Origin of the sequence: Streptomyces sp. NPDC058257, assembly GCF_042881845.1 — a bacterium.
Lineage (GTDB): Bacteria > Actinomycetota > Actinomycetes > Streptomycetales > Streptomycetaceae > Streptomyces.
On sequence record NZ_JBHVXJ010000022.1, the window covers coordinates 54,360 to 166,644 of the forward strand.

Annotated in this window: 103 protein-coding genes, 1 tRNA gene and 2 pseudogenes (1 of these 106 running past the window's edge); 52 read left to right on the plus strand and 54 right to left on the minus strand. The window is 70.0% G+C overall.

The window, feature by feature from the left end:
- From ACFVXC_RS35435 to ACFVXC_RS35460, 6 genes are all read left to right on the plus strand, one after another.
- On the plus strand, positions 1-61 hold the 3' portion of the coding sequence (locus tag ACFVXC_RS35435) for a hypothetical protein (RefSeq protein WP_384274632.1). 482 nt of this gene lie to the left of the window's left edge; only the last 61 of its 543 coding nucleotides appear in the window; its start codon lies off the left edge, out of view; its stop codon occupies positions 59-61.
- A complete protein-coding gene (locus ACFVXC_RS35440) occupies positions 58-1,149 on the plus strand; it encodes a DUF4192 domain-containing protein (RefSeq protein WP_384274630.1) in 1,092 nt (363 codons plus the stop codon). The genes ACFVXC_RS35435 and ACFVXC_RS35440 overlap by 4 nt, the downstream gene beginning before the upstream one ends.
- Positions 1,150-1,180: 31 nt before the next feature.
- The gene (locus ACFVXC_RS35445; protein WP_384274628.1) at positions 1,181-2,269 is read left to right on the plus strand and encodes a DUF4192 domain-containing protein; all 1,089 of its coding nucleotides are present in this window, start codon (positions 1,181-1,183) and stop codon (positions 2,267-2,269) included.
- A gap of 55 nt (positions 2,270-2,324) precedes the next feature.
- Positions 2,325-2,912 carry a DUF6349 family protein gene (locus tag ACFVXC_RS35450; RefSeq protein WP_384274626.1) on the plus strand — a complete coding sequence of 196 codons (588 nt, stop codon included), beginning with the start codon at positions 2,325-2,327 and terminating at the stop codon, positions 2,910-2,912.
- 826 nt (positions 2,913-3,738) lie between these two features.
- Positions 3,739-3,972 carry a type II toxin-antitoxin system VapB family antitoxin gene (locus ACFVXC_RS35455; RefSeq protein ID WP_073724608.1) on the plus strand — a complete coding sequence of 78 codons (234 nt, stop codon included), beginning with the start codon at positions 3,739-3,741 and terminating at the stop codon, positions 3,970-3,972.
- Positions 3,969-4,376, plus strand: coding sequence for a PIN domain nuclease (locus ACFVXC_RS35460; RefSeq protein WP_389914066.1), 408 nt, complete (start codon positions 3,969-3,971; stop codon positions 4,374-4,376). Before ACFVXC_RS35455 ends, ACFVXC_RS35460 begins: the two co-directional genes overlap by 4 nt.
- Before the next feature lie 841 nt (positions 4,377-5,217).
- On the opposite strand, the gene ACFVXC_RS35465 is transcribed toward ACFVXC_RS35460, so the two are convergent.
- Positions 5,218-6,029 (minus strand): IS5 family transposase gene (locus ACFVXC_RS35465; RefSeq protein WP_389914068.1). Its coding sequence is split into 2 segments (ribosomal slippage): positions 5,218-5,688 and positions 5,691-6,029, totalling 810 coding nucleotides; the frame shifts between segments, so codons are not numbered across the junction.
- 741 nt (positions 6,030-6,770) lie between these two features.
- Here ACFVXC_RS35465 and ACFVXC_RS35470 point away from each other — a divergent pair.
- Together ACFVXC_RS35470 and ACFVXC_RS35475 are read left to right on the plus strand one after the other, a co-directional pair.
- Positions 6,771-7,223, plus strand: coding sequence for a lactococcin 972 family bacteriocin (locus ACFVXC_RS35470; RefSeq protein ID WP_389914071.1), 453 nt, complete (start codon positions 6,771-6,773; stop codon positions 7,221-7,223).
- A 202-nt stretch (positions 7,224-7,425) separates the two neighbouring features.
- On the plus strand, positions 7,426-8,013 hold the full coding sequence (locus ACFVXC_RS35475) for a hypothetical protein (RefSeq protein ID WP_389914074.1): 588 nt from the start codon (positions 7,426-7,428) through the stop codon (positions 8,011-8,013).
- Positions 8,014-8,393: 380 nt separating this feature from the next.
- Here ACFVXC_RS35475 and ACFVXC_RS35480 read toward each other — a convergent pair whose 3' ends face one another.
- Complete coding sequence (locus tag ACFVXC_RS35480; protein WP_389914077.1) at positions 8,394-8,855, minus strand: transposase; 462 nt, start codon at positions 8,853-8,855, stop codon at positions 8,394-8,396.
- A gap of 155 nt (positions 8,856-9,010) precedes the next feature.
- Between ACFVXC_RS35480 and ACFVXC_RS35485 the strand changes: the two are divergent.
- Both ACFVXC_RS35485 and ACFVXC_RS35490 read left to right on the plus strand, forming a co-directional pair.
- Positions 9,011-9,103, plus strand: a pseudogene (locus ACFVXC_RS35485) (hypothetical protein); the annotation flags it as partial.
- A gap of 240 nt (positions 9,104-9,343) precedes the next feature.
- Positions 9,344-9,511: a hypothetical protein gene (locus ACFVXC_RS35490; RefSeq protein ID WP_389914331.1), complete on the plus strand. Its 168-nt coding sequence runs from the start codon at positions 9,344-9,346 to the stop codon at positions 9,509-9,511.
- Positions 9,512-10,149: 638 nt separating this feature from the next.
- On the opposite strand, the gene ACFVXC_RS35495 is transcribed toward ACFVXC_RS35490, so the two are convergent.
- The gene (locus ACFVXC_RS35495; protein ID WP_389914079.1) at positions 10,150-10,416 is read right to left on the minus strand and encodes a hypothetical protein; all 267 of its coding nucleotides are present in this window, start codon (positions 10,414-10,416) and stop codon (positions 10,150-10,152) included.
- Positions 10,403-10,804 carry a nitroreductase family deazaflavin-dependent oxidoreductase gene (locus ACFVXC_RS35500; RefSeq protein ID WP_389914082.1) on the minus strand — a complete coding sequence of 134 codons (402 nt, stop codon included), beginning with the start codon at positions 10,802-10,804 and terminating at the stop codon, positions 10,403-10,405. Before ACFVXC_RS35500 ends, ACFVXC_RS35495 begins: the two co-directional genes overlap by 14 nt.
- Positions 10,805-11,051: 247 nt before the next feature.
- Between ACFVXC_RS35500 and ACFVXC_RS35505 the strand changes: the two genes are divergently transcribed.
- The gene (locus ACFVXC_RS35505; RefSeq protein WP_389914295.1) at positions 11,052-11,264 is read left to right on the plus strand and encodes a hypothetical protein; all 213 of its coding nucleotides are present in this window, start codon (positions 11,052-11,054) and stop codon (positions 11,262-11,264) included.
- 92 nt (positions 11,265-11,356) lie between these two features.
- Here the strand turns inward: ACFVXC_RS35505 and ACFVXC_RS35510 are convergent, their stop codons facing one another.
- From ACFVXC_RS35510 to ACFVXC_RS35520, 3 genes are all read right to left on the minus strand, one after another.
- Positions 11,357-12,964 carry a GAF domain-containing protein gene (locus ACFVXC_RS35510; protein ID WP_389914085.1) on the minus strand — a complete coding sequence of 536 codons (1,608 nt, stop codon included), beginning with the start codon at positions 12,962-12,964 and terminating at the stop codon, positions 11,357-11,359.
- Positions 12,961-13,221 (minus strand): hypothetical protein, encoded by a 261-nt coding sequence (locus ACFVXC_RS35515; protein ID WP_389914088.1) that lies wholly within the window; start codon positions 13,219-13,221, stop codon positions 12,961-12,963. Before ACFVXC_RS35515 ends, ACFVXC_RS35510 begins: the two co-directional genes overlap by 4 nt.
- Before the next feature lie 77 nt (positions 13,222-13,298).
- Entirely contained in the window at positions 13,299-14,336 is a 1,038-nt protein-coding gene (locus ACFVXC_RS35520; RefSeq protein ID WP_389914091.1) for a rod shape-determining protein, read from the minus strand.
- Positions 14,337-14,586: 250 nt separating this feature from the next.
- Here ACFVXC_RS35520 and ACFVXC_RS35525 point away from each other — a divergent pair, with 250 nt between their 5' ends.
- The 7 genes from ACFVXC_RS35525 to ACFVXC_RS35555 all read left to right on the plus strand — a co-directional run bounded on the left by ACFVXC_RS35525 (position 14,587) and on the right by ACFVXC_RS35555 (position 27,505).
- Positions 14,587-15,849, plus strand: a complete 1,263-nt coding sequence (locus ACFVXC_RS35525; RefSeq protein WP_389914093.1) for an MFS transporter — start codon at positions 14,587-14,589, stop codon at positions 15,847-15,849.
- Between the two features lie 573 nt (positions 15,850-16,422).
- Positions 16,423-20,271: a S8 family serine peptidase gene (locus ACFVXC_RS35530; protein WP_389914095.1), complete on the plus strand. Its 3,849-nt coding sequence runs from the start codon at positions 16,423-16,425 to the stop codon at positions 20,269-20,271.
- 368 nt (positions 20,272-20,639) lie between these two features.
- Positions 20,640-22,976 (plus strand): glycosyltransferase, encoded by a 2,337-nt coding sequence (locus tag ACFVXC_RS35535; protein ID WP_389914098.1) that lies wholly within the window; start codon positions 20,640-20,642, stop codon positions 22,974-22,976.
- A complete protein-coding gene (locus ACFVXC_RS35540) occupies positions 22,973-24,199 on the plus strand; it encodes an acyltransferase family protein (protein ID WP_389914101.1) in 1,227 nt (408 codons plus the stop codon). The genes ACFVXC_RS35535 and ACFVXC_RS35540 overlap by 4 nt, the downstream gene beginning before the upstream one ends.
- Positions 24,200-24,706: 507 nt before the next feature.
- Entirely contained in the window at positions 24,707-25,003 is a 297-nt protein-coding gene (locus tag ACFVXC_RS35545; protein ID WP_389914104.1) for a hypothetical protein, read from the plus strand.
- A 118-nt stretch (positions 25,004-25,121) separates the two neighbouring features.
- Positions 25,122-26,006 (plus strand): RimK family alpha-L-glutamate ligase, encoded by an 885-nt coding sequence (locus ACFVXC_RS35550; protein WP_389914107.1) that lies wholly within the window; start codon positions 25,122-25,124, stop codon positions 26,004-26,006.
- A 242-nt stretch (positions 26,007-26,248) separates the two neighbouring features.
- The gene (locus ACFVXC_RS35555) at positions 26,249-27,505 is read left to right on the plus strand and encodes a Cmx/CmrA family chloramphenicol efflux MFS transporter (RefSeq protein ID WP_389914110.1); all 1,257 of its coding nucleotides are present in this window, start codon (positions 26,249-26,251) and stop codon (positions 27,503-27,505) included.
- On the opposite strand, the pseudogene ACFVXC_RS35560 reads toward ACFVXC_RS35555, so the two are convergent.
- The 10 genes and pseudogenes from ACFVXC_RS35560 to ACFVXC_RS35605 all read right to left on the minus strand — a co-directional run.
- A pseudogene (locus tag ACFVXC_RS35560) lies at positions 27,451-28,050 on the minus strand (hypothetical protein); the annotation flags it as partial. The gene ACFVXC_RS35555 and the pseudogene ACFVXC_RS35560 overlap by 55 nt on opposite strands.
- Complete coding sequence (locus tag ACFVXC_RS35565) at positions 28,031-28,870, minus strand: FkbM family methyltransferase (RefSeq protein WP_389914113.1); 840 nt, start codon at positions 28,868-28,870, stop codon at positions 28,031-28,033. The gene ACFVXC_RS35565 and the pseudogene ACFVXC_RS35560, both read right to left, overlap by 20 nt.
- Positions 28,867-29,094: a Trm112 family protein gene (locus ACFVXC_RS35570; protein ID WP_389914116.1), complete on the minus strand. Its 228-nt coding sequence runs from the start codon at positions 29,092-29,094 to the stop codon at positions 28,867-28,869. Before ACFVXC_RS35570 ends, ACFVXC_RS35565 begins: the two co-directional genes overlap by 4 nt.
- The gene (locus ACFVXC_RS35575) at positions 29,094-29,999 is read right to left on the minus strand and encodes a hypothetical protein (RefSeq protein ID WP_389914297.1); all 906 of its coding nucleotides are present in this window, start codon (positions 29,997-29,999) and stop codon (positions 29,094-29,096) included. The genes ACFVXC_RS35570 and ACFVXC_RS35575 overlap by 1 nt, the downstream gene beginning before the upstream one ends.
- Positions 30,000-30,015: 16 nt before the next feature.
- The gene (locus tag ACFVXC_RS35580) at positions 30,016-30,765 is read right to left on the minus strand and encodes a class I SAM-dependent methyltransferase (RefSeq protein ID WP_389914118.1); all 750 of its coding nucleotides are present in this window, start codon (positions 30,763-30,765) and stop codon (positions 30,016-30,018) included.
- Positions 30,762-32,399, minus strand: a complete 1,638-nt coding sequence (locus tag ACFVXC_RS35585) for a condensation protein (protein ID WP_389914120.1) — start codon at positions 32,397-32,399, stop codon at positions 30,762-30,764. The genes ACFVXC_RS35580 and ACFVXC_RS35585 overlap by 4 nt, the downstream gene beginning before the upstream one ends.
- Entirely contained in the window at positions 32,396-36,982 is a 4,587-nt protein-coding gene (locus tag ACFVXC_RS35590) for an alpha-(1->3)-arabinofuranosyltransferase family protein (protein WP_389914123.1), read from the minus strand. The genes ACFVXC_RS35585 and ACFVXC_RS35590 overlap by 4 nt, the downstream gene beginning before the upstream one ends.
- Positions 36,979-37,698 carry a class I SAM-dependent methyltransferase gene (locus ACFVXC_RS35595; protein WP_389914126.1) on the minus strand — a complete coding sequence of 240 codons (720 nt, stop codon included), beginning with the start codon at positions 37,696-37,698 and terminating at the stop codon, positions 36,979-36,981. The genes ACFVXC_RS35590 and ACFVXC_RS35595 overlap by 4 nt, the downstream gene beginning before the upstream one ends.
- Complete coding sequence (locus ACFVXC_RS35600) at positions 37,695-38,900, minus strand: glycosyltransferase family 4 protein (protein ID WP_389914129.1); 1,206 nt, start codon at positions 38,898-38,900, stop codon at positions 37,695-37,697. Before ACFVXC_RS35600 ends, ACFVXC_RS35595 begins: the two co-directional genes overlap by 4 nt.
- A gap of 267 nt (positions 38,901-39,167) precedes the next feature.
- Positions 39,168-40,202, minus strand: coding sequence for a DUF3068 domain-containing protein (locus ACFVXC_RS35605; protein ID WP_389914132.1), 1,035 nt, complete (start codon positions 40,200-40,202; stop codon positions 39,168-39,170).
- Positions 40,203-40,426: 224 nt separating this feature from the next.
- Between ACFVXC_RS35605 and ACFVXC_RS35610 the strand changes: the two genes are divergently transcribed.
- The 4 genes from ACFVXC_RS35610 to ACFVXC_RS35625 all read left to right on the plus strand — a co-directional run bounded on the left by ACFVXC_RS35610 (position 40,427) and on the right by ACFVXC_RS35625 (position 43,737).
- The gene (locus ACFVXC_RS35610) at positions 40,427-40,579 is read left to right on the plus strand and encodes a hypothetical protein (RefSeq protein WP_389914134.1); all 153 of its coding nucleotides are present in this window, start codon (positions 40,427-40,429) and stop codon (positions 40,577-40,579) included.
- Positions 40,580-40,645: 66 nt separating this feature from the next.
- Complete coding sequence (locus ACFVXC_RS35615) at positions 40,646-41,899, plus strand: helix-turn-helix domain-containing protein (protein ID WP_389914300.1); 1,254 nt, start codon at positions 40,646-40,648, stop codon at positions 41,897-41,899.
- 136 nt (positions 41,900-42,035) lie between these two features.
- A complete protein-coding gene (locus ACFVXC_RS35620) occupies positions 42,036-42,884 on the plus strand; it encodes an SMP-30/gluconolactonase/LRE family protein (protein WP_389914136.1) in 849 nt (282 codons plus the stop codon).
- 151 nt (positions 42,885-43,035) lie between these two features.
- A complete protein-coding gene (locus ACFVXC_RS35625) occupies positions 43,036-43,737 on the plus strand; it encodes a hypothetical protein (RefSeq protein ID WP_389914139.1) in 702 nt (233 codons plus the stop codon).
- Positions 43,738-43,845: 108 nt separating this feature from the next.
- Here ACFVXC_RS35625 and ACFVXC_RS35630 read toward each other — a convergent pair whose 3' ends face one another.
- Entirely contained in the window at positions 43,846-44,295 is a 450-nt protein-coding gene (locus ACFVXC_RS35630) for a MarR family winged helix-turn-helix transcriptional regulator (RefSeq protein WP_389914141.1), read from the minus strand.
- Positions 44,296-44,422: 127 nt separating this feature from the next.
- Here ACFVXC_RS35630 and ACFVXC_RS35635 point away from each other — a divergent pair, with 127 nt between their 5' ends.
- Both ACFVXC_RS35635 and ACFVXC_RS35640 read left to right on the plus strand, forming a co-directional pair.
- Positions 44,423-45,466 carry an NADP-dependent oxidoreductase gene (locus ACFVXC_RS35635; protein ID WP_389914144.1) on the plus strand — a complete coding sequence of 348 codons (1,044 nt, stop codon included), beginning with the start codon at positions 44,423-44,425 and terminating at the stop codon, positions 45,464-45,466.
- A 117-nt stretch (positions 45,467-45,583) separates the two neighbouring features.
- Positions 45,584-46,012: an organic hydroperoxide resistance protein gene (locus tag ACFVXC_RS35640; protein WP_389914147.1), complete on the plus strand. Its 429-nt coding sequence runs from the start codon at positions 45,584-45,586 to the stop codon at positions 46,010-46,012.
- Positions 46,013-46,101: 89 nt separating this feature from the next.
- Here the strand turns inward: ACFVXC_RS35640 and ACFVXC_RS35645 are convergent, their stop codons facing one another.
- Together ACFVXC_RS35645 and ACFVXC_RS35650 are read right to left on the minus strand one after the other, a co-directional pair.
- Positions 46,102-47,259 (minus strand): serine hydrolase domain-containing protein, encoded by a 1,158-nt coding sequence (locus tag ACFVXC_RS35645; RefSeq protein WP_389914150.1) that lies wholly within the window; start codon positions 47,257-47,259, stop codon positions 46,102-46,104.
- A gap of 177 nt (positions 47,260-47,436) precedes the next feature.
- A complete protein-coding gene (locus ACFVXC_RS35650) occupies positions 47,437-50,058 on the minus strand; it encodes a M14 family zinc carboxypeptidase (RefSeq protein ID WP_389914153.1) in 2,622 nt (873 codons plus the stop codon).
- A 147-nt stretch (positions 50,059-50,205) separates the two neighbouring features.
- Here ACFVXC_RS35650 and ACFVXC_RS35655 point away from each other — a divergent pair, with 147 nt between their 5' ends.
- A complete protein-coding gene (locus ACFVXC_RS35655; protein WP_389914155.1) occupies positions 50,206-51,024 on the plus strand; it encodes an EI24 domain-containing protein in 819 nt (272 codons plus the stop codon).
- A gap of 3 nt (positions 51,025-51,027) precedes the next feature.
- On the opposite strand, the gene ACFVXC_RS35660 is transcribed toward ACFVXC_RS35655, so the two are convergent.
- The 4 genes from ACFVXC_RS35660 to ACFVXC_RS35675 all read right to left on the minus strand — a co-directional run bounded on the left by ACFVXC_RS35660 (position 51,028) and on the right by ACFVXC_RS35675 (position 55,604).
- Positions 51,028-52,320, minus strand: a complete 1,293-nt coding sequence (locus ACFVXC_RS35660; RefSeq protein ID WP_389914158.1) for a pyroglutamyl peptidase — start codon at positions 52,318-52,320, stop codon at positions 51,028-51,030.
- 59 nt (positions 52,321-52,379) lie between these two features.
- Positions 52,380-53,282: an aminoglycoside phosphotransferase family protein gene (locus ACFVXC_RS35665; protein ID WP_389914161.1), complete on the minus strand. Its 903-nt coding sequence runs from the start codon at positions 53,280-53,282 to the stop codon at positions 52,380-52,382.
- Between the two features lie 107 nt (positions 53,283-53,389).
- Positions 53,390-54,532, minus strand: coding sequence for an abortive phage infection protein (locus tag ACFVXC_RS35670; protein ID WP_389914164.1), 1,143 nt, complete (start codon positions 54,530-54,532; stop codon positions 53,390-53,392).
- 85 nt (positions 54,533-54,617) lie between these two features.
- Positions 54,618-55,604, minus strand: coding sequence for a LysR family transcriptional regulator (locus ACFVXC_RS35675; protein ID WP_389914303.1), 987 nt, complete (start codon positions 55,602-55,604; stop codon positions 54,618-54,620).
- A gap of 124 nt (positions 55,605-55,728) precedes the next feature.
- On the opposite strand from ACFVXC_RS35675, the gene ACFVXC_RS35680 reads away from it, so the two are divergent.
- Positions 55,729-56,553, plus strand: coding sequence for an NAD(P)-dependent oxidoreductase (locus tag ACFVXC_RS35680; protein WP_389914166.1), 825 nt, complete (start codon positions 55,729-55,731; stop codon positions 56,551-56,553).
- 189 nt (positions 56,554-56,742) lie between these two features.
- Here the strand turns inward: ACFVXC_RS35680 and ACFVXC_RS35685 are convergent, their stop codons facing one another.
- On the minus strand, positions 56,743-57,372 hold the full coding sequence (locus tag ACFVXC_RS35685) for a TetR/AcrR family transcriptional regulator (protein WP_389914169.1): 630 nt from the start codon (positions 57,370-57,372) through the stop codon (positions 56,743-56,745).
- 183 nt (positions 57,373-57,555) lie between these two features.
- On the opposite strand from ACFVXC_RS35685, the gene ACFVXC_RS35690 reads away from it, so the two are divergent.
- The gene (locus ACFVXC_RS35690) at positions 57,556-60,030 is read left to right on the plus strand and encodes a beta-glucosidase (protein WP_389914172.1); all 2,475 of its coding nucleotides are present in this window, start codon (positions 57,556-57,558) and stop codon (positions 60,028-60,030) included.
- A 15-nt stretch (positions 60,031-60,045) separates the two neighbouring features.
- Here the strand turns inward: ACFVXC_RS35690 and ACFVXC_RS35695 are convergent, their stop codons facing one another.
- Both ACFVXC_RS35695 and ACFVXC_RS35700 read right to left on the minus strand, forming a co-directional pair.
- Positions 60,046-61,038 carry an aldose epimerase family protein gene (locus ACFVXC_RS35695; protein ID WP_389914175.1) on the minus strand — a complete coding sequence of 331 codons (993 nt, stop codon included), beginning with the start codon at positions 61,036-61,038 and terminating at the stop codon, positions 60,046-60,048.
- Between the two features lie 82 nt (positions 61,039-61,120).
- The gene (locus ACFVXC_RS35700; RefSeq protein ID WP_389914178.1) at positions 61,121-62,029 is read right to left on the minus strand and encodes an SGNH/GDSL hydrolase family protein; all 909 of its coding nucleotides are present in this window, start codon (positions 62,027-62,029) and stop codon (positions 61,121-61,123) included.
- A gap of 320 nt (positions 62,030-62,349) precedes the next feature.
- Between ACFVXC_RS35700 and ACFVXC_RS35705 the strand changes: the two genes are divergently transcribed.
- A complete protein-coding gene (locus ACFVXC_RS35705) occupies positions 62,350-62,844 on the plus strand; it encodes a DUF3145 domain-containing protein (protein WP_389914181.1) in 495 nt (164 codons plus the stop codon).
- A gap of 186 nt (positions 62,845-63,030) precedes the next feature.
- Here ACFVXC_RS35705 and fabF read toward each other — a convergent pair whose 3' ends face one another.
- From fabF to fasR, 5 genes are all read right to left on the minus strand, one after another.
- Positions 63,031-64,293: a beta-ketoacyl-ACP synthase II gene (fabF, locus tag ACFVXC_RS35710; RefSeq protein ID WP_389914184.1), complete on the minus strand. Its 1,263-nt coding sequence runs from the start codon at positions 64,291-64,293 to the stop codon at positions 63,031-63,033.
- Positions 64,294-64,395: 102 nt separating this feature from the next.
- Positions 64,396-64,644 (minus strand): acyl carrier protein, encoded by a 249-nt coding sequence (locus ACFVXC_RS35715; protein WP_160504853.1) that lies wholly within the window; start codon positions 64,642-64,644, stop codon positions 64,396-64,398.
- A 97-nt stretch (positions 64,645-64,741) separates the two neighbouring features.
- Positions 64,742-65,743, minus strand: a complete 1,002-nt coding sequence (locus tag ACFVXC_RS35720) for a ketoacyl-ACP synthase III (protein ID WP_389914187.1) — start codon at positions 65,741-65,743, stop codon at positions 64,742-64,744.
- 17 nt (positions 65,744-65,760) lie between these two features.
- Positions 65,761-66,708, minus strand: a complete 948-nt coding sequence (locus ACFVXC_RS35725; RefSeq protein WP_389914305.1) for an ACP S-malonyltransferase — start codon at positions 66,706-66,708, stop codon at positions 65,761-65,763.
- 89 nt (positions 66,709-66,797) lie between these two features.
- Positions 66,798-67,937, minus strand: coding sequence for a fatty acid biosynthesis transcriptional regulator FasR (fasR, locus tag ACFVXC_RS35730; RefSeq protein WP_389914307.1), 1,140 nt, complete (start codon positions 67,935-67,937; stop codon positions 66,798-66,800).
- 185 nt (positions 67,938-68,122) lie between these two features.
- Between fasR and ACFVXC_RS35735 the strand changes: the two genes are divergently transcribed.
- A complete protein-coding gene (locus tag ACFVXC_RS35735) occupies positions 68,123-68,788 on the plus strand; it encodes a pirin family protein (protein WP_389914190.1) in 666 nt (221 codons plus the stop codon).
- A gap of 195 nt (positions 68,789-68,983) precedes the next feature.
- On the opposite strand, the gene ACFVXC_RS35740 is transcribed toward ACFVXC_RS35735, so the two are convergent.
- Together ACFVXC_RS35740 and ACFVXC_RS35745 are read right to left on the minus strand one after the other, a co-directional pair.
- A complete protein-coding gene (locus tag ACFVXC_RS35740; protein WP_389914193.1) occupies positions 68,984-69,799 on the minus strand; it encodes a serine hydrolase domain-containing protein in 816 nt (271 codons plus the stop codon).
- Between the two features lie 19 nt (positions 69,800-69,818).
- Positions 69,819-70,337, minus strand: coding sequence for a GNAT family N-acetyltransferase (locus tag ACFVXC_RS35745; RefSeq protein WP_389914196.1), 519 nt, complete (start codon positions 70,335-70,337; stop codon positions 69,819-69,821).
- A gap of 226 nt (positions 70,338-70,563) precedes the next feature.
- On the opposite strand from ACFVXC_RS35745, the gene ACFVXC_RS35750 reads away from it, so the two are divergent.
- Together ACFVXC_RS35750 and ACFVXC_RS35755 are read left to right on the plus strand one after the other, a co-directional pair.
- Complete coding sequence (locus tag ACFVXC_RS35750; RefSeq protein WP_389914310.1) at positions 70,564-71,067, plus strand: MerR family transcriptional regulator; 504 nt, start codon at positions 70,564-70,566, stop codon at positions 71,065-71,067.
- Between the two features lie 192 nt (positions 71,068-71,259).
- On the plus strand, positions 71,260-72,201 hold the full coding sequence (locus ACFVXC_RS35755) for an aldo/keto reductase (RefSeq protein WP_389914313.1): 942 nt from the start codon (positions 71,260-71,262) through the stop codon (positions 72,199-72,201).
- Between the two features lie 143 nt (positions 72,202-72,344).
- Here the strand turns inward: ACFVXC_RS35755 and ACFVXC_RS35760 are convergent, their stop codons facing one another.
- The 7 genes from ACFVXC_RS35760 to ACFVXC_RS35790 form a co-directional block, all read right to left on the minus strand.
- The gene (locus ACFVXC_RS35760) at positions 72,345-73,586 is read right to left on the minus strand and encodes an acyltransferase (protein WP_389914198.1); all 1,242 of its coding nucleotides are present in this window, start codon (positions 73,584-73,586) and stop codon (positions 72,345-72,347) included.
- Entirely contained in the window at positions 73,583-74,845 is a 1,263-nt protein-coding gene (locus ACFVXC_RS35765) for an alpha/beta hydrolase (protein WP_389914201.1), read from the minus strand. The genes ACFVXC_RS35760 and ACFVXC_RS35765 overlap by 4 nt, the downstream gene beginning before the upstream one ends.
- Before the next feature lie 241 nt (positions 74,846-75,086).
- Positions 75,087-75,758 carry a response regulator gene (locus tag ACFVXC_RS35770; RefSeq protein WP_389914204.1) on the minus strand — a complete coding sequence of 224 codons (672 nt, stop codon included), beginning with the start codon at positions 75,756-75,758 and terminating at the stop codon, positions 75,087-75,089.
- On the minus strand, positions 75,755-77,119 hold the full coding sequence (locus ACFVXC_RS35775; RefSeq protein ID WP_389914206.1) for a sensor histidine kinase: 1,365 nt from the start codon (positions 77,117-77,119) through the stop codon (positions 75,755-75,757). Before ACFVXC_RS35775 ends, ACFVXC_RS35770 begins: the two co-directional genes overlap by 4 nt.
- A gap of 112 nt (positions 77,120-77,231) precedes the next feature.
- The gene (locus ACFVXC_RS35780) at positions 77,232-78,113 is read right to left on the minus strand and encodes a DUF4429 domain-containing protein (protein WP_389914316.1); all 882 of its coding nucleotides are present in this window, start codon (positions 78,111-78,113) and stop codon (positions 77,232-77,234) included.
- A 66-nt stretch (positions 78,114-78,179) separates the two neighbouring features.
- The gene (locus ACFVXC_RS35785) at positions 78,180-79,391 is read right to left on the minus strand and encodes an alpha/beta hydrolase (protein WP_389914209.1); all 1,212 of its coding nucleotides are present in this window, start codon (positions 79,389-79,391) and stop codon (positions 78,180-78,182) included.
- 244 nt (positions 79,392-79,635) lie between these two features.
- Positions 79,636-80,253 (minus strand): TetR family transcriptional regulator, encoded by a 618-nt coding sequence (locus ACFVXC_RS35790; RefSeq protein WP_389914321.1) that lies wholly within the window; start codon positions 80,251-80,253, stop codon positions 79,636-79,638.
- 203 nt (positions 80,254-80,456) lie between these two features.
- Between ACFVXC_RS35790 and ACFVXC_RS35795 the strand changes: the two genes are divergently transcribed.
- Both ACFVXC_RS35795 and ACFVXC_RS35800 read left to right on the plus strand, forming a co-directional pair.
- Positions 80,457-82,067, plus strand: coding sequence for an MFS transporter (locus ACFVXC_RS35795; RefSeq protein ID WP_389914212.1), 1,611 nt, complete (start codon positions 80,457-80,459; stop codon positions 82,065-82,067).
- A gap of 232 nt (positions 82,068-82,299) precedes the next feature.
- On the plus strand, positions 82,300-82,728 hold the full coding sequence (locus tag ACFVXC_RS35800; protein ID WP_389914323.1) for a peptidase inhibitor family I36 protein: 429 nt from the start codon (positions 82,300-82,302) through the stop codon (positions 82,726-82,728).
- Positions 82,729-82,836: 108 nt separating this feature from the next.
- On the opposite strand, the gene aceE is transcribed toward ACFVXC_RS35800, so the two are convergent.
- Positions 82,837-85,569: a pyruvate dehydrogenase (acetyl-transferring), homodimeric type gene (aceE, locus tag ACFVXC_RS35805; protein WP_389914215.1), complete on the minus strand. Its 2,733-nt coding sequence runs from the start codon at positions 85,567-85,569 to the stop codon at positions 82,837-82,839.
- 413 nt (positions 85,570-85,982) lie between these two features.
- On the opposite strand from aceE, the gene ACFVXC_RS35810 reads away from it, so the two are divergent.
- The 6 genes from ACFVXC_RS35810 (at position 85,983) to ACFVXC_RS35835 (ending at position 90,655) form a co-directional block, all read left to right on the plus strand.
- A complete protein-coding gene (locus tag ACFVXC_RS35810) occupies positions 85,983-86,420 on the plus strand; it encodes a DUF3052 domain-containing protein (protein ID WP_383271784.1) in 438 nt (145 codons plus the stop codon).
- Positions 86,421-86,631: 211 nt separating this feature from the next.
- Positions 86,632-87,099: a peroxiredoxin gene (locus ACFVXC_RS35815; RefSeq protein ID WP_389914218.1), complete on the plus strand. Its 468-nt coding sequence runs from the start codon at positions 86,632-86,634 to the stop codon at positions 87,097-87,099.
- A 167-nt stretch (positions 87,100-87,266) separates the two neighbouring features.
- Positions 87,267-87,842 carry a TerD family protein gene (locus ACFVXC_RS35820; RefSeq protein WP_361827689.1) on the plus strand — a complete coding sequence of 192 codons (576 nt, stop codon included), beginning with the start codon at positions 87,267-87,269 and terminating at the stop codon, positions 87,840-87,842.
- A 133-nt stretch (positions 87,843-87,975) separates the two neighbouring features.
- The gene (locus ACFVXC_RS35825; RefSeq protein WP_389914221.1) at positions 87,976-88,551 is read left to right on the plus strand and encodes a TerD family protein; all 576 of its coding nucleotides are present in this window, start codon (positions 87,976-87,978) and stop codon (positions 88,549-88,551) included.
- A 64-nt stretch (positions 88,552-88,615) separates the two neighbouring features.
- Positions 88,616-89,764: a DUF475 domain-containing protein gene (locus ACFVXC_RS35830; protein ID WP_389914223.1), complete on the plus strand. Its 1,149-nt coding sequence runs from the start codon at positions 88,616-88,618 to the stop codon at positions 89,762-89,764.
- 147 nt (positions 89,765-89,911) lie between these two features.
- Positions 89,912-90,655 (plus strand): Tellurium resistance, encoded by a 744-nt coding sequence (locus ACFVXC_RS35835; RefSeq protein WP_389914226.1) that lies wholly within the window; start codon positions 89,912-89,914, stop codon positions 90,653-90,655.
- 78 nt (positions 90,656-90,733) lie between these two features.
- On the opposite strand, the gene ACFVXC_RS35840 is transcribed toward ACFVXC_RS35835, so the two are convergent.
- Positions 90,734-91,612, minus strand: coding sequence for a TerD family protein (locus tag ACFVXC_RS35840; RefSeq protein ID WP_389914229.1), 879 nt, complete (start codon positions 91,610-91,612; stop codon positions 90,734-90,736).
- A 180-nt stretch (positions 91,613-91,792) separates the two neighbouring features.
- Here ACFVXC_RS35840 and ACFVXC_RS35845 point away from each other — a divergent pair, with 180 nt between their 5' ends.
- The 5 genes from ACFVXC_RS35845 to ACFVXC_RS35865 all read left to right on the plus strand — a co-directional run bounded on the left by ACFVXC_RS35845 (position 91,793) and on the right by ACFVXC_RS35865 (position 96,969).
- Entirely contained in the window at positions 91,793-93,019 is a 1,227-nt protein-coding gene (locus tag ACFVXC_RS35845; protein WP_389914232.1) for an HpcH/HpaI aldolase/citrate lyase family protein, read from the plus strand.
- A 105-nt stretch (positions 93,020-93,124) separates the two neighbouring features.
- Positions 93,125-95,617 carry a phosphoribosyltransferase gene (locus ACFVXC_RS35850; RefSeq protein ID WP_389914234.1) on the plus strand — a complete coding sequence of 831 codons (2,493 nt, stop codon included), beginning with the start codon at positions 93,125-93,127 and terminating at the stop codon, positions 95,615-95,617.
- 161 nt (positions 95,618-95,778) lie between these two features.
- Positions 95,779-96,516 carry an HAD family hydrolase gene (locus tag ACFVXC_RS35855; protein WP_389914325.1) on the plus strand — a complete coding sequence of 246 codons (738 nt, stop codon included), beginning with the start codon at positions 95,779-95,781 and terminating at the stop codon, positions 96,514-96,516.
- Positions 96,517-96,525: 9 nt separating this feature from the next.
- Positions 96,526-96,672, plus strand: coding sequence for a hypothetical protein (locus ACFVXC_RS35860; RefSeq protein WP_389914237.1), 147 nt, complete (start codon positions 96,526-96,528; stop codon positions 96,670-96,672).
- An 81-nt stretch (positions 96,673-96,753) separates the two neighbouring features.
- Entirely contained in the window at positions 96,754-96,969 is a 216-nt protein-coding gene (locus ACFVXC_RS35865; RefSeq protein WP_389914240.1) for a zinc ribbon domain-containing protein, read from the plus strand.
- 538 nt (positions 96,970-97,507) lie between these two features.
- Here the strand turns inward: ACFVXC_RS35865 and ACFVXC_RS35870 are convergent.
- The 4 genes from ACFVXC_RS35870 to ACFVXC_RS35885 all read right to left on the minus strand — a co-directional run bounded on the left by ACFVXC_RS35870 (position 97,508) and on the right by ACFVXC_RS35885 (position 101,288).
- On the minus strand, positions 97,508-98,497 hold the full coding sequence (locus ACFVXC_RS35870) for a sugar kinase (protein ID WP_389914243.1): 990 nt from the start codon (positions 98,495-98,497) through the stop codon (positions 97,508-97,510).
- Positions 98,494-99,138 (minus strand): bifunctional 4-hydroxy-2-oxoglutarate aldolase/2-dehydro-3-deoxy-phosphogluconate aldolase, encoded by a 645-nt coding sequence (locus ACFVXC_RS35875; RefSeq protein ID WP_389914247.1) that lies wholly within the window; start codon positions 99,136-99,138, stop codon positions 98,494-98,496. The genes ACFVXC_RS35870 and ACFVXC_RS35875 overlap by 4 nt, the downstream gene beginning before the upstream one ends.
- 36 nt (positions 99,139-99,174) lie before the next feature.
- Positions 99,175-99,756, minus strand: coding sequence for a DUF4383 domain-containing protein (locus ACFVXC_RS35880; protein ID WP_389914249.1), 582 nt, complete (start codon positions 99,754-99,756; stop codon positions 99,175-99,177).
- Between the two features lie 215 nt (positions 99,757-99,971).
- Complete coding sequence (locus tag ACFVXC_RS35885; protein ID WP_389914328.1) at positions 99,972-101,288, minus strand: hypothetical protein; 1,317 nt, start codon at positions 101,286-101,288, stop codon at positions 99,972-99,974.
- Between the two features lie 577 nt (positions 101,289-101,865).
- Here ACFVXC_RS35885 and ACFVXC_RS35890 point away from each other — a divergent pair.
- The 4 genes from ACFVXC_RS35890 (at position 101,866) to ACFVXC_RS35905 (ending at position 105,019) form a co-directional block, all read left to right on the plus strand.
- A tRNA-Val gene (locus tag ACFVXC_RS35890) sits at positions 101,866-101,937 on the plus strand.
- A 1,194-nt stretch (positions 101,938-103,131) separates the two neighbouring features.
- Positions 103,132-103,773 carry a peptidase inhibitor family I36 protein gene (locus ACFVXC_RS35895; protein WP_389914252.1) on the plus strand — a complete coding sequence of 214 codons (642 nt, stop codon included), beginning with the start codon at positions 103,132-103,134 and terminating at the stop codon, positions 103,771-103,773.
- Between the two features lie 586 nt (positions 103,774-104,359).
- Positions 104,360-104,578 carry a hypothetical protein gene (locus ACFVXC_RS35900; protein WP_389914255.1) on the plus strand — a complete coding sequence of 73 codons (219 nt, stop codon included), beginning with the start codon at positions 104,360-104,362 and terminating at the stop codon, positions 104,576-104,578.
- A 105-nt stretch (positions 104,579-104,683) separates the two neighbouring features.
- Positions 104,684-105,019, plus strand: coding sequence for a hypothetical protein (locus ACFVXC_RS35905; RefSeq protein WP_389914258.1), 336 nt, complete (start codon positions 104,684-104,686; stop codon positions 105,017-105,019).
- A 211-nt stretch (positions 105,020-105,230) separates the two neighbouring features.
- Here ACFVXC_RS35905 and ACFVXC_RS35910 read toward each other — a convergent pair whose 3' ends face one another.
- Positions 105,231-105,737 carry a two-component system response regulator gene (locus ACFVXC_RS35910; protein ID WP_389914261.1) on the minus strand — a complete coding sequence of 169 codons (507 nt, stop codon included), beginning with the start codon at positions 105,735-105,737 and terminating at the stop codon, positions 105,231-105,233.
- Between the two features lie 340 nt (positions 105,738-106,077).
- On the opposite strand from ACFVXC_RS35910, the gene ACFVXC_RS35915 reads away from it, so the two are divergent.
- Together ACFVXC_RS35915 and ACFVXC_RS35920 are read left to right on the plus strand one after the other, a co-directional pair.
- Entirely contained in the window at positions 106,078-107,280 is a 1,203-nt protein-coding gene (locus ACFVXC_RS35915; protein WP_389914264.1) for a hypothetical protein, read from the plus strand.
- 256 nt (positions 107,281-107,536) lie between these two features.
- The gene (locus ACFVXC_RS35920) at positions 107,537-107,842 is read left to right on the plus strand and encodes a hypothetical protein (RefSeq protein ID WP_389914266.1); all 306 of its coding nucleotides are present in this window, start codon (positions 107,537-107,539) and stop codon (positions 107,840-107,842) included.
- A 115-nt stretch (positions 107,843-107,957) separates the two neighbouring features.
- On the opposite strand, the gene ACFVXC_RS35925 is transcribed toward ACFVXC_RS35920, so the two are convergent.
- The 5 genes from ACFVXC_RS35925 to ACFVXC_RS35945 form a co-directional block, all read right to left on the minus strand.
- A complete protein-coding gene (locus tag ACFVXC_RS35925; RefSeq protein ID WP_389914269.1) occupies positions 107,958-108,341 on the minus strand; it encodes a peptidase inhibitor family I36 protein in 384 nt (127 codons plus the stop codon).
- Positions 108,338-108,970: a hypothetical protein gene (locus ACFVXC_RS35930; protein WP_389914272.1), complete on the minus strand. Its 633-nt coding sequence runs from the start codon at positions 108,968-108,970 to the stop codon at positions 108,338-108,340. The genes ACFVXC_RS35925 and ACFVXC_RS35930 overlap by 4 nt, the downstream gene beginning before the upstream one ends.
- A gap of 9 nt (positions 108,971-108,979) precedes the next feature.
- Positions 108,980-109,366, minus strand: coding sequence for a hypothetical protein (locus tag ACFVXC_RS35935; protein WP_389914275.1), 387 nt, complete (start codon positions 109,364-109,366; stop codon positions 108,980-108,982).
- Positions 109,367-109,602: 236 nt separating this feature from the next.
- Entirely contained in the window at positions 109,603-109,950 is a 348-nt protein-coding gene (locus ACFVXC_RS35940; RefSeq protein WP_389914278.1) for a hypothetical protein, read from the minus strand.
- Positions 109,951-109,989: 39 nt separating this feature from the next.
- Complete coding sequence (locus ACFVXC_RS35945) at positions 109,990-110,337, minus strand: hypothetical protein (protein ID WP_389914281.1); 348 nt, start codon at positions 110,335-110,337, stop codon at positions 109,990-109,992.
- A gap of 153 nt (positions 110,338-110,490) precedes the next feature.
- On the opposite strand from ACFVXC_RS35945, the gene ACFVXC_RS35950 reads away from it, so the two are divergent.
- A complete protein-coding gene (locus ACFVXC_RS35950) occupies positions 110,491-110,748 on the plus strand; it encodes a DUF2277 domain-containing protein (RefSeq protein WP_389914284.1) in 258 nt (85 codons plus the stop codon).
- Positions 110,749-110,798: 50 nt separating this feature from the next.
- Here the strand turns inward: ACFVXC_RS35950 and ACFVXC_RS35955 are convergent, their stop codons facing one another.
- Positions 110,799-111,428, minus strand: a complete 630-nt coding sequence (locus tag ACFVXC_RS35955; protein WP_389914286.1) for a DedA family protein — start codon at positions 111,426-111,428, stop codon at positions 110,799-110,801.
- A 236-nt stretch (positions 111,429-111,664) separates the two neighbouring features.
- Here ACFVXC_RS35955 and ACFVXC_RS35960 point away from each other — a divergent pair, with 236 nt between their 5' ends.
- On the plus strand, positions 111,665-112,222 hold the full coding sequence (locus ACFVXC_RS35960; protein WP_389914289.1) for a superoxide dismutase family protein: 558 nt from the start codon (positions 111,665-111,667) through the stop codon (positions 112,220-112,222).
- The last annotated feature ends 63 nt before the right edge of the window (positions 112,223-112,285 follow it).

The following is a 112,285-nucleotide window of genomic DNA, read 5'->3' on the forward strand; positions in this document are numbered from 1 at the left end:
CCCGGCCGCCGATACCGGCCAGCACGACACCACACCGCAGAAGGAAGGAACCCCGACGTGAGCACGCCCGACAACACCGTCCAGGTCACCAGCCTGCCCAACCTCGCCCAGATCCTGCCGTACCTCCTCGGCCACTACCCCGACGACAGCATCGCCCTCCACGCACCCGGCCCGAACTTCATCGACGGGCCGACCATGACGAGCCCCCTGCCCGACGACCCCGCCGAGTGGCAGGCCACCGCCGAATTCGCCGCCCGCCAGTTCGTGGCCTACGCCAACGACCAGGGGCACGACCCCGGCCAGGGCGTCATCATCTACCTCTGCCGCGAGCCGCGCCCCGACCAGACCCCCTGGGACACCGCCGCGCTCCTCGCCCCCGTCGCCGACTGGCTCACGACCGAACTCATGGAGCACCGCGCCGTCGTACTCCAGACCATCGGTCTCGTCGCCAACCGCTGGTGGGCCTTTGAGTGCCCGACCGAAGGGTGCTGCGAGGGAGACCCACTGCCCTCCGCCGACGACCCGACCAGCATCACGGCGCAGATGAACCGCCTCGGCCGCACTCCCGGCCCGCGCACCCGCGACATCATCAAGGAGTTCCGAGCCAGCGCCGACCCCACCACCCTCCAGGAGCTCGACCTCGCGGCCCGGAACTTCAACAAGCAGTGCGAAACGCGCCTCGGACAGGACGCGGCGCTCACGACCACCCTCGCGCAGATCGAGACCGCCATACGCCGCTTCCGCGACGGCGCCACCGACCTGGGCCCCCTACTGACGGCGCAGCTCATCGTCGGCCTGCAAGACGACGGTGCCGTAGAGGCCGGCATGGCACACGCGGAGGACGCAGACCTGCCCCACGCCCGACGCCTGTGGGCCCATCTCGCCCGGCACTGCGCCGAACCCTTCACGCGCGAAGCCGTCCCGATCCTCACGCTGTTCGCGTTCGTCGCCTGGCGGCAAGACGAGCTCATCGCCGCCCGCCTCGCCCTGCGCGACGCCCTCACCACCGACCCCGACTACGAGCTGGCCGTCGGCATCCACCTCGGCACGATCGACGGCGAAGACCCCCGAGACCTGCTCGCCGTCGCCCGCCAGGCCCGCGCCGACCGCATCGCCCTCCGCCAGCACCCCGACACCCTCACCCACTGACCCCAGCGCCCCCACAAGAACGGAACCAGAAGTGAACACACACCACCCCGCACGCCCACTGGCGGGCCCCGGCGAACTCGTCGAGACCCTGCCGTTCCACCTCGGATTCCGCCCGGAGAACAGCATCGTCGTACACAACACCCTCGGCCCCACCTACATCGACGGCCCCACCATGACCCTGCCGCTCCCGGACGACCCGGACACCTGGCAAGACATAGCCGAAGCCTTCGCCCACACGTTCATCGACGTCATGGGCCATCGCGGACGCCCCCTGAAGAACATCACCGTCTTCCTCTACCGCGACCCACACCCCGGACACACCGACGACCACACCGCATCACTGCTCCGCCCAGCCGCCGAACAGCTCGCCACCATCCTCAAGAACGACGGCGCCGTGATCCTGGAGACCATCGGCATCGTCAACGACCGCTGGTGGGCATACGAGTGCACCCGGACGGGCTGCTGCGAAGGCGAACCGCTCCCGGACGCCGACACCCCGAACAGCCTCACGGCCGGAATGAAACAGCTCGGCTTCACCCCCCGCCCGCGCCCCAGCGAGATCGCCAGCGAGTTCCGCCCCACCCACACCAACGCGACCCGCTACAGCGACGCCCTGACCGACATCGCCGCAGACCTCCATGAACAGACCCTCACCCGCATCGGGCAGACCCTCACCCGCGAAGGCACCGGCAGGATCACGGGGGGAGCCCTCAAGGACTTCCGCAACGGCAACACCCAACTCATGGACGAGATAGCCGCCCGCATCATCCTCGGCCTCCAAGACGAGTCAGCCAGAGACCAGGCAATGACCTACGGCGAAGACGAAGACCTGCCCCACACCCGCCAACTGTGGGCCTACCTCGCCCGGCGCTGCGTACCCCCGCACACCGACAAGGCCCCGCCCCTCCTCACACTCCTCGGCTGGGTCGCCTGGCGGCAAGACGACACCGTCCTCGCCCGCCTCGCGTTCAGGGAAGCAACGGCCATCGACCCCACCTACGAGATGGCCGAACTGCTCCACCACGGGGTCAGCAACGGCGCAGATCCGCACAGGCTGCTGAAGGCGTACCGAGCCGTCGGCCACAAGCCGCTCACAGACGACGAGCCCGACACCCCCTGACCCACCTCGGCGGCCCCGGCAGCACCGGGGCCGCCCCACCCGAAAGCCACACACCATGAGCGCCCCGCCCGTACGCCTCGGCGCCGTCGCGCGCCACACCGCCTATCTGCCCCAGTTCTGGGACAAGACCAAGGACTGCCGCCCAATCTGGCGCATCGACTGGGGGCACCCCGGCTTCACCCGGCGCACCCCGCCCGAGCCCACCTCCGACCACCAGCCCACAACCCTCGTCCGCTCCTGGGGCCAGCCAGCTCCTGACGGTTCCGGTGAGACCTGGCCCTACCTCCACCGAGGGGCCTGCCTCGGCTGCCCCTGGGAAGGCCCCGACCGTCGCCGTACGGACGAGGCCGTCGAAGACGCTCACGACCACACCCACCCCGGCTGGCGCAACCTGCACGCGATGCCCGAACGCCGAGGTCGCCACTGGCTCACCCACGTCCAACGCCTCTACCCGGAGGGCTGGTTCGAGAAAGGCGGGCCCGTACGCACCATCCGCACGGGAATCGAGAAGCAGCACAAGCCCGGCGCAGCACCCGGCGGCGGCTACGACCTGGCCGTCCAACCGCCCAAGGCGAACGTTCCTGTGACGGCGATTGCTGACGTGCTGCCGCTCTCCGAACTCGGGCGCACCAAGGCGGCGTGAACGGAGGAACCCGCGCTACGCTGGGAAACAGCGGCTGACCTGCAAGAAGCCGCTCCGCTCCACCCCCGGGCACAGGGGGCGGGAGCCCGCTGCGCCGGTAAGGCACTCCGCTGCGCCAGAGTTCAAATCCTCTCCACCACGATGACCGCGACCTGCGCGGATGACCGAGCGCGTCCTGTCTGCGGTGCGTGAAATCGGGCATGAGTGGGCCCGTAGTGGACTCGCAGTGGACGGAAGGACCCGGAAGGATCAGGAAGCCGGCGGATGCGGGCGGAGGCCATCGGCGCTCTGACCTGCGGTTATGGGAAGATCAAGGCAAGATTCGGGACTGATCGGAAGATCCAAAAAGGACTCATAATCCGTCGGCCGTGGGTTCGAGTCCCACCCGCCCCACTGAGCTGGCCCCAACAGAATCGTTCTGACCTGGGGGAACGGCGCTTTTTTGGGGGCGTCTTGCGTGTGGCGCTCGCCTCACGGAGGTGTGGCGAGCGTGAGTCCTCGCGCATTCAGGACGAGCAGTGAGCGGCTTTGACCTGGGGTTTTGCGGCGGAACCGTCGTGGGAGAGTCGTGGAACGGTCCCACGGCCCTCCGGTAAGGGCCCATCTGCACCGAGCGTCCGCACCCTCCCTTGGTTCCCCGGCGAAGTAGCCCCGTCCTTTCGGGTTGCGGCCAGGTCAGGGGTGTGGTGTCCGTGACCGCGGCTTGCGGGTGTCTCTCGGCGATCGTCGGGTCGTGTCTGGCTCGTGCGTGATAGCCCACACAAGGGAATGTTGGTGATGTATCGTGGTTATGTACATCATGGACTCTCGGTGAGGGGTGGCTGGTATGTCTGTTACCCAGGTTGATCTCGATGACGAGGCGCTGGCCGAGGCGATGCGGCTCATGGGTGTCTCGACGAAGAAAGAGACGGTCAACGGAGCTCTGCGGGACTACGTGGCGCGCATCAAGCGGCTTGAGGCTGCCGAGAAGCTGGCCGCGCGGGGTGAGCGGGGCGAGTTCGAGGCTGCGGCTGCGGCGCATGCGGCCGCGAAGCGCGCCCGGCGGGCAGCCTTCGAGTGATCACGTACCTCCTCGACACCTCCGCCCTCTGGCACCTCTTCCGCACGCCGGGGGCGTTGCTGCCCTGGGAAGGGCACATCGCCGCCGGCGTGTTCCATATCTGCGAGCCCACGCGGGCGGAGTTCCTCTACTCGGCCACCAGCCCGGCTCACCGGGATGAGTTGGCCGAGGAGCTGGATGCTCTCTGCCAGTTCTCGCCGGTTCCCAAGAACGCGTGGCGCTGGGTGGAGACCGCGCAGTACAAGCTCACCCAGCAAGGGCAGCACCGCGCCGCCGGCGCCATCGATCTCCTGGTGTGCGCGACAGCGGCCCATCACGGTCACACGGTGCTGCACGTGGACAACGACTTCGCCACGGTGGCGGCGGTCCTCAAGGAAGTGCAGCAGCGGGACGTACGCGCCTGACTGCTGGAGGGCGCATTCGGCGCCCTCCCCGCATGCGCGGAGATGGTCCCGACCAAGGGACAGCGAAGCAGGGCGGCGACGGCCCGTAGCGAGCTCACTCACTACGGAACGTGACCGCGTCGACGGGGTGCGCTTGTGTGTCGTAGGTCGCGAAGCCTCGTCGACATTCCCGCATGCGCGGGGACCACGGCCTGCGCGGGCACGCGGGCGTGGACCGGCGGGGACCACAGTTCGGCGTAGGCCGAGGCGAGCTTCACCTCGGGACCACCCCCGCATACGCGGGGACCACAGGGAGCGACCTGCACGTTCATGGGCTGGGGGAGCCAACTTTGCTCACTAGCACGTGAACCGACATTTAGGGCACCTGTCTTCAAACTCTACGGCCCATGAGGGGAACTCTTGATTACTGCGGTGCCCAGAGCGCAGCCTGGTATTTGCGTGTTCCCCGCTCCTGCGGGGCCTGAGGCGGATTCGCAGGTGCTGCACGTTCACGCCCCCGGTCGTCCGCGAGAGGTCCGCGTGCCGAGTCTGCGTCACGCATGCGGAGCTCGCCCAATACCTCAAGCAAACTTCCATCTGTACGGCAGCTCTGGTGGTGATCCTCGTTGTGCGTCATCCGTCGGTGAATCTGTTGGCTCCGCGCCGTCACGCAGGCGAGGGGGGTGCCCCTATCTGTTTGGTCAAGCCGGGTGAGGATGGTCGGCATGACGGATCGGGATCGGTTGGGGCGGACGGCAGTGCACTATGCGGCTGCCGACGGGGACGCGGATGCTTTGCGGAGGCTCTTGGCCGGAGGTGCGGCCGCGGAGGCAGCCGACGGTGAGGGCTGGACGCCGAACAGTTAACACAATGACTGAAGTTGCCGGTGGGTGATGAGGCAGCAGGCCAGTTTGAGGAAAGCTTCATGGATGTCGGCTCGGCGTTCCCAGCGGACGCGGAGTCGTCGGAAGCCGTGCAGCCAGGCGAAGGTCCGCTCTACGACCCATCGATAGACGCCAAGTCCGGTGCCGTGGCGGGTGTTTCGGCGGGCGATGGCGGGCACGATGCCGCGGGCTCGGACCTGGTCGCGGTAGACGTCGTGGTCGTAGCCGCGGTCCGCGAAGAGCGAGTCGGGCTTGCGCGGGGGACGGCCGATGCGGCCGCGGATGGGTGGGATCGCGTCGAGCAGGGGCAGCAGCTGGGTGACGTCGTTGCGGTTGCCGCCGGTAAGGATGATGGCCAGCGGAGTGCCGTGCCCGTCGGTGATCACATGGTGCTTGGAGCCTGCCCTACCCCGGTCGACCGGCGAGGGGCCCGTGTGGAGCCCCCTTTTAGGGCCCTGACGTGGGAGGAGTCGACCACGCATCGGGACCAGTCCAGCCGTGCGGCCGCATTCAGTTCGGCCAGCAGCACCTCGTGGAGCCGCTGCCAGACGCCGGCCTCGTTCCAGTCCCACAGCCGGCGCCAGCACGTCATACCCGAGCCGAAGCCGAGCTCCTGCGGAAGGTGTTCCCACTGAATGTCAGTGTGCAGCACGTACAAGATCCCGCACAGCACCTGGCGATCAGGGACCGGCAGACGGCCGGGGTATCTGAACCGCCGTTCCCGCTTCGGCAGCAGCGGCTCGATCCGCTCCCAGAGGTCATCCGGCACGATCCACGGCGAAGTCCCCACGACCCGGACAACGCCCAACTACCCTGTCAGGCACGGCTACCAGGGCCGATACACCTCATTGTGTTAGCCGTTCTTAGTCCGCGATTAGAGCCGTTACTCATATCAAGGCAATCAGCCCCCTCTCTTGGCGAAGGGGAGATCCGATGAGGAAATCTCTGTCGGCCAGGAACTGCCTTGTGGCGTTGGCCGTGCCTGAATCATTGCAGGGGCCCGCGGACAACTCGAATCAGCAAAGAAGTAGGAACTCAATTCTAGGAATTAGGTTCCGACTTTCGCGGTAGAGGGATATTTCGACTGGGTGGTCGCTAATTCAACGGAGCCCTCCAAGACGATGACGTGGCCGACTCCCAAGAGCACGGGCCCCGACGGATTGGAGGGGGAGACGGTGTAGCTACATCTCAGCTGCGGTGGCGTGAGCGATCAGGTTCACCTCGACATCCCAACGTCCTCCCCGTCGACGAGGTACTCGGGCTATCTATCCTCCTGAGCCGAGCGTTGGAAATCAGCCACTGCTGCGGTTGGGCGCGGGAGCGTCAGGCGTGTGGAGGGCCACAGTTCGCCGACGACTTGAGGTGATAGACGCTAGTTGCGCCCTACAAAACTGAGAAATATCTACATAAGCAACGTTAAACGGGCAGGGGTGTTTTTCGGTCAAGCGTTTGAATTCCCTTAAGGGGAAGGTGTAGACCTGTCCAAGATTGCTTCACAATCCCCACACAGGGGAAACGGGGAGGGGAATTTATGAAGATTCTCGGTAAGTCCATAGCTCTCGCAGTGGCAGGCACGGCCCTGGCCGCTGTCGCCCTCGCAACGCCAGCCGCCGCGGACAGTTCGCAGCTCGACACCATCGGCACCATCACCATCCACACCCGCGGGGATGGCACTCAGCCGCCTTCGGAGCTGGGCGACCCAGAGGAATGGGGCGTCGTAGAACTGGCGATTGACGATTCGGCGGGAAGTGTCACGCCGAGGACCATCGTCGAGGTCGGTGGTGGCAAGTGGAGCTACGGCTGGAAAGCCGTCACAGGCGGTAAGTACTGCTACTCGAACTACTACCACAGCAGGGTGAAGCACGGATCGACCGTGAAGATCGCGGGCCATACGGTGAAGGACACCGCGGCTGCTGGCTACACTTCCAATGCCAATAAGACTGCAGGCGGTGCCTACACCTGCAAGGCCTACTACTCTAAGTAAAAGGTCCCGACCCCAGACGGCAACGTCGAGGCTGGGGCATGGGGGAAGTTCGCATCTTCTGGGTTTCTGTGCGGGCGCCCGCACAGAAACCCAGAAAAGCATCATTCCTGCCTTAGAATTGACCACAGAATAGGGCAAGAAAATCGTATACTTTCCGCGCGTTCGCGTAATCCCTATCGCTGCGGCCCTCGGGGCGGGCGCAGTGCTTGGTGTGATTGGACCATTTACGGGGAAATTTGAAAACCCGATTTGCCATGCTGTGAGTATTGTTTTTTCTGGAGGGTGGTCGTGGGCGTGCTTCGCCTTTCTGGTCGGTTATTCTCGACGTTCCAAGGTTGAGTCGACACTTCTTGCTTCTTCGGCGTTGGCCATCGGTGTGATCGTGTACTACCTGTTCAAGTATCTGAGCCCAGTTGCTCCGATAGGACAGGTTATCTCGGGCGGTTCTGGTGACGACCTCTCGTCCAGGATCTTGCTCTGGGGGGCCGCAGCTTTCGCCTTCGGTGCGCCTGTAGGACTATTGGGGAATGTGGCGAGGACGCCCGGCATCGGCGGCCTCTTGTTTCGCCTTCTTGTTCCCCTGATCGCATTCTTCGAGACATCTCAACGGCTGGGCACCGAGGCGGACTCGGAAGGCCTGGTTGTCGAAGTAACCTGGAATGTAATTCGCGTCATCTCGGTGGTGGTCGCCATGGTTCTCGTGGGGCATACGGTGTGGAACTGGTGGCGTGTTCGACGCATCCAACCCGAGCGGCGTGCGGAAGCCAGCGAGCCACTGAAGCACCTCTGAAGCCAATCGGGCGCGCCCGTATGGCCCGCGCCCTGGAGTTGCTGCGCCAGCGTGCATGCACAGCCGCTGCTTCCGCGCAAAACAATCCCCATCGGACGTTGAGGGAGGGCCCGGCGTGCGATGCCGCGAGCCACAGAAGCCCCTGGGCCTGGCCCAAGTCGATGACGGGTCCGAGCGCAGAGGCGGCGCAACTGCCCGACGGATCTCGCCGGACCTGCTTTGGATCCAAAGGGTCGGCGCCACGCGCAGCGCAGCCGGACCTACCAAATGTTGCTTGATGAGCCCGTCCGACGCGGCTTACGCCAGCTCCAGTACCGCCACAACGTGCTCGAAGGCTGCCTCACCGGCACCGGATTGGCCCCCGCCTCACCATGACGACATCACGCATTCAAGGTCAGTAACGCTGCGGTGATCAGGTCGTGCGGATCGGCGAACGCGCGGTTGGCCGTGGTGGTGCGCCGCAGTACCGACCAGATGCCTTCGACCGGGTTGAGGTCAGGTGCGTAGGGCGGCAGTTGGTAGACGGTGAGCCAGTCCCGTTCGGCGATGTAGCGGCGTATCCCCGCCGTCAGATGGGTGTTCAGGTTGTCCCACACCAGCACGATCGGGCCGCCGAGCTGCTGATGCGCGGTCTGGATCAGGTCTCGGTAGTCCTGCCAGGAGAAGCTTTTGCGTCCGTCAGGCCGGGCGTCGGGGCAGGGCCGGTAGATCAGTCGGGAGCGTTCGCCGGGCTTGTAGCAGGCCAGGGCGGCGACGGATAGCCGTCGGCGGGAGCGGCCCCGTACGCGCACGATGGGAGTGCGGCCGCGGCGGGACCATGTCTGGGCGCTCGGCGGCGTCATCGAGAGGCTCTGCCAAGAGTTCCGTGAGAGGTGATATTGGGTCACTTCGCTGGCATCGTCGAGTGTGTGCGACAACTTGCTTTGTGTGCTGTTCCCGCACCTGGCTGCGGTGCTGGTGGGGCGGGTTTCGTTGGTCGGGTGCGTGGTACGGGTCGATGCGCGTGCCCGTGAAGTTGCGTCCATGTCCAGACTGCGGTGTGAATTCCGTTCGTGTGCACAGCTGGTATCAACGACGCCTGGATGATGCTCCCGTAGGCGGACGCTCCGTGGTTGTTCAACTATCCGTGCGCCGACTTTACTGCGATGCAGTTGAGTGCAGACGCCGGTCTTTTACTGAACAGATTGACGGCCTGACTGTTCCTTACGGACGACGCACTACCGAACTGGCTGCGATGCTTCACCAAATAGCCTTGGCCCTCGCCGGCCGGGCTGGCGCCAGACTGGCAGCGGAACTCCACGTCACCGTTAGCCGAACCACCCTGCTCAACATGGTGATTGCATTGCCTGATCCTCCCTTGCTGGAGCCAAGGGTTCTGGGGGTAGAAGATTTCGCGACCAAACGCGGCAGGAAGTACGGGACCGTCCTGGTCAACGCCGAAAGTCACGGGGTCGTGGATCTGCTGCCAGGGCGGGAGAAAGAACTGGTGGCCAGTTGACTGTCCGAGCACCCGGGTGTCGAAATAATCTGCAGGGACCGGGCCGGCGGCTACGCTGAAGCGGCGAAAGCGGGTGCGCCTCAAGCATTACAAGTAGCTGATCGCTGGCATTTATGGGACAACCTCTAGGCTCTCGTCTATCTCCGCCTGCGGGCATCGCAGGTAATCGCTGTCACCGAGGGTGACAAGTTGCGCTTCTGATGCAGACTGCGGTGAGTCGGACGGGCGTTCAGTACGCGTCGGAGAAGGGGTGTTCTTCTGTGCCGGCCGAGGTGAGCGTGGGCCGTACGGGGATCAGCTAAGCGGCTTCGCGTCGCAGCGGATGTGGTGCAGCGAACGCTGCACCGCACCCCCTGGGGGCCGGATCGAGCGGGATGCAGCCGGACGGAAACGGGTTGGTTTGTCAGCTTCGCTGAGAAAGCCGCAGGTGAGACGCGTCACCGGGAGATGTTCGAGTCCCACCCGCCCCACTGGAGCGCTGGGGCGCAGGAACGATTCCACCTGCGTCAACAGTGCAAACCTCTGGGATGCTCCCATCGGGATGACGTTCGAGTGACGCAGCTGGCCCCCTGCCGGCCCGAAGGGCTGACGGTCAAGACGAAAAGCCCCCTCCCGCCCGACGGCGGAAGGGGGCTCATTCACGCGTACCGACTGCGTTGCGGGGCGAGGGCTGCCTGCGGGCCGCTGTCGGGTTTCTCCGGCGGGCGCCTCGTCGAGGTGGCGGGCCAGCGCATCGGGACCGTCGGCCGGAGGGTGAAGGCCGTAGCCGTCGGGGCAAGGCCGTCGGCGCGACCGTCGGCGCCGTCCTTCCCGGCGGGCCCCTCCCGCTCCTCGCGTTCGCCCACCTCACCGCCCCCGGCACCTTCGGCACGGACGCCGCGGCCCCGGACCTCAGACGCGCTCAAGCACCACGATCGGGATCGCCCGGTCGGTCTTCTGCTGGTACTCGTCGTACGCGGGCCATGTCGCGGCCATCGTCCGCCACATGCCCGGCTTCTCCTCCGCGGTCGCGACGCGCGCACGGGCGGTGTAGCGATCGCCCTTCACCTGCACCTGGACCTCGGGGTCCGCCTCCAGGTTGCGGAACCAGAGGGGCGGCGCGTCGGCGCCGCCGTTCGAGGCCACCACGAGCACCGCGTCACCGTGCGGCCGGTAGATCAGCGGGGTGCTGCGCTGCTCACCGCTCTTGCGGCCGGTCGTGGTGAGGATCAACACCGTGGTGCCCTGCCAGTCGTGGCCCTCCTCGCCGTCGGTCTCCACGTAACGCTTCACATGCTCTTTGCCGAACAGCATCTGCCGTCTCTCCTTCGTGCGTGTCCTCGCGCGTTCGCGCGACGTGCCGACGCGATGTCATGGCCACCCTGCGTCTTCCTCCCCGCCCGGCGCCGAATCGACGCGCCCGATCGTGGAGTGAGCTTCAGCCCCGGGATCCGGGGCAGCAGGGCTTCATGAAGATATTGATCGTCCTGGTGGTGATCGGCCTTGCCGCGGCCTGGTACCTGCAATCGCGGAAGCGCCCGTGAGCGCGCTCGACGACGGCATGGACGCGGCGCCGGTGGTCGTGCATCCGCCGCTCGGCACGGGCGGCCGACGGGTGACGGTACGCGGGGAGATCCTCGGCCTCGCGCACTCGGACGCCGACGTCGTCGAGTTCCTGCGGCAGGCCGGTCTCTCGGACGCGGAGGCGCTGCTCGACGATCTGGCCTGGGTGAAGTGGCGGGGCGGGAGCGCGCACCACTACGAAGCGGCGTGAGCCGGGCGCCGCTCACGGCCCGCCGCTCACGGAGGCGCCTGCCACTCATGGCCTGCCGCTCACGGAGGCGCCTGCCACCCACGGCCCGCCGCTCACAGAGGCGCCTGCCACGTGATCGTCGTGCCCGGGCCCATGTCGTCCGTCGTGCCGTCGTCATGCACCGTCAGGCGCACCCCCGTCCGCCCGTCCGCCAGCGTCGCCCGGGCATCCACCGCCACTTCGATACGGGTGACGTCGGGGCGGCGTGACGCGGCGGCCAGGGCGCGGCGCAGGGCGGCGAGGAGGTGGCCCGCCGCCGGGTCCGTGATGCGGGTGTCGACGGCGCCGGTGAAGTGCACGGACGGCTGTACGCCGACGACGGCGGCCGCGCCCGCCGTCTCGCGGAGCACCTTGCCGCGGAACGTGGTCGGGGCGTCGGCGGGCGGCTGCTGGAGCGCGAAGATCGCCGTGCGGACCTCCTGGATGGTGGACTCCAGTTCGTCCACGGCCTGGTCGAGGGTGGACTCGACCTGGGGAGAGCTGTCCCTGCGCCGGGTCGACTCCAGCATCATGCCGGTGGCGAAGAGCCGCTGGACGACGAGGTCGTGCAGGTCGCGGGCGATACGGTCGCGGTCCTCGAACACCGCGAGGCGCTGCCGGCTCTGCTGGGCGTCCGCCAGGACGAGGGCGAGGGCGGCCTGGGAGGCGAACTGGGTGGCGAGCAGCCGCTCCACGGAGGTGTAGGCGCGCTCGCCCCTGCGGCGGGGCAGCGCGAGCGTCCCGATGAGCCGCCCGCCCGCCTGGAGCGGCAGCATCATGCTGGGCCCGAAGTTCGTCCGCACGTGGGTGGTCATCCGGGGGTCGGTCGCGGAGTCCTCGATGAACACCGGCTCACCCCCGAGCAGTTGTTCGAGGACCGCGCTGCCGGGCTCGATGGTCGTGCCGATGAGGTCGTCCTGGAGGTCATGGGGGTGGGCCCGGGTCTCATCCGGGGGCTCGGTGGCGTCCTGTGCCGTCGCCGCCGCGACGATCCGCATGCCGCCCTGCTCCGTGGGCTGCAGGATCACCCCCGCGGAGGCGTTCGCGAGGATCCTGGCCCGCTCGGCGACCGTCATCAGGGCGTCGGCCGCCGGTTCGCCGGTGAGCAGCGCCGTGGTGACCGCCGCCGCCCCGTCGATCCACCGCTCGCGCTGCCTGGCCGCCTCGTACAGACGTGCGTTGCCGATCGCGATGCCCGCCTGGCTGGCGAGGACGCGGAGCAGTTGCAGGTCCTCGTCCGTGAAGCGGCCCCCGAGCCTCTCGTGCTTCTCGGTCAGGTAGAGATTGCCGAACGCCTCGTCGTGGACGTGTACGGGAACGCCCAGGAAGCTGTGCATCTCGGGGTGCCCCGGCGGCACGCCGCACGAGCGCGGGTCCGCCGTCAGGTCGTCGAGGAGCAGTGGCCGCGGCTCGCGGAGCAGGGTGCCGATGAGGCCCGAGTGACCGTCGGGGAGGTGGCCGACGCGGTCCCGCTCGGCCGAGGTGAGGCCCGCCGTGAACAGCTCGGTCAGCTTGCCGTGCCCGGGGTCGATGACGCCGAGCGCGCCGTACCTGGCACCGGTCAGCTCGGCCGCGCTCTCCACGATGTGCTGGAGGGTGGTGTGCAGTTCGAGGTCCGTGCCGACGCCGAGCACCGCGTCCAGGAGGGGCACCAGGGGCAGGGGCAGGTCGTCGCCGCTCATCGCGCGGCGCCCGCCGAGTCCCCGCCGGCCCCGCCGCCCCGCGCCTTCTTGGCCAGGCTCAGCAAGGAGACCACCATCCACGCCCCCTCCAGAAGCAGGAATCCCCACTGCCGTTCATAGAGAGCATCACCCGCCGTGAGCCCCGACCCGACGAAGTTCAGCCAGAGGTAGGACCAGGTGCCCGTGCCGAGCCTGCCCGCCTGGGCCAGGACGAAGGCGAGCAGGATCAGCGCGGAGCCGATCAGCTGTACGGTCATCGAAATCGGCATACGGGCACTCTTCCGCGGGGGTGCCGAGATCAGCGGGGGTGCCGAGATCAGCGGGGGCGCCGGGATCAGCCGGAGAGCGGGCTGAGGACCAGCGGCTGGATCTTGCCCTCCAGCATCGCGCCGAGCCCCATCACGGCACACACGTCGGGCCGCTCGGCGATCGCCACCGGCATCCCCGTCGCGTCCCGCAGCATCTGGTCGAGGCCCGGGAGCAGCGCGCTGCCGCCGACCATCATGATCCCGCGATCGGCCAGGTCGGCCACCAGGTCCGGCGGGCAGTCCCGCAGCACCTTGCCGATGCCGTCGAGCACGGCGGTGAGCGGGGCGTGGATCGCGTTGCGTACGGCCGCCGTGTCGACGTGCACCGAGCGGGCGAGCCCCGTGGCGACGTCGCGGCCGTGGATCTCCGTCGACTCGGGCCCCTGCGAAGTGAGGCCGTTGCCGCGCAGGGCGAGCTGCAGGGGCCGTACCGACTGACTGGGCAGCATCAACTCGTGATGGTGGCGCAGGTGCTGGACGATCGCCTCGTCGATCACCTCACCGCCGACCGGGATCCGCTGAGCGGTGACGATCGACCCCATCGACAACACCGCGACCTGCGTGGTCGCGGCCCCGCAGACCAGGATCATGGTCGCTTCCGGCCGCTCGACGGGCAGCCCGCAGCCGACCGCGGCAGCGATGAGCGTGTCCACGAGCTCGACCCTGCGCGCCCCGAGCCCGACCATCGTCTCCACGGCGGCGCGCCGCGCGAGCGGGTCCGCGTCGTGCGGCGTGCAGGCGGCGGCGCGCAGCCGGGGCTTGCGGCGCAGGGCGCGCCGGAGCTTCTCGCCGATGAGGTGCCGCAGCATGCGCTGGGCCATCTCGATGTCGACGACGGTGCCGCCGGAGACCGGCCGTACGACCCGGATGTAGCCCGGCGTACGCCCCGTCATCTGCTCGGCGAACCGGCCGACCGCGATGAGCGCGCCCGTCCGTGTGTTCACGGCGGCGGCGCTCGGTTCGTCCACGACGAGACCCGCGCCCTTCACGAACACCCGGGTCCTCGCGGCACCCAGGTCGACGGCGATGTGGCAGCGGCGCAACTGCTCCAGACTGACGGTCATGGCAGATCCTCCCGAGAGCGCAGACCGTACGGACCGTCGGATGGCGGTCCTGTCTCGCATCGTGCGATGGCCGCGGGCGGCGCGCGCGTTGGGCTGAGCCGGGTGGGGTGCCGCCGCACGGGTGGTCTTGATCGCGTCGCGGGCGGCGCAGTTAGCATCCCGTGTGACGCATACGCCCCCGGAAGAAGACGAAGCCGACGGCTCTCCCATATCCAGAGCCGACAACAACCCCCCGCTGTCCCCGCTACCAGTGGAGCCCCACGGGCCCGTCACGAAAAGGCGGATACTCGCCGATCTGACGCCTTTGCGTACGTCCGTCGACTACCGCCGTCTCTGGGTCGGCAACACGATCTCCTGGATCGGCCAGGCGATGACCGCCCTCGCGGTCTCCCTCCAGGTCTACGACATCACGCACTCCAGCTTCTCGGTCGGCCTCGTGGGCCTCTTCTCGCTCGTCCCCCTTGTGGTGTTCGGCCTGTACGGGGGCGCGATCGCGGACACGGTGGACCGGCGGAAGCTGGGCCTCTACTCGTCGCTCGGCTCGTGCGGCCTCTCGATCGCCCTGGCGGCGGGCGCCTTCGCGGGCTTCCACCACGTGTGGTTCCTGTACTCCGTGGTCGCGCTGCAGGCGGTCTGCGCGGCGCTGAACTCTCCGGCGCGCTCGTCGATGATTCCGCGTCTCCTGCCGCCCGAGCAGCTGCCCGCGGCGAACGCGCTCTCGTCGATGACGGTGACGTCGGGCACGATGCTCGGCCCCATGCTGGGCGGGCTCATCGTCGGCCTGTGGGGCTATCAGGCGGCGTACGCGATCGACGCGGTGGCGTTCAGCGCGGCGCTGTACGCGATGTGGCGGCTGCCCGCGATGCGGCCACAGGGAACTGAGGAGGGGGTGCCCAGGAAGCGGGCGTCGGTGCTCCAAGGGCTGCGGTTCCTCGCCACGCGGCCGAACCTGCGGATGACCTTCTTCACCGACATGTGCGCGATGGTGCTCGCGCATCCACGGGCGCTGTTCCCCGCGGTGGCGGTGGTGTGGTTCGGCGGCGACGCGAAGACGGTGGGCCTGCTGATCGCGGCGCCCGCGGTGGGAGCGCTGCTCGGCGGGGTGTTCTCCGGGTGGCTCGGGAGGGTCCGGCGGCACGGTCTCGCGATTCTGCTCGCGGTGGCCGGGTGGGGCACGGCGATCGCCGTCTTCGGCCTCACGCGCGATCTGTGGCTCGGTCTTTTCTTCCTCGCGGTGGCGGGCTGTACGGACACCATCTCGATGGTGCTCAGGAACACGATGCTCCAGGCGGCCGTGCCGGACGAGATGCGGGGGCGGTTGCAGGGGGTCTTCATCGTGGTGGTCGCGGGCGGGCCCCGCCTCGGTGACTTCGTCGCGGGGTCGGTGGGGGATGTGGCGGCGCCCGGCGTCGCGCTGGTGGGCGGGGGGATCGCGTGCGTGGTCGCCGTGGGGTTGCTGGGGCTCAAGTGGCGGGGGTTCGCCCGGTACGACGCGCGGGCGCCGGAGGCGTGAGGGGGCGGTGCCCGCGTGCTGTCGGCGGTTGGTTCCGTGGCGTGCTCTCGGCGGGTGCTGTTGCTCGGGTCGGGGTGCTTTCATCCGCCTCGCAGCGGGCGTGCTCTCGGCGGGTGCCGTCGCGCGGATCGAGATGCTTCCATCCCCCTCGGACCGCGTCGATCAGCGGGGCGAGTGAGGCGAGGGTCTGCTCGCAGCCGTCCGCCTGGAGCCTGCGGCAGGACTTCTCGTCGCGCCGGTAGCCGATGAACGGAAGCCGATCTGCCGCGCGGCCAGCAACTCCGCCGGTGGGGAGCGGACCATCACGCACTGCTCAGGACCGGCGTCCAGGGCGGGCGACGTCACGAGCGACGCACGCGGACGGGAGAGGTCGACGGACGCAGGCGGACGGGGGAGGTCGACGGACGCGCACGGACGGGGGAGGTCGACGGACGGGCACGGACGGGCTGGCGGGAAGGTGCCCTGGCGGCTTCCCGCCAGCGCCGGTCAACACCCCCGCAACACAAGCCCCCTGACACTCTTCGCAGCACCCGGGAACCACCCCCGCCCGGGTCCGACGAAGAGAGGGCACCCATGACCCGATCACCCGCCCGGCGAAGAGCGAGGCTGCTGCCGGCCGTCGGCCTGGCGTTCGCGCTGCTCCCGGCAGGGCAGAGCGCCACCGCCGCTCCCGCGGACGCGCCGCGGGGACGGGCCGCCCCCGCCACCTCCGCCGCCCGCGCCGCCCACACGGTCACCCTCGTGACCGGCGACAAGGTCACCGTCACGGAGCTCGGCGGCGGCAAGAAGACCGTCACCGTCGACCGGCCCGCCGGGGCCACAGGCGCCGTCCGGAGCCAGATAGCGGGCGACCGCATCACCGTCGTACCGGACGAGGCACGGCCCTATCTGCGCGCGGGCACCCTCGACGAGCGGCTCTTCGACGTGACGGAGCTGATACGGCAGGGGCTCGGGGACGAGAAGGGCGGCGCGCTGCCGCTCATCGTCACGTACGACGCGCATGAGAAGAGCGCGCGCCGGGACGCGGGCCCGGCGACACCGCGGGGCGCCGACAAGGTGCGCGCGCTGCCGAGCGTGGGCGGCGTGGCGGTGAGGGCGGACAGGACCGGCACGTTCTGGCGGGATGTCGCGAGCAAGGGCACCAAGACGACCAAGACGGCCAAGGGCACCAGGACGGCCAAGGGCACCAAGACGACCCAGGACGCCAAGACGGCCAAGGGCACCAAGACGACCCAGGACGCCAAGACGGACCGCGAGCAGGCCGGTTCCGGTGGCGCGTTCGCCGACGGCATCGACAAGATCTGGCTCGACGGCCGGGTCGAGGCCGACATGGCGCAGAGCAACGAGCAGATCGGCACCCCCAAGGCCTGGGAGGCCGGGCTCACCGGCAAGGGTGTGAAGGTCGCCGTACTCGACACCGGCGTCGACATCGGCCACCCCGGTCTCAAGGACCGCGTGGACGCCACCAAGAGCTTCATCCCGGGCGAGGAGGTCGCCGACCGCAACGGCCACGGCACCCATGTGACCTCGACCGTCGGCGGCAGCGGGGCCGGGTCCGACGGCAACAAGGAGAAGGGCGTGGCGCCCGGCGCCGACCTCTCCGTCGGCAAGGTGCTCAGTGACGAGGGCTCGGGCAGCGAGTCGCAGATCATCGCCGGAATGGAGTGGGCGGCCAAGGACGTCGGCGCCAAGGTCGTCTCGATGAGCCTGGGTTCGCAGGAGGCGAGCGACGGCACCGACCCGATGGCCGCCGCCGTCAACACCCTCTCCAAGGACACCGGAGCCCTCTTCGTCATCGCCGCGGGCAACACCGGCGCTCCCTCCTCGATCGGTTCGCCCGGCGCCGCCGACTCCGCGCTGACCATCGGCGCGGTCGACTCAGCGGACAAGGCCGCGTACTTCACGAGCCAGGGCCCCCGCCACGGCGACAACGCCCTCAAGCCCGATCTGTCGGCGCCGGGCGTCGACATCCTCGCCGCCCGCTCGCAACTCATCAGCGGTGAGGGCTACTACACCGAGATGAGCGGTACGTCGATGGCGACTCCGCACGTCGCGGGCGTGGCCGCCCTGCTCGCCGAGAAGCACCCGGACTGGAGCGGTGCGCGCCTCAAGGACGCGCTGATGTCGACGTCCACGCAACTGGACGCTTCCGTATATGAGTTGGGGTCGGGCCGCGTCAGCGTGCCCGACGCCGTCGACGCGCGGATCACCGCGAGCGGGAGCGCCGATCTCGGCTTCTACTCCTGGCCGTACGGGGACAACAAGCCCGTCACGAAGACGGTGACGTACACCAACTCCTCTGACGAGGCGGTCGAGTTGAGTCTCGCCGCCGAGGGTGCGGCGGAGGGCGTCGCGACCCTCGCCGACAAGTCGCTCACCGTCCCCGCGCACGGCACGGCGTCGACCACGGTGACCGGCGACGGCGCGAAGGCACCCGTCGGCGACACCAGTGGCCGCATCGTCGCGAGCGCTGCCGGGAAGCCGGTCGCGAACACCGCGTTCGGCCTGGTCAAGGAGGAGGAGCGGTACACGCTCACCGTCCACGTCAAGGACCGTGACGGCGCCGCGACCGGCGCGGGTCTGGTGCTCCAGCGGCTCGTCGAGCAGGTCGACCCCGTCCAGGCGGAGGTCGGCGACTCCGGCACCCTCGAACTGCGTCTGAAGCCGGGAACGTACGCCCTCTCCTCGTTCCTCGACGTACGCGGCAGCGAGGGCAAGGACTCCCTCGGCCTCGGCTTCCTCGCCGCGCCCGAGATCGTTCTCGACAAGGACCGTGAAGTCACTCTCGACGGACGTAAGTTGCGCGAGATCGGCGTGGACGTCGGCAAGCGGACCGAGACCCGGCAGCTCCTGATGGAGTACGACCGCCGGGCGAACGGCGCCGCGCTGCAGGGTGCGGTCCAGGTGCCGGTCAAGTACGACAGCATCTTCGCGGCGCCCACCGCCGAGGTCGCCGACGGCAGCTTCGAGTACCGCACCGTCTGGCGCCTGGGCAAGCCGACCCTGGACGTGAAGGGCCTCGGCCAGGTGGTCGCACAGCCCGGCGGCACGGTGACCGACGGCCGGAGCAAGCTGCGGATCGTGGACGTGGGCGGCGGTACGGCCGCCGATTACGCGGGCAGGAACGTGAAGGGCAAGGCCGTCATCGTGCGGCGACCCGCCGGTTCGGATGTGACCCCTGCTCAGATCGCTCAAGCCGCCCAGGACGCGGGCGCGAAGGCGCTGTTCGTGACGGACGGCGTCCCCGGGCGGCTCAACGCGTGGTTCGGCACGGACGACAACGCGGACCGGCCGTTGCAGATCGGCACGGTCGGCGCGGCGGACGGAGCACGGCTGCTCGCGGCGGCGAAGGCGGGCCGGACCGTGGAGACGACGGCGACGTCCCGCACGCCCTATGTGTACGACGTGTCGGAGGGCCACAAGGGGGCGGTGCCCCGGGATCTGACGTACGAGCCGTCCAAGCGTGAACTGGCCGTCCTGGACACGAAGTTCCACGCGGTGAAGCCGGTGGCGGGCGGAGAGTTCCGTTACTCGCTCACGGACACCTTCGCCGTCGGGATCGGCTTCCAGGAGAAGATCGACTATCCGGTCGAGCGGACGGACTACGCGTCCACGGGGGCGGGGCAGCTGTGGCACGAGTCGGTGTCGGTCGGGCCCGGCGCAGTGGAGGAGCGGAGCGGCCTGGTCGGCTACCGGGGCGGCGAGCACGGTGAGCTGAACTGGTTCAAGCCCGTGTGGCACCCGTGGCTGGGCACCGGCCTTGGCTGGGGGCAGCAGCGGTACGGGAACACGCTGGAATTCAATGTGCCCGGGTGGGGCGATTCCGGTCCCGATCACACGGGATTCGGCGATGTGTGGAACGACGACTCGATGACGCAGACCAGTGAGGTCTACGCGGACGGGGAACTGGTCGACCGCCGCCGGAGTTCGGGTGTGTACGTGTGGGACGCGAATCCGGCGCTGACGACGTACAGGGTCGTGACGGACACGACGCTGGACCCCGAGAAGTGGCGGCTCGCCACGAAGGGCCACTCGGAGTGGACCTTCAAGTCGAAGGAGGCGGCGGGTGACGCGGGCGACCGGAAGAGTTTCCTGCCCCTGCTGAACCTCGGCTTCGACGTGGACACGGATCTCGCGGGGAACGTCCGGGGCGGGCGTTCCGTGGAGGTCGAGATCTCCTCCGAGTATGTGAAGGGGGCTGTGGACACCGGCGCCATCGGGGGCGGAAAGCTGGAGGTCTCCTATGACGACGGGAAGAACTGGAAGGGCGTCGGCCTGGACCGGGACGGCAGCAAGGCGGCGTGGGACGGGAAGCTGAAGGTGCCGGGCTCCGCGGAATTCGTCTCGCTGCGGGCTTCGGCCAAGGACGACCGGGGCGGCTCCGTGACGCAGGAGATCGTGCGGGCGGTGGGGGTGAAGTAAGGGCGCGACAGAGGGGCACCTGAGACGCGGGCCGGGCTGGACATCCAGCCCGGCCCGCGTGCTCCCCGCACAGGGACGAGGCCCGCCTGCTCCCCGCACTGGGACGAGGCCCGCCTGCTCCCCGCGCAGGGACGAGGCCTGCCTACTCCCTGCACAGGGACGTAATGCGAGCGTTACGTCAGCGCAGGTGTGGTGTCACAGTGATCGTTGAGGCTGGTGGGGCCGATCGGCCCGTCTTTCAGGGCCAGTTGGCGGCTTGACGACAACCAAGGGTCCTCCCCCCACAATCCGAACAGGATGGGACCACACAGATGTCTCTTTCACCGCCCGCCGGGCGTGTTCGCGCGCGCCCGAAAAGTCATTCCCCCTTGCCCGCGCCTGCTCCCGCCGCCGGAGGCCGCGTCCTGGCCGTCGGCGCACCGGGCCCGAGCCGTGAACTGCTCACCCGGACCCTCAGACTCACCGGGTACGAAGTCACCCACGCCGTCCCCGGCGATGTGCACCGCCAGGTCAGGCAGGCGCCACCGGACGCGATCGTGGCCCTCGACGACGGCCCCGACGGACGGCGCCAGGGCCTGGACGTCATACGCGAGGTCCGAGCCGATCCCGCCGGGCAGGCGCTCCCGCTGCTCATGGTCACGACGGCCCGGACCCACGCCCCCGCCACCGTCGTCGACCTGCTGCGGCACGGCGCCGACGACTGCCTGCCGGAGGCCTGCGACCCGCGCGAGCTCTCGGCGCGGATAGCGGCCAAGCTGCACCGCGTCCCGGTCCCGGTCGAGAACCTGCTGCGCGATCCGCGCACCGGCCTCTACTCGGGCCCGCACTTCATGGACGAGCTCGACCGCGAGCTCAGCCGGCCGTCCGCCGCCCGGCGCGGCGGCGTTCTCGCCGTGGTCGGGGTCGCCGAGATGGCGGCCCTGGAGACGCGCCTCGGGCCCCGCGTACGGCGGGAGGTCGCCGAGCGGCTCGCCGGTGTGGCGGAACGCCTCGGCGGTGTCTGCGACCGGCTCGGCTGGGACGAGGACGGGCAGCTTCTCGTGCTGATGCCCGGTGTCGACGAGGAGACGGCGACACGGAGCCTGCGGGAGTTCGCCGTGTCCGTGGCCGGGACCCGCTTCGTCGTCGCCGACGAGAACGTCCGGCTCACCCCGGCCGTCGGCTGGACCCCGCTCGCCGATCACGCCTCCCACACCGGGGCGGCCGAGCACGCGCGGGACGCCGTGTCCGAGGCCGTACGCCACCGGGACCTGCGCCCGGTCCGCTACGAACCCTGGATGCGATTGAGCGCCCCGCACCCGCACCGCCGGGCCCGCGCCGGACTCCGGCTGCTGCTCACCTGGGCCACCAGGCTGCTGTCCCCGGTGCTTCCGCTGGTACTCGGCGTGGGCGTGCCGTTCCTGCTCTACCAGCAGGCGTACGAACTGGGCTGGGACGCGGCCGGGTTCGCGTACTGGGTGGTGGTGGCCGGGCTCGTGCTCTCCGCCCTGCTCATCATGCTGGAGTGCCTTTTCTCCCTTGACGCGACCTCCCGGCCCGAGCGCCCCGGCCAGCCCTATCCGTCAGCGAGCGCCGTCATCGCCGCCTACCTGCCGAACGAGGCCGCGACCATCGTCGACACCGTCGAGTCGTTCCTGCGGCTCGACTACCCCGGCGACCTGGAGATCGTCCTCGCGTACAACACCCCGCACCCGCTGCCCGTCGAGGACACCCTGCGCGAGATGGCGGCCCGCGATCCGCGCCTGGTGCTCCTCGCGGTGGCCGGGAGCACGTCCAAGGCGCAGAACATCAACGCGGCGGTGACGCGGGTGCACGGCGAGTTCGTCGGAATCTTCGACGCCGACCACCACCCCGCCCCGAACGCCTTCCGGCACGCGTGGGACTGGCTGTCCAACGGATACGACGTCGTCCAGGGCCACTGCGTGGTCCGTAACGGCGACAGCTCCTGGGTCGCGAGGACGGTCGGCGTCGAGTTCGAGACGATCTACGCGGTCAGCCATCCCGGACGGACCAGGATGTACGGCTTCGGGGTCTTCGGCGGGTCGAACGGCTTCTGGCGTACGGATCTGCTCGCCAGGACCCGGATGCACGGCTCGATGCTGACCGAGGACATCGACTCCACGCTGCGCGCCCTGAACGAGGGCGCGCGCATCGCCATGGACCGGACGCTCATCTCGCGCGAGCTCGCGCCCACACTCCTTCGCCCCCTGTGGAACCAGCGCTCGCGCTGGGCGCAGGGCTGGCTCCAGGTCTCGCTGCGGCACCTGTGGGGCGCGCTGCGTTCACCGGCGTACGCGCGGCGGCAGAAGGCGGGCCTGTTCGTGCTGCTCGGCTGGCGCGAGGTCCAGCCGTGGCTGACGCTCCAGATCCTGCCGATCCTGCTGCACGCGGCCTGGCGCGCGGGCGGCGCCGACCGCCTCGACTGGGCGGTGCCCGTCTGCCTGATGGCGGCGGCGTTCACCATGTCGGCCGGGGTGGTGCAGGCGGCCTTCGCGTGGCGGCTCGCGGTGCCCGAACTGCGGCGCCGCAAGGCGTGGTTCTGGCACTACCTGTTCGTGTCGACGTTCTTCTACACCCACTTCAAGAACATGGTGGCGCGCCAGGCACATCTGAAGGAGGCGCTCGGCGACCGGCAGTGGCGGGTCACGCCGCGTGCGGCCGTTCCCGACACGGCGGCGGTCGCGGAAGCGGCGGTGCGTACATGAGCACGCTGATCGCCCCGCGGCCCACCGAGGTGTCGGCCCCCGCTCCTCCCGCCTCCCGGGGGCGCGCCCTCGAACTCCAGGGCTACCGTGGCCTCGCCGCCCTGAGCACGATCCTCTTCCACGTGTGGCAGGAGTACTACACGTACGACGCGACCGGTGCGCACCCGCCGGTCGAGAGCCGCTGGCTCGGCGCGCTGATCTCGCTGGAGGTGATCGACCTCTTCTTCGTGATGTCCGCGTACCTGCTCACGCTGTCGTACGCGCGCGCCGCCATCGACGGAGGCTCGATCCGTACGGGGAGGACCTTTCTCTTCCGGCGGGCGATCCGCATTCTGCCGCTGTACTTCCTGGCGGTGCTCGTCGTCTGGGCCGGCCGCAATCCGACGCTGCCGGGAGACTGGCGCGACCTGGTCGGGCATCTGACGTTCACGCACGTCTTCGACCAGGAGCGGATCTTCTACACCTTGGGGCCCACCTGGTCGCTGTCCCTGGAGATCGCGTTCTACCTGGTCCTCGTCGCGCTGGGACCGCTCGCGGTGCGGGTCTGCCGGGGGCTCGAAACGAGGCGGGCGCGGGTCGCCGTGTGCCTGTCGGGGTGTGCGGTGCTCTTCGCGCTGCCGCTGGTCTGGATATCCGTCGCGCACTACGTCGTCGGGGTGCCGCACACCGACTGGCCGGTGTACTTCGGACCGCAGGCGCGCTTCGGGGGATTCGCCGTGGGGATGGCGCTCGCGGTGCTGCTCGTGGCGCTCGGCGAGCGGGGCAGGATGAGTGCGCGGGGGACGGTTCCGCTCTCGGTGGCGGCGCTCGCGGGGCTCTACGCCCTGTCGTACCTCTCCGAGGCGGAGAACTTCGCCCACACCTTCTACCACCCGCTCGCGGCCCTGCTCTGGTGCGCGCTGCTCTACGCGACGCTGCACGTCCGGCCGCGTGAACAGGTGCGCTGGCACGGCCTGTTGAGGGCGCGGTGGGTGACGGCGGTGGGGCTTATCAGTTACAGCGTCTACATCTGGCACGAGCCGGTGATGCTGCAACTCATCAAGTCCGGGCTCGTGCCCGCGGGGCAGGCGGGGTTCCCGTTCGCCGCGCTGGTCGTCTTCGCGGTCGCCCTCGCGGTCGGGACGGCGAGCTACTGGCTCGTGGAGTATCCGGCGAGTCTGCTCGGCAAGGCGAAGGACGCCAAGGGCGCGGCGCGGGACTTCTATCCGGATCCGACACGCTGACGCCTCCGGCCCCCGTGGCCCGCACAGACGCGGCGACGCCGCCTCCCGTGGGACGGGGAGGCGGCGTCGCTGTCAGAACTGCCGGGTGACGTCAGATCAGCCAGCCGAGGAAGTGGGCGATACCGGCGACGACGTCAGTGATGATGTTCATGGTGGTGCTTCTCCTTGTGGGACTTCTCAGGATCTCTTCCAACTCCCGGCCCTCGTATGGGACATGGACCGGGAACGCGGCAACTACGGTCTGCAGCCCGTTGCTTGCGTTCCGTAATCATCGTCAATCACATGCGTCACATGCAATCCCTGGCGTAACGATCACCTGTTCCAGGGAACAACTGCTCCCGTGTTCGTATTTTCGAGACGCGCGGGTGGGCGGGGGAGGTGAACGGCGCACGTGCTGGCGGCAAGCGCCTCCGCGCGCCGGATACGTGGCGTGCCTGATCGCCTACGGTGGGTGACTTCAGCGCGGGGTGCGTCGGGAGCGGTCCGCAGGGTGGAGGGGATCTCATCATGATGCGACGACGCATTGCCGTGACCCTGGGGGTGGTCGCGGCCGCCGCGACCCTGACGGTCGCGGTGCCGGGATCGGCGTACGCGGCGGAAGGTGTCCTGACCGTCAACGGCAACGAGCATGTCGACCCGAGCGGTTGCTACGCCCTCGACTGGTACCCGTCCTCGGTGACCAACGACACCGACGCCATCGCCGAGGTCCACTCGGGGCCCGACTGCGGTGGCCCGGTCGAGTGGCTCGTCCACCCGGGCGAGACGTACTACACGGAGACGGCTCGGAGCGTCTTCATCCTCTGAGTCCTCCGCCGTCCCGGGGCGACCCGCGGGCGCGGGGATCCGGGGCGAGGGCCTTGTCGGGGACACGTCGAACAGGTTGTTAGCCTGCGGGGCGGATCACCGAACCCAGGAGGCCTCCGTGTCACCAGACCGCCCCACGATCGCCCTGGTCACCAGCAGGCCTCAGCTGGCGACCGGCCTCGATCGCGACCTCCCCGAGCTGGCGCGCTCGCTCGGCGTGGCGGGTGCCGAAGTCGCCACCGTGTCCTGGGATGACCCGAGGGTCGACTGGGAGCGGTTCGACCTCGTCGTCATCCGGTCCGCCTGGGACTACAGCGAGCGCGTCGCCGAGTTCGTGGCCTGGGCGGGGCGCGTCGCGCGGCTCACCGTCCTGGCCAATCCTGCGTCCGTGGTGCGGTGGAACACCGACAAGCGGTATCTGGAGGAACTGGCCGCGGCGGGAGTGCCCGTCGTGCCGACCCGCTATCTGGCGCCCGGTGACGCCCTTGAGATCCCGGACGACGGCGAGTTCGTCGTCAAGCCCGCGTCCGGCGCGGGCGCGCGCTTCGCGGCGCGGTACGAGAAGGGCGCGTACGACGACGCCGTACGGCACATCGAGCGGATGCACGGCGAGGGGCTGACCGCGATGGTGCAGCCCTATGTGCCGCGCATAGAGGAGACCGGGGAACGCGCGCTCGTCTACGTCGGCGGGCGGTTCCTGCACGCCATACAGAAGGGCGCGGTGCTTGCGCCGGGGACGGCGTACGACGACGAGAAGATGCCGCATCCCGACCTCCGTCCCTGGCAGCCGACCCCCGCCGAACTCGACCTCTCCGAACGGGCGTTGGCAGCCGTACCGGGGTCGCCCGAGCTGTTGTACGCGCGGGTCGACCTCGTCGACGGAGCGGAGGACGGCGCGCCCTGCGTCATGGAGCTCGAACTCGTCGAACCGAATCTCTTCCTCGACCTGCATCCCGACTCGCTGCCCGCGGTGACCGAGGAGATCCTCGTCGCCGCCGGGTAATGGGTGGACGTGGGGCCAGGGGCCTGAATACTCTGCCGCCATGTCCAGTCCCGAGTCCGACAGACCTTAGTCACCGGCCCGGCATGTCCGGTGGCCAAGCAGGTAGGTATGCGGAACTGCGGCGTGCGACCGCGGGTGCGTCGTGGCTGGTCGCGCCCGCGCGGCGGAGCCGCATGTGTCGCAGCCCCGCGCCCCTTAGGGCGCTGTCGTGCGGACTGACTTTTCCCTTGCGGAGTTCCTTCATGCCATTTGCCCTCTACATGCTCGGACTTGCCGTTTTCGCGCAAGGCACCTCCGAGTTCATGCTCTCCGGTCTCGGCCCTGACATTGCCGCCGACCTCGACGTATCCCTTTCGACAGCGGGCACGCTGACCTCGGCCTTCGCCGTGGGGATGATCATCGGAGCCCCGGTGATGGCCGTCCTCAGCCGTCGTTGGCCGCGCAGGACCGCGCTGCTCGCCTTCCTTGTCACCTTCCTGCTCGTCCATGTCGTCGGCGCGCTGACCAGCAGCTTCGCCGTGCTGCTCGCGACCCGCGTCGTCGGTGCGCTCGCCAACGCCGGGTTCCTCGCGGTGGCCCTGGTGACCGCCATCGGCATGGTCGAGCCGAACGCCAAGGGGCGCGCCACGTCGGTGCTGCTCGGCGGTGTCACCCTCGCCTGTGTCGCGGGCGTTCCCGGCGGCGCGCTGCTCGGGCAGTTCTGGGGGTGGCGGTCCGCGTTCTGGGCGGTGGCGCTGGTGTCGGTGCCCGCCGTCCTCGCGATCCTGCGGTCCGTGCCCGGCGGTGCCCCCGCCGGGAAGGGGATGGGCGCGCGCCGTGAGCTGCGGTCGCTGCGCGCGCCGCGGCTCGTCGTGACCCTGCTCCTCGGAGCGCTGGTGAACGGCGCGACCTTCTGTACGTTCACCTACCTCTCCCCGGTGATCACCGACGTCACCGGCTTCTCGGAGAGCTGGGTGCCCGCGCTGCTCGCGCTCTTCGGCGCGGGGTCGTTCATCGGGGTCACGGTCGCCGGGCGGTACGCGGACGCGCGGCCCGTGCCGTTCCTCCTCGCTGGGGCGGTGGCGCTGCTCGCCGGGTGGGTGCTCTTCGCGCTGACCGCGGGGAATCCGGTGGCCGCGGTCGTCCTCGTCCTCGTCCAGGGCGCGCTGTCCTTCGGCGTCGGCTCCGCGCTGATCACCCAGGCGCTGTACGCGGCGACCGGCGCCCCCACGCTCGCGGGCGGCTTCGCCACGGCCGCGCTGAACGTGGGCGCCGCGATCGGTCCCGTGGGCGGCGGTATCGCCCTCTCGGCGGGTCTCGGCCACCGCTCGCCCCTGTGGGTCAGCGCGTTGCTCGTGGCGCTGGCCCTCGTGGTCGGGGCGGCGGCCCTGTGCCGGCGTCAGCCGGGCGAGCCCGGAGAGCCCGGAGAGTTGGGCGAGTTGGGCGAGTCGGGGAAGTCCGGGAACGACAGCCGCTGGAGCAGCCCCCAGGTGAACTCCGCGACGCAGCGCCGAGGCTGACCCGCCCCGTCCGGTGCCGTGAAGGCGAGCCGCCAGCGCGTGGGCGCCGTGCCCTCCATGGGGCGGGCCGGGGCGAACGCGCGGGCGACCTCGTCGACCGTGCACGACCAGGGTGTGAGGTCGTCCAGCGTATGGAGCGCGGGGCCCGGGGTGCCGGGTGTGCGGATCAGCCACTCGTTCCACACCGCGCCGTTCGGCGCGCGCAGGACCTCGAAGCGCAGGGTCGGCCAGAGCGGCACCGGCCACAGCAGGGCCTCGCACTCCAGGTCGCCGATCTGCCGGGCCACGGTGGCTTCGGGCGCGCCGAGCACCGAGCGGTAACGGGAGACCGTGCCGCGCGAGCGGGCGGAACGGGTCATCGCCTGCCAGCGGCGGTTGGCCTCGCGCATGTCAGCGATGGAGACGCCGAGCTGGTGGCGGGCCGCCTCCACCAGGTCCGGATTGTGGTCGGCCATGCGGCGCAGCAGGACCAGCTGGAAGTCCAGCGGCGTGAACGGGCCGGAAGGCTTGGGGCCGGGGGCGGAGCTAGCGGACATGTGCTCCATGGTCGCGCACCGCTGCCGCTCCCGGGCGGCGCCCGCCGGGAAGGAAGAGGACCGAATTGACGTACCGGGGCCTGCGCGGTGTCAGCACTCTGCGCAGCAGCCCCTGCGACACGACGTACGACGTGTCGTTCTGGTGCGCCTCCAGGTCGAAGTCCGCGAGCGGCAGCCAGGTGCGGTGGGGCAGGACCCAGCCCTGGTAGCCGTGGTGGCGGGTGAGCAGCTCGATGATCGGCTCGATCGGCTGGATACGGGACTCCAGCTCGATGAAGAGCGCGGGCCGGTCGCGGGTGAGCAGATCGTGGGCGCCGTGCAGGACCGGCAGTTCGTTGCCGTCCACGTCGATCTTGATGAAGTCGACGTCGCGCAGGCCGAGCCCGTCCAGGGTGAGGCAGGGCACGTCGACCGCCTCGGCGTGGATGTCCCTGCGGATGAGCGAGGAGACCCCGCGGTCCCCGCGATCGCCCCGCGGCAGCCAGAGCCGCGCCGTGCCGGGGCGGTCCGTGGCCGCGGCCTGGATCACCCGGACGTTGCCGGGCGTGGAGCTCTCCAGGAGCCGCGCCAGATGCGGGACGGGCTCCACGGTCACCACGCGGCGCGCACGCGAGGCGAGGCGGCGCGACCAGGGGCCGTACCAGCCGCCGACGTCCACCGCGGTGCCGCAGCCGGGCGGGCAGAGGTCGGCGAGGCGGGCGAGCTCCGGTTCGAAGCGGGGGTAGACGAGCCGGGCCAGGGCGCCGACAAGGCGGGTGGGGAGGTGCGGGGCGAGGCGGGCGGCCACGGTCCGGTGGGGGCCCGCCTCGGTCTCATGGGGGCCCCTCATGTGGATATCCGCTTCAGGAGCTGCTCGTGCTCGTCCTCCGAAAGCTGCTCGCCGGAGGAGGGCAGGAGCTGCGGTATGCCGTCGATGATGGGGTAGCGGCGGCGCAGGCGCGGGTTGTAGAGGACCTCCCGCGGTACGAGCGGGTCCGTGGGTTCCAGGAGATGCAGCGGCCCCTTGTCCAGCGGGCAGGCGAGTATCTTCAGCAAGGGATCTTCGGGGTTCATCAGCTCGTCAACTCCTTGGTGGGGGGCGTTGGTTGAGGCGGCGGCGCGTCGTGCTTGGGCATGGCGAGAAGCACGGAGACCGCGAGTGCCGTGCCGGCGATCCGCAGGGCGAGCCGCAGCGGTTCGTCGGGCAGTGGCTCGCCGAACGCCAGCGTCCCGAGTACCGCGGTGAAGAGCGCGGTAACCGTCGTGCACACGGGGACGATGAGCGAGGCCCGGCAGCGCTGCAGGGCCGCCTGGGACATGATCAGGCCGAACGCGCCGGTGAACATCAGGAGATACGGGTACGGCGATGCGAGCAGGTGGAGCAGTGCCGAGCCCAGTCCCTGCGTGGTCAGATAGCTGGACACGCCCTTGATGGCGAGTGAGCTGACTCCGTAGAGGAGCCCGACGGCGACCCCGTACTCGACGCCCGTCGTCGGAAGGCGGTGCCGGTGCTTCGAGCGGCGCTCGGCGGATCCGTAGAGCAGGACGCCCGCGGCGAGCGAGGGCAGGCAGACCGTGAGGACGAGCGGCACGGGCGCGCTGCGGCTCACGGTGTCCGACTCCTCGCTGAGCGAGAGGACGACCATGAGCAGCGCGAGGAGAATGGCTCCGACGGCGTACCGCTCGCGCCCCGACGTCCGCTCCCCGAGCAGCACGGAGGAGAGCAGCAGCAGGAGCACGAGCCCGGATACGAAAATGCCCTGCGCGGCGGCGATGGGCAGCGTCCGGTAGACGGCGAGCTGCGCGCCGAACCCGGCGGCGAGCGCCAGTGATCCGCCGATCCACAGGGGGCTCGAAATGACCTGCCGGAGCAGCCGTGCCGGGCTGCGCACGCTGACGGACGGCATGGCGGTGAGGGCACGTTTCTCCAGGACGAACCCGGTGCTGTAGAGGACGTTCGCCAGCAGGGCGGCGGTCACACCCCACCACACGGCGCTACTTCCTTCGGGCGTGCAGCAGCAGGATCGACGAGGCGCTCGGCACGGCGCAGGCGAGTCTGTCCAGGGCGCGCAGCGGACGCGGTACGCCGTGGAAGGGCGCACCGGCGACACGTACGACGTCGAAGCCGGACGCGGCGACGAACTCCCGCAGCGCGCGGGCGGTGTAGAGCCGCAGATGCCCGACGACCTCGCTCCCCGGGCGTCCGTGGATGCCGCGCAGGCTGACCTCCGAGAAGACGGGCTGCACCCCCGCGAGCAGGAGCCCGCGGTTGTACCAGGCGGCGAGGTTGGGTGTGGACAGCATCAGATGTCCTCCTGGCCTGAGCACTCTCCGCAGCTCGTCGAGCGCGCTGTCGGGGTCGACGAGATGCTCGATGACCTCGCTGAAGAGAACGGCGTCGGCGGATCCGTCGGCGAACGGAAGGCCGCCGTCGGTGAGTTCACCGCGTACGACGTACGGAAGGTGCGCGTGCGCCCGCTTGAGGGCGTCCTGCGACCAGTCGACGCCGATCACACGATGTCCCGCCAGGAGCGGTGCCGCGGTCGCCGCCGCGGTGCCGTCGCCGCAGCCGATGTCCAGGACGACGGCGGTATGTGCGGTGGCGGGGCCGATGGCGTCGGCGAGCATCCGGGCCTGGCGGAGGCTGCGGGCGTCGCCGGACGCGACGGGGACGGAGGGGTCCTCGTAGAAGTCCCGCAGGTCGCGGGGGGCGTTGCTGGTGCTCGTACTCGTACTCGTCGTCATGGTGTCGTCCCCTCCCGCGTGTGCTCCGTGTGCTCCGTGGCATGGAGGTAGTGCTCGAAGAGGTCGCGCAGATGGGCGCCGTCGCCGCTGCTGAGCAGGGACTTCGACCAGCGCAGGGCGACGTGCAGACGGCCCGCGGTGGACGCCGTGGTCACGGTGAGGCCGCGGGGCAGGCGTGCGGGCGCGGAGAACCAGACGGCGTGCGCGCGTCCGGCGTCACCGAAGTCGAGGGAGTACGGAACGCGCCCGATGTTGCTGAGCAGCGTGGTGGAGGTCCAGGGCGCGGCGGCCCTGCGCAGGCCCCGCGTGACGGCGGCTCTGAGGGTGACGGGCAGGACGGGCGAGGTCAGGAGAGCCGCGCCGCGGCCGAGCTGGGGCCGGGGGAGCGCCTTGAGGGCCCGGGTGCGGTCGGCGGTGCGCCGCAGCAGCGCCCCGATGTCCTGCGGGCCCCAGTCCGCGGAGGTCAACTCGTCAGCGGTGAAAGGCACTTCGACGAGCCGGGTGCCGTTGCCGATGGGCATGTCCATACTGCGGGGCCGGTCGTCGACGGGCATGGTGATCCGGAAGGGCCTGGGCCGTGCCCCGTGCTCCCGGTTCCAGTGCGCGATCATCAGCGCGGTCGCCACCATGAGCTGATCGTTCACGGTGAACGGCGCCCCCTTGGGCCGCCGCGGCACGGGCAGCTCGACGACGAGCATGCCGTTGCCGGGAGAGGGCTCGGGGGTGCCACGGGAGACACGGGCGGGGGGAGCCCAGCCGGATCTCGCGTCACCGACCGCCTCCGCGCTCTCGGGCACGGCGGCGGATGAGGGTGCCGCGCGCAGGGGAGGCGCGGCGGGGGAGTTGTCCTGCCCGCCGTACAGCTCGGCGGCCGTGGCGAGAACACGGAGGCAGGCGGGGCCGTCGAGGGCGGTGTGATTGATGGTGAGGAAGAGGACGCTGCCTCCGCTGGCGGGTCGCCCTGGGCTGTTGGGCGCGGCGCCCGTGCCGGGGCCGCTGACGTCGCCCGGGGCGGGGGTGTCGGTGCCGGAGGCGCGAGTTGCCCCTCCGGGGTCGGTCGGGCCCGCGTCGTCACCCGAGCCGGTGCCCTCGCCGGGGGCTGTTTCCCCCCGGCCGCCGTTCCCCGAAACGGGGTCCCCGCCGGGGACATGGCCCCCACCGGGGACAGGACCCCCGCCGGGGACAAGGCCCCCACTCCTGCCGGAGGCAACCGAGTCGCCCTCCCCGTCCGAGGCGATCACCTCCAGGCGGATCGGCGGAGACGCCGACAAAGGCGGGGCCTGGGAGAGGGAGCGGGTACGGGCCTTCTTCAGGGCGTCCCGTTCCGGCGCGGGGAACGTCACCACCTCCACGTCGGGACCCGGCGTCAGCTCCCACTCGTAGCGGCGCCGGTACCAAGGCCCCCGCGCCTCCCGCATCAGGATGCGCGGGTGGCGGCGCAGGGCCTCCGTGAACGCGGCCTTCAGGCGGGCCGGGTCCGGCATACCGGGCAGGTGGACCTCGATGTGTACCGTCTCCGGCTCCTCCTCCTGGAGGCAGTGCCGGGAGACCTCGTCGACGACGGGGAACGGCACGCGCTGCGGGGGCTGTTCGGGTCCGTCCGCGTGACGTGCCGGGTGATCGAGTGCGGTCATCGGTCCTTTTCCTCCCCGGCGGCGGTCGGCGCCGTGGCTCCCGTGAGCCCGTCCGACGGCCCTGGCCTGTGCCGCTTGAAGCGCGTGATCCGCGTGGTCCGCGTGGCGCGCGCGCCCGGCGGCAGAAGCTCTGCCTGCGCGGACGCGGGGCCCCTCGCGGAGATGGTCGAGCTGGTGGCCTTCGGCGCGCCACCGGCGTCCTGACTGCCGCCCCCGCCCCCGCCCCCGCTGCCCCCGTCCCCGCTGCCGCCGTCGCCGCCCGCACCCGGCCCGTTCGTCCCGCGCTTCCGGCGCGGCAGCGGCCTCGTGCCCAGGTCCCGGTCGGTCCCCAGCGGCGACCCCAGCGGTGGAGTACGGCCGCTCTCGGGGTGAGACGTCGCCGGTGGAGTATGGGGCGGCGGCCCCCACGGAGCGGCCTCGCCCCCGGCGCCCCCGGACGCTGCCGACGCCCCCGCGGGAGCCTCCCGCGCACTCGCCAGCGCCGCGAACAGCGCAATGAGAGCGAGGAGTTGAGCGGCCGGACTGAACGCGCCCGCGTCCGACGTGGTCGGCTCACCCGCCCCCACCGCCGCCACGATCCCCGCCCCGGCCATGGCCACGAACGCGAGCGGGACGAGCAGCGCGTGACGGCGCCACGCGAGCAGGGCGAGCGCGGGCACGAGCAGCGCGAACCAGCCCGCGATCACCACGGCCACCAGGGTCAGCGCCACCGTGCCGAGAATCAGCCCCGGCGCGGCCGGTGCCACGTCGGGCCCGTCCGGGTTGGGCTCGCGGCGCCGGATCAGGACCAGGGCGATCAGGGCGAGGATGCCGACACCGCCGCCGATCAGGCCGATCTCGTAGATCCGCGACGGCTCGTACGACAGCTTGACCGTGCCGCCCTCACCCTTCGGGATCAAAAAGCCCTGCTGCCAGCCGTCGAGGCGTACGGACGACAACTCCTTGCCGTTCAGCGTGGCCTTCCAGCCGTCGTTGATGTTCTCGTACGTCGAGAGGTACGAGGACGCGCCCGCGCCCACCGACAGCTCGCGGCGGTCGCCGAGCCAGTCCTTGATGTTCAGGGAGCGGGACTCCTTGTCGATCTCACCCGGCGTCCCCTGCGTCAGCGAGACGTCCATGAGGGCGAGCGGGCCCGCGTCCCCGGCCTCGACGGTGTGCTCGCCGGAACCGAGTGACACGGTCGTGTTCTTCGAGCCCCGCGAGCAGAGCGTCACCTCGATGGGCCGGCGCTCGACCAGATCCCGTACCGAACCCTTCGCGCTCGTCGCGTGCAGCTTGCCGTCGACGGCGAGCATCGGCCCCTCACCGCAGGCGAGTTCGAAGGCCGCCGAGGCCGCGGGCTGCTCCGTGCGGTACTTGTCCAGAGCCGGGATGTAGACCTCGGTGAGCCCGACCGGGAGCTGCAACTGGGCGTCGGCCACCGGGTTGTGGACCGTCAGCGGCGCCGTCTGCGTGATGGTGATGGTCAGCTCGTCCGTGGTGATCGGGGCGAACCGCGCGTTGCCGTTCTCGTCGACACCGGCGACCGCCGCGCCGTCCGGCGAGCTGATCTCGATCTTCTCGGGGCGGGTCGAGAGTCCGCCCGCCGCAGGCAGGACGATCTCGTCGATCTCCTGCTTGCCCTTCCACTTCAGATTGATCACCGGACTGTCGCCCGCGATCCAGGCCGTCGTCAGATCGCCGTCCGTGAGATTGCGGGGCGAGAGACTTCCGCCGGACTTCGACGTGGAGTCGGCGCTCGCGATGATCTGGTCCTTCTGCTCCGGGGCCACCTTGTAGAGCAGCTTGTCAAGGTCGGTTCCCTGTACGGCGACCGCGCTCGCCTTCACCTCGTAATCGGCCTCGGCCGGAGTCGAGAAGCGCCGGTGCAGGCCCGACTCGGCGTTCACCGGCGACAGCGCGCTCGGGTCCGAGGAACGGTGCATCGAGTACGTCGTCGCTTCGGCGCCATCGGCGGGCACCCTGGCGGAGGACCCGGTGTCCTGGGGCAGCCGCAGCAGCTTCGTCACCCGTACGCCCGGAACGGTGATCTCCGAGAACCCGGCGCCCGTCAGGCCTTGGCGGCCGATCTGCGCGTCCAGGACGGTGATCTTCAGCCAACTCGACTCACCGGCCGGTGCCTTGATGCTCTGCCGCATGCCGTTGGGCTGCAGCGGGCTCGTGCGGCTGCCCTGCTCCGTCTCCACCCGCACCCGCGTGGGCGCGGCCCGCACACCGTCCTGCGGCAGTGGCGTGACCCGGATGGAGGAAGGGACCGACTCCTCGGAGCGGAACTCCGCCTTGATCCAGGCGCCCTTCGGCTTCCCGGGGCTGCCCTCGGCCCACGCCGTGTCCGGGTTGCCGTCGAAGGCGTTCACGGGGTCGTACTGCGGCAGGTGGAAGAGCCAGTTGCCGTAGCTCGACGCCGTCACCGACTTCGCGCCGCGCAGCTCGGCCGTCGTCTGGTGCTCGACCCCCTCGGTGGGCAGGATCTGGTGCGGCTTCTTGCCCGCGTCCTGGAGGGCCCCGCTCGCGTTGCGTTCGCCAGGTGTGTACGTATAGGAGGTGTTGGAGCCGACCAGGCCGAAGCGTGTGTCGGCGCGGCGCAGACCGTCACCGACCGCCTGCAGGGCGGGAGTTCCGACGCCCGGGTGGTTGTCGCCCGTCAGGACGGAGGGGCGGTCCCGCATCGAGGGGTCGGCGGACAGCTGGAGCAGCGACTCGGGGCCGCCGCTCACCACGGCCGTGTTCGATACCGGCTTGATCCCGGCCTGCCCCGGCCGCTGGCCGCCCGACCCCGGCGCGTAGATCTCCACCGCGCGCTGGCGCGGGTAGAGGCCCTCGACCTGGAGAGGCGTGTCGTTCGGGATGATGCCGCCGGTCTCCGTCGGGCCGAAGCCGGTGACCCGCTTGTATCCCGATTCCTCCAGCGTCCGCTTGACGGTCGCGGTCGGTACGTTGCCGATCTGGTCGGGGTCGAGATCATTGCGTACGACGACGTAGTACATGCCCGCGCGCGACAAATAGTCGCGCAGGCCCGGGACTTCGCCGCCCGTCGTGAGCGCCTGCTCCACCGCGTCCATCGCGCGCCGGTTGCCGGGCGTGCCGAACGGCACGTAGTCCCGCTGTGCCCAGCGGGAGTCGGCGAGCACGTCGAGGGGCTGGTCGATGGGGGAGCCCCAGGTGTAGATGCCGTGCGCGGTGGCGGGCACCACGAGTGCGCGCGAGTCGGGGGAGTACTTCATCAGCCAGTCGGACGTCGTCTGCCAGTAGGTCGGCAGCTTCTTGAACGAACCGGGCTGGAGGATCGAGCCGTTCAGGTAGGGGAGGGCGAGCCCGGGAAGGACCAGCACGGCGGCGATCAGCGGGGCGTAGCGCCGCCCGCGCACCGGCCGCGCCCCGCGCGTCTGCGAGGCCACGCCCACGAGATGCGTCAGGCCGAGGACAAGGGCGAGCGCGAGGCCCGTCTGGAACTTGTAGATGTTGCGGAAGGGGACGAGCCCGCCGTTCAGCCACGACTGGATAGTCTCGTGGAAGGGCGCCCCGAACGCGCCGCCGTACCCGGCCAGCGTGACGAGGACGACCGAGAGCACGGTCAGGACGAGCCAGCGCCGCTCGGGCATGTCGCGCCGCGCGAGCCCGGCCAGGCCGAGGGCGGCGGCGAGCGCCGAGCAGACCACGACGATCACGGACGTCGCGACCGCCCACCCGGCGGGCAGCCACGCCTCGCCGAAGTGCAGATACGCGACCCAGTTGCCCGCGCCGCGCAGCGCCTCCGTGGCCGACATCGTGCCGGTCGTCGTGGCCGAATTCTCCACGTAGGGAAGGAAGTTCTCGCCGTAGATGCCCAGCATCAACAACGGCACCACCCACCAGGCGGTGGCGAGGATGACGCCGGGCACCCACCAGGTGATCAGCTTCCGTTTGCGCGGGCCGTTCGGTCTCGAAAGGAGGTACAGGCCCACCGGCAGCAATGACGCGAGCGTCGCCGCCGCGTTCACGCCGCCCATGAAGGGGATGACGAGTGCGGACCGCAGAGCGGCGGAGCGCGCGCTGATCCGGTCGTTCGTCAGCGGGAGCAGCACCCACGGCAGCAGGGCGCCGGGCAGCGCCGCCGCCGAGGTCGAGCCGACGACGATCGTGAACGTCGGCCACAGGGCGAACGCCACCGCGCCGAGCAGCCTGCTCGCGCCGCTGCCGATCCGCATCCTCTCGGCGAGCCGGAGGACGCCCCAGAACGCGGTGGCCACGATCAGCGAGAGCCAGAGCCGCTCCGCGAGCCACACCGGGAGGTGGACGAGCTTGGCCAGGCCGTAGAACGGCAGCATCGGCCACGCGTATCCGACGTACTGGTCCTGGATCCCGCCGAACCCGCCCCGGTCGTGCCAGAGCTGGCCCAGGTCGGAGAGGAACTGCCAGGGGTCGACGGCCACACCCAGCTTGGTGTCGAACGTCATCCGCCCCGGCTTCACGGCAAGCAGGAGGACGAACACCACGGCCCAGAACCCGAGCAGCCAGCGCCGCGAGCGCGGGCCTCTGCCAGGTTCGGGGGCGTCGGCCGTGGGCCGGACTGCCGCCGGGGGTGGGGCCTGGACCGTGGTCATGGACACCGCCTGAGGATGAGGAGGAGATTCCAGGTGGCGAACTCGCGTACACCCGGCACTTTGGTGATGCCACCGGCAAAGAACGGCCAGTAGCGGGACCGCGCGGACACGACGGACACGTCGTCCCTCGACCGTACTTGGCGCAGGGTCGGTCCGATGTGGTGGGCGAAGAGGTTCTCGCCGAGCGTGTGTTTGGCCGCCTTGCCGGTACGCCGTTCATAGCGGGCCCGCGCGCGGGCGCCGCCCAAGTAGTGCCAGGGCGCCCACTCGTGGCCGCCCCACGGCGAGTACCAGTTGGTGAAGGAGACGTAGATCAGACCACCGGGCCTCGTCACCCGCACCATCTCGCTGAGGAACGTCTGCGGATCGTCCACGTGTTCGAGAACGTTGGAGGAGAAGGTGACGTCGGCGACGCCGTCCCCCAGGGGGAGCAGATATCCGTCGGCGACGACGGCGCCCTCCGGGGGTTTGGCGCCCAGCTCGGCCGGGTCCGGCTCGAAGAGGAAACTCTGGGCGCCGCGCCGCCGGAACTCCTCGGTGAAGTAACCGCCGCCGCCGCCGACATCGACGACGACGCGGTCCCTGACCGGTCCATAGGCCTCGACCTGGTCGGCGGCGTCACGGGCGAGCAGGGTGTAACACCGCTCGGGCTCCTGCTGCTCGCGCAGGAAGGCCCGGAAGAGGGTGACGGAACGGCGCAGGGACGGATCTTTCACACGGACCCCTGCCGCGTGGTCTGTGGCGTGGTCCGGTGCGCGGTCTGCGGCGCGGTCCGGTGCGCGACGACCGCCTCGGCGGCCACCGCCTGGAACTCGCGTACGGAGTTGGCCCACCGGAAGCTGGCGGCCCGCTCGCCGGCGGCCTTGCCGAAGGCCCTGCGCCGCTCGGCGCTGAGCGCCAAGGTGCACCAGGCGGCGGCGAAGGAACTCTCGCCCCGGGCGAGCAGCCCCGTCACACCGTCCTCGATGGAGTCACGTACACCCGGTACGTCGAATCCGATCGCCGGCGTCGAGCGGGTCGCCGCCTCGGTGATCACCAGGCCCCAGCCCTCCACGGCGGAGGGATGCAGGAGCATCCAGGCCTCGCAGAGCAGCCGGTGCTTCTCCGCCTCGGAGACATGGCCCCTGAACTCCACGCCGGGCCCGGCGATCCGCTGGAGCCGCGCCCGCTCGGGCCCGTCGCCCACGATCACCAGACGTCCGCCGGTGACGGGCCTGACGCGCTCCCAGAGCCGAAGGAGCAGATCGATGCGCTTGTACTCGACGAGCCGTCCCATCGCCAGGAACAGCGGCTCGTCCGAGCGGGGGTGGAGCGGGCCCGGCTCCTCGACCCCGTTGTGGACGATGCGGATGCGCTCACGCTCGACGCCTATCGCGCGCAGGGCGGTGGACGTCGACGGCGACACGGCGACCAGGAGATTGCCGCGCTGGGCACCGGAGAGCGACCAGTGTTCGAGTCTTCGGCCGAGTCGGGCCGCGGGAGCGAGCGCGCCTTGGAAGCGCATCCCCCACAGATCGGTGTGGACGTGGTTGACCAGGCACAACGTGGGCCCGCGGTGCCACAGCGGCGCCAGGTACGGCATGCCGTTGCAGACCTCGACGAGCAGATCGCAGTCGCCGACCTGCCGGGTGAAGGCGGAACGCGAGCGCAGATAGTGCCCGAGGTCACCGCCCGCCGACACGACGCGGTAGTCGCGGAACGCGGCCGGGCCCCCGCACAGGAGGGTGACCTGGTGGCCGAGCTTGCTCAGGCCGTCGGCCAGCCGGTCGACGAGCAGTTCGGATCCGCCCGCGGCCGGGTTGGCGAGGTCGCGGCGGGCTAGAAAGACGATCCGGCGCGGCTGCGGGGGAGGTGCCGGAGGCCGTTGCGCGACCCGCGGGGTGGCGGCGCGCAGCGGGGAAGGCACGTGCTGGGGCATGCGTGCTCCAACTCGTCAGGGTGCGGAACCGTGAGGCGCTAAGGGGGTTCTGGAGGGGGGTGCACCGTTCGGGGGTCGCTTGCGGAGGCGCTGTGCTCGTACTGTGCGAGGCGGAGCGGGGCGGTGCGGGGCTGTGCGAGGTGGTGCGAGGTGGTGCGAGGTGGTGCGGGGATTGTGCTCGGGTGGGGTCGTTAGTTTTCGCTGCCGTGTTCGGCGCGGCTACTCACCGAAGTGACAATTTCTCGGCTTTCAACAGCTGACGTCTCATCACATCGTGCTCGGTTGCAGGGTGGTTGGGGACGTATCGCCATTCGGACGGTCCGGCTCCGCCGCCGTACCCGGACCGTCCGACCCTTGCGCCCCACTGTCGGACCGTCGTCCCCGTACGACGAGGACGCCTCCCGCGATCACCAGCAGCCCACCCAGCGCACCCGCCCCGATGGGCAGCGTCTCGCCGACCAGCTTGAGGCGGCTGCTGTCGTCGTCGGCGAGCTCGACCTGTGCCTTCTGCGTCTTGGGCGTGAACGCGATGCGCTCGCTGTCGAGCAGCACCGTCGCGTCCTTGTCCGAGCCGGGCGCGCGCAGCGTCTTGCGGGGGCCGATCGCCGCGTAGATGATCCGGCCCGTGCGCTTGTCGGCGACCAGCTCGACACCGTGGTTGGCGTACCACTCCTCGGCGAGCACGTTGCTGCGCTTGGGCTGACCCACCAGGCGGCCCGGCACGAGGCGGGTTCCGGTCTTCGCGGGCTTCACCTTCGCGGTGAAGCGGTAGCCCTCGTACCCCTGGATCTTCTTCGTGCCCTTGAAGGTCAGCGGGACGGTCGCGCCGAGCGTGTTGTCCCACCAGGTGTAGGAGCGTTTCTGCACGTCGAAGGGGAACTTGAGGTAGGCCTCGCCCTCGAAGTACGGCTTCTCGCCGCAGCAGTGCACCGGCTCGTTCGTCCTGCGGTCGGTGACCCAGCGCTCCGCCGTCCACTGGAGCGAATCGTGCGGATCGGCGGCCGGGAGCGAGCTGTCCGGATCGACCGAAGTGGACACGTCCCAGACCGCGCGCTCGTCGTCGCTGTCGTCCACGTCGCCGCGCACCTGACGCGTGATCGTGAGGTTCTTGTCGTGCACGGTCTTGATCTTCTCGGTGTCGAAATAGCTGCCCTTGCCCTTGAAGACCGTCGTGATGTCGACGTCGACGGGCGTGCGCTTCGCACGTGGCTCGACGTACCACGCGAGCATCGGGGCCAGGACGAGCAGAAAGACGCCGAGTCCGAGGAGGATCAGCGAGAGGGGAGAGGCTGTGCGGCGCATCCGGCACTCCTGGGGGCGGGTGAGAAGTGTTACCGAGCCGTATGGGGCCGGAACGCTAGGCGGACCCTTGACGAAGTGTCAATGCGTTGATGAGACTGGGCACTTGCCGGGCGGGGCCGGTTCGGGACTGTACGAACGACATCCGTGCGAACCGCACGGACGACATCCGTGCGACCTGTGCGACCTGGGTGGGGACGACCTCCAGCAGAGAGGCTGACCCTGACATGCACCGACTGCTCGCCGCCGGTCTGACCACCGCGGTCGCCGCGGTTCTCGCCGTGGCCGCCGCCTTCGGCATCGTCGCCGCCCTGAACGCGACGCCGGAACAGCCCAACACGCCCCTTGTGCACTTCGAGGCTCCCCCACAGGGGCAGTGAGTGGCCGTGCCCGTGACCGAGAGCCAGGGGCTTTCCAGCCGCTCGGCCTGGCGCGACGTACCGCCCATGCAGGTACGGCAGTTCGCCGCGCTCGCCCTGGACGAAGTGCCTTCCCTCGCCCAGGACATCCTGCGGGAGATCCGCGCCGAGTATCCAGGGCTGCCCGTCGTCCTCGACGACTCGGGCGAGCCCATGGCGCTGATCGGCATCCGCCGCGCCCTCGAAGGGTTCGTCCAGCAGCTCGCGTCCGCCGAGGGGCGGCCGTGTTATCCGCTTGAGGTCTTCCAGGAGTTCGGCAGGGGCGAGGGCCTGCACGGCCGCAGCCTCGACTCGCTCCAGGCGATCTACCGTCTCGGGGTACGGCTCGCCTGGCGCCGCCTTGCCGAGATCGGCCAGAAGATCGAGATCCCGCCACCGGCCATGTACGAACTCGCCGAGTCGGGCTTCGAGTATCTGGACGGCCTGGTCGACCAGTCCGTACGCGGATACGCCGAGGCCGCGGCCCGCCAGGCGGGTGAACGGCTGCGTCTGCAACGGAAGTTGATGGAGCTGCTGCTCGCCGAGCGACGCGGTGACTCGGGGGCTGGGGCTTCGGCCGGTGCCGGTGCCGGTGCCGGTTCCGGAGCCGGGTCGCTCTCCGCGTCAAGGCGTCCCGGTGCCCGCAGCGCACTCGACGAACGGGCCGCCCGCGTCGGCTGGCAGCTGCCCGAGCGGGTCGCCGTCGGCGTACTCCTGCGCCCGGCGAGGGAAGCCGTCGCGCCCGCCGTCGGACAGGGTGTCCTGCTCGACATGGAGACCGAACAGCCCCGCATGGTGGTTCCCGACCCGGAAGCGGCGGGCCGCCCCGAGCTGCTTCGGCGCACCATGGCGGGCTGGTCCGGCGCGATCGGCCCGCCCGTACCGCTCGCCGACGCCGCGAAGTCGCTGCGCTGGGCGGAGGCCGCGGTCCGCCTGATGGAGCGCGGCCTTCTGCCGTCCGGCGAGGTCCTGCACTGCACCGAGCACACCGAGGCCCTGGTCCTGCTCCAACCCGAGGAACTCATCGAGGACTTGGCGCGCCGCTGCCTCGCCCCGCTCGCGCACTGCGGCCCCGCGCACGGCCGCCGCCTGGCCGAGACGCTGCTCGCCTGGCTGGAGACGCGGGGCGGCGCGCCGGAGGTCGCGGCCCGCCTCGGGGTGCATCCGCAGACGGTGCGCTACCGCCTGCGGCAGATCAGGGAACTGTGGGGCGACGAGGTCGACGACCCGGACCGCCGCTTCGAGCTGGAACTCGTGCTCAGGGCGAGGCGGTTGCGAGGGGAGCTGGGGCGGGTGGGTTGAGACGGTTGGGATGAGGCGGTTGGGGTGAGACGAGCGGGATGAGACGAGTGGGATAAGGCGAGTGGGCCGCGAAGGACGGGCTGACCTGACCTGACCTGACCTGGGCTGGGCTGGGTCGTGCGGGTAGCCTGCCGCAATGGACATAGCGGTACGCGCGCAGGCAGCACTCGGCGAGGGCCCCACCTGGGACCATGCCGCCCGGCGACTGATCTGGGTCGACATCCTGAGCTCACGCGTCCATACGTACGACCCGTCGACCGGGCACCGCTCGGTCATGGCCACCGAACAGCACGTCGGCGCCGCGAAGCCGCGCGCCGGCGGCGGCCTTGTGGTCAACCTCCGTGACGGCGTGGGCCTCTACGACTCCATGGCGGAGGGCGGCGCGTTCCGCTGGCTGCACCACGAGGCCGTGCCGGGCCGCCGTGGCAACGACGCGGTGGTCGCCCCCGACGGGGCGCTCTGGGCGGGCGCGATGCGCTATGACGAGGCGACGGGCGGCGGCAACCTGATCCGGCTGACCGGTGACGGCACGGCGACCGAGGTCTTCGGTGACGTGTCCGTCAGCAACGGCACGGGATGGAGTCCGGACGGCCGGTTCATGTACTACGTCGACACTCCGACGCGCCGCATCGACGTACTGGAACTGCGCGATGACCAACTCCCGCTCTCCAGGCGCCCCTTGGCGACCATCGAGGCCGACGCCGGATATCCCGACGGGCTCACCGTCGACGCCGACGGCTGCGTCTGGGTCGCCCTGTGGGACGGCGCCGCCGTCCGCCGCTACACCCCGTCCGGCGACCTTGACCGGGTGATCGAGCTGCCGGTGGCCCGCCCGACCGCGTGCGCGTTCGGCGGCGCGGGGCTGCGCGACCTGTACATCACCTCCGCCAGTACGGGACTTGCGGCGCCGCACCCCATGTCCGGATCCGTGCTCGTGGTGCCGGACGCCGGGCAGGGTGTCGAACAGGCGGCGTTCGCGGGTTAGCTTCGACGGTCGGGGGAGCCCCGGGACCGGGCCGGGAGAGGCGGTTTGCCCCATAGGGGAAGTCGATGCCGCTGGAACATTCGATTCCGCACACAACCTTCACGGCAGTGGCTTCCTCTGTCACCCGCGCCTCACTTAGCCTCCATGCCTCATGGACTACTGCCACCCGTGCCACAGGCACCTCAACGGCGCCCTGGCCTGCCCGGGATGCGGAACCCCGGCCGAAGCCTGCCGTGAGTACGCGGAGGCGGTCGCGGCGCAGGCCGAACCGGACGATTCCGAGCGCGCGTACGACGACGCGCCGCGCGGCAGGGGCCGCCGTCGGGAGCGCGGACGCCGGGCGCACCGGCGCAGACGCCGCAAGGTCCTGTTGATCACCGCTGGGCTCGCGCTCGCGGCCGGCGGCCTGAGCCTGGCCGAGCTCGGCACGGAGGGCCCTTCGGACGAACCGGCGGCGGCGTCCTCGCCGGACGGGGCAGGTGGCGAGTCCGCGTCGGGGGCGCCGACGGACCCCGAGAGCGGCGCGGCGACGGGCGCCGAGTCCGCCGCGGACACGTCGGGCGCGCCTTCGGCGGCGGAGTCCGATTCGGCGTCCGCGAAGGACGAGAAGTCCAAGGAATCCAAGGAGGCGGAGAAGGACAGGGGCGACGGGAAGTCGGATGAGGCCGGGAAGGACCCTGATTCCGCCGCTCCGGCCACGACGTCCGCGCCCGACGCCCCGGGCTCGCCGGATGCCCCGGACACCCCCGGAACCACGCGCCCCACGCCCCCGCCGACCACGCGGCAGCCGGATCCGACGCCCGATCCTGAACCCTCGGAGACGTGCGACCGCTTCCTGTGGTGGTGCACGTAGCGGTCGACCCATAAGCCGACCCCTACGCCGACCCATAAGTCGACCGCGCGCCGACCCATAAGCCGACCGCGCGCCGACCGCACGCCGACCGCTACGAGGCGGCGAAGGTCAGATCGCGTCCTCGCCGACCATCCTCCGCAGCAGCCCGCGCAGCGAGAGCCGCTCCTCGCGGGTCAGCTCGGCCAGCGGCTCCCGCGCGAAGTCCAGCGAATCGCGCAGGCTGCGGGCGACCGTAAGGCCCTCCTCCGTCGGCGCCGCCAGCTTCACGCGGCGGTCGGCCGGGTCGGGCCGCCGCTCGACGAGTCCGCGCGCCTCGAGCCGGTCGATGATCCCCGTGATGTTCGACGGCTCGCACTTCAGTTTCTGGGCTATGCGGCGCATGGGCAGGGGCTCGATGGAGAGCAGCCCCAGAACGCGCGCCTGCGCGCCGGTGAGGGCGTGCTTGCCCGCCGCGGCGTCGTACTCCTCGTAGTAACGCGCGACGACCGTGCCGATGAGCTCGACGACTTCGAGCGTCAGGGGGTCGGTGCGCGGGGTGCGGGAGCTGGTGGTGGCCATGCACTCCAGGCTACCCCGATACTTGACATCATGAAATATGTAGGAGCATGGTTGTTTCACAACCTGAAGCATTTCCGTCACAGCAGCCTGCTGGAAACGGCAGCCTGAGCAGCAGGAGGACGCCCGCATGTCCGTCACCCCCGAGGCCTCCGGGTCCCAGCTCCCCGCCGTCAGCCGCGAATGGCACCTCGTGCGCCGCCCGCACGGCTGGCCGGTCCCGGAGGACTTCGCCCTGCGCGAGGCCCCTGTCTCCGCCCCGGCCGACGGCCAGATCCTGGTCCGCAACCTGCACTTCTCCGTGGACCCGTACATGCGCGGCCGGATGAACGACGTGAAGTCGTACACCCCGCCGTTCAAGCTGGACGAGCCCATGCAGGGCGGTGCGGTCGGCGAGGTCGTCGCGTCGAACGCCGAAGGCTTCGCGGTGGGTGACAACGTCCTGCACTTCGCGGGCTGGCGCGAGTACGCGACCCTCCCGGCCAAGCACGCCACCAAGGTGGACGGGCAGGCCGCGCCGCTCTCCGCGTACCTCGGCGTGCTCGGCATGACGGGCCTGACCGCGTACGCGGGCCTCTTCGAGGTCGCCTCGTTCAAGGAGGGCGACTCGGTCTTCGTCTCCGGCGCCGCGGGCGCCGTCGGCTCCCAGGTCGGCCAGATGGCCAAGCTCAAGGGCGCTTCGCGCGTCATCGGCTCGGCGGGCTCGGACGAGAAGGTGAAGAAGCTCGTGGAGGAGTACGGCTTCGACGCCGCGTTCAACTACAAGGACCCGCGCCCGGTCGTCGAGCAACTGAAGGACGCGGCCCCCGACGGCATCGACGTCTACTTCGACAACGTGGGCGGCGAGCACCTCGAAGCCGCCATCAGCCGCATGAACGTGCACGGCCGTGCCACCATCTGCGGCATGATCGCGGGCTACAACGACACCGAGCCGACGCCGGGCCCGCGGAACATGGCCATGATCATCGGTAAGCGCCTGCGCCTCCAGGGCGTGCTCGTCGGGGACCACGAGGCGCTGCAGCCGCAGTTCGTCTCCGAGGTCGCCGAGTGGATCCGCTCCGGCGAGCTCAAGTACGACGAGACGTTCGTCGAGGGTGTCGAGAACGGCGTGGAGGCCTTCCTCGGCATGCTGCGCGGCGAGAACACGGGAAAGATGATCGTTTCCCTGGCCTGAGTCGCGGGCACGCGAGGTGCATCGCCGGAACTCATCTTCCGGCATCCGATAAAGTGATTCCACATTGTCGCGACTGTGGGCGCGCATCGCGGAACATCTCAGGAGGAACCGGCACTTATGTCCATCCAGCAGATCGACGTCAAGTACACCGCCGTCGCCACCGCCGAGAACGGCCGTGACGGCCGCGTCGCCACCGATGACGGCAAGCTCGACGTCGTCGTCAACCCGCCGAAGGAGATGGGCGGCAGCGGCGCGGGCACCAACCCCGAGCAGCTCTTCGCGGCCGGCTACAGCGCCTGCTTCCAGGGTGCGCTCGGCGTGGTCGCCCGCAAGGAGAACGCCGACATCTCCGGCTCGACCGTGACCGCCAAGGTCGGCATCGGCTCGACCGAGGCCGGCGGCTTCGGCCTTGAGGTCGCGATCACCGCCTCCATCCCGAACGTGGACACGGCCACCGCGCAGTCCCTGATCGAGAAGGCGCACCAGGTGTGCCCGTACTCGAACGCCACGCGCGGCAACATCAAGGTGGAGCTCGCGGTCGCCTGATCACCGCGGCGCGTACGCCTCTCGTACGCGACGGAGGGCCGCACCCCGGACAGGGGTGCGGCCCTACGCCATGTCGGTCGGTCGTTCGCTCAGCCGGCCACGACGGCCGTGTGGATCGCCAGCACGAGACGCTCGTTCTCCTCGGCCGGGCCGCCCGGGAAAGCGAACCGGCGCCGCGTGTAGCCGTAGGTGAGCCCGCTGTGCGGATCGGCGAAGGCCTGCGAGCCGCCCAGACCGCTGTGCCCGATGGTCCCCGCGCCGAGGAACGGGTACTTGGACTCGGAGGTGCTCTGGAACCCGAGCCCGAACGACCTGTGGGCCCGCGACACCAGGTCGTGTCCGGTGGAGTGGATCTGCCCGAACGCGGCCACGGTGTCCGCCTTCAGGAGGGGCTCCCGGCCGTCGAGCCCGGTGACCGCCGCCGCGTACATCCCGGCGAGACCGCGCGCGGAGGCGACACCACCCGCCGACGCGCCCCCCTTGGCGCGCACCAGGCGGGAGTTGGGGAACGCCTCCAGGTCGGTGGGGTGTGCGCCGTTCTGGTTGAAGGCGATGGACGGCAGGCTGCCCGGCTGCGGCGGCTGCGCGTCGAGGACCGCCTGCTCGGCGGGGGAGGGGGTCATCGGAAGGACGGACTGGAACCGGGGCTCCAGCGCTTCCGGGAGCCCGAGGTGGAAGTCGAGCCCGTGCGGGGCGCGGACACGCTCCTCGTACACCTCTTGCAGCGTCTGCCCGGTGGCCCGGAAGACGACCTCGCCGGTCAGGGCGCCGATGGAGAACGCGTGGTAGCCGAAGGCGGTGCCGGGGCGCCAGAAGGGACGCTGCCCCGCGAGGCGCGCGGCGATCGCGCGGTCGTCGGCGACCTCCTCCAGAGTGAACCCGGTGTCGGCGCCGACGATGCCCACGCGGTGGGCGAGGAGCTCCCGGAGGGTGACGTCCCCCTTGCCCTCGGCCGCGAACTCCGGCCAGTAGTACGCCACTTGGCGGTCCAGCTCCAAGGTGCCGTCCTGGACGAGCAGGGCCACGACGAGGTGGGCCGCGCCCTTGGTGGACGAGTAGACGCCGAACAGCGTCTCGGGCCCGGTGTCCGGCCCCACCCACAGGTCGACGACCTGCTTCCCCTTCACATAGGCGGAGAGTTGCGCGGCGTGATCGGGCTTCTCCCCGGCGAGCACGGCAGCGAACTCGTCCCGGACGGCTTCGTATCCGGCTGCGATGGTGCCTTGTACCTTGATCTCACGGGTCATGTGGTCTCATGCCTCCCTGCTCGCTGCAACCGCGGTCAAAGCCGGGAGAATTCCCGGCCCCGGCCCTCAACGCCGGAGGGGCCGAATATCAGCCCTCCGGCGTTTGGAGCCGGGCCCGGGGCGGAGCCCCGGTTTTCGGCAAGGGGCGGGAGCGGAGAGAGCCCCGCAGGGTCCGTCCTAGCCTCGGCCCACGCTCAGCAACGCCCGCCCCACTTGCGGAAACACTCCCTTGGGGTGGTCCCGGAAGAGCGGCTCGGTGCCGAAGAGAACCACGCGGGACCCGGCAGCGGACCCGCTGACGACGGAAGCCTGACCCGAGGCGTCCGCAGGACCCCCCGCACCACCCTCGACCGCCCGCCAGTGCCCGGAGACCAGCGGATTCCCGCCCCCGTACGACTGCTCGACCCGCACACCACTGCCGAGCCCGGTGAACCACATGGGCGCGTACACGAACGAATGCTCCGGGGCGCCCCCGGTGACAGGGCCACCGGAGTTGACAACCCGCACCACGCCATTGGCATCGCCGTTCCCGGCGACCGCCTTCACGGAGAGCAGCTTCGCGGCGGAGTTCAGCGCGGCCCCCTGTGAACCACGCCCGACGAGCCCACCCCCACCGGCGAGAAACGCGTCGAGCCCGGCCTTGGCCCCGGCGTTCAGCTCGCCGTAGGAGAGCCCGGCAGAGACGAACAGGGCGTCCGCACCCGACTTCTTCCAGTCGAACCCGGCGTTGAGGGCATCCGTCGACACCGGCACCACGTCGAAGTTCATCTCCCGAAGAGCGAACAGCTCACCGGGAGTGACGGCCGCCGCGACCCGTGTGGGGTGCACGACAGCGCCGCCCTTCACCTTGGTGGCGTCGAAGGCGACGTCGTACTTCTTCGCCGCGGCGACCGCCGCACCCCGCGCCGACGACGGCAGGATCACGCTCCCGTCTTCGGCTCGCCGCACGGAAGTCCCGCGTGCCAGCAGCCAGTTGAGAGCGGCGGTCTCCCGCGCGTCGTCGAGCCGCAGCCGAAGAGCTCCGCGCGAAGCGACATGCCCGACCCGCGTCGCGGAGTCCACGACACCCGACCGCACACCGGACAGCGAGCCACCCTTCACCGGGTCCACCGTCGCGCCCCACAGCCGCCCGAGGCTCCACCCCGAGATGTCGTACATCGTGGACACCTTGTCGCTGATGTCGCGCCCGTCGGCGAGCATCACATTGGCGAGCCCGCGCTTGGGCTGACGCATGTCGATGACGTACGAACCCTCGGCGTACGAGGTCCCGCCGAGCCTGAAGTCCCGTGTCGCTCGGCACACTTCGACGTCGTTGTCGAGCAGGTGCTGCACGAGCCGCGAGGCGGCCGCCGCCGAGCGCTGGCGGCGCTCGCCCTTCTCCTCGCCCCGCGGAATCACGTACGCACGGGGGAAGTCGGTCGTGTAGACGTCCTCAGGGCCGATGCCCGGCACCCCGGGCACGGTCTCGGGCGAGACCGGCACCTGCGCCGCACCCGTCGCGCCGCGCCGGAACGTCTCGATCTGGTCGGCGATCACCGAAGTCCGGTGCTCCTGCGTGTACTTGAGAGTCGCCGACATCGCCGCGCCCGCGATGTCCACGTTGATCGCGGACCGCCGCCGCAGCTCCGGCACCGACAGATCGTCGTACTCGTCGTTGTTGACGGTCATCGGGAACTCGATGGTGTGCGCGGCGACCGCGCCGTGGAAGGGCATGTACTGCGGGGTGAAGATCGGCGGCCAGTCGTCCCAGCCCTCCTTCTGGTCACGGAAGGGGATGATCGCCGGCTCGACGCCGTCCTTCTCGGGGGTGTAGCCGAGGCCGTTGACCGCGGCCTCCATGCCGAGGGCGTTGGCGTAGGAGTTCTTGAGGAAGAGGTCGTACTCGTAGTTCTCGCCGTGCGGAGGAGTCGTCGGCTCGATCAGCGTGCCGTTGACGTAGCCGTGCAGGTCGATCATGACCGCGGGCTGCTTGTCGATGGCGACCTGCCGCATCGCGCGGACCTCGGGCTGTGACGCGGTGATGAAGTCACGGTTGAGGTCGAAGCCGTTGGCGTTCTCGCGGGTGCCCGCGATGCGGCCGTCGGGGTTGGCCGTGACGTTGAAGTAGAGCCGGTTGTGCGCGAGCAGGTCGCGCGTCTTGCCGTCCTTGGCCTTCGCCAGCTTCTCGATGAGCTTCAGGGCGGCGTCCGTGCCCTCCCACTCGTTGCCGTGGATGTTGTTGTTGATGAAGACGGGCGTCTTGTACGAGGACTTGACCGCCGGATCCTTGGCGGCGGCGCCGGGCGCGTTCTCGATGAGGTCGCGCATCCGCTCCTGGCGGGCGGTCTCCTTGGCGGACTCGGGCGAGGTGACGGTCACCAGATAGAGCTGGTGTCCGCCCGCCGAACGGCCCGCGATCTCCACGCTGACGCGGTCGCCGATGCCCTGGATGTCATTCAGCTTCGGGGCGATGGAGTGATAGGGGGACAGACCCAGCTTTATCGACTTGTCGGCTGGATCGGCGGGAGGCGGGGTGAGCTTCTGTTCGCGGGGGTAACCGCGGTTCTTGCCGTCACCGGAGCCGTCACCGGAGCCGAGGCCGGAGCCTTCCGAGGCCCCCAGCGCGCGGTCGGCGGCGCTCTCCGGGGCCGTGGCGGCCGAGTCCGTGCTGCTGAGGGGTGAGCCCTCACGGAGGATGTCGCGACCGCCCGGGCCGGGGTCGGCGGTCGCGCTGCCGGGGGCGAGGGTGGTGAGGAGAAGAGCGCCCGCCGAGGCGAGCGTGGTGAGCAGAACGGGTCTGGACGGCCGGGGTATCCCCATACGTACCTCCTGAAGAGAAGTCGGTACGCGTGGTCTACCGTTTCAACCCCCGCGCAACAAGAGGGTCTTCGGCCCCCACGAGTCCCCTTGAGCCCCCCCTGCGTCCCATGGCCCGCAGGGCCGCGACCGGCGGATAGGCTGTGCCGCATGCGTGATCTGGGACGAGGCTTCGGCTACTTGATGAAGGGCCAGCGCTGGGTCGCCCAGCACGGCAAGCAGTACGGGGTCGGCCTGTTGCCGGGCTTGATCACCCTGGTTCTCTACGCGGCCGCGCTCGTCGCGCTCGGCCTCTGGGGCACGGACTTCGTCGGCTGGGCGACGCCCTTCTCCGACGACTGGTCGTCGCCGTGGCTCGGCCTGTTCCGCGGCTTCCTCACGGCGCTGCTCTTCGCGCTCGCACTCCTCCTCTCGGTGATCACCTTCACGGCCGTGACACTCCTGATCGGCCAGCCCTTCTACGAGTCACTGTCGGAGAAGGTCGACATCTCCGTCGCCGGACACGCCCCCGAGTCGGGCCTGCCGCTCTGGCGCGAACTGTGGATCTCCGCACGCGACAGCCTCCGCGTCCTCGTAAGGGCCCTGGTCTGGGGCATCCTGCTCTTCGCCCTCGGCTTCATCCCGGTCGTCGGTCAGACCGTGGTCCCGGTGGTCGGCTTCTGCGTGACCGGCTTCTTCCTGGCCGAGGAGCTGACCGCGGTGGCGCTGCAGCGCCGGGGCGTCGAACTCCGCGAACGGCTCACGCTGCTGCGCGGCCGGAAGCAGCTGGCCTGGGGCTTCGGCACCCCGCTCGCCGTGGCCTTCCTCGTCCCGTTCGTCGCGGTGTTCCTGATGCCGGGGGCGGTCGCGGGCGCGACGCTGATGGCGCGGGAACTGGCGGGCGAGAACGATCCCGAGGACCCGCGGGGACCGGCCGGTTCGGCCGGTCCCGAAGGCCAGATGTCGTCCGCTACCGGCGGGCGTCCATAGCGGCTATCCGCGGGCGTCCAGGGCGGTCGTCAGGATCTGCCGCACCTGCGCGATGATGTCGAGGCGGTTGCGCACGAACTCCGGATCGGTGATCTCGCCCGTGGCCGGGTCCGTGTTGCCCGTCCCGAACTGCAGGATCGGCGTGTGCACATGGCCGCCGGGCAGGCGGTCGTGCAGCCCGAGACGGTCGCGGAGCAGCGTCGCGCGGTAGGCGATCTCGTTCGACAGGTAGTTGCCGCCGCCGCCCTCGCGGGCCGTGGAACCGGCGGTGGGCCCGTCGGGGCGGACCACGGGGGCGCTCTGGCCCGCCGGGACCTCGGTCACCGAGGTGTTGTCGTACACGGGGAAGCGGCCCGTCTCGGCGCTCACGATGTCCTTGTACGGGAGGGTCGTGGACGTCCACTGCGGCTGCGAGGCCGGATCGGCCACCGGGACCGTCTCCGTGCGCGAGAGGTTCTCGTTGTCGGGGAAGCCGCCCCGCCACGCCCCGTTGGTCCGCTCGATGTCGAAGCGTCCCGCGCGGCCCTGGCTGATGGTGGTGAAGAGGTCGACGCCGGGGAGGTGGGCGCGCAGGGTGCGCTCGACCGTCCCCTCCTCGAAGTCCTCCCAGCGGACGGGGAAGACGGCGGTCTCCACGCGGGCGGGCCCGTCGGCGGTCTGGATGACGGCGCCGTCGAGCGCGAGGGCGGTGGCGCCGGACGGGTTGCTGATGCGGACGTCCCGGTCGAGCGTGAAGGGGTCGAAGCCGGTGACGAGGACGCGCTTGAGGCGGTGGCCGGCGGAGTCCCTCTTCGGGTAGCTGATGGAGTCGTGCCCGCGGGACGCGTCCTCAAGGGCCCGTATGAGAAGCCGCTGCCGGGCCTCGCCCACCCCGAAGCGGGTCGGCTCCCACTGGCGCAGCTCCCGGGTCATCCCGAGCCGGGCCCAGTACAGCGGCCGGTCGTCGTCCCTGCTCAGCTCACCGGCGGGACCCCGCCCCTGTGCCCGGTCGACGGCACGCCGCCACAGCGCCTCCCCCTGCCGTACGACGATGCGCTTGGCCTCGGCGTACGAGTGGGCGCGTTCCAGGGCCCGCGCGAACCTCGGAGCCACGGCGTCGAATCCGCTGCGCCGCAGGATCTCCCGCGGCGCGGCCCGGTCGAGGCGCTGCTCCTCCGTGGTGGCGTCCGATGCGGTGGCGCCTGATGCGGTGGCGTCCGACGCGGTGTCCGCCGACGCGGGTACGGCGGCGAGGGAGAGCAGGAGGGTGACGCCGAGCGTGGCGAGCCGCGGGGAGACGTTGGACGAGAGTGACACGGGAGTCCTTCCGTGGCCGGTGGGGTGATCGCAGTATTCCGGCAGGAAGGCGGCGCCCGCTAGCGGTTCACCTCTGCGTGATCTGCGAGAACCTCCTCGATCACATGGCGTGCGATCTTCGCGACGGTGGCATTCCTCGTCCGGTAGTACGGCAGCTCTATGAGCGCGATCGACAGGGCCCAGCCGCGCCCCCGTGCCCAGGTCGCGCCGTCGACGCCCAGGGCGGTACGGAAGGTCTCCCGTGCGTCGGCCGTGAGCAGGCTCCACGCGGTGATCAGATCGACGGCGGGTTCGCCGTGCCCCATGCACCCGAAGTCGATGACGGCGCTGAGCCGTCCGCCGGTGGTGAGGAGATTTCCCGGTTGCAGATCGGCGTGGACCCAGACGGGCGGCCCGTCCCAGCGGGGCGCGCGCAGGGCCGCGTCCCAGGCGGCGGTGGCGGCGTCGGTGTCGATGACGCCGTGGAGCTGTGCGATGGCCTCGCGGGTATCGGCGTCACGGGGCGCGAGCGGCCCGCTGCGGTACGCGGCAGGCGCTCCGGCCGGATCGACGCGCTGGAGCGCCATGACGAACTCCGCCAGATCGGCGGCGAACAGGCCGGGTTCGACCACTTCCCCGACGGCCGGGTTCTCCCCCTCCAGCCAGCGGTAGACGTACCAGGGCCACAGAAAGCCCTCGCCCGGCTCGCCCTGCCCCAGCGGCGCGGGAATGGCGACGGGAAGCGAGGCCGCGAGCCGCGGCAGATGAAGCACCTCGCGCTGTACGTCCTCGACGCCTCCCTCGATACGCGGGAGCCGGACGGCCATGTCGTCGCCGAGGCGGTAGATGGCGTTGACGGTGCCGCTCGACTCGACGGGCTCGACGGCGAGGTGCGCCCAGTCGGGGAACTGGGCGGCGAGCAGACGGCGTACGAGAGGCGTGTCGATGTCGGCTTCGTGGGCGTGCATCTTGGCAGGCGGCATGGGGCGCCCTTCCTTGAAGATCCGTCGGCTCCGTCAAGCTCCGTCAAGATCCGACGGACACTTCGATGGTGCACCACGCCACTGACAACGGCGGCCGGCCGGGGCCGTCATGGACGGCGCGCCGCGCGCCCATAGTGCTGGGCCACCGCGTGGAACGACTCCTTCGGCTCCCAGTGCCAACGGCCCGACGGGACGAAACCGTCCTGGATCGGCTTCACGAGGCCGTAGCTCGCCATGTCGAGGTCGTACCGCGTCTCGGAGCGGTGCGGGGCGTCCGGGGTGACGAAGTTGTAGAGCGTCGCCGAGTAGAGGTTCATCGACTCGAAGACGTCCAGTACGTCGGTGATGTACGCCGCCTGGGTCCGCTCGCTGCGCACGAGCCCGTCCTTGATCTCGGGTGGCTCCTTCGTGTAGTCGACGACGTCCCACCCCATGCCGCCCTGCTCCGGCGCGCCCCGGAACGTACAGGTGCCGAACTCGGTGACGGCCACCGGCTTTCCCCAGCGCTTGTAGGGCGCCAGGTCGCGGACGTAACCGGACCGGTCGCGGTGGCATCCGTAGTAGTTGACGCTCACGATGTCGAACAGACCCCAGTCGACCTCGTCGTCCTCCGCCGCCCCGTACGTCAGCCCGCCGCCGAAGACGGACCTGCCGACCGCCGCCGCGCGTCCGATGAACCGCTTCAGGCGCCGCCGCATCAGAACGGGGTCGTAGTTCCCCTTGGTGATGTTCTCGATCCGTTCCACCGCGTTGTCGCCGGGCACGATCCCCGGCACGAACAGCACGAACTCGCAGCCCACACTGAGGTGGACCGCCGCGCCCTGGCGCCTGAGCCGCTCGGCGTGCCGGCCCGTCTCCGCGAGGTGGTCGAGGATCTCCCGTTCGGGGCGGTCGGCCAGGCGCGGCTGGAGCCAGACGTGCAGTCCGCGTTCGGCGGCCTCCGTCGCGGTGGCGGCCAGCCGCCGTACGCCGTCGCCGAAGACGGAGACGGTGGTGGCGTGCAGCCGGTCCTGGACGGCGTCCATGTCCTCGCGCATGCGGCCCGCGTCCCAGCCGGTCGTGGGTGTCTCCCCGGTGGCCACCTCGTAGCAGACGCCCCGGTACGTGAGTCCGCCCGCTCCGGGGCCTGTTGCGGCGGCCGGTGCCGCCGCGGTCAGCAGACCCCCCGCCGCCGCCGCGACGCCCACGGCCCCCGCACCGGCCCCGGCCAGAAAGCGCGCCCGATTGATCCCGGTTCCGTCACTCCGCACGGTGCCTCCCTGTGTCCGCCCGTACGGTGCGTACGGTGGGCCCAAGTCTTGCTGGCGAGGCGGCCGAGCCGAGACGGCCGTCGGTCTACGCCGTGGGCGACCTTGGTAGGGACACGCCGTCCCGCGAGGCGACTTGAGTAGCCCGCAGCGCCTCCAGGAACGGCCCCACCGCCGGCGGAGCCACCCGCCCCCGCGCCGTCGCCGCGTACACGGCGCGCGGCGGCGCGTCCTCGTCGCGCACCGGGATCAGGGTGATGTCGGGGCGGACCGACTCCGCGGCAAGGGCGGGCACGAGGGTGACCCCGAGCCCGGCGGCCACGTAGCCCTGCTTGGCGGTCCACTCGGCGACGACATGGGCGACCCGCGGGCGGAATCCGTGCCGGTGCGCCTCCTCCAGGAGGGTTCCCTCGGCGTGCGCGCTGCCGGAGATCCATTCCTCGGCGGCGAGTTGGTGCAGACGCAGGGACTCGTGGCCCGCCAGCGCGTGGGCCGGAGGGACGGCGACGTACAGCGCCTCGTCAAGGAGGTGATGCAGCTCGTACGCGTCTACGTCGCCGCTCAGCGCCCCGCCCGTCGAGGAGACGATCGCCAGGTCGAGATCACCGTCCGCGAGGCGGGCGAGGAGCCAGGGCGTCAGGCCCTCCTCGCGGGTGAGCGTCACGCCGGGGTGCCGGGCGCGGAACGCCGCGATGGCGCGTGGCACGAGCGCCGCGTCGGCCGTCGCGAACGCCCCGAAGCGCAGGGTGCCGCCGGTCACGTCGCGCAGCGCCGTCAACTCCCGCTGCATGGCGTGGAGTCGGGCCATCGTCTCGTCGGCGTACGGCAGGAGCGTTCGGCCGTATGCGGTCAGGCGTACGCCTCGCGGCAGCCGGTCGAAGAGCGGGGCGCCGCCGAGGGCCGCCTCCAGGGAGGAGATCTGCCGCGAGACGGCGGACTGCGTCCAGCCGAGATCGCGGGCGGCCACGGTGAAGGAGCCGTGCCGCGAGACCTCCAGGAAGACGCGGAGCCAGACGGTGGAGAGGTCGGGCGGTGGCGCTGGTGGCGCCTGGGTCCGCGCGGCCTGGGCGGCCATGGCGGCCTGCGTGGCCTGGGCGGCCTGTGTGGCCTGGGCCATCCGTGCGACATGCGAGGTCGGCATGAATGACATGCTAGACATTCGCTTGTCGCATCACGCGCCCGGGCCTAGCGTCGGACCCATGGAGAAGATCGCGTTTCTTGGACTGGGGCATATGGGTACGCCCATGGCACGCCAACTCCTCGCGGCGGGCCACCCGTTGACGGTGTGGAACCGGACCGCCGAGAAGGCTGAGCCACTGGTGGGGGCGGGGGCCCGGCTCGCCGTCGACCCCGCGGACGCCGTGCGTGACGCCGATGTCGTCATCACCATGCTGGCGGGCCCCGACGCGGTGCGGGCCGTCGCCGACGCCATCGTGCCCGAGCTGCGGGCGGGGGTCCACTGGGTGGAGATGTCCACCGTCGGGCCCGATGTCGTAAGGGAGTTGTGGGAGAGGGTGCCGGACGGCGTGACCCTTGTCGACGCGCCCGTCATGGGGAGTACGGACAAGGCCGCCGCTGGGCAGCTCGGCATTCTCGCGGGCGGCGACGCGGACGGGGTCGCGCAGGTCCTCGCCTGCTTCGGCCCGGTGACCCGCACCGGCCCGCTCGGCTCGGGGGCCGCGCTGAAGGTCGTCGTCAACACCGCCGTCATCGGTGGCGTCGCTCTCGTGGCGGAGGCGATGAAACTGGCGGACGCGCTGGGTCTCGACGAGGAGACGGCCAAGGGGGCGCTCGCGAAGGGGCCGCTCGGGGGAGCGGTGGGCCGCGCCTTCGCCACGGACGTCCACTTCGGCAGCGACCTCGCCGTGAAGGACGTGGCGCTCGCGACGGAGACGACGCAACTACCGGCGATGGAGGCCGTATTGGGCCACTTCCAGGCTGCCGCCGCAGACCCTGATGTCGTCCACGAGGACATCGCGCGTGCGGTCGCCCACATCCGTTCCCGGAACGTCAAACCGTCGTAGCCGTAGCCGTAGCCCTAGCCGTAGCTCTAGCTCTAGCTCCAGCCCTAGCCGTTCCGTAGCCGCGCCCTCGTAGGAGCAGTCCTCACCGCGACGCCGCCCACCCGCACGACGGTCGAGGTGCCCCGGCTCTTCAGGCCCGACGCGGTCATGGAGGTCGAGGTCGTGGCGGCGGTCCGGGCCGCCGCCTGATCACTCGCCGCCGTTGCCGCTGTCGCCGCCGCTGTCCGCGCCGATCAGGCCCAGGAAGTCCCTGAACGCCCCTGCCATGTCCACCGATTCGGGGTCCAGGAGCCACTGGTACTGAAGCCCGTCCATCACCGCGACGAGCAGCGGCGCCGCCGCCTTTGGAGTGAGGCCGCCGGGCAGGCGGTCCCCGTACTCCACGCGCAGGACCGCCGCGAACTTCTCCCGCACCGACCCGTACCGCTCGGTGAAGTACTCCCGTGCCGGATGCCCGTCCGTGACGCTCTCGCCGAGCAGCGCGGAGAAGGTCTGGATGATGCCGGGGCGCATCGCGTTGTACTCGACGAGCGAGCCGAGCAGGTCGAGGCGGATCTCGTTCGACGGGACCGCGTCCCACTGGTCGCGGGCGTCGAGGACGGCGACGAGGAGGGCGTCCTTCGTGGGGAAGTAGTGCAGGAGGCCCTGCTGGGTCAGGCCGACCCGCTCGGCCACGGCACCCAGGCTCGCGCCCCGGTAGCCGCGCTCGGCGATCACCTCGAAGGCGGCCCGCAGGATCTCCGCTCGCCGCTCCTCGCTCCTGGCCCTGGCCTTGGTCGTGGTCGTGGCCTTGGCCGTAATCCTGGCCTTGGGCGCCATCGCGTCCGCCCTTCACGTTCTCTGTCCCGCTCCCGATCCTGCCCGCGGGACGACCGTACGTCATACCGATCAAAATATAACGTCCAGATTACGAAAACTACCGACCTACAGGTAATCGAGGCAGGATGGAGGGACCGTACAGAACGGGAAGGTACGGAACGGACTTCAACGAGGAGGTACGCCATGGCGGGAACGCAGGGCCCGGGCCCCGGAGCCACGCAGGCCGACCAGGCGCGCGAGTCGGTCGTGGAGGCCGCGCTCGGCACGCTGGATCTGGACGCCAAGACCCGGCTGCTCGGTGGGCGCGACATGTGGTCGCTGCACGCGCTGCCCGAGATCGGCCTGGCCTCCCTCGTGATGTCGGACGGCCCGATCGGTGTGCGCGGCACCCGCTGGACCGCCGACGATCCCTCCATCGCCCTGCCGTCCCCGACCGCGCTCGCCGCCACCTGGGACCAAGGCCTCGCCCGTCGCGCGGGCACCCTCCTCGCCCAGGAGGCCCGCCGCAAGGGCGTCCACGTCCTCCTCGCGCCCACCGTCAATCTGCACCGCTCGCCGCTCGGCGGGCGGCACTTCGAGGCGTACAGCGAAGACCCGTATCTGACCGGCGTCATCGGCACCGGCTATGTCCAGGGCGTGCAGTCCGGCGGTGTCGGCACGACCGTCAAGCACTTCGTCGCGAACGACGCCGAGACCGATCGCTTCACCGTCGACAACATCGTGGGCGCGCGCGCCCTGCGCGAGCTGTACCTCGCGCCCTTCGAGGCGATCGTCGCCAACGCCCACCCCTGGGGCATCATGACCGCGTACAACCAGGTCAACGGCTCGACGATGACCGAGCACCGCTACCTGGTCAACGAGGTCCTGCGCGGGGAGTGGGGCTTCGACGGCTACAACGTCTCCGACTGGATGGCCGCCCGCTCGACAGTCGGCGCCATCGAGGGCGGCCTCGACGTCGCCATGCCGGGACCGCGGACCATCTACGGCGACGCGCTCGCCGAAGCGGTGCGCGGCGGCCGGGTCAAGGAGTCGACGGTCGACGACGCCGTGCGGGGCGTCCTGCGTCTCGCCGCCCGCGTCGGCATCCTCGAAGGCGCCGAGCCCGTGGTCACCGACGTGCCCGCCGAGGTCGACGGCGAGGCGCTCGCCCGCGAGATCGCCCGCCGCTCCTTCGTCCTGGTGCGCAACGAGAACGAGACGCTGCCGCTGAAGCCCGCCGCCTCCGTCGCCCTCATCGGCGCGGCGGCGCGTGACGCCCGCGTCCTGGGCGGCGGCTCCGCCACCGTCTTCCCCGCACACGTGGTCTCCCCGCTCGACGGCCTGACGGCCGCGCTCGCCGACGAAGCCCTGACGTACGCCGTCGGCGCCGACCCGAGCGATGAACTCGCCCCCGCCGACAAGGGGTTCGAGCTGCGCGCCGTCTGCCGCGACGCGGACGGCGATGTCCTCGGCGAGGGCAACCTCCCCTCCGGCCAGGTCCAGTGGATCGGCAACGACCTGCCCGACGGAGTCACCCACGAGACGATGGCCTCCATCGAGGTCGTCGGCACGTTCACGCCGCGCGTGAGCGGCGAGCACTCCTTCGGCACGCGAGGTCTGGGCGCCTTCACGCTGACCGTCGGCGGTGAGGTCGTCTTCGACGGGTCCGAGGTGTTGGGCCCCGAGTCCGACCCGTTCGAGGCGTTCTTCGGCTCACCGGTCGAGCGCGCCAAGGTGTGTCTGACGGAGGGCGAGACGGTCGAGGTCTCGCTGCTCCACCCGCTCGACAAGGAGTACGAGTCTCCGCTGCCCGGCGTCGTGTTCTCCTTCGTGCACCTGGAGCCGCGGCGGGACTCCGACGAGCTGATCGCGGAGGCCGTCGATGCGGCACGCGGCGCCGACACCGCCGTCGTGGTCGTCGCCACCACCGAGCGCGTCGAGTCCGAGGGGTTCGACCGGAAGGACCTGCGACTTCCCGGACGCCAGGACGAGTTGGTACGCGCGGTGGCCACGGCCAATCCCCGTACGGTCGTAATCGTCAACTCCGGCTCCCCGGTGGAGCTTCCGTGGCGCGATGACGTCGCGGCCGTGCTGCTCAGCTGGTTCCCCGGACAGGAGGGCGGCGCGGCTCTCGCCGATGTGCTGCTCGGCGCCGAGGAACCGGGCGGGCGGCTGCCCACGACGTGGGGCGCTCTCGCGGACGCGCCGGTCACCCAGGTCACCCCGAACGAGGGACAACTGGCCTACACCGAAGGCGTGTTCATCGGGTATCGCGCCTGGGACCGTGCCGTCGAGGAGCACGCGGGCGCCACTCCCGCGTACGCCTTCGGCCACGGCCTCGGCTACACCGACTGGGCTTATGAGTCCCTCGCCGCTGATGGCACGACGGTCACGGTCCGCGTCCGCAACTCCGGTCGGCGCGCGGGCCGTGAGGTCGTCCAGGTCTACCTCGCCCCGGACGCGAACGACGGCGACCGCCCGATCCGCTGGCTCGCCGGCTTCGCGGGCGTCGAGGCAGCGCCCGGCGAGAGCGCGGAGGTGCGGATCGAACTCCCGCGCCGCGCCTTCGAGACGTGGGACGAGAGCACCAACTCCTGGACGTACCGGGCCGGTTCGTACGAGATCCAGGTGGGCCGCTCGATCGCCGACCGCCGCTTGAGCGAGACGATCGCCGTCTGACGTGAACCGGCGGCCCTAGCGCACCGAGAAGCCGTAAACCGTCTCCGACCTGTACACCCCACCCGGCCGCAGTACCGTGCTCGGAAACTCCGGCCGGTTGGGGGAGTCGGGGAAGTGCTGCGTCTCCAGGGCTACCCCGTCACCGGGCGCGAACGGCAGCGGCCGCGCGAAGTGGTCTCCCGTGTACAGCTGGATGCCGGGCTCCGTCGTCGCGACGGTCAGCACGCGTCCGGACGCCGGGTCGCTCAGCTCCGCCACCTCGACCGGCCGCTCGGTGATCCCCTTGTCCAGTACGTAGTTGTGGTCGATCCCGCCCCCGACCTTCCGCGCCGCCCGGAAGTCGAACCGTGTCCCGTCGACGTCCGCGTGCACCCCCGTGGGGATCTGGGTCTCGTCCGTCGGCGTCATGCGCGCCGCGTCGATCCGCAGCTCCTGCCCGCCAGCGCCGCCGCTCCCGGGCACGGCCCCGGCGAGGTTCCAGTACGTGTGGTTGGTGAGGTTCACGACCGTCGGGGCGTCGGTCGTCGCCTCGTACGCGATCCGCAGCTCGCCCGCCTCGCTCAGCGCGTACGTCACCGACAGCGCGAGCCGCCCCGGATACCCCTCCTCGCCGTCCGGGCTCACCCGGGAGAGCCGCACCCCGTGCTCGATCTCCGTGGCCTCCCACACCCGCTTGTCGAATCCGGCCGCACCGCCGTGCAGCGCGTTGGGCTCGTTGTTCCGCGCCAAGCTGTAGGTCCTGCCGTCGAGGGGGAACTCACCGCCCGCGATCCGGTTCGCGTACCGGCCCACCAGCGCACCGAAGTACGGCCCGGGGTGGTCGAGATAGCCCTGGAGGTCGTCGAAGCCGAGGGACACGGGATCGCGTCGCCCCGAGCGGCCGGGAACTTCCGCCGACTGGATGATCCCGCCGTACGTCAGGACGCGTACCCGCACCCCACCCCTTTCCAGGATCCAGCGATGGACGGGCGTGCCGTCGGGGAGAGCCCCGAAGAGTTCACTGCGCATGATCGCGACCCTACGCCGGGTGGCCACACCCTCACCCCTTGAGGTCCCATAGCCCTTGGGGCCCCCTAGCCCTTGAGGTCCCCTAGCCCTTGGGGTCCTTGGCCTTCACCTGTCGGTAGGCCAGCTCGGCGAGGCGCGACTGGCCGTCCTTGCTGGGGTGGAACCAGTCCCAGTGGCTCAACTGGTCGCCGTCGAAGCGGTAGTCGAAGACCGCACCGCCGTCGTACCGGCAGCGCAGATCCTTCGCGCACACCTCCTTGAGCACCTCGTTGTACGCGATCACGCGGCTGTGCACCGTGGCCCGCCGCTCCGTCGCCGCCGCGTCCTCGGCGTCCGGGTCCGCCAGCATCGAGGAGCAGATGCCGAGCTTCCAGATCTGCTTGCCCAGCGGGTTCGTACGCCCCTGGGACCAGAGCCGCTTCAGATCCGGCACGGAGGTCACGTACACCTGAGTCTTGGGAAGCTCGCGCCGCAGCGTGCGCATCGCCTTCTCGAAGTCGGCGCGGAACTCGGCGACCGGGGTCATGGAATCCGCCGAGGGGCGGCAGGCGTCGTTCGCGCCCGCCATCACCGTGATCAGCTCGGGGCGCTTGAGCGCGGCCTGCTCGACCTGCCCGGTGAGATCTTCCATACGGGCGCCGGTCTTCGCGTAGTTCCAGCTGTTCCCCGCGGCCCGCTCCTTCCCGAGCAGGCGGGTCGCGAGGCTGCGCACATCGGAGCCGGTGCCGGTCGCCCAGGACGCCTCGGGGCAGTCGGCGAGCACCGAGCAGGCGTCGAAGCCGCGGGTGATGGAGTCGCCGACGGCAGCCAGGGAGCTCGGACTCGCGTCCCACGTAGGGGTGGGTTTCGGGGAGGGTCGGCCGGCCGATGGTCCGTTGGGTGCCGGGGAGTCGCCGCCGGACGCGTCACACGCGGTGACCGCCGTGGCGCCGAGAAGAACCGCCGTCGCCATCGCGACGGCGGCACGTGGGCGGTGCCTTCGGTTCCGCATCCCCGGGTCCCCTCTGTCGTGGGCCGATCCGTCGTCACCGTCGTCACGGTCAGTCGTCGTAGGCCGACCGCGCCGTTTCGACGCACCTGCGAGTGAATGGCGGGTGATTCCTGGCCTTGGGACCGACGGTACGTCACACTCCTTGCGCCGACGCACGGTAGCCTCGCGACCCAGTGGCACCCCGCTCTTTCGGTTCCGCTAAATTACATCACGTCACATCTGTCCCGATTTTGGGAGTTTCCCTGATTCGGGGCCACAACGCTCGGCACGGGCGCGAGGCCGCTGGGGAAGGCGAACCTCGACCCACACTGGAGGTCCCGGTGACGACACGTGGAGTTCTGTACGTGCACTCCGCGCCGCGCGCGCTGTGTCCGCACGTCGAATGGGCAGTCGCGGGCGTACTCGGCGCGCGCGTCAACCTCGACTGGATCAGGCAGCCCGCGGCGCCCGGCAGCTGGAGATCGGAGTTCTCCTGGCGCGGCCCGGTGGGCACCGCGTCCAAACTCGTGTCAGCCCTGCGCGGCTGGCAACTGCTGCGCTTCGAAGTCACCTCCGAGCCGTGTTCCACGGCCGAGGGCGAGCGGTACAGCGCCACCCCCGAACTCGGGATCTTCCACGCGGTCACCGGAATCCACGGTGACATCCTGATCCCGGAGGACCGTCTGCGGGCCGCCCTGGCCCGCTCCAAGGGCGGCGAGAGCGACCTGGAGGCCGAGCTCGCCAAGCTGCTCGGCAAGCCCTGGGACGACGAGCTGGAGCCCTTCCGGTACGCCGGCGAGGGCGCGCCGGTGCGGTGGCTGCACCAGGTCGTCTGAAGCCTTCGACCGGCTTCGACAGCTTTCGTCCGCTTTCGGCGCACGCGCGAAGGGCCCCCACCGTGCGGTGGGGGCCCTTCGCCACGTACAGCTGACTGCTTCAGAAGCCGGAAGGCAGAAGACAGAAGCCGGAAGGCAGAAGACAGAAGCCGGAAGGCAGAAGCCGGAAGTCAGTAGGTCTCAGCCTCAGACGCTCCTGAACGCGAGCACCACGTTGTGGCCGCCGAAGCCGAACGAGTCGTTGAGGGCCGCGATCCTGCCCTCGGGCAGCACGCGGGCCTCGTCGCGGATGACGTCCGCGTCGACCTCGGGGTCGAGGTTCTCGATGTTGATCGTCGGCGGGGCGATGTGGTTCTTCAGCGCGAGGACCGTGGCCACGGTCTCCACGCCGCCCGCGCCACCGAGCAGGTGACCGGTCATCGACTTGGTGCTGGCGATCGCCATGTGGTCGACGTCGTGGCCGAACGCCTTGCGCAGCGCCTTGATCTCGGCGACGTCACCCTGCGGCGTCGAGGTCGCGTGCGCGTTCACATGCACGATCTCGGCGGGCTTGAGGTCCGTGGTGTCGATGAGGTTCTGCAGCGCTGCCGCGATGCCGTTGCCGGACGGCTCGGGCTGCGTGATGTGGTGGGCGTCGGCCGAGATGCCCTGGCCGACGGCCTCCGCGTAGATCTTCGCGCCGCGGGCCTTGGCGTGCTCCTCGGACTCCAGGACGATCACGCCCGAGCCCTCGCCGAGCACGAAGCCGTTGCGGTCGGCGTCGTAGGGGCGCGAGGCGCCCTGCGGGTCGTCGTTGTTCTTGGACATCGCCATCATGTTGCCGAACGCGACGATCGGCAGCGGGTGGATCGCCGCCTCCGTGCCGCCCGCGACGACGACGTCGGCGCGGCCGGTGCGGATCATCTCGATCGCGTAGCCGATGGCCTCGGCGCCCGATGCGCACGCCGACACAGGGGTGTGAACGCCCGCGTGGGCGCCCAGCTCGATGCCGACGTTGGCCGCCGGGGAGTTGGGCATCAGCATCGGCACGGTGTGCGGGGAGACGCGGCGTACGCCCTTCTCCTTGAGCACGTCGTACTGGTCGAGCAGGGTGGTCACGCCGCCGATGCCGGAGGCGATGACCGCGCCGAGGCGGTCGGGGTCCACGGACGGGTCCTCGCCCGCCTTCGCGGTGTAACCCGCGTCGGCCCAGGCCTCCCTGGCCGCGATCAGCGCGAACTGCGCCGAACGGTCCATCTTGCGGGCCTGCGGGCGCGGAATGATCTCGCCCGGCTCGACCGCGATCTGGCCCGCGATGCGGACCGGAAGCTCGGCAGCCCAGTCCTGTTCGAGAAGGCTGACGCCGGAACGGCCCGCGAGCAGGCCCTCCCAGGTCGAGGCTGCGTCGCCACCCAGCGGTGTGGTTGCGCCGATACCGGTGACGACCACGGTGCGATTGGTCGGGTTCACAGGAAAATTCTCCACGGTGTTGAGGGGATCAGCGGCGCCACCGCCGGGTGGCGACAGCAGAGCAGCCTTGATCAGGCCTGGTGCTTCAGCAGAGAGACCTGATCAGGCCTGGTGCTTGAGGATGTAGCTGGTCGCGTCGCCGACCGTCTTGAGGTTCTTGACGTCGTCGTCCGGGATCTTGACGTCGAAGCGCTCTTCGGCGGCGACGACGACCTCGACCATGGACAGCGAGTCGACGTCCAGGTCGTCGGTGAAGGACTTGTCCAGCTGGACGTCCTCGACCGGGATGCCGGCGATCTCGTTCACGATCTCGGCGAGACCGGCGACGATCTCTTCCTGAGTGGCGGCCATGTTGGCGCTCCTTCTATGTATCCAGAGGGTGTGGCGCCCGCCGCGGCAGCGGCAGGTTGGTTACAGCCGTACGGACCGGATGATCCGGACGTGATGCCTAGGGGAGGGTAACGACCGTGGCGGCGTACACGAGACCCGCCCCGAAGCCGATGACGAGCGCGGTGTCGCCGCTCTTCGCCTCGCCGGTCGCCAGAAGCCGCTCCATCGCGAGCGGAATCGAGGCTGCCGACGTGTTGCCGGTGGTGCGCACGTCACGGGCGACCGTGACGTGTTCCGGCAGTTTCAGAGTCTTCACCATCGAGTCGATGATCCGCTCGTTGGCCTGGTGCGGAATGAAGACATCCAGTTCGTCCGCGGTGATTCCGGCCGCGTCCAGCGCCTGCTGTGCGACCTTCGCCATCTCGAACACGGCCCAGCGGAAAACCGCCTGACCCTCCTGCGTGATGGCAGGGAACTTGTCGGGGGAGCCGTTGCGGTACGCCTCCCAGGACTCGGTCTGCTTGATCGTCTCGGACTTGTCGCCCTCCGATCCCCAGACCGTCGGACCGATCTGCGGCTCCTTGGCGGGGCCGACGATCACGGCGCCCGCGCCGTCACCGAACAGGAAGGCCGTCGCACGGTCCTCCAGGTCGGTCAGGTCGCTCAGCCGCTCGACGCCGATGACCAGGACGTACTCCGCGCTGCCCTCGACGACCATGCCCTTGGCGAGCGTCAGGCCGTAGCCGAAGCCCGCGCAGCCCGCGGAGATGTCGAACGCGGCGGGCTTGCCCGCGCCGATCTTGTCCGCGATCTCGGTCGCGATGGCCGGGGTCTGCTTGAAATGAGAGACGGTCGAGACGACGACCGCGCCGATCTGCTCCGGAGCGATGCCCGCGTCGGCGATCGCCTTGCCGGAGGCCTCGACGGACATCGCGGCCACGGTCTCCTCGTCGGAGGCCCAGTGGCGGGTCGCGATGCCGGAGCGGGAGCGGATCCACTCGTCGGACGAGTCGATCGTCTCGAGGATCACCTCGTTGGGCACTACACGGGTCGGGCGGTAGCCGCCGACACCCATGATGCGCGCGAACGGGGCGCCCTTACTGGGCTTGATCTTCGACATGCTCTCCTGGCTCCTTCTCAGGCATCCGCCGCGTCGGCGGCGGATGCGGTGTCGGCGATGAGCGCAGATGCGGCGTCGAGGTCGTCGGGTGTCTTCAGAGCCACCGTCCGCACGCCGGGCATGGCGCGCTTGGCGAGACCGGTCAGTGTGCCACCGGGGCACAGCTCGATCATCGCCGTGGCGCCCAGTTCCTTGAACGTCTCCATGCACAGGTCCCAGCGCACCGGGTTGGCCACCTGGCCGACCAGGCGGGACACGACGTCCGAGCCGCTCGTGACGGCCTGGCCGTCGCGGTTCGAGACGTACGTCAGCTTCGGGTCGGCCGGGCCGAGGGCCTTGGCGGCCTCTTCGAGCGTGGCGACCGCGGGAGCCATGTGGTGCGTGTGGAAGGCGCCCGCGACCTTCAGCGGCACGACGCGGCGCACCCCTTCGGGCTTGTCCTCCACGAGCGCGGCGATCTGCTCCGCGGTGCCCGCGGCGACAACCTGTCCGGCGCCGTTCACGTTCGCCGGCGTCAGGCCGAGCTTCTCCAGGTGCGGGATCGTGACCTCGGGGTCGCCGCCCAGCAGCGCCGCCATGCCGGTCTCCGTGATCGCCGCGGCGTCGGCCATGGCCAGACCCCGCGTACGGACGAGACGGAGCGCGGCAGCGTCGTCGAGCACACCGGCGTACGCGGCGGCGGTGATCTCGCCGACGCTGTGTCCCGCGACCGCGCCGGGCTTGTTCGCGCCGAGCGCGTCACCGAGTGCCTCGGCGGCGAGCAGACCGGCGGCCACGAGCAGGGGCTGGGCCACCGCGGTGTCGCGGATCGCGTCCGCGTCGGCCTGCGTCCCGTAGTGGGCAAGGTCGAGCCCGATGGCGTCCGACCAGGCCCCGAGGCGGTCGGCCGCGCCGGGGAGATCGAGCCAGGGGGTCAGGAAGCCGGGCGTCTGGGCGCCTTGGCCGGGAGCGACGAGTACGAGCACACTCACACTCTCTCTTGTGGACGGTAGGGGCCGCCCGTGGGGACAGGGACGAAGAACGGCTGGGGGAATTGTAGGGGCCCGACAAAACCCTACGGTTGGAGATCTCCGTCGGCCAGACGCCCCAGGATCAACGCGATCCGCAGCGTGAATGCGGAGCGCACGTCCGACGGCGACCAGCCGGTGACGTCTGTCACACGTCGCAGCCGGTAGCGCACGGTGTTCGGGTGCACGAAGAGCATCCGGGCGGCACCTTCGAGACTGCTGGCCTGTTCCAGATAGACACTGAGCGTCTCCAGGAGAGCCGAGCCCGCTTCCTCCAGTGGTCTGTAGATCTCCTCCACCAACTGCTCGCGCGCGGCGGGATCGCTCGCGATCGCGCGCTCCGGAAGGAGATCGTCCGCGAGGACGGGGCGCGGGGCGTCCTGCCAGGCGGCGCAGGCCTTGAGTCCTGCGGCGGCGGCCTGCGCGGACCGGGTGGCGGCGAGCAGGTCGGGGACGACGGGCCCGGCGACGACGGGCCCGGCCGCGTACGGGCCGATCAGGCTCTTGGCGACCTGCAGAGGATTGTCGCTGCCGCCCGCGATGACGACAAGACGGTCGCCGAGCACACCGGTCAGGACCTGGAGCTTGGCGTGCCGTGCGGCGCGGCGGATGGCCTCGACGGTGAGCTCGCTGTCGCCGTCGGGCGCGGTGCCAAGGACGACGCATACGTGCTCGGGGGAGTTCCAGCCGAGCGCGGCGGCCCTGCTCACCGCCCCCTCGTCGGCTTCCCCGGAGAGCACGGCGTTCACGACGAGCGACTCAAGGCGGGCATCCCAGGCACCGCGTGCCTCGGCGGCCTGCGCATAGACCTGCGCGGTGGCGAAGGCGATCTCGCGGGCGTACACGAGGAGCGCCTCGCGGAGGATGGACTCGTCCCCCGGGGCCGCGACCTCGTCGATCGCGGACTCCATCACCTCGATCGTCGTACGCACCATCTCGACGGTCTGGCGCAGGGTGATCGCCCTGGTCAGCTCGCGCGGGGCGGTGCCGAAGACGTCGGTGGAGATGGCCTGGGGGGCGTCGGGATGACGGAACCACTCGGTGAAGGCGGCGATACCGGCCTGCGCCACCAGGCCGATCCACGAGCGGTTCTCCGGTGGCATCGCCCGGTACCAGGACAGCGTCTCGTCCATGCGCGCGATGGCCTGGGCCGCGAGGCTGCCGGATGACTGTTCGAGGCGCTTCAGCGTGGCTGAGTGCGCGTGAGCCTTTCGGTGCGCGTCCTGACGGGCGGCTTCCTCATGGCGCGCGGCTTCCTCGTGGGCTGCCTGATGGGCGTCCGGGCGGGCTTCGTTCGCAGAGGGTTCGGGCACGGGGACAAGACTGCCTTATCGGGACGGGGGTGTGCGGTGCCGGGTCTAACGTGGGGTGTGTGATTGATGTACGGCGCTCCGGCGATCGGTACCGCGGCGGGGAGCCCGGCACCGGTATCGAGACTTTCCACGCCTTCTCCTTCGGGCCGCACTACGACCCGGACAACCTGCGCTTCGGTGCGATCCTGGCCTGCAACGAAGAGCGTCTGGCACCCGGCGCGGGCTTCGACGAACACCCGCACAGCCACACCGAGATCGTGACCTGGGTGGCGGAGGGTGAGCTGACCCACCGCGACTCGACCGGGCACGCGTCGGTCGTGCGCGCCGGGGACGTCCAGCACTTGAGCGCGGCGGGCGGCGTCCGCCACGTGGAACGCAACGACGCCGAGACCCCTTTGGTCTTCGTCCAGATGTGGCTCTCGCCCCTGACGCCCGGCGGCGACCCCGCCTACGAGGTGGTCCACGGCATCGCGGACTCGACCCCGTACGCGGTCCCCGCGGCAGGCGCGCTCCTCCACGTCCGACGACTCGGCACGAACGAGCGCACCGCCATCCCGGACGCGCCTTTCGCGTACGTCCATGTGGTGCGGGGTGAAGTGCACCTGGGCGGCGAGGAACTGCGTGCCGGGGACGCGGCACGGATCACGGAGGCGAAGAACTTGGAGGCGGTTGCGGCGGCTTCGGACGGGGCGGAGCTGCTGGTGTGGGAGATGGCGGGGAGCTGACGCGGCTGCGGCTGTGGCTGCGGCAGTCGTGCCACGGGGGCGGCGCGGGTGGGCACAGCGGCGGGAGCGGGCCCGCAAGCCCGGGCCCCGCACAGCGCAAGCGACTATCAGAGCTCACCGAACACCACGTCAGAGCTCGCCGAGCACCACGTCAGAGCTCGGCGAGTACCACGTCAGAGTTCGCCGAGCACCGCGTCAGAGCTCGGCGAGTACCGCGTCGGTGAACGGAGGCCACGCCTCGGCGGCCCACGGGCCGAACGCCCGATCCGCCAGAGCGACACACGCCGCCCCCGCATCGGGATCGACCCAGAGGAACGTCCCGGCCTGACCGAAGTGCCCGAACGTCCGGGGCGAGGACGAACTCCCTGTCCAGTGCGGCGACTTGGAGTCCCGAATCTCGAACCCGAGCCCCCAGTCGTTGGGGCTCTGGTGCCCGTACCCGGGAAGGACACCCTTCAGCCCCGGATACGCCACGGACATCGCCTCGGCCACCGTCCGCGGATCAAGCAACCGAGGCGCCTGCACCTCGGCGGCGAACTTCACCAGGTCGTCAACGGTGGACACCCCGTCCTTGGCGGGCGACGCACCCCCGTCGAGCGAGGTGGCCGCCATCCCCAACGGCTCCAGCACCGCCTGCCGCAGATACTCCCCGAAGGGAATGTCCGCCGCCTTGGCGACATGATCCCCGAGCACCTCGAAGCCCGCGTTCGAGTACAGCCGCCGCGTCCCGGCAGGCGCCGTCACCCGATGCTCGTCGAACGCGAGGCCACTGGTGTGTGCCAGCAGATGCCGCACGGTCGACCCCTCGGGTCCCGCGGGCTCATCGAGCTCGATGGCTCCCTCTTCGTACGCCACGAGGACCGCGTACGCCGCCAGCGGTTTGGTGACCGAAGCGAGCGCGAAACGATGCCCTGTGGGCCCGTGCGCCCCGACGACCGTGCCGTTCGCGCGTACGACGGCGGCGGCAGCGGTGGGGACCGGCCAGTTCTCGATCAACGCCAGGCTCTGCATGCGTACGAGCCTATGCGCCCTACAGCGTCAACCGCATCGAGGGGTCAGGCTTGCGCACGAAGCCGAGCGAGGCGTACAACGGCTCCGCGTCCGCCGACGCGTTGAGCTCGACACTTCCCGCACCACGCTCCCGGAACCAGTCGAGGAGCACCTCCATGCAGGCCCGCGCATACCCACGCCGTCGCTGATCCGGATCGGTGGCCACGCTGAACACATGGCCGATGACGCCCCGCGGATTGCCCGCCCGCCCGATGCGGTACTCCAGCGTCCCCGCCACCAGCGCCGCCAGCTTCCCGGGCTGATCGGGCCAGTCGATGACGAAGGCGGCGAAGTCGCCCTTCGGATCAGCCAGTTTGCCCCGCACGACGGCAAGGGACTCGACCTGCCATCCGGTGTCGGACCCCACCTGCCATCCGGTGTCGGGCCGGTTGGCGGCAGCGGTGCCCGAACCGGTGCCGAACACCGAGTCGATCATCACCTGGCGCAGTCTGATCAGTTCCTCGGCATCATCCGGCGTAGCGCGACGCACAACACTCATGATCGACACCGTAGCCACCACCCGAAGCGGTGTCCTCCGATTTTCCGAGGGTCTGTTCCCGTCACATATTTCCTCCCCGCTTTCCCGCTTTCCTTCCGGTTCTGCTTGCCTAGAGCGCACTCCAAGGTTTTAGCGTGGGGGCATGACGGTGATGGAGTCCGAGACCACCCGCACACTGCGCCCCGCGCAGAGCGCGACCGAAGCGCCCCCCGGTACCGCCGAGAGCATCCCCGGTACCGCCGAGAGCGCCGACGGAACCGCCGAGAGCACCGACGGTGTCGGCGCCGACGGCGTCGCGACCAAGGCGGACGCCTGCGCCTCGGCACCCACCACGCACCCCCGCCCGAACGGCAGGGACCACTACACGATCAGCGAAGTCGTCGCCTTCATCGGCCTGACCGCGCACACCCTGCGCTGGTACGAGCGAATAGGCCTGATGCCGCACATCGACCGCTCCCACACGGGTCAGCGCCGCTACCGCAACCGTGATCTGGACTGGCTCACCTTCGTCGGCAAGCTCCGCCTGACCGGCATGCCGGTCGCGGACATGGTCCGCTACGCCGAGCTGGTGCGCGAGGGCGACCACACCTTCACCGAGCGCCACGAACTCCTCGAGCAGACCCGCCGCGACGTCCGCACCCGCATCACGGAGCTCCAGGACACGCTCGCCGTACTCGACTACAAGATCAACTTTTACGCTGACGCCCGCCCGGCGTCGGAGAGGCTCTGAACACTGATGACCGCAGAGACGCCCGATACGCCCGATACACCCGCGAAGTCCGATGCGACTGCGACGACCGGAGCGACCGGGACGACCGGGACGGCTGGAACGACCGGTACCCCGGGCAAGACTCCCGGCCCGATCGCGAAGGTACGGCTCGGGACAAGTGGCCCCGAAGTCGGCGTCCAGGGGCTCGGCTGCATGGGCATGAGCTTCGCCTACGGCCCCACCGACGCACAGGAGGCCCGAGCCACCCTGGAGCGAGCCCTCGAACTGGGCGTCACCCTCTACGACACCGCCGACGCCTACGCCTCCGGTGAGAACGAGAAGTTCCTCTCTCCCTTCTTCAAGGCACACCGCGACGAGGTGGTCATCGCAACCAAGTTCGCCCTGGGCATCGACCCGAACGACTCGACCAAGCGGATCATCAACAACGACCCCGCGTACATCCGCGCCTGCGTCGACGCCAGCCTCCAGCGCCTGGGCGTGGACGCCATCGACCTGTACTACATGCACCGCCGTGACCCGCGGGTGCCGATCGAGGAGACGGTCGGTGTGATGGCCGAGCTGGTCGCCGCGGGCAAGGTCAAGCAGCTGGGACTCAGCGAGGTCACAGGCCCCGAACTCCGCGCTGCCCACGCCGTCCATCCCATCGCCGCCCTCCAGTCGGAGTGGTCGCTCTTCAGCCGTGACATCGAGCAGGGCGTGGTCCCCGTCGCCGCCGACCTCGGCGTCGCCCTCGTTCCCTACTCTCCGCTCGGCCGCGGCTTCCTCACCGGCTCCTTCGTCAGCGCCGAGAAGGAACTCGGCGAGGACGACTTCCGCCGTCAGCAGCCCCGCTTCACGGGCGACAACGCCGCCACCAACGCGGCCCTCCTCGAACCCGTCCGCACCGTCGCCGCCGCCCACGGCGCGAGCCTCGGCCAGGTCGCCCTCGCCTGGGTCCAGCAGCAGGCGCAGGCCCACGGCCTTGCCGTCGTCCCGATCCCCGGCACCCGCAAGCGCACGCGCGTCGAGGAGAACACCGGGGCCACCCGCCTCGAACTCACCTCCTCCGAACTCGCCCTGCTGAACCCCATCGCCACCCAGGTCGCAGGCGACCGCTACGCCGACATGACCTCGACCTCGGCGGGCCGCGAGTAGCAACAGCCGGTCGCTCTCCCGGGTGGGGCCCGTGTCGCAACGGCCCCACCCAGCGAGGCCCCTGCCGTGCAGGTCCCGTTCAGGTCTCCCGTGCGTGGCCCAGCTGTTCACGCCAGTCCAGCTGTTCATGCCAGCCCCGCTGTTCACGCCAACCCCAGTGCGAAGACCGCGAACCCGGCCGCCAGGAGCCCGGCGAGTGCCCGTCGCGCATGCGTGGACCGTTCCCACGGTCCCTCGAAGCCGCGGGCATAGCGGCCTATAAGGAGCAGGAGCGCTCCGAAGACCGGAAGCCAGGCGACCCGGGCCGCTATCCAGCCCCAGGTGTCCGGACCCGTCGTCAACCCGGGCACGGTGCCGCCGAGGAACGAGCCGGGCACGGCGGCCGTGAGCATCGCCGTCTGGTGCCAGCACAGGATCGTCATCGCCGACAGGTTGATCACGACGACCGGCGCCCACAGGGCGGGCCTGCGCAGCAGCTTGCCGATGCGCTCTCGCAACAGGATCGCCGCACCGCTCTGCGCGGCGGCCAGCGCCAGGACCAGCAGTGACGGGGGATGTGAATTCGTCCGGGCCTCACCCGGGACGCCGACCATCGACGCCGGATAGTGGAAGACGAGCAGCAGAGCGGCGAAGAGGGCTGTCCCTCCGACGAGCAGCAGCCACGCACCGCGCCCGGCCAGCTTCTTCTCGCCCCAGCTGACGCCCAGTTGGTAGGCGAACATCCAGCCGGGCAGCAGATTCAGCAGACTCAGCCAGGACGGCATGGCGTCCCCGAAAAGGCCGTAGCGCAGGAAGTCGACGACGGCGACCGAGCCGAGCAGCGGCGCCGCGGCCCAGGCACCGAACCGCTCCGCTGCCCTTATGCACCATGGGGTGAGCGCCGTGATGACCGCATAGATCCCGACGAACCACAGCGGCTGTATCACCAGCGTGGACCCCGTGCGCAGAGTCGTGCCCGGCACTCCCGTCACATACAGCACCGGGATCAGAGCGGCCCAGACAGCCGTCACCCCCAGGACCGGGCGGCCAAGGCGCGCCACCCGCCCCCGAAGCCAGCGTCTCGTCGGCTCTCCGCGCGCCGTCGCCCGGCGATACGACAGGACGGAGGCATAGCCGCCGACCAGGAAGAAGATCCCGAGCATCTGCAGCACCCAGCTGAGCGGTGCGAAGAATCCGAACGAGGCCAGGGGGCTGGCATTGTGCAGCGCGCCGCCCGCATCGAGCGTGAATCCGCCGAGCAGCCAGTGCCCGGTCGGCACGGCGAGCAGGGCGAGCGCACGCAGCCCGTCTATGGCCCGGTCACGATGTGCGGGCGTCTTGGCGTCGATCGCCGACGCGGTCTTGCGCAGCTTCTCGTGCAGGGTGGTCGCCGGGGTGAGGATCATGGCCGCTCTCCGATGGGGCGGGCATCGGCGGCAGATGCGCTTCCGCCGGTGCCGGTGCCGGCACCGGTGCGGGTGCGGGTGCCGGTGGCAGTGGCGTTGTCCGGTGCGCTGGGGACGGTGGTCTGTTCAGCGATGTCGGCGAAGGCACGGAGGGAATCCGTCCCCGGCGCGAAGTAGCCGGTGTGGCCCTCGGCTCGCTCCGCGGGAACACGCCGGGCGCCGAACCCCGGGTCGGCCGGGTCCTCACCGTGGCCGAGACCGAACAGCTCGACGTTCGGCACGTCACCGATCCAGTCGCTGTCGTCCTTGGCCGCCCAGACGCGGGCGGAGGTGTGCAGATCGGCCACGCTGTCCGCACGCATACCGGGGGAGCCGAGCACCACCAGGTCGGATGCCGTCAGCTGTGGAGCCGCCAGGCCGCACACCACCGAGCCGTAGCTGTGGCAGAACACGGCGGGGCGTGGGGCACCGGACGCCGACAGACCCCGCACGAACCGCGCGAGCCGGGGAGCGCCTGCCTCCGCGAGACGTCCTGTCGCGGCGTCCGGGCCGAGGCCGACCGGAGTGGTGTACCCGACCCAGGCCACCACGGCCGTGCCGCTGCCCGCCGCGGCGTGCAGAGAGCGTGCCATCCCGGCCGGTGTGCCGTACTCGTCGTTCGAGCGGTCGAAGGTGCTCAGATCGATGTCGGAGCCCGGCACGACAACCGATACATGCTTGGCGCTCGACAAGTCCCCGAAGACCTCAGCGACTTGGCCTCTGCCACGCGGGTCGAAGGCGAGTATCTGGCGCCCAGGGCTGAGGAGTTCTTCGTAACGCGCGACCAGGGATCGGGCTTGCTCGTGGTCCTGCGCGGTGAGGCCCGGGTCGCTCTCGCGGGCCTGCTCGCGGGCGCGTTGGGCTTTCATGGAGAGGGAGTTGGCCTCGTACCGCAGAGAGGTCGGGGCGCCGTCCAGATTGCCGACGACCGAGGGGTGCCGCCTCGCCAGCCTGTGCTGCTGCTCCTCGCCCAACGAGCCGAAGAACTCGGCGACTCGGGCGGGAGCCGTGGCCGCCGGATCCGGCAGCCGAACTCCCCACGTATGGTCCGCGCGCCAAGCCTGTGCGCCCGGCGGAGGGCCCGTGACCGGCTGCTGCTCATTGCCGACGGCCCAGCCGGTCGTGCCGGCCGCGATCGTCGTCGTGAGTGCAGCGGCGATCAGTGTCCGCCTGCCGCGGGTCTTCCAGCTCCCGCGGGCTTTCCAAAAACGAAGGCGCATGGCCCGTCTCCCTCCCCGTCTGGTGGCACGCTCTGGCGTGACGAGAGGAAAGTAGGGAGACGGTGCCCCGCAGCACCTCACACTGGGGAGCCAACTCGCGGGTGATACCGGGGTAGTGGAACTCATACCGCGGTATGAGAGCGGGGGCTCTAGTGCTCCCCGGGCGGATCAGCTCCGATTCGCTGCTTCCCGGGCGTGATCAGGCCCGATTCGGTACTCCCCGGGCGTGGTCAAGCCCGATTCATTGCTCCCCGGGCGTGATCAGGCCCGACTCGTAGGCGAAGATCACGGCCTGTGCGCGGTCCCTCAGGTCCAGCTTGGAGAGAACCTTGCCGATATGGGTCTTCACCGTCTGCTCGGCGAGGACCAGGTGTTCGGCGATCTCCTGGTTGGACAGGCCGCGCGCGATCAGCGCCAGTACCTCGGTCTCACGCGGTGTCAGGCCGTTCAGGCGCAGCGACTGGTCGTTGCGCGGCCGCTGCTTGACGAAGTCCGTGATCAGACGACGGGTCACCGACGGAGCGAGCAGCGCCTCGCCCCCGGCCACCACGCGTACCGCCGAGATCAGATCGGCGGGCGGGGCGTCCTTGAGGAGAAAGCCCGAGGCTCCGGCACGCAGCGCCTCGTACACATAATCGTCCACGTCGAAGGTGGTGAGCATAAGGACCTTCGGCACGTGCACCACGCCGGGCGGTGGGTCCAACAGGGCGCGGGCTGCGGCGAGTCCGTCCATCTCCGGCATCCGGACGTCCATCAGAACGACATCGGGGTGGTTCTTGCGGCTGACGTCCACGCCCTCCTTGCCGTTCGGCGCCTCGCCCACGACGTCGATGTCGCTCTGGGCCGCGAGGAGTGCGGCGAAGCCGGCCCGCACCATGTTCTGGTCATCGACGATGATCACGCGGATGGTCATGCGGTGCCGGAGTCCTTCGTGAGGAGGGGGAGTTGGGCCGCCACGCGGAAGCCGCCGTCGGGCAGCGGTCCGGCGTCGACCGTGCCGCCGACCAACCGTACGCGTTCGCGCATGCCGACGAGTCCGTGACCTGTGCCGCTGTGCTCGAATGAGTCGGGTGTCTCGGTGGGCGGGCCGTTGACGACGAGGATCAGCAGATGTTCCTCGTCCAGGGTCACGGTGATGGTGGTGCGCGCGCCCGGCGCGTGCCGCATGACGTTCGACAGCGCCTCCTGGACGATGCGGTACGCGGACAGGTCGACGGCCGGTGTGACGTCGGCCAGGTGTGTGAGCACCGACAGTTCGGGACGTGACAGATCGATGGGCAGGCCGGCGCGCACCGTCGCCTCCACCAGATGCGGCAGCCTGCTGAGCCCGGGCTGTGGCGCACGCTCGCCCGGTGTGTCCTCGCTGCGCAGCACCGCGAGCAGCCGTCGCATCTCGGTGAGGGATTCACGGGCGCTGGCCGCGATGCTGCCGAACTCCTCACGCGCGGCGTCAGGAAGGCCGTCGAGACGGTAGGGCGCGGAGTCGGCCTGCACCGTGATGACCGACATGTGGTGGGCGACGACGTCGTGCAACTCCCGGGCGATGCGAGCCCTTTCCTCGAGGAGGGTGCGCTGGGAACGCTCGGCCTCGCTGATGGTCTCCTGCTCGACGAGTCTGCGCTGCGCGTCGCCACGCTCGCGCAGCAGCGCGCCGAGCAGCAGCGCGACACCGCTCAGCACGATCAGCAGCACACCGGTGTCCTGGCTGCCTTCGTCGCGGAACGCGCCGAGGACGAGACTCACGACAACGGTGACCAGCCAGATGCCCAGAAGGGTGCGGCGGCTCTCGCGCAGGGACAGCAGCAGGCACACGACCACGTAACTCACGATGATCATGACCGTCCAGGGGGCCGGACGGCCGTCGCCCGTGGACAGCGTCACGATCGCCCCGAGAACATTCGCGACGATCATGATGCACCAGGCCGCCAACGGGCGGCTGACCGCCAGCAGCAGCGGTGCGGCCTGTGCCACGCCCAAGGCGCCCGCCAGACCGCCGCTCACCCCGTAGTCGTTCGTCAGTACCTGGGTGGTGATCGGGATGAGTGCCGCGACGAAGCCCAGCGCGATGATCAAGGGCATCAGCCGCATCCAGCGCCTGGTAGCCCGGGCGAGAAGCGGCTCGGTCCGCCCGGCGGGCTTGGCGAAGAAGGCTGCCGCCCTGTCGAGCCCTTCACGGACGCCCGCGGACGCACGCAGCCGGGTGGCCCCTCGCCCGTCCGGCTGGGAGGCCGGTGGGCGGGGATCCTGGTCGGGTGGTCTCGGCGCGCTGCTCATGGCCTGATCAGAGTAGGCATGAAGTCACCGCTCTCCCACCCGCCGGGGCGCAGCTCCCGCCCCACTGGGACGCAGCTCCCACCCCACCGGAAGCAGCTTGCGCCCCGCCGGGTCACAGCTCCGCCAGGAGCTCAGCCTTCTTCGTGGTGAATTCCTCGTCCGTGAGCAGACCGGCTTGGTGCAGCTCACCGAGGTGCCGGATGCGTTCCGCGATGTCCGCGGGGTCGCGACGCGTCACCGGGGCGGCACCGGGGACCGTACCGGGCGTCAGTGCCGGGCCCGATGCCCGCACCGCGGCGAGGACCGACGCCGCGAAGGGCAGCGACTCATGCACCGGGCCGTACCCGAGACCGAAGACGACCGCCGCCGGGTCCTGATCCGCCTGCGCGGGCTGGGCGACCGGGGTCTCACGGCGCAGCAGCCGCAGATGACCCTCGAAGACCTCGGGAGAGCGCCACTCGACGCCGCTCAGGTCCGTGACCAGGAAACTCTGGTCGCCGGCTTTCCACTTCGCGGACGAAGCCCCCGTCCAGAACCACCGGAAGGCCACCGACTTGCCGTCGAAGGACGCCTTCCCGTCGTACGCCTTGAACTGCAGCGGAGTCTCCGGCGGGGCCACCAGGTAGCGGTCCGGAGGCACGCCGTCGTCCTGGGTGAGCTGGGCCCGCAGCTCGTCCGCGTAATACTCGGCGAGCGTCTCCCGCTCGGCGGGCAACACGAGTCGATACGGGTCGCAGCCGTCCTTGAGCTGGCCCCCGGCCACCTCCATCAGCGGATCCGCGCCCGGTCTCGGCACGGCGTGCAGGACGACCGTCCCGCGCTTGCCGGGAGTAAGTGTCACCGCTGCGATCGCCTCGTGGGGGATGCGGCGTTCACCGAGCGCCTGAAGGAGCTTCGGCGTGCGGATCCCCCGTTCGAAGCGGATGAGCACGGAGTCGGACTCGAACTCCCAGGCGGCGTGAAATCCGGCCAGTACATCACCCATGCGGCTCATCGTAGGCGGCACGCGCGCCTCCGTCCCTCCTGCGGCGTGCCGCTGTTTCGTCGATTTCTACGCGCGTCAGGCCACTGTCGTGCCGGAAAATTCCTCCCGACAGGCGTCATCCCCGCTGGCGCACCGCACCGAACGGTACGCACCAGTGCCGATGTCGGCGAAGTTGCTGAGGCTCTCCGTACCCGGCTCGAAATAGCCGGTGTGGCCGATCGCGCCCCGTGCGGAGAGCACACGCGCGCCGAAGTCCCGTGAGATGGGATCGGCACCGTGGCCGAGCCCACCGACCTCCATGTTTGGCACATCCTGGATCCAGTCGTCGCCGTCCCTGGTGGCCCAGATCCGGGCACCTGTGCCCAGCTGAGCCGCCGTGTCCGCTCGCATGCCGGGGCTGCCCGCGACCGCGATGTCGGAAACGCGGGAGGGCAGCTGTCGCGCGGCCACCCCACACACCACCGAGCCGTAGCTGTGGCAGTACAGCGCGACGGGTGAGTGCCCCGGCAGCCCGCGCACCAAAGAGTTGAGCCGGATCGCGCCTTCGTCCGCGCGCATGGACGTCGCGGCGTCCACACCGAGGCCGATGGGCGCGGTGTAGTCGGCCCAGGCGATCACGGCGGTACGCGCGCGTGGGCTCGCCGAGTGCTCCGCGCGGTAAAGAGACTTCGCCATGCCGACAGGCGCCGAGTACTTGCGGTTCGTCCGCTCGAAGGTCAGCACGTTCGTGTCCACACCGGGCACCACGACCGACACCCGGGAGGCCCGGTCGAGGTCTCCGAAGACCTCGGCTATACGCCCCGACCCCATGGGATCGAAGGACAGGACCTGTCGGCCCGGGTGCATCATCACGCCGAAGCGCTTCATCCTGCGCTCCGCCTCTTGTTGCCCGAGAGGGGAGAGCCGGTTGTCGTGCATACGTCGGCGCTCGGTCTTGCGCGCTTCGTCCAGGGCGTTGTGGTTCGCCCGATATCGCAGCTCTACGGGGGCACCGTTCATGTTGCCGACCGCAAGGGGGTAGCGGGTGGCGAGAAGGGTGCGCTGCTTCGCGTCGAGCGAGGCGAAGAAGTGGGCGAGCCGACCGGCCGGGGCGCTGGGGTCGGGCAGGGCCCGTCCGTTGATGCGCCCGTTTTCCCAGGCGGAGACGGAGGCCGCGAGCGGCGATGCAGCGTCCCTGTGGTGGCGTACCGCGGTCCAGCCCGTGGTCGCGAGCATGACGAACACGACGGCGAGGGCGAGCAGTGCGCGCCAAGCGCTGAGTTGAGGGGAGGAGTCGAAGGAAGTCACTACGGAACACCCTAGGAGAGTCGTGATGCCCACCGTGCACCGGGTGAGGCAGATCACGTTTCGCATGGGGTAATTGAGGCAAAGCGGGCGCACTTTGGATGCATTCGTCACGCTCCGTGGGCCGTACGTGCGCGTATCGCACACGGGCGCACTCTTACTGGTGGCGGGTCAACCAGTCACTCAATGTATTGATCTGTTCGATGCGTTGACCCGCGCCGCGTCCTGACGCGGGGCTTTCGCGTCGTCACTCTCTGCGCCAGTTCTCCGCCAACGCGGGCCCCAGTTGGTCGAGATAAGTCTCGGTGATCGCACGGATCGACTCCACGCTGGAGTCCTCGCCCGCGCCCCACAGCCGTCCGGTCACGCGCATGACTCCATTGAAGGCGGCCACCACCACGCGCGGACGCGGGTCCGTCTCCAGGTCGAGCCCCTCACGCTCGGCGATCACGCGCGCGACCTCTTCCTCCATCTCTATGGAGCGACGCAGGTGGGCGGCGAGCAGGGAAGGGGTGGACTCGATCATCTGGTAGGTCCGCATATGGAGTTCGACCGGGACGACCTCCTCGATGGACCGGCCCATCGCGTCCCAGGTGCCCATGACGGCCCCGCGCAGAGCCACGAACGGCGCTTCGTCGGCAGGGCGTTCGCGCAGCGCCTCCACGAACCGCTGTTCCACCATCTCCTGTACGGCGAAGGCGGTCTCCTGCTTGTTGGTGAAGTACCGGAAGAACGTGCGCTGAGAGACGTCGACGGCTTCGGCGATCTCGTCGACCGTCGTCTCCTCGAACCCTTTGGTCGTGAAGAGCTCGAGCGCCGCACGAAGGAGCTCATCACGGGTGCGCTGCTTCTTCCGCTCGCGCAGTCCGGGCCGCGAAGGCTCACCGGAGATGCCTCCGAACTCCTCGGCCTGCGGTTTCGCGGGGTCCGCCGCTCGCTGCCCGGTCGTCACGTCATGGCCCTCTTTCCGCCGCTTTGACCAGCTCACCCTACCTGTGAGCTACGTGACAGCTACCGACTTGTGAAATGGTTTGTCAACTGTCAGCGACTGACACTAGCCTCGAACGCATGACTAGTCAGATCACCGTCGACAAGGCGGAAAAGGGGCCGGATCCGGCGCCCGCTCCGGCCCCGGCCAAGGGGCTCCGCGGCCACCCCTGGCTGACGCTCTTCTCCGTCGCGATCGGCGTGATGATGGTCGCCCTGGACGGCACCATCGTGGCGATCGCCAACCCGGCCATCGCGGCCGACCTCGGCACCACGATGGCCGGCGTCCAGTGGATCACCAACGGCTACCTCCTCGCGCTCGCCGTCGCACTGATCACCGCCGGCAAGCTCGGTGACCGGTTCGGCCACCGACAGACCTTCCTGATAGGCGTGGCGGGCTTCGCCGTGGCCTCCGGCGCGATCGGGTTCTCCAGCAGCGTCGGCCTGGTCGTCGCCTTCCGCGTGCTCCAGGGCCTCTTCGGGGCCCTGCTGATGCCGGCCGCGCTCGGTCTGCTGCGCGCCACTTTCCCCGCCGAGAAGCTGAACATGGCGATCGGTATCTGGGGCATGGTCATCGGCGCGTCGACCGCGGGCGGCCCCATCGTCGGCGGCCTGCTCGTCGAGCACGTCAGCTGGCAGTCGGTGTTCTTCATCAACGTGCCCGTCGGCGTCATCGCTCTCGCCCTCGGCCTGGTGATCCTCAAGGACCACCGGGCGGAGAACGCGCCGAAGTCCTTCGACATCCCCGGCATCGTCTTCCTGTCGGGCGGCATGTTCGCGCTGATCCTCGCCCTCATCAAGGGCTCGGAGTGGGGCTGGGGCGGGACCAGGACGCTGCTCTTCCTCGCGGGCGCGGTGGTTCTCTTCGCGCTCTTTGCCATCTGGGAGACGAAGGTCAAGGAACCGCTCATCCCGCTGGGCATGTTCAAGTCCGTCCCGCTGTCCGCCGGCGTGGTTCTGATGGTGCTCATGGCCTTCGCCTTCATGGGCGGACTGTTCTTCGTCACGTTCTATCTGCAGAACGTGCACGGGATGAGCCCGGTCGACAGTGGCCTGCACCTCCTGCCGCTGACGGCCATGATGATCGTGTCGTCGCCGATCGCCGGTGCGCTCATCACCAAGTTCGGCCCGCGCGTCCCGCTGGTCGGCGGCATGGTCGCCACCGCTATCGCGATGTTCGGCATGTCCACGATGACCACGGACACCGCGACGCTGCCGATGTCGCTCTGGCTCGGCATGCTCGGCCTCGGCCTCGCTCCCGTGATGGTGGGGGCCACCGAGGTCATCGTCGGCAACGCCCCGTTGGAGCTGTCCGGCGTGGCAGGCGGTCTCCAGCAGGCGGGCATGCAGGTCGGTGGCGCTCTCGGTACGGCGGTGCTCGGCGCGCTGATGGCCGCCCGGGTCGACAGCGACCTTCCCGCGAACTGGACGGACGCCAAGCTTCCGCCCATGACGCCGAACCAGCAGGACCAGGCGTCCTCCGTCATCGAGATGGGCGGAGCCCCGGTTCCGCCGAAGGCACCGGAGCCCATCGCCGAGGCGATCACCAAGGTCGCGCACGACACGTTCGTGTCCGGCATGGGCCTGGCCTTCACCGTCGCCGGTGGTGTCGCGGTCCTCGCGGCCCTGGTCGCCATGTTGACCAAGCGAGGCGCCAACGCCGAAGCAGGCGCCGGAGTGGGACACATGTAGTCCGACTGGTTCGACACATTCGGTCCGACACGTCCAGCCGGACGTGTCGGACCGAAGGCGTCTGCCGGGGCCAAGCATCTGCCCGGCGATCACGCATCAGGGAAAGCCCCTCAGGGTTCAACTGGGGGGCTTTCGCCTATCTGGGTGACGCACATCCGTACCCCTTCCGACGGATCAAGCGAGTGGGTCACAGTTCTGGCAAGTGATCGACACGACACGGGAGTTGAAGCAGATGCGTACGACCATGCCCACGACCTTCGCCGCGGCCGCACTCGCCACAGTGATCCTTACGCCCGTACAGGCCGGAGCCGTCACACCGTCCGCTCGGGCCGAGTTCGCGGCACCGGCCAGGCACGCGGGGATCGCCGAGCCACCCCGGCTCGCCAGGTGCGGGCCGGGGGAGCTCTGTCTATGGCAGAAGGCGGAGTTCAAAGGCGCCCGGCGGACGTATGAGCTGTCCGAGATCGACATCGAGAGCTGTGTAGCGCTGCCGGAGGGGGGCAGCGCTCAAGCACTCGCCAACCGCACGGGCCGACCGGTCACCACGTATCAATCCGCGGAATGCGCGGAGACCGGCGAGTTCGACACCTACCCAGGGGGTGGCACCTGGCTCCCCGAATCGCCCTACCGCGTACGGGCGTTCAAGGTCTGGGAGAACTGACTCCTCGTTCTTGGAGGCCTGACTCCCCGCACGCGTCGCGGGAAACGCCGGAGGGCGGCGGGAACCATCGTCCCACCGCCCTGCGACGACCTACGTGGCCACGACGTCCTAGGCGTCGCCGCCGGCCGCGCCCGGGTCAGCCGCCATGACGTCGAGCAGCTGATAGCGGTCGATGGCCTGCTTCAGCACGGAGCGGTCGACCTTGCCCTCGCGGGCCAGCTCGGTCAGCACGCCGACCACGATCGACTGCGCGTCGATGTGGAAGAAGCGGCGCGCCGCACCGCGGGTGTCCGCGAAGCCGAAGCCGTCGGCGCCCAGGGACTGGTACGTGCCGGGGACCCAGCGGGAGATCTGGTCCGGGACGCTGCGCATCCAGTCGGAGACGGCCACGAACGGGCCCTCGGCGCTGGACAGCTTCCGCGTCACGTACGGGGTGCGCTGCTCCTCCTCGGGGTGCAGGAGGTTGTGGCGCTCCACGTCGACCGCCTCGCGGCGCAGTTCGTTCCAGGAGGTCGCCGACCAGACGTCCGCCTTGACGTTCCACTCCGAAGCGAGGATCTGTTGTGCCTCTACCGCCCACGGGACCGCTACACCGGAGGCGAGGATCTGTGCAGGGATGGCGCCCTGCTCGGCCTCCTTGAAGCGGTAGATGCCCTTGAGGATGCCGTCGACGTCCACATCGGCGGGCTCGGCCGGGTGCTGGATCGGCTCGTTGTAGACGGTGAGGTAGTAGAAGACGTCCTCGCTGTCGGGGCCGTACATCCGGCGCAGGCCGTCCTTGACGATGTGCGCGATCTCGTAGCCGAAGGCGGGGTCGTAGGCGACGCAGCCCGGGTTGGTCGAGGCGAGCAGCTGCGAGTGGCCGTCCGCGTGCTGGAGACCCTCGCCGGTCAGCGTGGTGCGGCCTGCGGTGGCGCCGAGCACGAAGCCGCGGGCCAGCTGGTCGGCCATCTGCCAGAACTGGTCGCCGGTGCGCTGGAAACCGAACATCGAGTAGAAGACGTACACGGGGATCAGCGGTTCGCCGTGGGTGGCGTAGGCCGAGCCCGCAGCGATCAGCGAGGCCGTACAGCCGGCCTCCGAGATGCCGTCGTGCAGCATCTGGCCGGTCGGGGACTCCTTGTAGGCGAGCAGCAGCTCGCGGTCGACCGACTCGTACTGCTGGCCGAGCGGGTTGTAGATCTTCGCGCTCGGGAAGAAGGCGTCCATGCCGAAGGTGCGGTACTCATCGGGGGCGATCAGCACGAAGCGCTTGCCGATCTCCTTGTCCCGCATGAGGTCCTTCAGGATGCGGACGAACGCCATGGTGGTGGCGATCGACTGCTGACCCGAGCCCTTCTTCGCGGTCGCGTACGTCTTGTCCTCGGGAAGCTGGAGGGGCTTCGAGCGGACCACGCGGGTCGGGACGTAACCGCCGAGGCCCTGGCGGCGGTCGTGCATGTACTGGATCTCTTCGGAGTCGCGGCCGGGGTGGTAGTACGGCGGTGCGCCGTCCTCCAGCTGCTTGTCCGGGATCGGGATGTGCAGGCGGTCGCGGAAGCCCTTGAGGTCGTCGACCGTCAGCTTCTTCATCTGGTGCGTGGCGTTGCGGCCCTCGAAGTTCGGGCCGAGCGTCCAGCCCTTGACCGTCTGCGCCAGGATCACGGTCGGCTGGCCCTTGTGGGCCTTGGCGGCCGCGTACGCCGCGTAGACCTTCTTGTGGTCGTGTCCGCCGCGGCCCAGGTGCAGGATCTGCTCGTCGGTCATGCCGTCGACCATGGAGCGCAGGCGGTGGTCGTCGCCGAAGAAGTGCTCACGGATGTACGAGCCGGTCTCGGTCGCGTAGGTCTGGAACTGGCCGTCCGGTGTGGTGTTGAGCCGGTTGACCAGGACGCCGTCGCGGTCCTGCGCGAGCAGCGGGTCCCAGCTGCGGTCCCAGACCAGCTTGATGACGTTCCAGCCGGCGCCGCGGAACTGCGACTCGAGCTCCTGGATGATCTTGCCGTTGCCGCGCACCGGGCCGTCGAGGCGCTGGAGGTTGCAGTTGACGACGAAGGTCAGGTTGTCCAGGCCCTCGCGGGCGGCGATGGAGAGCTGGCCGAGGGACTCGGGCTCATCCATCTCGCCGTCGCCGAGGTAGGCCCAGACATGGGACTTGGAGGTGTCGGCGATGCCGCGCGCCTCCATGTAGCGGTTCATCCGCGCCTGGAAGATCGCGCCGAGCGGGCCGAGGCCCATGGAGACGGTCGGGAACTCCCAGAAGTCCGGCATCAGACGCGGGTGCGGGTAGGACGAAAGCCCGTTCGGGGCCTTCGACTTCTCCTGGCGGAACGCGTCGAGCTGCTGCTCGGAGAGCCGGTCGAGCAGGAAGGCGCGGGCGTAGATACCGGGGGACGCGTGCCCCTGGAAGAAGATCTGGTCGCCGCCGTCGCCCTCGTCCTTGCCGCGGAAGAAGTGGTTGAAGCCCACGTCGTAGAGCGAGGCGGAGGAAGCGAAGGTGGCGATGTGGCCGCCGACCCCGATGCCGGGGCGCTGGGCGCGCGACACCATCACGGCGGCGTTCCAGCGGGTCGCGTTCAGGACCTTGCGCTCGATCTCCTCGTTGCCGGGGAAGAAGGGCTCGTCCTTGGTGGCGATCGTGTTGATGTAGTCCGTGCTGCGCATCTCGGGCACTGCCACGCGCTTTTCGCGCGCGCGTTCGATAAGTCGGAGCATCAGATAGCGGGCGCGCTCACGGCCGCGTTCGTCCACCGCGGCATCAAGGGAGTCGAGCCACTCCTGGGTCTCTTCGGGATCGAAGTCCGGGACCTGACTCGGCAGGCCGCCAATGATGATCGGGTTGCGATCGGATCCGGAAGCCACGCTGTTCCTTCGCTGTTGGGGCTTTCGCCTGGGTTCTGCCTGGCTGTGAGACGTTCCCCATCGTGTACCGCGTAGTCGGAATCGTCATCTCTACTGAGAGGTAACCGAGGCGTCCGTCCGGCGGCGCTGGGGTAGGCTCGACCAAATCGCAACGATACGCCCATCCCGCCTAGCCGGTTCGTAAGGCCGTTCGGACCCCAGTTCCGACCGGCTTCGTGCGAGCGAAGTGCGAGCGGAGAAGCTTCTGGCAGGTGGGCCTTGAGTTGCGGCGACACGGCCGGGAACGTCACCGTTTCGGCGGTCTTGACGGCCGGGTACTTGCGCGATCCGGTCCGCCCGTGTGGACTACCGCCAATGTCCCGCGCACGCGCGTGGATGAAGGCATTCCCGAAAACATGATCAGGAGGCAAGCCGTGAGCGCGACCGCGGACCACGCGGAGGAGCGGACCAACCCTGCCGCGAGGCTGGGATTCCAGCCCGAGCAGGTGGTCCAGGAGATCGGCTACGACGACGATGTCGATCAGGAGCTCCGCGAGGCCATTGAAGGGGTAATCGGCAGCGAGCTCGTCGATGAGGACTACGACGACACTGCTGACGCCGTGGTGCTGTGGTTCCGCGAGGACGACGGCGACCTGACGGATGCGCTGGTGGACGCCACCCAGCTGATCGAAGAGGGCGGCGACCTCTGGCTGATGACGCCCAAGACCGGCCGTGACGGGTACGTCGAGCCGAGCGACATCAACGAGGCAGCCCAGACCGCAGGCCTTGCGCAGACCCGGACCATCAACGCGGGCAAGGACTGGACGGGCAGCCGTCTTGTCACGCCGAAGGCGGCAGCCAAGAAGCGGTGAAGCTGCCGCTCAGGCAGCAGGAAGTCGACTGAGCCAAGCGCCGTGAGCCCCCACCGACACATGCCGGTGGGGGCTCACGCATGCGCGTGGCCGGTGGGCCGAGCGAAGTTCCTGTCATGGAAAGCGCCCGTCATGGGGAGTGATCGGATGAAACGCCCGTTGCGTAGGGTGGTCATCACCCGAACAGCTCCATCGAAGGGATGCTTGGCTCATGGCGCTCGCTGGACTCGAGACCGGCACTTTGGCCCCGGACTTCGAGCTGAAGGACAACCACGGCAGGACCGTGAAGCTGTCGGACTTCCGCGGCGAGAAGAACGTGGTGCTGCTCTTCTACCCGTTCGCTTTCACCGGTGTGTGCACGGGTGAGCTCTGCGCCCTGCGCGACGAACTGCCGAAGTTCGTCAACGACGAGACCCAGCTGCTCGCGGTCTCGAACGACTCCATCCACACCCTGCGCGTCTTCGCCGAACAGGAGGGTCTTGAGTACCCCCTGCTCGCCGATTTCTGGCCGCACGGTGAGGCGTCGCGCGCCTATGGGGTCTTCGATGAGGAGAAGGGCTGCGCCGTGCGCGGCACGTTCATCATCGACAAGGAGGGCGTGGTGCGCTGGACTGTCGTCAACGACCTGCCGGACGCCCGCGACCTCGACGAGTACGTCAAGGCGCTCGACACCCTGTGATTCCTCAGGGGTGACACCCTGTGATTCTTCAGGTGCAGAGCCTGTGGCGGCCGGGAACCGGTCACTAGGATCCACTCGTTGATCCGATGGCAAGCACGACCGGCAAAGCACGACCGGCAAAGCATGACTGGGGCTCCCCGCCCCTGGACATCAATTTGGGAGGATTTGTGGGAGTCAGCCTCAGCAAGGGCGGCAACGTATCGCTGAGCAAGGAGGCCCCCGGCCTGACCGCGGTTCTGGTCGGCCTGGGCTGGGACGTCCGTACCACCACCGGTACGGACTTCGACCTCGATGCCAGCGCCATCCTGACGAATGCCGAGGGCAAGGTCAGCAGCGACGGCAACTTCGTGTTCTTCAACAACCTGAAGAGCCCGGACGGATCCGTCGAGCACACCGGTGACAACACCACCGGTGAGGGCGAGGGCGATGACGAGGCGATCAAGGTCGACCTCGCGGCCGTTCCGGCCGACGTGGACAAGATCGTCTTCCCGGTCTCGATCTACGACGCCGAGACCCGCCAGCAGTCGTTCGGCCAGGTCCGCAACGCGTTCATCCGCGTCGTGAACCAGGCGGGCGGCGCGGAGATCGCGCGCTACGACCTCTCCGAGGACGCCTCGACGGAGACGGCGATGGTCTTCGGCGAGCTGTACCGCAACGGAGCGGAGTGGAAGTTCCGCGCCGTCGGCCAGGGGTACGCCTCGGGCCTGCGCGGCATCGCGCAGGACTTCGGCGTCAACGTCTGAGCCGAGTAACACCCTCCGCCTTGTCGTCCGGCGCCGCACACCACGAGTGCGGCGCCGGACGCGCTCAAAAATCTCGCTCCCGACAGGGGAGTCCGGGGAACTCTTGCTCTCGAATCACGGGGAGGACCACATCATGGGCGTCACGCTCGCCAAGGGAGGCAATGTCTCCCTCTCCAAGGCCGCACCGAACCTCACACAGGTCCTGATCGGCCTCGGCTGGGACGCGCGCTCCACGACCGGAGCCCCCTTCGACCTCGACGCCAGTGCGCTGATGTGCAACTCGGGCCGGGTCATCGGTGACGAGTGGTTCGTCTTCTACAACAACCTCAAGAGCCCGGACGGCTCTGTCGAACACACTGGCGACAACCTCACGGGTGAGGGTGACGGGGACGACGAGTCGCTCCTGATCGACCTCTCGAAGGTGCCCGCCAACTGCGACAAGATCGTCTTCCCTGTCTCGATCCATGACGCGGACAATCGTGGCCAGACGTTCGGCCAGGTCAGCAACGCCTTCATTCGCGTGGTCAACCAAGCCGATCAGCAGGAGCTCGCGCGCTACGACCTCTCCGAGGACGCCTCCACGGAGACTGCGATGATCTTTGGCGAGCTCTACCGCTATGGCGGAGAGTGGAAGTTCCGTGCCGTTGGGCAGGGGTACGCGTCAGGTCTGCGAGGCATCGCTCTAGACTTCGGGGTCAATGTTTCGTAAAGCCGGGGACCGGCGCGGGGGAGACCGCTACACGGGAGCCCGTACACACACGATTGGGTAGCCAGTGCTTCTGAAAACCTTCGGCTGGTCGTTCGCGGTTACCGCGCTCGGCCTGGTCGCGGCGGTGTTCTACGGGGGGTGGACAGGTTTCGGGATCGTGGCGATCCTGACCATCCTCGAGATCTCGCTGTCCTTCGACAACGCGGTGGTCAACGCCGGGATCCTGAAGAAGATGAGTGCCTTCTGGCAGAAGATCTTCCTCACCGTCGGTGTGCTGATCGCCGTCTTCGGCATGCGGCTCGTGTTCCCCGTCGCGATTGTGGCCATCAGCGCAAAGATCGGCCCGATCGAGGCCGTGCGGCTGGCTCTCAACGACAAGGACAAGTACCAGCAGCTGGTGACCGACGCTCACCCGTCGATCGCGGCGTTCGGTGGCATGTTCCTGTTGATGATCTTCCTCGACTTCATCTTCGAGGACCGTGACATCAAGTGGCTCGGCTGGCTGGAGCGCCCGCTGGCCAAGCTCGGCAAGATCGACATGCTGTCGGTCTGCATCGCGCTCATCGTGCTCATGGTCTCCGCGATGACCTTCGCCACCAACGCCCACCAGCACGGTGGCATGCATGTGGACAAGGCGCAGACGGTGCTCATCTCCGGCATCGCCGGACTCATCACCTATCTAGTGGTGGGCGGTCTTTCCGGATTCTTCGAGAACAAGATCGAGGAAGACGAGGAGCGCGAGCACGAGGAGGAGGAAGAGGCCAAGAAGAGCGGCAAGAAGGTTCCTGCGGTCGTCATGGCCGGCAAGGCCGCGTTCTTCATGTTCCTCTACCTCGAGGTCCTGGACGCGTCGTTCTCCTTCGACGGCGTGATCGGCGCCTTCGCGATCACGAACGACATCGTCCTGATGGCGCTCGGCCTGGGCATCGGAGCCATGTACGTCCGTTCGCTCACCGTCTACCTGGTCCGCCAGGGCACCCTCGACGACTACGTCTACCTGGAGCACGGCGCGCACTACGCGATCGGCGCCCTCGCCGTGATCCTCCTGGTCACCATTCAGTACGAGATCCACGAGGTGATCACGGGCCTCGTCGGCGTCGTCCTGATCGCCTGGTCGTTCTTCTCGTCGGTGCGCCGCAACAAGGCGCTGGCGGCGGCAGAGGGAAAAGGCTCGGGCTCGGACGAGAAGACTGAGGTCTCCTCGGGCGTGTGACTTCGGGTCTGACTCGTTCCCGGCGTGTGACCCGGGGCCGAGTGAGGAACGCTTCTGAACGGGGCGGCCATCGAGGACGAGTCCTCCTGGCCGCCCCGTGGCATTCGTGACGGGCCCATGGGGCTCCGGCAATCATTGGGGGCGGCGATGTCCTTCTGGGACGGTTTATTCCGTGGGCGCTCTATGGACTTCGAGTCGGGCAGCGCCGCGACGAACTCCATCGAACTCACCAAGCGGCACCCGACGGTCTCGCTCAACAAACAGGGCGCGGCCACCGGCAACCTTCGGGTCAACCTGCACTGGCAGATGCGAACGTCCGACATCATCGGCAAGCGGGAGGGCGGCAGCCTGCTGCGACACCCTCTCAGGATGTTCCAGCCCGACGTGGTCCAGGCGCACACCCAGGGCGTGGTCAACGTCGACCTCGACCTCGGCTGCCTGTACGAGACGATGGACGGCGCCAAGGGCGTCGTACAGCCGCTCGGCAGCTTCTTCGGGGACCTGAACGCCCCGCCGTTCGTGAAGCTCAGCGGCGACGACCGGTTCGGTTCGCCGTCCGGCGAGACGATCTATGTGAACCTCGACCACCGCGAGTCGATCAAGCGGCTGCTGTTCTTCGCCTACATCTACGACCAGACACCGGCCTTCGACCGCACGCACGCCAAGGTGACGCTCTACCCCAGCAACGGCCCACGGGTCGAGATCGACCTGGACGAGCGCCATCCGCAGGCCCGCTCCTGCGCGATATTCACGCTTGAGAACGTCAAGGGCGAGCTGGTCGTGCGCCGCGAGGTGAAGTTCGTGTACGGCTTCCAGGCAGAGCTCGACCGGCTGTACGGCTGGGGACTGCAGTGGGGCCGTGGCTACAAGTCGCAGGTGGGAGGGGCCTAGCGGCCCCTCGTGCGGGCCTCGGCGCGGGTTTCGGCGTCCGCCGGGCCGGAACGGCCGCCGCTCCCCTGTTCGAGACGCTCAGCGTGCCAGGAACTGCGGGCCTTGCGGCGGCAGCCGGAAGTTCGGGTCGGGCATGGGGGCCACCGGCTGCGGATAGCCGTACGAGGGCTGTGGGACCGGGGCCGCGTGGGCGGGCGCGTGCTGCGGATAGCCGTAGGAAGGCTGCGGGGCGGGCTGGTGGCGCGGGGGCTCGGGAGGGTAGCCATAGGCGGGCTGCGGGGCCGGAGCGGGGAAGGGCTGCGGAGCCGGCACCTGTGTGGTGGCCGACTCGGACAGCGGCTGATGCTGCTGCGGATACGGCTGCGGAAGCGAGGCCTCGGGCGACGGTTCGGTCACCGCCTCGGATTCGTCCACGGAGATGCCGAAGTCGCCCGCGAGCCCCTCCAGGCCGTTCAGGTATCCCTCGCCCAGGGCGCGGAACTTCCACACGTCACCGCGGCGGTAGAGCTCGCCGCAGATGAGGGCGGTCTCGGCCCCCGTCTGCGGGGTGATGTCGAAGTACGCGAGCGGTTCGCTCTCGCCCGCTCCGGCGTCGTACAGCAGGATGCGCAGCGCGCGTACGTGCTCGAAGGCGACGTTCTCGGCGGAGGCGACGAGCAGGACACGGTCCACCGCGGGGTCCAGGCCTGCCAGATCCGTCTGGACCGTGTCGGTCAGGCCCTCGGAGAGCCCCTGGGCGACCCGCTTCTTGCCGAGCCGCCAGACCTTGCCCGACGGGTGGCGCGGCTGGTTGTAGAAGACGAAGTCCTCGTCGGAGCGCACACGGCCGTCGGCGCCGATCAGCAGCGCCGACGCGTCGACGTCCGGGACGCCCTGTCCGGGGGTCCAGCGCAGCACGGCGCGGACGGCCGTGGCTTCGAGCGGGACGTTCGACCCCTTCAACATCGCGTGCGTCATGCGGTCATCCTGCCTTCCCGGTCCTGTACGGGACAACGCGGGGGTGACGGTGTGTGGCCTGTGTGTCTGACATGGCCGGGTTACCTGAATTTCATGCCCATGGGGAACCCTTGACACCCGTCCCTACGTACTATTACCGGCCACATCACGTCGGTCGCGCCGACGAGTACAGGGGAAATCATGCGTCATTTCGGGCATATAGCCCCAGAGGTGCGACAGCGTCTCTTCCATCGGGAGCCGTGCTCCTTCACCGCGGACTCCGCCCCGAGTCTGCTGGCCGTCGCCCTCGGGGCCACGCTCTACAGCCCTGCCACGCGCCCCCGCCTCGCCGACGACATCCTGAAGCAGGCCGGTCGTGGCGTGATCTCGATGGTGCTCTGCCTGGAGGACTCGATCGACGACGCCGAGGTCATCGGTGCCGAGGAGAACCTGGTCAGGCAGTTCGCCGACCTGGCCGAGCGGGACCTGGCCGAGCGGGAGGAGGCGGGACGGGACGGGGTGGAGCCGTACGGCGCTGAGCGGGGCGGCACGGAGCCGCCGCTGCTGTTCATCCGGGTCCGGGAGCCCGAGCAGATAGCCGACCTGGCGAACCGCCTGGGACCCAGCATCCGGCTGCTGTCCGGATTCGTGCTGCCCAAGTTCACCGAGGAGCGTGGCGTCGCCTTCCTGGAGTCGCTCGCCGTGGCGGAGGCCACCAGCGGCCGACGCCTCTTCGCGATGCCCGTCCTCGAATCGCCCGAGCTGCTGCACCTGGAGAGCCGCTCCGAGACCCTCGCCGGAATCGCCCGCACCGTCGACAAGTACCGCGAGCGGGTGCTCGCGCTGCGGCTCGGCGTCACCGACTTCTGCTCGGCGTACGGACTGCGCAGGCCGCCGCACATGACCGCGTACGACGTCCACATCGTGGCCTCGGTCATCGCCGACGTGGTCAACCACCTCGGCAGGGCCGACGGCACGGGGTTCACCGTGACCGGGCCGGTGTGGGAGTACTTCCGCGTACAGGAGAGGATGTTCAAGCCGCAGCTGCGCCGGAGCCCCTTCCTGGAGGGGCGGGCCGAGGAGCTGCGGCAGGCGCTCATCGAGCACGACATCGACGGGCTGCTTCGCGAGATCGAGCTCGACCGGGCCAACGGCCTGCTCGGCAAGACCTGCATCCACCCCTCGCACGTGCTGCCCGTGCACGCGCTGTCGGTCGTCAGTCACGAGGAGTTCAGCGACGCCGAGGACATCCTGCGCCCGGAGCGGGGCGGTGGCGGGGTCATGCGCTCGACCTACACGAACAAGATGAACGAAGTGAAACCGCACCGCGCGTGGGCCGAGCGGACTCTCAGGCGCGCCGAGGTCTTCGGCGTCGCGCGCGAGGACATCGGCTTCGTGGAGCTGCTCACCGCCGGGCTCTCCGACTGAATCCGTCTTTGGCGGACTGCGCCTGCAAGACTCCGGCGGACCGGGCCTCCAGGACTCTGGCGACTTTGGCCGACTGAAAAGGAACGTAAGGACTGTGCGAGGACTGTGAACGACGACGTGGTGTGGTCAGGGACGTGGGTCGCCGAGCGGCTCGGTGTGGAGTTGGCCGGGGACGCGGGGCTGAGTGGCCTGCTGGGCCTCGCCCTGCGCCGCAACCCCAAGCGGGCGCACCTCCTGGTGTCGAACGTCCTCGGCAAGCACGTGCCGCAGCATCCCTCGGTCGTGTACGCGGCCGGGCGCGACCTCGGTGTCAGGGTGCGCGCGCTCCTGGGCGACGCGGAGGCCCGGCGCGCGGTCGTCCTCGGGTACGCCGAGACGGCGACCGGCCTCGGCCACTGCGTCGCGGACGGCCTCGCCCTCGCGCCCTACCTCCACTCCACGCGCCGCCCGGTCGACGGGGTGCGCAGGGCGGGCGGCTTCGAGGAGTCCCACTCGCACGCGACCTCGCATCTGCTGCTCCCCGAGGATCCCCGGCTGCTCACGAGGGACGGCCCGTTGGTCCTCGTCGACGACGAGTTCTCCACCGGGAACACGGTCCTCAACACCATCCGCGCGCTGCACGAGCTCTTCCCGCGCGAGCGGTACGTCATCGTGGCGCTCGTCGACATGCGCTCCCCGCAGGACCAGGGCCGTCTGGCCGACTTCGCGCGGGAGATCGGCGCACGGGTCGACCTGATCACGATGGCGTCCGGCACCGTGAGCCTGCCCGACGGGGTCTTGGAGAAGGGGCAGGCGTTGGTGGAGGAGTACGAGGCCGCCGCCCTCCCTGCCCCGCGCCGGGAGGGCGGCCCGGTCACCCGGGTCGACCTCGACTGGCCCGCCGGAGTGCCGGACGGCGGGCGCCACGGGTTCACCCCGGAGCACCGGGCGGTCCTGGACGCCGCGCTGCCGGGGATGGCGGAGCGCGTCGCCGAAGCGCTGGCGGCGACGCCGGCACCGGCCCCGGAGGCTCCCGGCGCGCTCCCGCGCCGCGTTCTCGTCCTCGGGTTCGAAGAGCTGATGTACGCGCCGCTGGCCCTCGGGACGGCACTGGAGGAACGTCTCGGCGCCGACACGACGGACGTGCGGTACTCCACCACCACGCGCTCACCCGTCCTCGCCGTCGACGACCCCGGCTACGCCATCCGCAGTCGTCTCGTCTTCCCCGCGCACGACGCGCCCGCCGACGGACCCGGCGAGCGGTACGCGTACAACGTCGCGGGCGGCGGCTTCGACGCGATCGTCATCGTGGTCGACTCCTTGGGCGACCGACCCGAACTCCACTCTCCCGACGGCCTGTTGGCGCAGCTCGCCGCGCACGCCCCTCAGGTGCTGCTCGCCGTCGTGCCCTCGTACGTCCCTGAGCGCGTCCCTGAGCACGTCCCCGAAAGGCCCTCCATGCTGCCCGAGCCCCTTCGCGGCCCCGCCTTCTCCTCGTACGCCCCCGAAGACGTCGGCTGGCTGCTCCAGGACCTCTCGGACGTACGGCTGGAGGCGCCCACCGAGGAGCGCGAGGAGGCGATACAGAGCGGTGGCGCGCACTACGCCGAGTCGCTGCCGGTCGAGTACCAGCCGAGCCCGCAGTACCAGGAGCTGTTCCGCACGGCGCTCGGCACCTCCGCCGCGCGTATCGCGCAGGCCGTCGGCACCGTCACCGAGACCGTGCTCGCCGAGCGGTCCCCCCGCCCCGTCCTCGTCTCGCTGGCCCGCGCGGGCACACCCGTCGGCGTACTGATGCGGCGCTGGGCCAAGGACAGGGACGGCCTGGACCTGCCGCACTACGCCGTGTCGATCGTGCGCGGCCGCGGCATCGACGCCAACGCGCTGCGGTGGCTCGCCGCCCACCACGACCCGGCCGACGTCGTCTTCGTCGACGGCTGGACGGGGAAGGGCGCGATCACGCGCGAACTGGCCGACGCGGTGCGGGAGTTCGAGGAGTCCGGCGGGGCCGTCGGCTTCAACCCGGAGATCGCCGTGCTCGCCGATCCCGGCTCCTGCGTCCGCACGTACGGCACCCGCGAGGACTTCCTCATCCCCTCCGCCTGCCTCAACTCGACGGTCTCCGGGCTGATATCGCGTACCGTCCTGCGCGCGGACCTGGTCGGACCCGATGACTTCCACGGCGCGAAGTTCTACCGCGAGCTCGCCGACGGCGATGTCTCCCTGGACTTCATCGACGCCGTCGCGGCCCGCTTCGACGAGGTGACGGACGCCGTCGACGCCCAGGTCAAGGAGCTGCTCTCGGCGGACAGGGCACCGACCTGGGAAGGCTGGGCCGCCGTCGAGCGGATCAGCCAGGAGTACGGCATCCACGACGTGAACCTGGTGAAGCCGGGCGTCGGCGAGACGACGCGCGTCCTCCTTCGCCGTGTTCCCTGGAAGATCCTGGCGCGTGCGGGGGCGGGGGCCGACCTCGATCACGTACGGCTCCTGGCGGAGCAGCGTGGCGTCCCGGTCGAGGAAGTGGACGAACTCCCTTACACCTGCGTCGGGTTGATCCACCCGCAGTACACGCGGGGAGCCACTGGCACGGACGGCAAGGCGGTGGCCTTCAAGTGAGTGCGGAAGCGAGCGCGGGAGTGAGTGCGGGAGCGAGCGCGGAGGAGAGTGCGGGAGTGGGCGCGGAAGCGAGTACCCGAGTGGGCGCATCCCGGCCGGTGTTGGTCGCGAGCGACCTCGACCGCACCCTCATCTACTCCGCCGCCGCCCTCGGCCTGACCATGCCCGACGCCGACGCGCCGCGCCTGCTCTGCGTCGAGGTGTACGAGAGCAAGCCGCTGTCGTATGTCACCGAGACCGCCGCCGGGCTCCTCGACGAGCTGGGCCGCGGAACGGTCTTCGTGCCGACGACCACGCGTACGCGCGAGCAGTACGGCCGCATTCAACTGCCGGGCCCCGCGCCGAAGTTCGCGATCTGTGCCAACGGCGGGCATCTGCTGGTCGACGGGGTTCCCGACCCCGAGTGGCGGGCGGGCGTCGGCCGCCGGCTCGCCGCCGAGTGCGCTTCGCTCGACGAGGTCCGCGCTCACATGGTGCGCACGGCCGACCCGGCGTGGCTCCTGAAGGAGCGGGTGGCCGAGGATCTCTTCGCCTATCTCGTCGTCGACCGCGCCCTGCTGCCGGAGGGGTGGGTCAAGGAGCTCGCCGGGTGGGCGGACGGCCGCGGCTGGACCGTCTCCTTGCAGGGCCGCAAGATCTACGCGGTGCCGAAGCCGCTGACGAAGAGCGCGGCGGTGCGCGAGGTGGCCCGCCGTATCGGCGCGGAGGAGATCCTCGCCGCCGGTGACTCGCTGCTCGACGCCGATCTGCTGCTCGCCGCCGACCGCTCGTGGCGTCCGGGGCACGGCGAGCTGGCCGACACGGGATGGACGGCGCCGGGGCTCACGGTGCTGCCGGAGCGGGGGGTCGCGGCGGGGGAGGAGATCCTGCGGGGGTTCCTCGCGGCGGCGGTTCGTTGAGGGCTGTCGGTGCTGTCGGTGCTGTCGGTGCTGTCGGTGCTGTCGGTGCTGTCGGTGCTGTCGGTGCTGTCGGTGCTGTCGGTGCTGTCGGTGCTGTCGGGGCTGTCGGTGCTGTCGGTGCTGTCGGTGCTGTCGGGGTGGGGGGCGAGTTTGTGACGAAGCCCCGCACTCCGGTTGAGTGCCTCTGCACCGAGGCCACGCACCCCGGTTGGTCCGCTCTGCCGCTAGCCTTGGCCCATGCCCCGATACGAGTACCGCTGCCGTTCCTGTGGCGACACCTTTGAACTGAGCCGCCCGATGGCCGAGTCCGCCGCCCCCGCGGCTTGCCCCGCCGGGCACGAGGACACGGTGAAGCTGCTGTCGACGGTGGCCGTCGGAGGCTCGGCCTCGGCGTCCGCCCCTGCACCGCGAGGCGGCGGTGGCGGCTGCTGTGGCGGGGGCTGCTGCGGCTAGCAGGCCGACGGTTCCAGGGCACCTCGCGAGGGGCGAGGGCGGCAAGGGGCGCGGCAGCGAGATACGCGGCTCCGCGGCGCGCGTGGACGCGGCCCGCTTCCACCGCCTCGCGGTTCTGTCGCCGTGTGGGCGCGACCGGCTCGTACCGCCCCGTGGGTCTGTCGTCGTGCTCCAGTGGCCTGAGAGTCTGTCGCCCGGTGGGCGCGACGGGCTTCCACTGCCTCGCGGTTCTGTCGTCGTGTGGGCGCGGCCGGCTTCCACCGCCTCGCGGGTTTGTCGCAGAGTGGGCGCGACCTGCTCCTACCCCGCCCCGTGGGTCTGTCGTCGTGCTCCAAGCGGCCCGAGAGCCTGTCGTCGCGTGGGCGCGACCAGCTCCGACTGCCTCGCGGGTTTGTCGCAGAGTGGGCGCGACCTGCTCCTACCCCGCCCCGTGGGTCTGTCGTCGTGCTCCAAGCGGCCCGAGAGCCTGTCGCCGCGTGGGCGTGGCCAGCTTCCACCGCCTCGCGGTTCTGTCGCCGCGCGCAGCGGCCCCGCAGTGCTAGCGCACCACAGTCCCGGGCCCTGCCCCGAGCAGCCCGAGTTCCGTTCGCGTGGGTGCCCCTTCCCAGTCCCCGTGCGATGCCACGGCGAAGGCGCCCGTCGTCACGGCCCGGTCCAGGCGCCCCGCCACATCCGCACCGTCGAGCAGCGCCGACAGATACCCGGCGACGAACGCGTCCCCCGCGCCCACGGCGTCCACCGCCCGTACCGGGCGCGCCGGAGTGTGCAGTTCGCCGTCGGCGGTGTACGCGGTGGCCCCGGCGGCGCCGAGCTTGACCACGACTTCGCGGACTCCTTGGGCGAGGAGCGCCTCGGGAAGGGCAGGGTCCTCGCCCGGCCCGGTCATCTCCGGTACGCACAGCGGCAGTTCGTCGTCCGACGCGATCAGGACATCGACGTACGGAATCCAGGAACGCATGACCGCGGCGGACTCCTCGTCGCTCCACAGACGCGAGCGGAAATTGACGTCGAGGCAGACCGTCGTGCCGTGCTCCCCGGCCAGTTCGAGGGCGCGGCGGCAGGCGGCCAGGGCGGAGGGGCCGAGGGCCGGGGTGATGCCGGTGAGGTGCAGGACGCGGGGTGCCCCGGGAACGGTGAAGGCGCCCTCGACCGCTGACACCGTGAGGCGTGAACCGGCGGAGCCCGCGCGGTAGTAGTGCACGCGGGTCACTTCGGGCAGCCGGGGTTCGAAGAGGATCAGGCCCGTGGGCGCGTCCGGATCGCGGGTCGCGCCGCTGACGTCGACCCCCTCGGCGCGCAGCGTGCGCAGCACGAGCTCACCCGCCTCGTCGTCGCCGACGGCACCCGCCCACCGCGTGGCGTGGCCGAGCCGGGCGAGGCCGATGGCCACGTTCGACTCGGCGCCCGCGATGGACACGTCCATCGAACCGCCCAGCTTCAGCGGCCCGCTGCCGCGCAGGGCGACCATGGTCTCGCCCAGGGTGAGGACGGTGGCGGCCTCCTGAACAGTCGCCGCGATGGCGCTCATCGACCCGCCCCCGCGACCGCCACGAACCGCGCCGCGCGCTTGCGCAGCGCGTCCAGGTCCCCGCCGTCCGCCGCGTCCCCGATGAGCGGGGAGCCGACGCCCACAGCGACCGCGCCGAGCGCCAGGTACTCCTCGGCGGCGGCCGCGTCCACGCCGCCCACCGGTACGAAGGGCAGGTCGGGGAAGGGGGCCCGCAGCGCCTTGAGATAGGCGGGGCCGCCCATCGCCGAAACGGGGAAGATCTTCAGCGCGGTCGCGCCTGCCGCGCTCGCCGCGATCACATCGGTGGGGGTCAGGACCCCGGCGGCGACGGGCAGTTCACGCCGTACGGCCTCATCCACTCCGGCCCCGAGGCCCGGCGTCACGATGAGATTGGCCCCCGCCTCCCAGGCGCGCCGCGCGTCGTCCGCGGTGAGGACGGTGCCCGCGCCCAGCCAGGCCTCGTCGCCGATTTCAGCGCGCGCCCGGCGCAGGACGCCCAGGGTGTCGGCGCCGCTGAGGGACACCTCGACGAGCGGCACGCCCGACTCGACGAGCGCCATGACCGTCCGGAAGGAGGCCTCCGCGTCGGTGCCGCGCACGATGGCGACCAGGCGCCGGGTCCGCAGGTCTTTACTGAAGGCAGTGGTGAGGTCCGACATGCCCCAAGGCTCGCACAGGGCGTTCAGCGTGCCTGCTCAGGGTGCTTGCGGTGCTTGTGGTGCTTGCGGTGCTTCGATGCGCTTGCGGTGCTCGGAGTGTTCAGCGTGCTGCTCGGGATGGCGCGCCCTCCAGTACGGGTTGTCGTGCGGCAGGGCCGAGCCGACCCTCCCGTACATCCCGAAGATCATCAGCAGGATGCCCACCACGAAGCTGAACAGGACGTTCGGCATGCGGAAGGCGAGGAAGTTGAGGCCGGTGTCGAGGAAGGCGAGGTTGACGAAGCCGCTGAGGATGAAGGCGCAGCCCAGAACCATGTTGAGCGTCGAGGCGAAGTTGCCGCCGATCACCATGCCGACGAACAGGAGCAGCCCGACGCAGATCGACAGGACGCTGAGCGCGCCGTTGGTGTTCAGACCGGCGACGGTGTCGCCCCCGGTGTCGAAGAAGCCGATCTTGTCGATCAGGCCGAGGACGCCGAACGCGAGCAGGACGAGCCCCATGAGGCCCGCGCCGACGCGGTAGACCGTGCTGAGGCGGTGGTCGACGGGCAGGTGCTCGTTCAGCGTGACGTGCCGCCTGGGCCGCTTCGGCCCTGTCTGAAGTACATGCGTGGCCATGTCCGCCTCCCTTGGGTATGCGCGGAGGCCGCTTCTGTACGTTGTCACTTCTGTACATTTTTACTGCTGACGCCCGCGTCCGGAGACGTCGGCGTACGTAACTCCAGGATCCGCCCGCGGGCCCCGGACCGCCAGCAGAGGCGCTCGAACCAGCCGACCTCAGGCCCCCAGGCCCCCAGAGGCCCCCAGGCTGCTAGGCCTCTCGCCCTTCGGCCCTAGGCTCCGTGCCCCCGCTCCTCCCGGATCTGGCCGACCACCCGCGCCACCGTCTGCCGCACGGCTTCGGTCTCGGTCAGGAAGTGCCAGTAGTCCGGGTGGCGGCCCTCCAGGGAGGCCACCGCGCGGTCCAGGCGGGCTACGGACTCGTCGAGCGGGCGGGCGTGCCGCTGCTCCGGGGTCTGGCGCCCCGCCATGGCCAGGCGCTGGGCGTCGCGGATCGCGAAGCGGGTGCGCTCGATCTCCTGCTGGGGGTCCTTCGACACCGCGTTGAGCCGCTGCAACCGGTCGCCGGCGGCCGATACCGCCTCGTCCGTCGAGTTCAGCAGGGCGCGGACCGTGGAGAGCCGGGCGGTGGCGTCCGGCCAGCGCTGCTCTTCGCGCGCCTGCCGGGCCTCCTTGAGCTTGGCCTCGGCCTGCCGTACGTTCTCCGCGGCCTCGTCCGGCACGCGCTGCAGGTCCTGCCAGCAGGCGGCCGTGAAACGCCGCCGCAGCTCGCTGAGGACCGGGTCGACCTGGCCGCTGCGGGTGGTGAGCGCCTGCGCGCGCGTACGCAGCGAGACGAGGCGGCGGTCTATCTCGGCGGCCCGCTCCGGCAGCTGCTCGGCCTCGGCCCGCACGGCTTCGGCGTCCCGAAGGACGCGGTCGGCCCGCTGCAGTGTCTCCGGCACGCCGTGCTGCCCGGCCCCTTGATTGAGCTTGGTCAGCTCCGGGCCGAGCGCGGCGAGGCGTGCGGCGAGGTCGTCGGCCTTGAGCCCGGCCTCTCGTACGGCATCGAGGGCGTTGCTGGCGGCCAGCAGTGTCTGGCGGGCGCGCTCGACGGCCGGGGCGAGCCGGGCGAGCTGCGTCTCCGCCTTGTCCAGCAGGGGCCCGAGTCCTTGCTGGAACCGCTCCAGGTCGCCCCTGGCCTTGTCCAGCTCGCCCTTGGCCTGGGTGAGCTCGGTGCGTGCGCGGGCGGCGACGGAGGTCTCCAGGTCATCGCGGTCGAGGTCGTGCGCGTCCACCGCGTCGATGTACTGATGGCTGGCCTCGTCGATGCGCCGCCCGATGGCCTCGAAGTCGGATACCGCCCGCTGCGCGGCGGGCGTGGAGTCGACGGCCACGATGGTCTCGATGGAGATCCGCAGATCGCGCTGGGCGGTGTCCAACTCGTAAAAGGCAGCGGCCGCCGCGTCCTTGGCGGCTTGCGCGTCGGCCCGCACGCTCTCGCCGCGTCCGCCGAACCAACGCCGGGTGCCGCCACCGGCGAAGGCGGAGGGAAGGGCGAGGGCGAGGAGGGGGAGGGGCAGGAGGGCGAGCGCCACGGCATCGCGCAGAGGGGACGGGCGGTGCGGGCGGTGCGGGCGGTGCGGGCTGTGCGGGCTGTGCGGGCGGAGCCCACCGTCCCGGTCGTTCTGGGGGCCCTGGAGGTTCTGCCGGTCGTCCGTACGGTGAGGCGGTCGCACGCTCCCGCAGCGACGTACATCCTCATCCGGCACCAGCACCAGCACCACTGAACCGCTGGACGTAACCGGCGTGTACGGCTGCGAAGGTGTCGCCGTCACTATCCCTCTCCCGTGCTGTCATCCGCCTTGCCCGGTGTCACATTCTCCCACCGGTTAATGACGAATACACGGGCCGGTTAGTTCGCGCCGCGCATCGTGACTTTGCCGCCTTCGCTACGGGCGGACACCAGGTGCGGACTACCACTGTCGCGGGGAACGGAAACATCAACGGCCCCGTTGGCGGTCTTGGCCGCCACGTCGTGCGAACGGACGCGTGCCGAGCGGACGCCGGTCGCATCGCCCGCTCTCCCCCGAGCGCCGTGGACCCGCCGAACCACCGGGGCACCTTGATCACCCATACGGGTTTGCGGGGCGGGGCCACAGGCAGGGTAGGCTGTCGAAACATCCCGGGCGCGTAGCTCAGTGGTAGAGCGCTGCCCTTACAAGGCAGATGTCGGCGGTTCGAAACCGTCCGCGCCCACCGCAGTAACCCGCTGGTAAGCGGTACGAACGGCCCCTCAAGCTTGATCAGTTGAGGGGCCGCTTTCATGCGCGAGTCCACATCGTGGCCACATTTCCCGCCGATCATGAGATCGGCGGCACTCGCACGAGGGAATGGCACAGGCCAGGGCCGCGCATAGAGTCGCTCATGACGAGGGCTGGTGTGCCTTCCCGCGCAGGCGGACACGTGAACACCTCCTACCCTCCTACCGTTACCCTCCCGCGACACCTGCCCCGAGAGAGCCGGTCGCGAGTGAGCCCACCCGGGTCTGGGGGTGGAGGTATATGCAAGCCGCATCCATCAGATCCGATCGAGAGCGCTCTCGCAACGAGGCATGTACCTGTCATGCGAACGAGCGATCTAATCGCATAGGGCACGCGCTCCGCCCTCATTGACCACTTGCTCCTCATCGCCGACATCCTCGACATGCCGCTTCGCGCCCTCGTCCAACCGGACCGCGGGCTGCGGTGCGGCACCTCTCGCGCGGCGGCCCGCGCCGCCCGCGGAGCCTTGCTCTCCTGCCCCCTCGGCCGCTGGCACTCGCAGGGACACCAGACCTCGGGCACGGCGACGGGCCGGCCCCTCTCGATGGCGCGCGTGGTCGAGAGATCGCAGGCAGGCACGGCCGCGTACTTGCTGCTCGGACAGCGCGCCCGGGTCCGGTACGTGGACTGGCGGCGCCTGGAGTGTGCTTCTCGGTCCGCTTCCCGCGCCGGACGCTGGGCCCGAAGTCTCGGCCATGTCGACTCCTGTTGGTCGGCCATACCCCGGGGCCGTTCACGCGGTTGCCGGGGTGTTGCTCCGTGAGGTCTGTGGATGCTTCCGGGCGTGCCGGATCTGCGGCTGGGTGCGGGACATGATCGGCGGGAATGCAACTACAGGCCCAGCGGCGCTCCTTAGTCTTCCGGCGGCGCTCGGGAGGAGCAAGCGCGAGTGGGCTTCACCAGCCGTTCCCATAAAGATCCAATAACGGACATCTACGTCGTAATCCGTGCGGTGTGGCGACCTTGGGGGCGGCAACGGCACTTTGATGAGCACGAGTTGACGGGTATTCCGTCCCTGTGTGTCCGTTTGCTTGGTATTGACCACGAGATATACAGGAAAGTTCGATAAGTGCGCTACTGGTAGCGTCCGTGCCTGTTCAGCCAAGATCAACCGCTCGGAGTTCCTTAAGTGAATCGCTCGCTCGCCGCCAGCGCCACGGCAGTTGCCGTCCTCGCCCTCAGCGCACTAACCACTTCCTCTGCCCAGGCCGACACGTCCAGCGAGCGCCTCCAGAAGTCGATCGATGAGCAGATAGCCGAGTACGGCGGGACGCAGGTTTCCGACTACGCCGTCGCCTACGACGACGGCGCAGTTGTCGTGTTCCCCAACCCCGTTACCGGTGAAGCTCCAGACAACCTCGGAACAGGAACTCGCCAGGGTCGGGCACAGAGCTACAACCTGGACACCGACCCGAATGACAACGTCGGGCTGCGGTCCGCGGTCCAGGGCTGCCCCTCGGGGTGGACCCCCAACTCGGACTGGTTCTGCTTCTACCAGTACAAGAATTTCAAGGGAAAGCGCTGGCAGTTCAAGGACACCAGTGTCGGATATGCCGCCAACTGGGGATTCGATAACAAGACGTCGTCGTGGGTGAATAACCGCTCGGATTGGGTTATCGACACCTACCGTATCCTTGACTCGAAGTGCCGAGGTAAGGACTCTATGTTTGTTATGGGGCACGGAAAGTCCTCGGCGGTGGACTCCAGGGTGGACAACAAGCTCACGGCCTGGAAGGCCCAGCATGTCAAGAACTGGCCCGGTTGCAGCTGAACCGAGCTGGTGGAAGGAGGAACCCCTATGTCTAAGCTGCGAATTGCTATCGCAGTAACCAGTGTCGCTGCCGTAGCGTTCGGCGTCTATGGCCTGCTGTGGGCGCCGGAGCCCGGCACCCCCTCTACCTCTGTGGGCAGCTACTTGGATAGCCGCTGAGGGTATTTAGGCCCCAGCAGAGAGGCCCCGCCGCGTCAGGGGCGGCGGGGCCTCGGCGCGCCTCTAAGCGTCCGGGCGGGTAATGCTCACCACATATGGTGGCCTACGGGAACTCTCAGGCTTCCCCGGAGTGCCTAACGTGACTGCCTCCCTCCATGTTGTGATCTTGGTGGCCACGTCCCCGTACCCGTCTGAGGGGGCGTCACATTTATGGGGGGGGCTTCATGCGGAGTGTCGCGACCAGAGTCATAGCGTTGTCCACTTACGGCTACAGCGCCAACCGGTACACCAACTGCTCTCCGCCGGTAACAAGAAGTACATGGAATTCTGGGCGCCGTACCGCGAGGGATGGACCATCAGCTAGGTTCCAACCCTGCCCGCCCGATGAGACAGCCGTCGGGCGGGCGCAACTCTTCAGGAGAAGCTCATGGGCCGATGCGTGGCCGTGTCCGTCTGCTCCGGCGCCAGGACAGTGACGGTAGTTGAAAGGGAGAACCCAAAGGGCGACCCCACCACCGTCAAGTGCAGCAGCCCCGTGACCATCGGGCGGGTCTACGGTGACCCGGTGAAGCAGAAGCTGGCCATCCAGGCAGCTGACGGCGCTCGTTGGACGCTCGCGGTCGTCGATGGAGAGCGCCCCTTCTGAGCGCCCGCACGTTAGCTGGTGGGGGAATGGTCTACCCACCAACCGAACGGTGACTACACAAGGCGGCCCGGGAAATCCGCCTCCCCACCCCGAAGAGGGACGGATGTGGCAGACCAGTCGGAACAGGTGCGGCGCGTGCGTGAAGCCATCGCCGCCGTGGCGGTAGACACGCCGCCCGCAGAGCGAGCCCATCGGCTGGAAGCAGCCATGGATGATGCTGCTCGCCTGGAGTGGAGACGGCGCGGGCAGGAGGCGGTGCGGGAGATGACTGAGCAGCTGTGTCAGGAGCTCGCTCAGCACCAGAATTCCACGGTTGAGAAGGTGTGGGGACGCCTCGTCGCTGACCAATTCCGGGATCTGTCCAGCCTCCAGCCCTCTCAGGAGAAGACGGCGCCGAGCGTCGTGAGGCAGGCGGAAAGGGCCGCTGCTGTGGGCGCGTAATGTCCGTGAGGCAACCCCCGACGCCCGGCCCGCACGGGCCTTCTCGTCGAGGTGGTCGCCGCGCTTGGCCAGACCGACGCTGTACGTCCATGAGCGCGGTGAACGGTCCGCCTGCCCGCCCCCACCCGCGCGCGTAGCCATAGCGCGGCGTACGGAGCCGTGCGGCGGCCGGTGTACCCAGCCGTGATCGGCGGCCTTCACGAAGGGGCGTTCACGTCTCCATCTGGGGGCCGGGAGCGCACCGTGACGCGGAGTGACTGTTGTCCGTTGTCCCGATGCTGCCGTCCTTCAGCTGGGCCCGGAGTTCATCGATCTCCAGCTGCATGGATTTCATCTGCTGGTGGGTGTCGAAGAGGTAGCGGACCTTGGTGCGCAGGGTCAGCGGATCGATGGGCTTGAGGGCGATGTCGGCCACGCCGAGCAGGAAGGCCGTCGAGGCTATGTCGCGGCTGACGTCGAAGCCGGTCAGCAAGATGATGGGGATGGACCGCGTCTGGTCCAGTCGGCGTACATAGCGCACGACGTCGAGACCGCTCACGCCCGGCATGCGCACGTCGAGCAGGATGAGCCCGACGTTCCCGCGCAGGACCATCCTGAGGGCGTCGTCCCCGTTGGTCGCGCTCACCATCGGGTAGCCGAGAGGGGCCAACGCGCTCTCCAGCGCGAACAGGGTGTCCTTGTGGTCATCGACTACGAGGATCACGGAGTTGGTAGGCATGGACTCGAGCCCCCTCTGTCCGTAACCACGCTATGCCGATGCCGAGTTGCAGTATCCATTCGTCACCACACGGGCGGTACCTAAGTGCATGACGGCAGTATCAACGGCAACAGAGGAAGCGCCCATTCCAGCCGTGGGCGGAAGAGGCCGTCCACGGTCGGCGGCGGATCGCGGCAGGCCGCCGTGCGGGTCGGCTCGCGCTCCTCGGCTCGCGCTGGGCCGTCCTCGCCGAACCGCCGCCGGGGGAGTTCCACCAGTGGCGGGGCGGAGCAAGCGTGCATAGAACGGGAGACACGTACACCTACGGGGTGAGGACGCCCCGCTGAAATGGAGAACGAAAATGGCCGCTGAGTCATTCTCTGCCGCAGGGGACATATCCGGAACCGACGAGCCGCTGGTTTCGACGTCGGTTCACTGGGGGACCGTGCAGCTCGGCGTCCCGCTCCGCGATCAGCCTGTTCTGCGGCCGCACGCGGAGGACCCCGACACCGATCAGGTCGCCCTCGACACCGGCCAGGTGGCCCGCGACACCGGCCAAGGCGCCGATGACGCAACCCCGGAACAGGCCGCGCCCGGCGCCGACGACGACGCCGTGGAAGAGCTCATACGCGTTGCCGTCGTGTCCAGGCCCCTGGACGACGTCGTCGACCTCGTCACTCGTCTGGAGCAGTCACCTGACGGCATGCCGACCGCCGCCTCGGTGCTCCGTCTGGCGGCCGTGGCCCGCTCTGTCGACGACGTCACTCAGCTGGTGGAACTGCTCGGCCCGCCGCAACACCCCGTCGAGCACATGGATGAGGCCATTCGGCACGCCGCCGAAGAACGGCCTATTCCGGAGGTCAGCCGTCTAGTTCACCTGCTGTCCCGCCCCCCGCACGACCCGCACAGCGGCGCCGAGGCGGTGCACGCCGCGGGTACGACTAGATCCGTCGAGGATCTGATGCAGCTGATCGGCAGCCTCAAGGAGCAGAAGGAACACGAGGAACACGAGGGGCATGGGGGACACGAGGAGCATGGGGAAGACGGCGGAGCCGTGGACGCCGACAGCGTCGGGGCCGGAACTCCGGCCGCGCCGACCGCTTCGCCCGCCGAGGCCGGGCACCCCTCAACCGCCCCGGCCGCCCCGGCCGCACACGCACAGGGCAAGACACTCCTGGCGTGGCTGCGCCGCGCGGCAGGCGGCCTTCTTCTGCTCTGTGCGGCGGCCCACTTCCCGCTGAACTGGTCGGACGCGTCCACCCTCAGCGTCTCCGCCGCGCTCGGCGTCGTCGCCGTCTGTGCCGTGACGGGCCTGGCACTGTGCCTGAGCCGATCGCCGATCGTCGCCGTCGTGAGCACCTTGGTGGCGGGTGCGCTGACCGTCAGCCACCTCGTGGATGACCGGATCGACTCCACGACGCTCTCCTACGTGCTGCGGCCCGACGGGGTGACAGCACCGATCCCGGCCCTGTCGGCGGTGGCCGCCGCGCTGGCCTCACTGCTGGTCGTGGCACTCACGGTGGCGGGCCTCAGGGCCGCGGCCAACCGGAGCGCCAAGCTGTAGGACAGGCCGCGGGACAAGCTGTGGGAAGAGACCGGGTGGCCCGGCAGGACACTGCTCCTGCCGGGCCACCCGGCGTCGGCGATGACCGCCGGAAGGAGCAGAGGCGCAGGACATCGATCGGGTGGTCGGCCAGAACCTTGGCGATCACGCGAGAGTTGGGGAATTCGGCAAGGGCTGTGTGAGTGTCCGACCTGCGGATGCTTCGGGCGTACGACCGTCGTGCTGCCGCCGGGCCCTGCCGGAAGGGATCCACCTCGTGAAGATCGCCAAGGCTGCCGCTGGTGTCGTCGGTTTCGGGCTCGCCCTGGGGGCCGTTTCTCCCGCGTTCGCCGCGCCGCAGCCGCCCGCCGACGGTGGGACGCGGCTGCTCGACTCCGTCACGAGGACGACGGAGGAATCGACGCGGGACCTGCAGGGGACTCTCGGCGGGGTCGACGTCGACGAGAAGACCGGCGAGCTGACGGCTGACAACCCCGCGGCTGCCACCTCCGTGGTCGACGAGGCGGCTCTGGGGGCGGTCTCGATGCTCGGGGGGCTTCCCGCGGGCGCGCCGACCGGCTGACCTGTCGGGGCGGTGTTCGGGCTGACCCGCCGGGGCGGTGTTCAGAGGGCGGTGCACCCCGTGGCCATGGTGGCCGTGGTGGCCGTGGCAGGGGTGCACCGTGGTGGGGCGACAGCTAGCACTCCATCTTCCAGGTATGGGAGTCGCCGCTGTCGTTGGCCCAGCCGCTGGGAGTGGCGATCTCCTGGCCGGGGCCCAGGCAGACCGTGCCGAAGCCGACCAGGCCCGGGTTCTCGTAGACCTGGACGTGGTCCTTGATGCCGGGGCCGGAGATGCCGTGGTTGGCCCAGGAGGAGTCCTGGTCCTGGATGGGGTCCTCCCAGTCGTGGTCGTCGCCCGACCAGTTCGTGCGCTGGCCGCCGAAGTTCGCGTCCGTCCAGGCGCAGAACTGGCCGCTGGGGCACGAGGCGGCCTGGGCCGTGGCCGACGAGGCAACGGCGGTGCCAAGTGCCAGGAGCGTGGCGGCGAGCAGGGCCGTGGGCTTGTGACTACTGATCATGATGCGTGCTTCTCTCTCTGCTGCTGTGCTGTGAGTCGGGTCGTGGCCTGGTGCAGGGCGTGTGTGTGCAGGGTTCGCCAGTCGGCCAGGTCCTGCCGGTGCTCGGCGCGGACCGACGTGAGGGTGCGGTGGCGGTATGCCGCCTCCGGCTTGAGGTTGTTGGCGATCGTGGAGACCTCGAACCAGCGCCGTTGGTCGCCGTAGAGCGTGCGTTGTGCCGCGGCGAGGCAGCCGTCCGTGTGGGCGCGCACGGTGTACCCGGTGGCGAGTTTGAGGGAGAGCTCCGTGCGGCCCGTACCGAACAGGGCTGCTGCCGTGCGCTCCTGGGCCCGGACTGACTGTTCGCCCGGGTTACGTGGATTACTCGCGGTGCCGTTGTAGTCGCCGCTGTGGCTGTGGCTGTGGCTGTGGCTGTGGCTGTATCTGTGGCTGTCGTTGCCGTGGTGCGGGCGTGGTGGCGTGAGGCCCTGCCTCTTCAAGCAGTCGTCCGTCAGCTGTTGTTGGGCTGACCTGATGACGTCGTCCGGTGGCAGCGCGGGGGCTGTGGGCGACTGCGCGCACGCGCTCAGGAGGAGCAGGGAGGGCGAGAGGAACAGCGCGGCCAGGAGTGGCCGTGGGCGGTGGGGCATCTACGTACGTCAGCCCTGCTCGCAGCCCATGGTCGTATCGCTCACGCCGTCCAGCTTGGTGGCCCAGGCCGTCCAGTTCTCGTCGTAGTCGCCCGGGCGGATCTCGCGGTAGAGACAGCCGGATCCAGGGCCGAAACTGATGGCGTAGACAGTGCCGTTGACGCGCGACTCGAAGGAGTAGGCGTGGCGCTGTGTGCCGTTCTCGGCCTCCGCGTAGCCGGGCGGGCCGTAGCACCAGGCCTGGCCCATCATGCCGGGCTCGGTCCAGAAGCAGACCTGCCCGGGGGGTGTCGCGACACTCGGTCGGGTGGCGTGGGGTTCGGCGGTGGCCGAAGGGGCGACCGCGGTCAGAAGGGCCGCGAAGGCGGCGGTGACTACGGCGGTTCCGAAGCGCATGCGAGTGAACTCCCGGGGCTGGTCGATGCGTTGTGCATGACCTCAATCCCCAGCGTTTGCGCAGGTAAGCGCGCTGTCACCCGGAATGATTACTAGTAGTACCGGCAATGCGGCCGCCCGCTGACGACCGCACCGTTCGATGTCCGCTCGACGCTCGATCTGCGCCCGGCGCCCGGATCCGCGCCCGGATCCGCGCCCGGATCTGCGCCCGGATCGGCACCCCGTCGGCCTCCCGATCAGCGCCCCGAATCGGGATGCGTCCGGCGGTACCTGCGGTCCCAGCGCTCCTGGCGTTCTTTCCGGATGCGGTAGTCGCGGTAGGTCTTGGGGATACCACCACCGCCACCACCCCCACCGCCACCTCCGGGACCACCGCTTCCGCCCGCCCCGCTTCCGGCCGCGCCGCTCCCGCCCGCCCCGCTTCCGCCCGAGCGGCTCCCGCTGCCGCTGCTCTTTCCCGAGCCCCCGCGGTCGTACTGCTGGATCATGAAGAAGATGAGCGCCGCGGCGGCCAGCCACAGAATTGGCTGGCTGAAGCCCAGGCCGATCAGTGTAAGAAGCAGGACCACCAGCAGAATATTCATGCCAGCACCTCCTCGGCGTAGCTGAGTCAACGCCCGCTGTCACTCGGTGTCAATGGCTTTCTCGTGGGCGTGTTTGAGTCGTGCGCGAGCCGCCACGGCGTCCGGTCCCGTCACCTCGTCCCAGAAGCGGTGACAGGTGACGAACACCGCCAACTCCCTTTCCCGCGAGCGAAGTTTCTCTACTTCCGCTTGTTGGTCCGAGGTCCAGCCGGGGGAGGCCGGGCGTTCCACCTTGCGCCAGCCGTGGTCGTCGCTGAAGCCGTCGAGCGGCGTGACCGACCAGGGGAGCCGCTTCAGCAGGGCCAGGAGTTCGGCCCGGACCTGGTGCAGTTCCTCCTGACCCGCGAGAAGGTCGTCAGGGAAGTCGTATGCAGGGGTTGCAGGCACGCGGTAATGCTACTCCTGTTCGAATTTCGAGTGCGAGGGGTCTCGTGGGGTCCGGCGAGATCCCGCGGGTTCTGGTGGTGTCCGGCGAGGTCTCGTGGGGCCCGTGGGCGTGACGGCTTCACGCCCGCGCCTCACTCGCGGCAAGCTGTATACATGTGCCGAAGCATCAAGACGCTCCGTCCGCCCGCCATCCCCGAGGACGCCACCGAGGAGGAGATCCGGGCCGCCGCGCTCCAGTACGTGCGCAAGGTCTCGGGGTTCCGTGCCCCGGCCGCGCACAACCGCGAGGTCTTCGACCGCGCCGTGGACGCGGTCGCCGAAGCCACCGCCGAGCTGCTCGCCGGGATCGAGGTGCGAGGGGGCAGGCCGAGGGCGGCCGAGCAGGCTGCCGAGGACGCCCCGGCGGCTTAGCCCGACGCCACCGTGCGCGCAGCGCAGCCCGCCGTCACCGTGCGCGCAGCCTAGTTCGCCGTCACCGTACGTGGCCGCCGCACCAGGAACGCCGCCCCCGCGCCCGCCGCGAACAGGGCGACCAGTGAGACGCCCGTGGCCAGCCACGTCGCGCCGAGCCACTGCCCGCCGAAGTAGCCGAGCGCGACGCTGTAGCCCGCCCAGGCCACGCCCGCGAGCGCCGACCAGGGCAGGAACTCACGTACCTTGCGGTGTGCCGCGCCCGCCGCGAGCGAGACGATCGAGCGGCCCGCCGGGGCGAAACGTGCGACCACGACCAGGACGCCGCCGCCGCGGGCGAGTGCCGTGCCGAGTCGTTCCTGCGCCGTGGTGAGGCGGCGCGAACGGGCGATGGCGCGGTCCAGGCGCTTGTTGCCGCGCCAGGCGAGGCGGTAGACGGCCAGGTCGCCGAGTACCGAGGCGGTGGCCGCGCAGAGCAGGAGGAGCAGGATGTCGGGGACCTCGCGCGCGACGCTCCCCGCCCCCGTGCTCGCCGTGCCGGCCGCGGTCGCCGCGGTGGCCGCCGTGATGACGAGGACGCCGCTCGGCAGCACCGGCAGGACGATGTCGAAGAGCACGGAAAGTGCCACTACCGCGTAGATCCATGGGCTGCTGGTCAGTGAGCCCAGACTCTCAAGCACCGGAATTCCCCGTAACTCCCCGGTCGACGACTTGACTGCCGCGACAGCGCGGGGAGCGGCAGGGGCGGCTTGGTGACAGCTGTACAGCGTACGCCGCGCTCGCCGCCGGAGATCCGCTGGGGGCTCATATGTTCGCTACATCACGTTCACCCGGCTGCCGCTCTCGGCGCGACGTACGGCGCCGAAGTCCCGTACCAACAGAGTGAGTCAACGGACGGTACGGAAGGAGCGGGACGATGGTGGCAGGAATGCTCGCCGGGACCCTGGCGGTGGCGGTGTTCGCGGCGGGCGGCGGTGTGGCCGGCGGGGACGAGGCGCCTTGTTACCGGCAACGGGTCGGGGCGCGGTTCGCGCCGCCCACGGCCTTCATCCCTTCGTCGGCGATCACGTACGACCAGAAGCTCGTGCCCGCCGGATCCTCGATCGAGGTCGAGCAGCGCGGCGGTCCCGGCGACATGGCGGTCACGGTGCGCGTGAAGGGCCTGAAACCGGGTCACGCGTACGGCGCCCATGTGCACCAGAAGCCGTGCGGCGCCGACCCGGCCGCGGCCGGCGGGCACTACCAGCACCGTGAGGACCCGGTTCAGCCGTCGAAGGACCCGGCCTACGCCAACCCGGAGAACGAGGTCTGGCTGGACTTCACCGCGAACCCGGACGGCTCGGGCGGGGCGAGCGCCCGCCACGGCTGGGAGTTCCGTGCGGGCGGGGCCGGATCCGTCGTGCTGCACCGGGAGCAGGGCGGCGCGGGGGACCGGGTGGCGTGCTTCACGGTGCCGTTTGCTCCCGTGGGCTGAAGCTCCAGAACGTACGGTGCCCCCTCCCGCGTAGATGTACGCGGGAGGGGGCACCGTACGTTC

Coding starts and splice junctions, on each gene's coding strand:
- ACFVXC_RS35450 (WP_384274626.1), top strand. CDS start 2,325: ATGAGCGCCCCGCCCGTACGCCTCGGCGCCGTCGCGCGCCACACCGCC.
- ACFVXC_RS35455 (WP_073724608.1), top strand. CDS start 3,739: ATGTCTGTTACCCAGGTTGATCTCGATGACGAGGCGCTGGCCGAGGCG.
- ACFVXC_RS35470 (WP_389914071.1), top strand. CDS start 6,771: ATGAAGATTCTCGGTAAGTCCATAGCTCTCGCAGTGGCAGGCACGGCC.
- ACFVXC_RS35480 (WP_389914077.1), bottom strand. CDS start 8,855: ATGACGCCGCCGAGCGCCCAGACATGGTCCCGCCGCGGCCGCACTCCC.
- ACFVXC_RS35490 (WP_389914331.1), top strand. CDS start 9,344: ATGGTGATTGCATTGCCTGATCCTCCCTTGCTGGAGCCAAGGGTTCTG.
- ACFVXC_RS35500 (WP_389914082.1), bottom strand. CDS start 10,804: ATGCTGTTCGGCAAAGAGCATGTGAAGCGTTACGTGGAGACCGACGGC.
- ACFVXC_RS35505 (WP_389914295.1), top strand. CDS start 11,052: ATGGACGCGGCGCCGGTGGTCGTGCATCCGCCGCTCGGCACGGGCGGC.
- ACFVXC_RS35510 (WP_389914085.1), bottom strand. CDS start 12,964: ATGAGCGGCGACGACCTGCCCCTGCCCCTGGTGCCCCTCCTGGACGCG.
- ACFVXC_RS35515 (WP_389914088.1), bottom strand. CDS start 13,221: ATGACCGTACAGCTGATCGGCTCCGCGCTGATCCTGCTCGCCTTCGTC.
- ACFVXC_RS35520 (WP_389914091.1), bottom strand. CDS start 14,336: ATGACCGTCAGTCTGGAGCAGTTGCGCCGCTGCCACATCGCCGTCGAC.
- ACFVXC_RS35530 (WP_389914095.1), top strand. CDS start 16,423: ATGACCCGATCACCCGCCCGGCGAAGAGCGAGGCTGCTGCCGGCCGTC.
- ACFVXC_RS35540 (WP_389914101.1), top strand. CDS start 22,973: ATGAGCACGCTGATCGCCCCGCGGCCCACCGAGGTGTCGGCCCCCGCT.
- ACFVXC_RS35545 (WP_389914104.1), top strand. CDS start 24,707: ATGATGCGACGACGCATTGCCGTGACCCTGGGGGTGGTCGCGGCCGCC.
- ACFVXC_RS35555 (WP_389914110.1), top strand. CDS start 26,249: ATGCCATTTGCCCTCTACATGCTCGGACTTGCCGTTTTCGCGCAAGGC.
- ACFVXC_RS35565 (WP_389914113.1), bottom strand. CDS start 28,870: ATGAGGGGCCCCCATGAGACCGAGGCGGGCCCCCACCGGACCGTGGCC.
- ACFVXC_RS35570 (WP_389914116.1), bottom strand. CDS start 29,094: ATGAACCCCGAAGATCCCTTGCTGAAGATACTCGCCTGCCCGCTGGAC.
- ACFVXC_RS35580 (WP_389914118.1), bottom strand. CDS start 30,765: ATGACGACGAGTACGAGTACGAGCACCAGCAACGCCCCCCGCGACCTG.
- ACFVXC_RS35585 (WP_389914120.1), bottom strand. CDS start 32,399: ATGACCGCACTCGATCACCCGGCACGTCACGCGGACGGACCCGAACAG.
- ACFVXC_RS35590 (WP_389914123.1), bottom strand. CDS start 36,982: ATGACCACGGTCCAGGCCCCACCCCCGGCGGCAGTCCGGCCCACGGCC.
- ACFVXC_RS35600 (WP_389914129.1), bottom strand. CDS start 38,900: ATGCCCCAGCACGTGCCTTCCCCGCTGCGCGCCGCCACCCCGCGGGTC.
- ACFVXC_RS35605 (WP_389914132.1), bottom strand. CDS start 40,202: ATGCGCCGCACAGCCTCTCCCCTCTCGCTGATCCTCCTCGGACTCGGC.
- ACFVXC_RS35610 (WP_389914134.1), top strand. CDS start 40,427: ATGCACCGACTGCTCGCCGCCGGTCTGACCACCGCGGTCGCCGCGGTT.
- ACFVXC_RS35615 (WP_389914300.1), top strand. CDS start 40,646: ATGCAGGTACGGCAGTTCGCCGCGCTCGCCCTGGACGAAGTGCCTTCC.
- ACFVXC_RS35620 (WP_389914136.1), top strand. CDS start 42,036: ATGGACATAGCGGTACGCGCGCAGGCAGCACTCGGCGAGGGCCCCACC.
- ACFVXC_RS35625 (WP_389914139.1), top strand. CDS start 43,036: ATGGACTACTGCCACCCGTGCCACAGGCACCTCAACGGCGCCCTGGCC.
- ACFVXC_RS35630 (WP_389914141.1), bottom strand. CDS start 44,295: ATGGCCACCACCAGCTCCCGCACCCCGCGCACCGACCCCCTGACGCTC.
- ACFVXC_RS35635 (WP_389914144.1), top strand. CDS start 44,423: ATGTCCGTCACCCCCGAGGCCTCCGGGTCCCAGCTCCCCGCCGTCAGC.
- ACFVXC_RS35640 (WP_389914147.1), top strand. CDS start 45,584: ATGTCCATCCAGCAGATCGACGTCAAGTACACCGCCGTCGCCACCGCC.
- ACFVXC_RS35645 (WP_389914150.1), bottom strand. CDS start 47,259: ATGACCCGTGAGATCAAGGTACAAGGCACCATCGCAGCCGGATACGAA.
- ACFVXC_RS35650 (WP_389914153.1), bottom strand. CDS start 50,058: ATGGGGATACCCCGGCCGTCCAGACCCGTTCTGCTCACCACGCTCGCC.
- ACFVXC_RS35655 (WP_389914155.1), top strand. CDS start 50,206: ATGCGTGATCTGGGACGAGGCTTCGGCTACTTGATGAAGGGCCAGCGC.
- ACFVXC_RS35665 (WP_389914161.1), bottom strand. CDS start 53,282: ATGCCGCCTGCCAAGATGCACGCCCACGAAGCCGACATCGACACGCCT.
- ACFVXC_RS35675 (WP_389914303.1), bottom strand. CDS start 55,604: ATGGCCGCCCAGGCCGCGCGGACCCAGGCGCCACCAGCGCCACCGCCC.
- ACFVXC_RS35680 (WP_389914166.1), top strand. CDS start 55,729: ATGGAGAAGATCGCGTTTCTTGGACTGGGGCATATGGGTACGCCCATG.
- ACFVXC_RS35685 (WP_389914169.1), bottom strand. CDS start 57,372: ATGGCGCCCAAGGCCAGGATTACGGCCAAGGCCACGACCACGACCAAG.
- ACFVXC_RS35690 (WP_389914172.1), top strand. CDS start 57,556: ATGGCGGGAACGCAGGGCCCGGGCCCCGGAGCCACGCAGGCCGACCAG.
- ACFVXC_RS35695 (WP_389914175.1), bottom strand. CDS start 61,038: ATGCGCAGTGAACTCTTCGGGGCTCTCCCCGACGGCACGCCCGTCCAT.
- ACFVXC_RS35700 (WP_389914178.1), bottom strand. CDS start 62,029: ATGCGGAACCGAAGGCACCGCCCACGTGCCGCCGTCGCGATGGCGACG.
- ACFVXC_RS35715 (WP_160504853.1), bottom strand. CDS start 64,644: ATGGCCGCCACTCAGGAAGAGATCGTCGCCGGTCTCGCCGAGATCGTG.
- ACFVXC_RS35720 (WP_389914187.1), bottom strand. CDS start 65,743: ATGTCGAAGATCAAGCCCAGTAAGGGCGCCCCGTTCGCGCGCATCATG.
- ACFVXC_RS35740 (WP_389914193.1), bottom strand. CDS start 69,799: ATGCAGAGCCTGGCGTTGATCGAGAACTGGCCGGTCCCCACCGCTGCC.
- ACFVXC_RS35745 (WP_389914196.1), bottom strand. CDS start 70,337: ATGAGTGTTGTGCGTCGCGCTACGCCGGATGATGCCGAGGAACTGATC.
- ACFVXC_RS35755 (WP_389914313.1), top strand. CDS start 71,260: ATGGGCATGAGCTTCGCCTACGGCCCCACCGACGCACAGGAGGCCCGA.
- ACFVXC_RS35760 (WP_389914198.1), bottom strand. CDS start 73,586: ATGATCCTCACCCCGGCGACCACCCTGCACGAGAAGCTGCGCAAGACC.
- ACFVXC_RS35765 (WP_389914201.1), bottom strand. CDS start 74,845: ATGCGCCTTCGTTTTTGGAAAGCCCGCGGGAGCTGGAAGACCCGCGGC.
- ACFVXC_RS35770 (WP_389914204.1), bottom strand. CDS start 75,758: ATGACCATCCGCGTGATCATCGTCGATGACCAGAACATGGTGCGGGCC.
- ACFVXC_RS35775 (WP_389914206.1), bottom strand. CDS start 77,119: ATGAGCAGCGCGCCGAGACCACCCGACCAGGATCCCCGCCCACCGGCC.
- ACFVXC_RS35780 (WP_389914316.1), bottom strand. CDS start 78,113: ATGAGCCGCATGGGTGATGTACTGGCCGGATTTCACGCCGCCTGGGAG.
- ACFVXC_RS35795 (WP_389914212.1), top strand. CDS start 80,457: ATGACTAGTCAGATCACCGTCGACAAGGCGGAAAAGGGGCCGGATCCG.
- ACFVXC_RS35800 (WP_389914323.1), top strand. CDS start 82,300: ATGCGTACGACCATGCCCACGACCTTCGCCGCGGCCGCACTCGCCACA.
- ACFVXC_RS35815 (WP_389914218.1), top strand. CDS start 86,632: ATGGCGCTCGCTGGACTCGAGACCGGCACTTTGGCCCCGGACTTCGAG.
- ACFVXC_RS35825 (WP_389914221.1), top strand. CDS start 87,976: ATGGGCGTCACGCTCGCCAAGGGAGGCAATGTCTCCCTCTCCAAGGCC.
- ACFVXC_RS35835 (WP_389914226.1), top strand. CDS start 89,912: ATGTCCTTCTGGGACGGTTTATTCCGTGGGCGCTCTATGGACTTCGAG.
- ACFVXC_RS35840 (WP_389914229.1), bottom strand. CDS start 91,612: ATGACGCACGCGATGTTGAAGGGGTCGAACGTCCCGCTCGAAGCCACG.
- ACFVXC_RS35845 (WP_389914232.1), top strand. CDS start 91,793: ATGCGTCATTTCGGGCATATAGCCCCAGAGGTGCGACAGCGTCTCTTC.
- ACFVXC_RS35855 (WP_389914325.1), top strand. CDS start 95,779: ATGCCCGACGCCGACGCGCCGCGCCTGCTCTGCGTCGAGGTGTACGAG.
- ACFVXC_RS35865 (WP_389914240.1), top strand. CDS start 96,754: ATGCCCCGATACGAGTACCGCTGCCGTTCCTGTGGCGACACCTTTGAA.
- ACFVXC_RS35870 (WP_389914243.1), bottom strand. CDS start 98,497: ATGAGCGCCATCGCGGCGACTGTTCAGGAGGCCGCCACCGTCCTCACC.
- ACFVXC_RS35875 (WP_389914247.1), bottom strand. CDS start 99,138: ATGTCGGACCTCACCACTGCCTTCAGTAAAGACCTGCGGACCCGGCGC.
- ACFVXC_RS35880 (WP_389914249.1), bottom strand. CDS start 99,756: ATGGCCACGCATGTACTTCAGACAGGGCCGAAGCGGCCCAGGCGGCAC.
- ACFVXC_RS35900 (WP_389914255.1), top strand. CDS start 104,360: ATGGGCCGATGCGTGGCCGTGTCCGTCTGCTCCGGCGCCAGGACAGTG.
- ACFVXC_RS35910 (WP_389914261.1), bottom strand. CDS start 105,737: ATGCCTACCAACTCCGTGATCCTCGTAGTCGATGACCACAAGGACACC.
- ACFVXC_RS35915 (WP_389914264.1), top strand. CDS start 106,078: ATGGCCGCTGAGTCATTCTCTGCCGCAGGGGACATATCCGGAACCGAC.
- ACFVXC_RS35925 (WP_389914269.1), bottom strand. CDS start 108,341: ATGATCAGTAGTCACAAGCCCACGGCCCTGCTCGCCGCCACGCTCCTG.
- ACFVXC_RS35930 (WP_389914272.1), bottom strand. CDS start 108,970: ATGCCCCACCGCCCACGGCCACTCCTGGCCGCGCTGTTCCTCTCGCCC.
- ACFVXC_RS35935 (WP_389914275.1), bottom strand. CDS start 109,366: ATGCGCTTCGGAACCGCCGTAGTCACCGCCGCCTTCGCGGCCCTTCTG.
- ACFVXC_RS35940 (WP_389914278.1), bottom strand. CDS start 109,950: ATGAATATTCTGCTGGTGGTCCTGCTTCTTACACTGATCGGCCTGGGC.
- ACFVXC_RS35950 (WP_389914284.1), top strand. CDS start 110,491: ATGTGCCGAAGCATCAAGACGCTCCGTCCGCCCGCCATCCCCGAGGAC.
- ACFVXC_RS35960 (WP_389914289.1), top strand. CDS start 111,665: ATGGTGGCAGGAATGCTCGCCGGGACCCTGGCGGTGGCGGTGTTCGCG.